General features: G+C 57.4%; 73 protein-coding genes. 27 read left to right on the top strand and 46 right to left on the bottom strand.

Annotated features, from left to right (window positions below):
• The first annotated feature begins 140 nt into the window (after positions 1 to 140).
• Both uvrB and HQL76_08620 read left to right on the top strand, forming a co-directional pair.
• Positions 141 to 2,165 (top strand): excinuclease ABC subunit UvrB, encoded by a 2,025-nt coding sequence (gene uvrB / locus HQL76_08625; protein MBF0109225.1) that lies wholly within the window; start codon positions 141 to 143, stop codon positions 2,163 to 2,165.
• Between the two features lie 370 nt (positions 2,166 to 2,535).
• Positions 2,536 to 2,784, top strand: a complete 249-nt coding sequence (locus HQL76_08620) for a hypothetical protein (protein MBF0109224.1) — start codon at positions 2,536 to 2,538, stop codon at positions 2,782 to 2,784.
• A 12-nt stretch (positions 2,785 to 2,796) separates the two neighbouring features.
• Here HQL76_08620 and HQL76_08615 read toward each other — a convergent pair whose 3' ends face one another.
• The 4 genes from HQL76_08615 to HQL76_08600 form a co-directional block, all read right to left on the bottom strand.
• On the bottom strand, positions 2,797 to 4,119 hold the full coding sequence (locus HQL76_08615) for an adenylate/guanylate cyclase domain-containing protein (protein MBF0109223.1): 1,323 nt from the start codon (positions 4,117 to 4,119) through the stop codon (positions 2,797 to 2,799).
• Positions 4,120 to 4,254: 135 nt separating this feature from the next.
• Positions 4,255 to 4,827, bottom strand: a complete 573-nt coding sequence (locus HQL76_08610) for a DUF4276 family protein (protein MBF0109222.1) — start codon at positions 4,825 to 4,827, stop codon at positions 4,255 to 4,257.
• A gap of 2 nt (positions 4,828 to 4,829) precedes the next feature.
• Positions 4,830 to 6,014 (bottom strand): AAA family ATPase, encoded by a 1,185-nt coding sequence (locus tag HQL76_08605; protein ID MBF0109221.1) that lies wholly within the window; start codon positions 6,012 to 6,014, stop codon positions 4,830 to 4,832.
• Positions 6,015 to 6,044: 30 nt separating this feature from the next.
• Entirely contained in the window at positions 6,045 to 6,665 is a 621-nt protein-coding gene (locus tag HQL76_08600; protein MBF0109220.1) for a hypothetical protein, read from the bottom strand.
• Between the two features lie 125 nt (positions 6,666 to 6,790).
• Between HQL76_08600 and HQL76_08595 the strand changes: the two genes are divergently transcribed.
• Positions 6,791 to 9,085 carry a polysaccharide biosynthesis tyrosine autokinase gene (locus tag HQL76_08595; GenBank protein ID MBF0109219.1) on the top strand — a complete coding sequence of 765 codons (2,295 nt, stop codon included), beginning with the start codon at positions 6,791 to 6,793 and terminating at the stop codon, positions 9,083 to 9,085.
• A gap of 16 nt (positions 9,086 to 9,101) precedes the next feature.
• Here HQL76_08595 and HQL76_08590 read toward each other — a convergent pair whose 3' ends face one another.
• A complete protein-coding gene (locus tag HQL76_08590) occupies positions 9,102 to 9,572 on the bottom strand; it encodes a hypothetical protein (GenBank protein MBF0109218.1) in 471 nt (156 codons plus the stop codon).
• A 104-nt stretch (positions 9,573 to 9,676) separates the two neighbouring features.
• Between HQL76_08590 and HQL76_08585 the strand changes: the two genes are divergently transcribed.
• A complete protein-coding gene (locus tag HQL76_08585) occupies positions 9,677 to 10,042 on the top strand; it encodes a zf-TFIIB domain-containing protein (protein MBF0109217.1) in 366 nt (121 codons plus the stop codon).
• 41 nt (positions 10,043 to 10,083) lie between these two features.
• Here the strand turns inward: HQL76_08585 and HQL76_08580 are convergent, their stop codons facing one another.
• A complete protein-coding gene (locus HQL76_08580; protein MBF0109216.1) occupies positions 10,084 to 10,704 on the bottom strand; it encodes a threonylcarbamoyl-AMP synthase in 621 nt (206 codons plus the stop codon).
• A 213-nt stretch (positions 10,705 to 10,917) separates the two neighbouring features.
• On the opposite strand from HQL76_08580, the gene ilvD reads away from it, so the two are divergent.
• Positions 10,918 to 12,759 (top strand): dihydroxy-acid dehydratase, encoded by a 1,842-nt coding sequence (gene ilvD / locus HQL76_08575; GenBank protein ID MBF0109215.1) that lies wholly within the window; start codon positions 10,918 to 10,920, stop codon positions 12,757 to 12,759.
• Positions 12,760 to 12,776: 17 nt separating this feature from the next.
• Here ilvD and HQL76_08570 read toward each other — a convergent pair whose 3' ends face one another.
• The 10 genes from HQL76_08570 to HQL76_08525 all read right to left on the bottom strand — a co-directional run bounded on the left by HQL76_08570 (position 12,777) and on the right by HQL76_08525 (position 24,234).
• On the bottom strand, positions 12,777 to 13,421 hold the full coding sequence (locus tag HQL76_08570) for a hypothetical protein (GenBank protein ID MBF0109214.1): 645 nt from the start codon (positions 13,419 to 13,421) through the stop codon (positions 12,777 to 12,779).
• A complete protein-coding gene (locus HQL76_08565) occupies positions 13,412 to 14,803 on the bottom strand; it encodes a hypothetical protein (GenBank protein ID MBF0109213.1) in 1,392 nt (463 codons plus the stop codon). The genes HQL76_08570 and HQL76_08565 overlap by 10 nt, the downstream gene beginning before the upstream one ends.
• Before the next feature lie 204 nt (positions 14,804 to 15,007).
• Positions 15,008 to 15,886, bottom strand: coding sequence for a hypothetical protein (locus HQL76_08560; protein MBF0109212.1), 879 nt, complete (start codon positions 15,884 to 15,886; stop codon positions 15,008 to 15,010).
• Between the two features lie 104 nt (positions 15,887 to 15,990).
• Positions 15,991 to 17,454 (bottom strand): cobyric acid synthase, encoded by a 1,464-nt coding sequence (locus HQL76_08555; protein ID MBF0109211.1) that lies wholly within the window; start codon positions 17,452 to 17,454, stop codon positions 15,991 to 15,993.
• Between the two features lie 17 nt (positions 17,455 to 17,471).
• The gene (cobJ, locus tag HQL76_08550; GenBank protein ID MBF0109210.1) at positions 17,472 to 19,472 is read right to left on the bottom strand and encodes a precorrin-3B C(17)-methyltransferase; all 2,001 of its coding nucleotides are present in this window, start codon (positions 19,470 to 19,472) and stop codon (positions 17,472 to 17,474) included.
• Positions 19,469 to 20,224, bottom strand: a complete 756-nt coding sequence (gene cobI, locus HQL76_08545; GenBank protein ID MBF0109209.1) for a precorrin-2 C(20)-methyltransferase — start codon at positions 20,222 to 20,224, stop codon at positions 19,469 to 19,471. The genes cobJ and cobI overlap by 4 nt, the downstream gene beginning before the upstream one ends.
• Positions 20,221 to 21,624 (bottom strand): precorrin-6y C5,15-methyltransferase (decarboxylating) subunit CbiE, encoded by a 1,404-nt coding sequence (gene cbiE / locus HQL76_08540; protein ID MBF0109208.1) that lies wholly within the window; start codon positions 21,622 to 21,624, stop codon positions 20,221 to 20,223. The genes cobI and cbiE overlap by 4 nt, the downstream gene beginning before the upstream one ends.
• Positions 21,621 to 22,823 carry a cobalt-precorrin-5B (C(1))-methyltransferase gene (locus HQL76_08535; GenBank protein ID MBF0109207.1) on the bottom strand — a complete coding sequence of 401 codons (1,203 nt, stop codon included), beginning with the start codon at positions 22,821 to 22,823 and terminating at the stop codon, positions 21,621 to 21,623. The genes cbiE and HQL76_08535 overlap by 4 nt, the downstream gene beginning before the upstream one ends.
• Positions 22,730 to 23,389, bottom strand: a complete 660-nt coding sequence (locus HQL76_08530) for a precorrin-8X methylmutase (GenBank protein ID MBF0109206.1) — start codon at positions 23,387 to 23,389, stop codon at positions 22,730 to 22,732. Before HQL76_08530 ends, HQL76_08535 begins: the two co-directional genes overlap by 94 nt.
• A gap of 17 nt (positions 23,390 to 23,406) precedes the next feature.
• Positions 23,407 to 24,234, bottom strand: coding sequence for a sirohydrochlorin chelatase (locus HQL76_08525; protein MBF0109205.1), 828 nt, complete (start codon positions 24,232 to 24,234; stop codon positions 23,407 to 23,409).
• Between the two features lie 288 nt (positions 24,235 to 24,522).
• Between HQL76_08525 and HQL76_08520 the strand changes: the two genes are divergently transcribed.
• The gene (locus HQL76_08520; protein MBF0109204.1) at positions 24,523 to 25,425 is read left to right on the top strand and encodes an Rpn family recombination-promoting nuclease/putative transposase; all 903 of its coding nucleotides are present in this window, start codon (positions 24,523 to 24,525) and stop codon (positions 25,423 to 25,425) included.
• 180 nt (positions 25,426 to 25,605) lie between these two features.
• Here the strand turns inward: HQL76_08520 and HQL76_08515 are convergent, their stop codons facing one another.
• Both HQL76_08515 and HQL76_08510 read right to left on the bottom strand, forming a co-directional pair.
• Positions 25,606 to 26,559 carry a DUF523 and DUF1722 domain-containing protein gene (locus tag HQL76_08515; GenBank protein MBF0109203.1) on the bottom strand — a complete coding sequence of 318 codons (954 nt, stop codon included), beginning with the start codon at positions 26,557 to 26,559 and terminating at the stop codon, positions 25,606 to 25,608.
• 24 nt (positions 26,560 to 26,583) lie between these two features.
• Positions 26,584 to 27,027 carry a peptidylprolyl isomerase gene (locus tag HQL76_08510; protein ID MBF0109202.1) on the bottom strand — a complete coding sequence of 148 codons (444 nt, stop codon included), beginning with the start codon at positions 27,025 to 27,027 and terminating at the stop codon, positions 26,584 to 26,586.
• A gap of 160 nt (positions 27,028 to 27,187) precedes the next feature.
• Here HQL76_08510 and HQL76_08505 point away from each other — a divergent pair, with 160 nt between their 5' ends.
• On the top strand, positions 27,188 to 28,351 hold the full coding sequence (locus HQL76_08505; protein MBF0109201.1) for a glycerate kinase: 1,164 nt from the start codon (positions 27,188 to 27,190) through the stop codon (positions 28,349 to 28,351).
• 7 nt (positions 28,352 to 28,358) lie between these two features.
• Here the strand turns inward: HQL76_08505 and HQL76_08500 are convergent, their stop codons facing one another.
• Complete coding sequence (locus HQL76_08500; protein MBF0109200.1) at positions 28,359 to 28,721, bottom strand: hypothetical protein; 363 nt, start codon at positions 28,719 to 28,721, stop codon at positions 28,359 to 28,361.
• Between the two features lie 396 nt (positions 28,722 to 29,117).
• Entirely contained in the window at positions 29,118 to 29,540 is a 423-nt protein-coding gene (locus HQL76_08495; protein ID MBF0109199.1) for a rhodanese-like domain-containing protein, read from the bottom strand.
• A 130-nt stretch (positions 29,541 to 29,670) separates the two neighbouring features.
• On the opposite strand from HQL76_08495, the gene HQL76_08490 reads away from it, so the two are divergent.
• The 3 genes from HQL76_08490 to HQL76_08480 all read left to right on the top strand — a co-directional run bounded on the left by HQL76_08490 (position 29,671) and on the right by HQL76_08480 (position 33,143).
• The gene (locus HQL76_08490) at positions 29,671 to 30,258 is read left to right on the top strand and encodes a hypothetical protein (GenBank protein MBF0109198.1); all 588 of its coding nucleotides are present in this window, start codon (positions 29,671 to 29,673) and stop codon (positions 30,256 to 30,258) included.
• A 187-nt stretch (positions 30,259 to 30,445) separates the two neighbouring features.
• A complete protein-coding gene (locus HQL76_08485; protein ID MBF0109197.1) occupies positions 30,446 to 32,356 on the top strand; it encodes an SUMF1/EgtB/PvdO family nonheme iron enzyme in 1,911 nt (636 codons plus the stop codon).
• Positions 32,357 to 32,453: 97 nt separating this feature from the next.
• Complete coding sequence (locus HQL76_08480) at positions 32,454 to 33,143, top strand: hypothetical protein (protein ID MBF0109196.1); 690 nt, start codon at positions 32,454 to 32,456, stop codon at positions 33,141 to 33,143.
• Positions 33,144 to 33,234: 91 nt separating this feature from the next.
• Here the strand turns inward: HQL76_08480 and HQL76_08475 are convergent, their stop codons facing one another.
• A complete protein-coding gene (locus tag HQL76_08475) occupies positions 33,235 to 33,933 on the bottom strand; it encodes a hypothetical protein (protein ID MBF0109195.1) in 699 nt (232 codons plus the stop codon).
• Positions 33,934 to 34,102: 169 nt separating this feature from the next.
• Here HQL76_08475 and HQL76_08470 point away from each other — a divergent pair, with 169 nt between their 5' ends.
• Complete coding sequence (locus HQL76_08470; GenBank protein ID MBF0109194.1) at positions 34,103 to 35,719, top strand: hypothetical protein; 1,617 nt, start codon at positions 34,103 to 34,105, stop codon at positions 35,717 to 35,719.
• A gap of 23 nt (positions 35,720 to 35,742) precedes the next feature.
• Positions 35,743 to 37,890 carry a hypothetical protein gene (locus tag HQL76_08465; protein ID MBF0109193.1) on the top strand — a complete coding sequence of 716 codons (2,148 nt, stop codon included), beginning with the start codon at positions 35,743 to 35,745 and terminating at the stop codon, positions 37,888 to 37,890.
• Here HQL76_08465 and HQL76_08460 read toward each other — a convergent pair.
• The 4 genes from HQL76_08460 to HQL76_08445 all read right to left on the bottom strand — a co-directional run bounded on the left by HQL76_08460 (position 37,883) and on the right by HQL76_08445 (position 41,941).
• Complete coding sequence (locus HQL76_08460; protein MBF0109192.1) at positions 37,883 to 39,217, bottom strand: radical SAM protein; 1,335 nt, start codon at positions 39,215 to 39,217, stop codon at positions 37,883 to 37,885. The two genes, HQL76_08465 and HQL76_08460, sit on opposite strands and share 8 nt — an antisense overlap.
• A 44-nt stretch (positions 39,218 to 39,261) precedes the next feature.
• Positions 39,262 to 39,660 (bottom strand): ankyrin repeat domain-containing protein, encoded by a 399-nt coding sequence (locus HQL76_08455; GenBank protein MBF0109191.1) that lies wholly within the window; start codon positions 39,658 to 39,660, stop codon positions 39,262 to 39,264.
• Positions 39,661 to 39,880: 220 nt separating this feature from the next.
• Positions 39,881 to 41,020: an ABC transporter substrate-binding protein gene (locus HQL76_08450; protein MBF0109190.1), complete on the bottom strand. Its 1,140-nt coding sequence runs from the start codon at positions 41,018 to 41,020 to the stop codon at positions 39,881 to 39,883.
• 288 nt (positions 41,021 to 41,308) lie between these two features.
• Positions 41,309 to 41,941, bottom strand: coding sequence for a rhodanese-like domain-containing protein (locus tag HQL76_08445; GenBank protein ID MBF0109189.1), 633 nt, complete (start codon positions 41,939 to 41,941; stop codon positions 41,309 to 41,311).
• A gap of 357 nt (positions 41,942 to 42,298) precedes the next feature.
• Here HQL76_08445 and HQL76_08440 point away from each other — a divergent pair, with 357 nt between their 5' ends.
• Positions 42,299 to 45,124, top strand: coding sequence for a PAS domain S-box protein (locus HQL76_08440; protein MBF0109188.1), 2,826 nt, complete (start codon positions 42,299 to 42,301; stop codon positions 45,122 to 45,124).
• A complete protein-coding gene (locus HQL76_08435) occupies positions 45,121 to 46,527 on the top strand; it encodes a sigma-54-dependent Fis family transcriptional regulator (protein ID MBF0109187.1) in 1,407 nt (468 codons plus the stop codon). The genes HQL76_08440 and HQL76_08435 overlap by 4 nt, the downstream gene beginning before the upstream one ends.
• 82 nt (positions 46,528 to 46,609) lie before the next feature.
• Here HQL76_08435 and HQL76_08430 read toward each other — a convergent pair whose 3' ends face one another.
• Positions 46,610 to 46,963, bottom strand: a complete 354-nt coding sequence (locus HQL76_08430) for a type II toxin-antitoxin system HicB family antitoxin (GenBank protein MBF0109186.1) — start codon at positions 46,961 to 46,963, stop codon at positions 46,610 to 46,612.
• 435 nt (positions 46,964 to 47,398) lie between these two features.
• Here HQL76_08430 and HQL76_08425 point away from each other — a divergent pair, with 435 nt between their 5' ends.
• Positions 47,399 to 50,749, top strand: a complete 3,351-nt coding sequence (locus HQL76_08425; protein MBF0109185.1) for a transporter substrate-binding domain-containing protein — start codon at positions 47,399 to 47,401, stop codon at positions 50,747 to 50,749.
• 3 nt (positions 50,750 to 50,752) lie between these two features.
• Here HQL76_08425 and ureG read toward each other — a convergent pair whose 3' ends face one another.
• The 13 genes from ureG to urtA all read right to left on the bottom strand — a co-directional run bounded on the left by ureG (position 50,753) and on the right by urtA (position 61,924).
• Positions 50,753 to 51,394, bottom strand: a complete 642-nt coding sequence (ureG, locus tag HQL76_08420) for an urease accessory protein UreG (protein ID MBF0109184.1) — start codon at positions 51,392 to 51,394, stop codon at positions 50,753 to 50,755.
• Positions 51,391 to 52,107 (bottom strand): urease accessory protein UreF, encoded by a 717-nt coding sequence (locus HQL76_08415; protein ID MBF0109183.1) that lies wholly within the window; start codon positions 52,105 to 52,107, stop codon positions 51,391 to 51,393. The genes ureG and HQL76_08415 overlap by 4 nt, the downstream gene beginning before the upstream one ends.
• A complete protein-coding gene (locus HQL76_08410; protein MBF0109182.1) occupies positions 52,073 to 52,609 on the bottom strand; it encodes an urease accessory protein UreE in 537 nt (178 codons plus the stop codon). Before HQL76_08410 ends, HQL76_08415 begins: the two co-directional genes overlap by 35 nt.
• A 33-nt stretch (positions 52,610 to 52,642) precedes the next feature.
• The gene (ureC, locus tag HQL76_08405; GenBank protein MBF0109181.1) at positions 52,643 to 54,352 is read right to left on the bottom strand and encodes an urease subunit alpha; all 1,710 of its coding nucleotides are present in this window, start codon (positions 54,350 to 54,352) and stop codon (positions 52,643 to 52,645) included.
• Positions 54,349 to 54,672, bottom strand: a complete 324-nt coding sequence (locus tag HQL76_08400) for an urease subunit beta (protein MBF0109180.1) — start codon at positions 54,670 to 54,672, stop codon at positions 54,349 to 54,351. Before HQL76_08400 ends, ureC begins: the two co-directional genes overlap by 4 nt.
• Before the next feature lie 47 nt (positions 54,673 to 54,719).
• Entirely contained in the window at positions 54,720 to 55,022 is a 303-nt protein-coding gene (locus HQL76_08395) for an urease subunit gamma (GenBank protein MBF0109179.1), read from the bottom strand.
• 29 nt (positions 55,023 to 55,051) lie between these two features.
• A complete protein-coding gene (locus HQL76_08390) occupies positions 55,052 to 55,918 on the bottom strand; it encodes an urease accessory protein UreD (protein ID MBF0109178.1) in 867 nt (288 codons plus the stop codon).
• 23 nt (positions 55,919 to 55,941) lie between these two features.
• On the bottom strand, positions 55,942 to 56,199 hold the full coding sequence (locus tag HQL76_08385; protein MBF0109177.1) for a hypothetical protein: 258 nt from the start codon (positions 56,197 to 56,199) through the stop codon (positions 55,942 to 55,944).
• Between the two features lie 40 nt (positions 56,200 to 56,239).
• Entirely contained in the window at positions 56,240 to 56,935 is a 696-nt protein-coding gene (gene urtE / locus HQL76_08380; GenBank protein ID MBF0109176.1) for an urea ABC transporter ATP-binding subunit UrtE, read from the bottom strand.
• Between the two features lie 11 nt (positions 56,936 to 56,946).
• Positions 56,947 to 57,714, bottom strand: a complete 768-nt coding sequence (gene urtD / locus HQL76_08375) for an urea ABC transporter ATP-binding protein UrtD (GenBank protein ID MBF0109175.1) — start codon at positions 57,712 to 57,714, stop codon at positions 56,947 to 56,949.
• Positions 57,711 to 58,919, bottom strand: a complete 1,209-nt coding sequence (gene urtC, locus HQL76_08370; GenBank protein MBF0109174.1) for an urea ABC transporter permease subunit UrtC — start codon at positions 58,917 to 58,919, stop codon at positions 57,711 to 57,713. The genes urtD and urtC overlap by 4 nt, the downstream gene beginning before the upstream one ends.
• Before the next feature lie 3 nt (positions 58,920 to 58,922).
• Positions 58,923 to 60,509 carry an urea ABC transporter permease subunit UrtB gene (gene urtB, locus HQL76_08365; GenBank protein ID MBF0109173.1) on the bottom strand — a complete coding sequence of 529 codons (1,587 nt, stop codon included), beginning with the start codon at positions 60,507 to 60,509 and terminating at the stop codon, positions 58,923 to 58,925.
• A 125-nt stretch (positions 60,510 to 60,634) separates the two neighbouring features.
• Positions 60,635 to 61,924: an urea ABC transporter substrate-binding protein gene (urtA, locus tag HQL76_08360; GenBank protein ID MBF0109172.1), complete on the bottom strand. Its 1,290-nt coding sequence runs from the start codon at positions 61,922 to 61,924 to the stop codon at positions 60,635 to 60,637.
• A 422-nt stretch (positions 61,925 to 62,346) separates the two neighbouring features.
• On the opposite strand from urtA, the gene HQL76_08355 reads away from it, so the two are divergent.
• The 3 genes from HQL76_08355 (at position 62,347) to HQL76_08345 (ending at position 65,517) form a co-directional block, all read left to right on the top strand.
• Complete coding sequence (locus HQL76_08355; GenBank protein MBF0109171.1) at positions 62,347 to 63,504, top strand: aminotransferase class I/II-fold pyridoxal phosphate-dependent enzyme; 1,158 nt, start codon at positions 62,347 to 62,349, stop codon at positions 63,502 to 63,504.
• Positions 63,501 to 64,184 carry a NeuD/PglB/VioB family sugar acetyltransferase gene (locus HQL76_08350; protein ID MBF0109170.1) on the top strand — a complete coding sequence of 228 codons (684 nt, stop codon included), beginning with the start codon at positions 63,501 to 63,503 and terminating at the stop codon, positions 64,182 to 64,184. The genes HQL76_08355 and HQL76_08350 overlap by 4 nt, the downstream gene beginning before the upstream one ends.
• Before the next feature lie 274 nt (positions 64,185 to 64,458).
• Positions 64,459 to 65,517, top strand: a complete 1,059-nt coding sequence (locus HQL76_08345) for a nucleotidyltransferase family protein (protein MBF0109169.1) — start codon at positions 64,459 to 64,461, stop codon at positions 65,515 to 65,517.
• A gap of 73 nt (positions 65,518 to 65,590) precedes the next feature.
• Here the strand turns inward: HQL76_08345 and HQL76_08340 are convergent, their stop codons facing one another.
• Positions 65,591 to 66,799 carry a pyridoxal phosphate-dependent aminotransferase gene (locus HQL76_08340; GenBank protein MBF0109168.1) on the bottom strand — a complete coding sequence of 403 codons (1,209 nt, stop codon included), beginning with the start codon at positions 66,797 to 66,799 and terminating at the stop codon, positions 65,591 to 65,593.
• A gap of 156 nt (positions 66,800 to 66,955) precedes the next feature.
• Between HQL76_08340 and HQL76_08335 the strand changes: the two genes are divergently transcribed.
• From HQL76_08335 to HQL76_08315, 5 genes are all read left to right on the top strand, one after another.
• On the top strand, positions 66,956 to 67,387 hold the full coding sequence (locus HQL76_08335; GenBank protein ID MBF0109167.1) for a DUF1640 domain-containing protein: 432 nt from the start codon (positions 66,956 to 66,958) through the stop codon (positions 67,385 to 67,387).
• Positions 67,388 to 67,402: 15 nt separating this feature from the next.
• Positions 67,403 to 68,155 carry a 23S rRNA (guanosine(2251)-2'-O)-methyltransferase RlmB gene (gene rlmB, locus HQL76_08330; protein ID MBF0109166.1) on the top strand — a complete coding sequence of 251 codons (753 nt, stop codon included), beginning with the start codon at positions 67,403 to 67,405 and terminating at the stop codon, positions 68,153 to 68,155.
• 238 nt (positions 68,156 to 68,393) lie between these two features.
• Positions 68,394 to 69,251, top strand: a complete 858-nt coding sequence (locus HQL76_08325; protein ID MBF0109165.1) for an energy transducer TonB — start codon at positions 68,394 to 68,396, stop codon at positions 69,249 to 69,251.
• 81 nt (positions 69,252 to 69,332) lie between these two features.
• A complete protein-coding gene (locus HQL76_08320) occupies positions 69,333 to 69,614 on the top strand; it encodes a BrnT family toxin (protein ID MBF0109164.1) in 282 nt (93 codons plus the stop codon).
• Complete coding sequence (locus tag HQL76_08315) at positions 69,586 to 69,870, top strand: BrnA antitoxin family protein (GenBank protein ID MBF0109163.1); 285 nt, start codon at positions 69,586 to 69,588, stop codon at positions 69,868 to 69,870. The genes HQL76_08320 and HQL76_08315 overlap by 29 nt, the downstream gene beginning before the upstream one ends.
• Before the next feature lie 71 nt (positions 69,871 to 69,941).
• On the opposite strand, the gene HQL76_08310 is transcribed toward HQL76_08315, so the two are convergent.
• The 6 genes from HQL76_08310 to HQL76_08285 are packed head-to-tail and all read right to left on the bottom strand — an operon-like array spanning position 69,942 to position 77,735.
• Positions 69,942 to 70,445, bottom strand: a complete 504-nt coding sequence (locus tag HQL76_08310) for a nitrous oxide reductase accessory protein NosL (protein ID MBF0109162.1) — start codon at positions 70,443 to 70,445, stop codon at positions 69,942 to 69,944.
• Positions 70,442 to 71,269 (bottom strand): ABC transporter permease subunit, encoded by an 828-nt coding sequence (locus tag HQL76_08305; protein ID MBF0109161.1) that lies wholly within the window; start codon positions 71,267 to 71,269, stop codon positions 70,442 to 70,444. Before HQL76_08305 ends, HQL76_08310 begins: the two co-directional genes overlap by 4 nt.
• A gap of 8 nt (positions 71,270 to 71,277) precedes the next feature.
• Positions 71,278 to 72,207, bottom strand: coding sequence for an ABC transporter ATP-binding protein (locus HQL76_08300; GenBank protein ID MBF0109160.1), 930 nt, complete (start codon positions 72,205 to 72,207; stop codon positions 71,278 to 71,280).
• Entirely contained in the window at positions 72,204 to 73,466 is a 1,263-nt protein-coding gene (locus HQL76_08295) for a nitrous oxide reductase family maturation protein NosD (GenBank protein MBF0109159.1), read from the bottom strand. Before HQL76_08295 ends, HQL76_08300 begins: the two co-directional genes overlap by 4 nt.
• Before the next feature lie 58 nt (positions 73,467 to 73,524).
• Positions 73,525 to 75,462: a TAT-dependent nitrous-oxide reductase gene (nosZ, locus tag HQL76_08290; protein ID MBF0109158.1), complete on the bottom strand. Its 1,938-nt coding sequence runs from the start codon at positions 75,460 to 75,462 to the stop codon at positions 73,525 to 73,527.
• Between the two features lie 26 nt (positions 75,463 to 75,488).
• Positions 75,489 to 77,735 (bottom strand): regulatory protein NosR, encoded by a 2,247-nt coding sequence (locus HQL76_08285; GenBank protein MBF0109157.1) that lies wholly within the window; start codon positions 77,733 to 77,735, stop codon positions 75,489 to 75,491.
• 103 nt (positions 77,736 to 77,838) lie between these two features.
• On the opposite strand from HQL76_08285, the gene HQL76_08280 reads away from it, so the two are divergent.
• From HQL76_08280 to HQL76_08265, 4 genes are all read left to right on the top strand, one after another.
• Positions 77,839 to 78,006, top strand: a complete 168-nt coding sequence (locus HQL76_08280; GenBank protein ID MBF0109156.1) for a hypothetical protein — start codon at positions 77,839 to 77,841, stop codon at positions 78,004 to 78,006.
• A gap of 82 nt (positions 78,007 to 78,088) precedes the next feature.
• Positions 78,089 to 78,985 carry a hypothetical protein gene (locus HQL76_08275; GenBank protein MBF0109155.1) on the top strand — a complete coding sequence of 299 codons (897 nt, stop codon included), beginning with the start codon at positions 78,089 to 78,091 and terminating at the stop codon, positions 78,983 to 78,985.
• A complete protein-coding gene (locus HQL76_08270) occupies positions 78,982 to 79,572 on the top strand; it encodes a hypothetical protein (protein ID MBF0109154.1) in 591 nt (196 codons plus the stop codon). Before HQL76_08275 ends, HQL76_08270 begins: the two co-directional genes overlap by 4 nt.
• Before the next feature lie 18 nt (positions 79,573 to 79,590).
• Positions 79,591 to 83,937, top strand: coding sequence for an SUMF1/EgtB/PvdO family nonheme iron enzyme (locus HQL76_08265; protein MBF0109153.1), 4,347 nt, complete (start codon positions 79,591 to 79,593; stop codon positions 83,935 to 83,937).
• Positions 83,938 to 84,127: the final 190 nt, after the last annotated feature.

The raw sequence follows: 84,127 nt of genomic DNA, 5'->3' as shown, positions 1-84,127 counted from the left end.
CCCTGGGGGCAATCCCCCAGACCCCTTTTTTCTTTCAATAATTAAACCTGTAAGGTACCTGGGCAGTTACCTTTTTTCTTTCAATAGTTTTTTTCGAATGACGTGTACAGGATGGATCGGTGACAGCAACTCCTTTTCACATGGTCAGCGCCTACGAACCCATGGGGGACCAGCCTCGCGCAATCCAGTCCCTGGTGGACGGCATCGCCCGTGGCTGTCGCGACCAGGTCCTCCTGGGCGTGACCGGTTCCGGGAAAACCTTCACCATGGCCAAGGTGATCGAACAACTGGGACGCCCAGCCTTGATTCTGGCCCACAACAAAACATTGGCCGGGCAACTGTACAGTGAAATGCGGTCCTTCTTTCCCGACAACGCAGTAGAATATTTTGTCTCCTATTACGACTATTATCAACCCGAAGCCTACGTACCCCGGACCGATACCTACATCGAAAAAGATTCGGCAATCAACGAACAAATCGACAGAATGCGCCATGCCGCAACCCAGGCCATCCTGACCCGGCGAGACGTGGTGATCGTCGCTTCCGTGTCCTGCATCTATGGAATCGGCTCCCCCGAGGCCTACCAGGAAATGTCGCTGCATCTGATCACGGGCGACGAAATCAACCAGCGCGACCTGCTGAAAAAACTGGTGGAAATTCAATTCCAACGCAACGACATCGACTTTTCCAGAGGCCGGTTCCGGGTTCGCGGCGATACCATCGAAATCTTTCCACCACACGAGGAAGAACGGGCAGTACGGGTGGAAATGTTCGGCGACGTGGTGGACCGGATCAGCGCCATCGATCCCCTGACCGGGCGTATCCTGGGTGAAATCCGTCATTTGATTCTTTTTCCCGCCAGCCACTACGCCACCCACCGCACAACCGTTCTGAGAGCGATCGAAGAGATCAAACACGACCTCGTCCAACGACTTTCCTGGTTCCAGAAAAACGACAAACTCCTCGAAGCGCAACGCCTTGAAAGCCGGACCCTCTACGACCTGGAGATGATTCATGAGGTTGGATATTGCAGCGGTATCGAAAATTACAGTCGCTACCTGAGCGGTCGCGCCCCTGGAGAAGCCCCACCTACCTTGATGGAATACCTGCCTAAAGATGCCCTGCTCTTCGTCGATGAAAGCCACGTCACCCTGCCCCAGGTTCGGGGAATGTATCGTGGCGACCGGTCACGAAAGGAAACCCTGGTCGAACATGGATTTCGTCTTCCGTCCGCCCTGGACAACAGACCCCTGACCTTTGAAGAGTTCGACCGCATGCGTCCCACGACCATCCACGTATCGGCAACCCCCGCAGCCCTGGAACGATCGATGTCCCGGGGCGCCGTGGTGGAACAGATTGTCCGCCCGACGGGACTCCTGGAACCTGAGTGTACCATCCGACCGGTGGAAGGACAGGTGGATGGATTGCTGGAAGAAATCCGGGTGACGGTGGCAAAGAAAGGTCGCGTGTTGGTGACAACCCTGACCAAACGGATGGCCGAAGACCTGACCGATTATTTCCAGGATGTCGGAATTCGCGTCCGCTACCTTCATTCCGACATCGAAACCCTGGAACGACTTGAAACAATTCGCGATTTGCGACAGGGAGAATTCGATGTCCTGGTAGGCATCAACCTGTTGCGCGAAGGGCTGGACATCCCGGAAGTCGCTCTGGTGGCGATTCTCGATGCCGACAAGGAAGGATTTCTGCGTTCGGAAACCTCATTGATCCAAACCATCGGTCGGGCAGCCCGAAATGTCCATGGCCGAGTCGTGCTGTATGCCGACCGGATGACCGGTTCCCTGCAACGCGCCCTGGATGAAACGAATCGGCGCCGTCGCCTGCAACAAGACTACAACAAACAACACGGCATCACCCCCCGCTCCGTTTCCAAGGGCGTCATGGTGTTGCCAGGAATGGATTCGATCGGCACTGCCTCCCGGTCACGCAACCGGGATGAGGAACCCTTGATGGTGGCGCAAACCGGGGCTTCCTACAGTGCAAACCGGGAACCCCTGAAACGACAGATCCAGGAAACCCGCAAGAAAATGCTTGCCGCAGCCAAGGAGTTGGAATTTGAACTGGCGGCCCGTTACCGGGATCGTCTCAATGCCCTGGAACGGCAGGAACTCGAACTCCTTGAGGCCACCGTGCCGGATGATTGACCGGACGGCCAGTACATCCCCCCAGCCCACGCCGTTTCCGTCCCATCAAAGCCGTTTGACCAGTACCTGATATTCCCATTCTTCTCCCCCCGAGCAGCAGTTTCTCCCGCGATCGTCAAAAAATTCCCCCTCCTCTTCGACCCCGGACACGAGCTTGACGGCGTCCAGGAAAACGATGTCACGAAGGATGACTCGGACATGGATTAAAGAATATATTAAACAACAACTTAAAAACTTATTCCACCCGGTCTTGAGGCGGCGGCGATGACTGTTTGCCAGTGATCATCCTGGCGCAAACATTGCAAATTCACCTTCAAGGAAGAAACGGTGGTCACCGTTCGACGCCAGGAAAAAATGGGAGGAGCGAAAAATGAAATACGTCGTGGAATTGTTCGATGGCCGGGTCATTCGCGGTCTTCTGGTGGAAAAGAATCAGTTGCATGACCTTCTGACCCGCCTTGATCGACTTGATCCCATGCTGGGCGTCGTCGTCCTGGATGTTGCCTCGGAGCACGCCTGGCATCAGCGCCGCCATCAGGCAAAACAGGCGGGGCCACGAACCAACCGCCATGAAGTGGAATACGAACGGTTTGCCCCGGTGGACCGGATCATGGTGTGACCGTCGCCATCTTCAATGTGTCGTTCCATCGTCAATGGTTTCGGAAACCGTCCATCGGCGGATGACCACGGGCTGGACACGTCCCTTGACGTGAATCGATTCCTCCCGATCGAATTGTTCGTCCGCCAGGTCGGCGTCGATGACCAGTTCGTCCACCTTGGCCGCCGCGCACAGGCGGGCCGCGACATTGACAGCGTCACCAATGACGGTAAAGTCACGACGGTCCTCCGGCCCGATGGCGCCGGAGATCACGTTACCCCAATGGACGCCGATCCCCAATCGCCGGGGAAAGGTTCCCTTCTTCAGGGCATGGAGAATCTCCCGCGATGCTGCGATGGCTCGTCGATGTCCGTCCACTCCGTCAAAACGGGCCAGGACCGCATCGCCGATCATTTTATCGACATCTCCCGAATGCCTCTGGATGGCCGAAACCTGGAGCGTCATGATCCCATTGAGGAAATCGACAACGGTCTCGGGAGGATTCTTTTCGGAAAAACCGGAAAAATCACGAATATCCGAATAAAACAAGGTCGTGACCATGGTTCTGGATGGAATCGCTCCCCCCAACCCGGCCATTTTCGCCGCCTTTGCCGCCGTCGAGGAGACGAATGATTCGACCTTGTGTCTGAGGTCGTTGGCCTCGAAGGTTCGGGCGTCGATATGGACCTGGGCACGATCGACCAGTTTGTCAAGGGCCAGGAAAAGAAGGGACAGGAACAGTCCGGGAATGACCAGGGTCCAGAACATGGCATGTACCATGATTTCGTCAAGATAATCGACCGGTTCGTAGAGTTCGAACACCGTTCGCAGAATACCCGAATCGTCGAATACCGGTACATACAGTTCATAAAGGCGGGAACCGTTCGGTTGTGTTTTCTTGACGATCCCCGGAGTCGCGGTTTTCAGAACGGTGCGCAGGGCCGGACCATTTTCCAGAACACCGATCTGATCCTGGTAGGTCGCGAAAAGTACGTGACGATCCAGACCATAGACTTTGATGTTGAGGAGTTTCAACTCCCTGACCTGCGAGGCGAAGGCCTCGACAAGGGCGCGCGAGTCGATGGCCTGGGGCATTTCCGGAGTCGATTGTCCCCGCATCAGGCCCTTCCAGGCCTCGGGGGCATGGATGGCGACACTTTTTGCGATCGCCTGCGCCTGGCGCTGGGCCTGTTCGAGATAGATCGATTCCACGACCTTCTTCGATACCAGGCCAATGATGACAAGAAACACGACAATGAATCCCAGCATCGCGGGAACAAACCAGCGAAGAAACAACCTTCTCAGTGGAAAAGGCTGTTCGTGAAAACCTGAATCGGGTTGATCGGTGCTCTTCATTGGCAAAATAAACCGATCCGTCCTGGGAGTTGGAAACACGAATACGAACAAACGTCCGAGAATGATCGTCGGTTCAGTCCTGGACAGTAACCATTTCCACTTAATCACACCAATCTTGTTTATTGATTAAAAAAATTATTGCCATATCGTAGATCCTGCCTGAATCAGACGATCAATCCCCTCAATAAATACATTGAAGCTGCGTGACGTATTGTTTTCCCGGTTCATGATTCTGCCCATGGCCCGGGCCCCGGAAATTTTTTGATAGGTCGGAGCCATTCTGGTCAATTCCTGAACAGGATTGTCCAATCCGTCGGGGTCGCGAAACTTTCTGCTGCGCTGTTGTGTGGCCACGCCCCGGACATTGAACGCCGTTTCAATTGATTTCAGATCACCCAGGAACCAGGATTCCAGTTCCCGACAGGCAATGCGGATGAGTGTCTCTGGATGATTACCCTCGTCAGCAAGTTTCCACAACCGTTCTTTGATGACGCGGCAATCCCCCGCGTCTCTGTCGCGTAGCACGACAAATCTACTGTCTGGATTTTGCCAGTGTCGTAATTTTCGATACAGTTGTTTTTCGAGGTCCTGCTTACCCTCAAAGACAATAAAATGCAACGCAACACCTTGGAGTGGAAGGATGCGGGGCATCAGTTCTTGCAAGAACACCTTTGCAGATGCCTCTTCCAGAAAGAAGACAAGATTCATACTCATGGCGCCACACCGGTGAAAAAACCTTGCTTCCAAAGGTAACCCATCTTATCTCCATTGGCCATATATTCCGACAATTGCCTGTCATCCCGCGCACGCTGCACTCTGGTATATCCATCCCGTTTTTCCAGCCAGAACACCTCGTCCAGGGTGCAGGCATTCAGGAAATCCGGTGCGTGGGTGGAAACGAAAACCTGACCTCCCCGTCCAGCATACTCCCGAAATTCTTCGGCCAGTTCCTCCAGAATAGAGGGATAAAGCTGGTTTTCAGGTTCTTCCACACATAACAGAGGGTGAGGATACGGGTCGAAGAGGAGAATCAGATAAGCCAGCATCTTGATCGTGCCGTCGGAAACATAACGCGCCAGGAAGGGATCTTCAAACGCCCGGTCCTGAAAACGCAACAAAACGCGCCCCTCTTCCGTGGTCTTGGCATCTACCTGGGAAATGCCTGGAATGCGATGCGCAAGTTTTTTCATGATTCGATCAAAAATCTTCCTGTGGCGGCTGTAAAGATATTGGACCACCAGGGAAAGGTTTTCCCCTTCCGTGGAGAGATGTTCCGCATACCCGACCTCCTGTTCGGGACGCGCACGGTTGATGTGAAAATCGGAGATGTGCCAGTTTTCAAGCAGGTTGCCCAACTCCTTGACCGCCGGAAAACGCTCGAACTGGGCCAATCCCTTGATGGCCAGGATATCCGGAGACTTGAGCGTCTGTTCTTCCCGTCTGAGTTGACGCACGTCCGTTACCTGCTCCAGTTCATTGGTCACCGCATAGCCCGTGCCTTCACTGAAATCAAGGAAATGCCAGGGCAGGCCATGGCGGCCTCGGCGATATTTCAGGACTTCCCGGCGAATCACGGGTCTGTCATCCTGTTCGCCGATGTGAATGGTATAGGTAACCCGTGGACCTCCGATTTTGATCCGGAATTTCAACTCGATTTCAATTTCGCCAGCCACGCCGCGACTGCGGACCTCCTTGAACCCTCGGCTTCCCCCCTGCTTGACCAGGGCCGTATGGATATTGCTGGAGAACGCCTCCCGCAGAAACGCAAATACGTTGAACAGGGTCGATTTGCCGGTACCGTTGGCGCCAACCAGAACACAGAACCGGGGAATGTTCATCAGTGCCACATTCTGAAAACATTTAAAATTTTTCAGCCGTATGGATTCAATGTGCATGGCAGGTTGTCACACATGATTACCGGCAGGTCACGGGTCGGTGGACAAAAGGGCGCCAAGGGAATCGACCACCTGTTCCAGGGCCTCTTTTTCCGCCCTGATACGAACCGCATCGGTTGTGGCGCCCGCCTTGGGCTCGTAGAACCTGGCGCTGCCGACGACAACGGGAAGGGAACGGGTACCGGACGGTTCCTCCAGGAGGGGACGGACCCTGATGGTCATTTCAAACTGATCGGCCCGGCCCGAGGCATCCTCAAGGATTCGTTGCCGGCTGGTGGGATCCAGTTGCAGGCGCAAGGTCGCACGCGAAGGTTTGGCGCTGTGTGCGGGAATGGCCAGACGGGCGCGCACCCGGTCCTTGAGATTCTGCGCCAGAACGGGGTTTTCCTCGACCCCCGGCCCCTCCACGCGAAGGGTGACATCGGCCCATCGTTGACCCAGGGCGACCTCGTCTCCGGAAAAGCGATAACCGCATCCACTCACGACCAGCAAGGCCGCCATATAAAAAAACGAAAAAATAAATGTTTGGAACCGGCTCATATGCGCAGACCCCGAAGCGGCAGGGATGTCGATGGTATCCCTCATAAGGCCATAAAACGTCGCCGACATCCAGGGATTGCGATACCCATCGCGATCGATCGGAATCGACACGGACCGCAGCGAAATTCGGAAAAAACGGATGAAAATACCTTGAATGTGGTATCTTGCCGTCCCCGCAGGATCGGGTATGATGGAGGATTTTCCGAATCGACCCTTTCGCGACGTATCAGGTCTTTATGCCCCAGTCCATTTCCCAGCCGCTTTTCCCCGGCGATCTGCCGGATGATCTGGACGAACCGGTCAAACGCCGTCTTTTCTGGCATGTCTGGCGGGTGTTGCGGCGACGTTTCGCGCCGATCCTCCTGTTTGTCTTTCTGCTGCTGCCGCCCCTCTGGTTGTACCTTCTGGGCCAACCCTATCTTTATCGCGCCGTCGCCGTGATGCTCATCGAGGACAAGGAACCGAGAATCGGATTCATCGAAGGGGTTCTGGGGCTTGATCCACAACTTGGGGAAAACCTCAGCACGCAACTTCATCTGTTGCAGGGGACCGTGCTGATCGCCCGGGTCGTCGAACGGGAACACCTTCTGGACTCCGGATTGATTGCGGAAATCGCCCCGGCCCCGGAAAAAAACGGCTGGCTGCCACCGTTTCTGGAGCTCCTGGGAATACCCGTCCCTCCCGCGCCGCCACCGCCATCGATCCATTCCCGTGATGCCGCCCTGACGGCACTGGTCAAACACATCCGATCGCAAGTGCGGATCCGCCCCATCGCAAACAGTCAGATGGTCGAAATTTCCTTCGTCTCTCGCGATCCGCAATTGTCGGCACGGGTCGTCAACGCCATCGCCCGGAATCATATCGAATGGCAGATGGAAACCCGCACCGCGATGTTCAAGCGCGTCTCGCAACTGTTGGTCCAGCGCCTCGACGCCCTGACCGATAACCTGGAACAGGCGGAATCCGCCCTGGAAGCCTTTCGCCAACGAACCGGAATGATCACCTCGGAGGAAAAAGCCAGCATCGAATGGCAACAGCTTCAGGCAGTCAATGATGAATATTCCATGACCATCGCCAAATCGATGGCGTTGCAAAGCCGGATCCAGAAAATGGAGGATTGGATCGCGGCACGGAACAATCGAAAATCAAGTCCCCCAGGATCCGATCCGGAACTTGAATTCAGTTCCCTCCTCAAGGAACTTGTCCTGGAGTCCTCCCAAAAAGAGGGAAGGATCGCCACCCTGTCCGGCCAACTCGTGGAAAACCACCCGTCACTGTCGCGGATGCGCAAGGATCTGGCAAAAACCAATGCCTCGATCTCCACCGAGGCCAACCGCCTTCTGGCCGTGGACCTCCACGACCTGGAGTCGGTCCAGGGACGCCTGGTCAAAATTGAAAAACGTCTGGCCCAGGAGCAAAAAAAATTCAAGGAATATCAGAACAAGGCGGTGGAACTGCGAAAACTGGAACGCGAAATGGAAGCCAACCGCGAACTGCACAACAGTTTCCTCAAACGTTTCAAGGATACCAACATTCTGGGAGACCTCAACATTCCCGTCATTCAACTGGTCGATCCCGCCGAGCCCCCCAATCGGATCCACTCGCCGAAGTTCATGGAAATGACGCTGTTGACCCTGATCCTTGGCGTCCTGGGAGGATCGCTCGCGGCCGTTTTTCTGGAACTGCTCGATCCGACGTTGAAAACGCCGTATGAAACCGAACGGGCGATCGATCTTCCCCTTCTGGGATGGGTACCCTTGATTTCAGCACGCCATCCCGAAACAAGACAAGAACGGATGCGTTCCTGCGCCCCTGGTTCTCCCTACGGCGAAGCCCTTCAGGGAATTCGCACCAGCCTGATGATGATTCACCTTCATGAACAGCTCAAAACGGTCATGATCGTTTCCTGCGGTCCCGGCGAAGGACGCAGCGAACTGGTGCGTGGTCTGGCAAACGTCTGCGCCCTCGATGGCGAACGGGTATTGATTCTCGATGCCGATTTTCGCGGCGACAAGGCTCCAGGCGGGACCGCGCATCGGGATGAATCCCCGGAAAAACAAGCCGATCGCGGCATTTCCGGCATCATCCGCATGTGTGACACACTTGTCGGCGAAATCGACTCCGGCTGGAACACCGAGGAAACCCGATCCAGGATTCGCGCCATCATCATGGACCGGTTGGAAAAAAGCGCGGATGGCATCGATTTTCTTCATCCCGGTTGGGCCGACGCCAATCCGACGAAAATCCTTTCCTCGCCGCACTGGCCGGTGGTCATGCAGATCCTGCGCGAGGAATTCGACCGGGTGTTCATCGATACCGCACCCGTTTTGCGCACGACCGATGCACAACTGCTGGGAGTCCACGTCGAAGCGGCCATTCTCCTGATCCGCTCCGCCCACACCCACAAAGAACATCTGTTGACGGCACGCAAACGGATGATCCGCTCCCGAATGCCCCTGGTCGGAGTCATTCTCACCCGGCTGGACATGAAAAAACATCGTGCCGAACTCCGGGAATATGGCCACGGATGAAAAGATCGAACACCGTTCAGGAAACGACATTGACCAGCTTGAAAATCTTGGCCTCGATCAATTCCGGCGTCACCGCGCCGTTGGCATGCCGTTCGCCATTGTACCGTTTGCCAAACACCGTCATCGAAATGGACATGAAGCCACGCTCGGGATTGGCCATGAAAATCATGCGCGACCCCGATCGCTCCAGCCATTCCTCCACACTGCCATCGATGACCGTCCCTTCCGCAACCATGCCCACCAGAAAATCGATCCGTCGTGGCAGATCGGCCATGGAATCCAGATAGGGAACAGGATAGATGCGAACAAGATAGCCTCCCTGTTCCAGCCGGATCTTCAATTCCCGGAGCGTCGGCAGGACGATCCTTTTGAAGATTCCGCCCACCTCCCTGATTTCCTCAAGGCTTGCAGGATCAAGGTTCGCCAGTCGCAACCGTTCATCCTCCGCTTTTCTCCGCGCCTCCGCGACAATGTCGGCAACATTCATGGCCCTCATCTTCGATTCGAACGGTTGTGGAAATTCCATCTCATTGTTACATTCAATCCGATCGTCCGCAATAAAATGTTCCACCGACCCGAAGGAGACCGCTCATGCCTTTACTGGTATGTCCCAATTGCGAAGTGGCCATGCTGGTGGTTCAAAGAAGTGGCGTCGAACTAGACACCTGCCCCCGATGCCGCGGCGTCTGGCTGGATCGGGGCGAATTGGACAAACTGCTGCAACCTTTGCGCCACGAACTCGAACATCACGCCTCCTCCGCCAACACCAAAGCGCCATCCAAAACCAGAGAAACCGTCTCGCGTGGACACGAAACATACCACCATCATGATTCGCACAGCCATGACCATTCCCACCATGACCGCGACAGAAGCCATCACGATCGGAGTCACCACGACAAGGATCGGCATTACCGAAAGAAAAACCCTCTGGAATCCATTCTTGATATTTTCGATTGAGCCTTCCCGGCTCGGGATACGTGCCACCCGTTCCGGGAATGTCACGATTGAAACGCTTCGACCGTGCCGGCCCCTTTTCGCAGGACTTCCGGCGCTGCCCCGGTCAAATCGACCACCGTGGAGGGAATCTCCGGCAATACCCCGCCAATCATCACCAGATCGACGCGATCGCGCAACAATTCCTTGATGTCGTCGGGATGGTAAAGGATTCCCTCGTGACCGGGCAACCTCAGCGAGGTTGACAGGAGGGGCATTTCGATCGCCTTGAGCAGGTGCAGGCAAATCCGATGGTCGGGAATGCGCAATCCGATCGTTTTTCTTTTGGGCAGAATGGTCTTGGGGACATCCCGCGTCGCTTCAAGCACGAAAGTATACGGTCCGGGGAGAAATTTGCGGAGAATCCGATAGGTCTGGTTGTCCACCCGGGCAAAGCGGGAAATATCCGAAAGATCAGGGCACAGGATGGAAAATTGATGGTTGGGAGGGAGTTGCTTCAAACGGATGATTTTCTCCACCCCCTTGCGGTTGTCCAGGGAGCACCCCAGTCCGTAGGTGGTATCGGTGGGAAAGACGGCAATTCCCCCCTGTCGCATGATCTGGGCCGCCTGAAAAATCAGACGTGGCTGGGGATCGGTGGGATGAATTTCCAAAAATACGGTCATGAACGTTCCAATCCTTGAAAATGGGCCGACAGCGATTCACCATTCCCGGGAATTCGCCACGAATCCCCGCGGCCCAATGATCCCCGATCGGGGAAAAAGAGGCGACGACACACCACATCAACACCTTGGAGGTCTTGCGTGCAAACCTCCGCCGGTCGGGAACAGCGCCCTTCCGGTTCGATAAACGACACGCTTGACCTCCTGGAGAATGCCATGCCTGTTCTAAAATCACACACCTCCACCCATGGCCGCAACATGGCGGGCGCCCGGGCGCTCTGGCGCGCCACCGGCATGTCCGACGCCGATTTCGGCAAACCCATCGTCGCCATCGCCAATTCCTTCACCCAGTTCGTTCCCGGCCATGTCCATCTGCGCTCCATGGGGCAGATCGTGGCCGCGGAGATCGAGGCCGGCGGCGGGGTCGCCAAGGAGTTCAACACCATCGCCATCGACGACGGCATCGCCATGGGTCATGGCGGAATGCTCTATTCCCTCCCCTCGCGCGACCTGATCGCCGACAGCGTCGAATACATGGTCAACGCCCACACCGCCGATGCCCTGGTCTGCATCTCCAACTGCGACAAGATCACCCCCGGCATGCTGATGGCCGCCCTGCGTCTGAACATCCCGACCGTCTTCGTCTCCGGCGGTCCCATGGAGGCGGGAAAACTGGTCCGGGATGGGACGGTCGTGCGCAAACTCGATCTGATCGATCCCATGATCGCCGCCGGCAACCGTCAGGTCGAGGAACAGGACCTGGAACTCATGGAACGTGGCGCCTGTCCCACCTGTGGCTCCTGTTCCGGCCTGTTCACGGCCAATTCCATGAACTGCCTCATGGAAGCCCTCGGACTCGCCCTCCCTGGCAACGGCTCCCTTGTCGCGACCCATGCCCAACGGCGTCATCTTTTTCGCCACGCCGGCCAGACCATCGTCGCCCTGGCCCAAAGATACTACCAGCACGGCGATACCATGGTTCTGCCACGCTCCATCGCCGGATTCAAGGCGTTCGAGAATGCCATGACGCTGGATATTGCCATGGGAGGCTCGACCAATACCATCTTGCACCTTCTCGCCGCCGCCCACGAAGGAGAGGTCCCGTTCTCCATGGCCGACATCGACCGCCTGTCACGTCAGGTCCCCTGTCTGTGCAAGGTCGCCCCCTCCACCGATCGCTACCATATGGAGGATGTCCACCGGGCGGGCGGAGTGTTCGCCATCCTGGGAGAACTGGATCGTGCCGGACTGATCCACCGCGACACCCCCACCATTCATGCCACATCCATGGGCCGGGCGATCGATCACGAAGACATCCGGGGCCGGCATGTCACGCCCGAGGCCCTGGAACGCCACCGTGCCGCTCCCGGAGGCATCGCCACCATCAAACCCTTCAGTCAATCGCAACTCTGGGACACCCTCGATACCGACCGGGAAGGGGGATGCATTCGCGACCTCGCCCATGCCTATACCCGGGATGGTGGCCTCGCGGTCCTGTTCGGCAACATCGCCCGGGATGGGTGCATCGTCAAGACCGCCGGTGTCGATCCCGCCATCTGGACCTTCTCCGGACCGGCGCGGATCTTCTCCAGTCAGGAAGAGGCGTGCGCGGCGATCCTGTCCGATCGGATCCAGGCAGGAGATTGCGTCGTCATCCGCTATGAAGGACCGAAGGGGGGACCGGGAATGCAGGAAATGCTCTACCCCACCAGCTACATCAAATCGAAAAATCTGGGCAAGGCATGCGCCCTCATCACCGATGGCCGGTTCTCCGGCGGCACCTCGGGCCTTTCCATCGGTCATATTTCTCCCGAAGCGGCCCAGGGAGGAGAAATTGCCTTGATACGCGAAGGGGACCGCATCGACATCGACATTCACAACCGCACCATCAACGTCGCGGTCAATGACGAAATCCTTGCGCAGCGACGCAAGGAAATCACCCGATTCGCCCCGGAAGACCGGATCCGGGCCGTCTCCCCGGCCCTGCGGGCCTATGCCGCGCTCACCACCTCCGCCGCAAAGGGGGCCGTGCGCGATCTGTCGCAAATCAATGCCTGAAACGATCCCTGGAAAAATCACAAAGGCAGAACATACAACGGCACCGGATCCTGGGCCACAAACCGATGCGACCCCGCCTCGGCAACCCCGTCATCCATCTGCCGATCCATCTCCCGGGCCACATCGAGCGGCAGTTGTTCCAGGACGATCACGTTACGCCAACGGCCCGAAACGGCAGGCGCCCCCGTTTCCAGCTCAAGGGCGGCTCGTGAAAGGATACGCACCACACCGAAACGGCTCCGCATGGCCACACCACCACCCCGGATCATCTCCGCCCGGCTCAAATGTTCCGGCACGCAGGCCGATTCGGATGATTTGCCCTCGCCAACGGCAACATCATCGATCACCCCGTTGCCCACGACCGGAGGATCCTGGGTGTCGTCATCCCGATCATAGTCGCAGGCATCCGCAACCCCGGTCGCGATCTTCGCCTTGGCATCGGGTATATCCCCTGGCAAATAGTTGTATTTTTCCCTGAAGAAACGCACTGCCCGTGCCAGATCGGAAACAATCGCCATGGTATCCTTGGTCCGCGCCCCCTGGATCATCGTCTGCCCCATGAGAACGCCCGATCCGATGATCAACCCCATGATGACCATGATCACCGCCATTTCCACCAGGGTCACCCCGGCCCGAGCACCCCACCCGATCATCATGGACACCCGATGAACGTATCCACCGGAATGCCCGCCGCCGTCATCCGGTTCAAAAGTTCCGCGACCGACATGGACTCACATTGATCGAAAGAATCGGTTGCACACTCCGACCCGATCCCAGCCACGTAGTTTGCCTCATCAAATCCATCCGCACCACCACTGACGAGCATGAAGGCTTTCCCGGAAACATCGACACCAGGACCGAAATAAAGTCCATCCGTCTCAAGGGTATTCCTGGCACGCACTGCATTAACGAAGTAGCGAATGGGATTGCCCCAAGGATCATTCACATCATCTTCCTTGAGGCCGAGCGTGAGAAACGGCACATATCCAGCGTAGACACTATCGTCGTTTCCCGACCCCGGCAACATCGCCGCTCCCGGAAGGTTATGAGGGTAGTAGCGGTTTCGGAGCGCGACTGGACCGACTGTTTTCCAAACAATGGTTCCACCTCCCGATTCCTGTTCCTCTTTATTTATGTCCGTGGACCAAGCGGGTTCTGCTACCGATGTCCCTCCATGGCCCTCAACGACTTGATAATAATATCCATTGATATGCACTGCGGGAGGAATCACATAATGGCCATCCTCGTAATCGACACCCGGACTCCATGAATCAATCCCCGGACATTGGGCTGGATTACTCAACTGCCCGGCGGCAAACGAAAACAATGCCCCCTGGATCCTGGAAAAAGTGGCTTCGAGCTGCCCCTGAAGCCTCCCTTCCGAGAAAACCGTGCCATCGCGGATCAACGGCGCCAAAAGGTCGGAGGAAGAAAAAGAGAGAACAAGGTCATCATAATTCGGGCCAAATCCGAGATCGATGAAAACCCAATCATCATCGGCGTTTTCCAGTTCATCCGTTCCGGCATCGGTGGTGGCGTTGCGATAGCCATCGACCGTAAACGCCCCATCACCATTGGGACCGTGCGATACGACCACGGCGACGACGCAATTGACCGTGTTGATGGCCACCTCCCCCTCGAAGCCTTCGCGCAAGGGGATGTTGGCGGTCCAATCGTGGTTTGCGGGACAACGGATGGCCATGTTGGCGGCAGGGTTGGTTTGGTTGCTGACATGATAGGTAAAAAACTGGTTCCATCCATCAAGGACATCCTTGCGATCCAGCCCCAGCTCGGCAAAGGGGAGAACGCCCGAGGCATGGGTACAGGCTCCAGGCGCCCCATCTTCCCGACCGTCATAGGCGCCGTCGTCAAAGACATCAGGACAGGGCAGCCGACCGTTGCGCCGCAGATGATGAACAAGGATTTCATGAATGTGGTCCATTCGGCTTCGCGTGACGCCAAGGGACATGTTCTCCAGGCTGGCTCGCAAAATACCCATACCCATTGTCATCATGATCCCCATGACCAGGATGGCTACTGCCATCTCCGTCAAGGTAAAACCTGGCGGATCCGTCGAACTTCGAGGAAATGATCCTCCAATCATGCTGGAGGCCGCCTGAACAATGAAGGATTGATCCGATACGACAATCCCGACAAAAATACTTCCGGGGCTTCGCCCCGGACCCCACCAAGGGCTTCGCCCCTGGACCCCACCAGGGGGATGATCCCCCTGGACCCGCAATTATTTTCAGGGCGTTTTTATATTTTCCAGGGACTGCCGCACCATTTCCCGGTTCGGATCATCCGGTGGAAGCAGTTCCAACAGGCGTTTCCAATGGCCCGAAGCCTCGTCCACCGCCCCCGCCCGAAACGCCAATCCGCCAAGAAACCAAAGGGCTTCCCGATGATCGGGATCCTCCGCGAGAATGCTCCGGAGCATTGCCGCCCCCTCCTCGATTTCCTTTTCCGAATCGCCGTGTTGCACCTTCAACCCCGCCAGGGCATCCCGGGCCTCCTTCGCCTCGGGATGGTGGCGAAGAATCAGGGAATAGGCCGCCATCGCCTCCCGAGGCCGTTGCATGACGACATAGGAGCGGGCCAACCGCATCCATCCTTCCAGGTTTTCCGGCGTCTGGGCCAAACGTCGGGCCGCCTGATCGAGCATCCGATCGATCTGGTCGGACGATTCCAGCGCCGAACGTTCCGGAGTCACGATCGTTTCGGTCGTTCCCATCAGGAGGTATAGAAACGCCGAACAGGTCGCCATGAACAAAAACACGGCCCCGGCAAAGCCCTTGTCCACGCCGGAGACCCGCCATGTTTCGGGCGCGGGCCTGGGATGGGCCGTGGCGGAAGTGGCCTTCATCCGATCCAACTGTGCAAAAAGTTCGGCCAGTTCCGCCTCCAGACGTTCCCGTCCCGCGGCAAGTCCAGGATCCCGGGCGGTCTCCTGTTCCATCTCCTTGAGTTGCGCCAGGAGCGCCAGACGACGATCCTCCAGAACGGTACGCGGATCATCCTCCAGACCCGCCGGGAGTGGTTGGTTGCCGTTTTTTTCGATGACCGGCCACAGGACAACCACCAGGCTGGCCACAAAAAGAAGAGGAAGAAACGCGATCCACGACATGAACGACCCGATCCTGGAAATTTATCAAGCGCCATCGAAACAAACACGCCCAGGACCGAATCCGGTCCCGGCGCCACCTCGATCCACCAGGTTCATCAATTGCGTCAAAAATCCAGGATTCCCGATTGCCGAAGAAGCGATTCCTGGAATTCACGGTCGATCACCTGTTCCCAGGTATCGGCCAAACGATCCAGCGAACGCGACGTTTCTTCCATCACGTCCACCGACTCCCGAACCCGAAGCCCACTCCATTCCAGAATGGCCGCCAGCCCCTCGGGATGATCCAGCACACCATGCAGATAACATCCCATGACCCGTCCATCCCCGGAAACGGCGCCATGGCCCTCCCCCCGATCCAGAACGAGCATGGGCCGGTCGAGATCGGGACCGGTCGTCTCCCCCAGATGAATTTCATACCCCGCCACCCGCGCCCCATTCCAGGCCAGGGCGCCTGTCACATTTTTCAAGGTTTTCTCCGCGCCATAGCGGGTGGTGCAATCGAGAAATCCCAATCCCCAGGCCACCTGGGGCCGACCTTCCATTCCCAGGGGATCCTCAAGGCGCTGTCCCAACATTTGATAACCCCCGCAAATGCCCAGGATCCGTCCCCCCAACCGCAGATGGCGATTCAATGCCTCCTCCCAGCCATGGTGACGGAGAAACTGTAAATCGTCCGGAACGCTCTTGCTCCCCGGAAGGATGATCAGGTCAGCCCCGGGAATGTTTTCTCCCGGCTGCCAGAAATACAGGTGAACCTGGGGATGCCAGCGCAAAGGATCGAAATCGGTATGGTTGCTGATGCGGGGAAGACGCGGAATCAATACCCGCAGGGCAGCCTCATCCACGGTCCGACGGGAGCCCGATGAAAAAAAACTGTCCTCGTCGCCGATCCGCAGCTCGGGAAGAAATGGAAACACCCCCAATACCTTTTTTCCCGTCCGTTGTTCCAACCATTCCAGACCCGGTTGCAACAGGGCCGGGTCGCCACGAAACTTGTTGATGATCAATCCCTGAATTCTACAGACCTCGGATGGAGATAAAAGTTCCAACGTTCCGACCAGATGGGCGAAAACCCCGCCACGATCGATGTCGGCGACCAGCACCACCGGGCAATCGACCGCCTCGGCAAACCCCATGTTGGCGATGTCTTGTTGTCGCAAGTTGATTTCCGCCGGCGATCCCGCCCCCTCGACCACGATCGCCCGATGTTTTTGCCGCAACCGGTGATAGGAATCCAGGACATGGACCATGGCCTGGGGTTTGAAGGCATGGTAGCCCTGGGCGTTGAGGGTCGTCACCACCCGCCCCTGGACGATGACCTGGGCCCCGGTTTCGGAGTTGGGTTTGAGGAGGATTGGATTGAGATCGGTATGGGGTGGAATGCCCGCGGCCAACGCCTGCAACGCCTGGGCCCGGCCAATCTCCCCCCCGTCCTCGGTCACGGCACTGTTGAGGGCCATGTTCTGCGGTTTGAAGGGGGCCACGACAACACCGCGACGGTGCAACCAACGACAGATGGCCGCCACCAGAATCGATTTTCCCGCATCCGAGGTGGTCCCCTGAATCATGAGCGTCCACCCCCCATTCATGACACAACCCCGGTCGGCGTGTCGTCATCCTCCATGGAAGAACCCGGCGCCGCGGTCCCGGAATCGCTCCCGCGGACCTTGGCCTGTAGATCATATTTTTCGCCATAACCACGGGGCGTCACCATCAAACCTTCACGAATGAAGGTGGTACGGTTTCCGATCAATACCGTCGTCTGCATGCCGATGGGATGGGCGGTCATCGATTCCAGGTCGGTCAGGATGATCGATTCCTGGTCGCGATAGGCAGAGGTAACCAAAGCGACCGGAGTTTTCGGATCGCGACAACCAAGGAATATTTCCCGCGCCCGTTCGATCTGGGTGGTCCGGCGACCACTCTTGGGATTGTAGAGGGCCGTGACGAAATCCCCCTGGGCCGCCGCCGTCAAACGATTTTCGATCACCTCCCAGGGGGTCAGAAGGTCGGAAAGGGAGATGGCGGCAAAATCGTGGGTCAACGGGGCGCCAAGACGGGATGCGGCGGACACCAGGGCGGTAATGCCGGGAATCACCTCCACCTTGACCCGAGGCATCAATCCCGAGGCAAAAAGCATCTCCAGGGTGGGACCCGCCATGCCGTACACCCCCGCATCCCCCGAGGAGACCAGAGCCACCCGCTGCCCGAGCGCCGCCCGTCGGCACGCCTCCATGCACCGGTCCAGCTCCTGGCGCATGGCGCTGCCGACGACCTCCTTGCCCTGAGTCAACGGTCCCAGGAGTTTGATATAGGTCTTGTAGCCGACGATGCAATCGACCTGACGCAACACCGACAGCGCCTTCCGGGTCAACTGTCCGTGGTCACCCGGCCCGAGTCCGACCAGATACAAGGTTCCCGGCCCCCCGCCGAACCGTTCTCCGGCCCGGCCCGTCAAGCGGGCCACCGCCAAGGTGACATTTTTTCCATCCTGTCCCCGATGGCACGCCTTTTCGACGATCAGTTCCGCAACACCCCCACCCGCCACTGCCAGCGCCGCCGCTTCCGCCACCGACGGGGTTCCCACATGACGCGCCACCGTCGCCGATGGATGCGGCACGTCGATGGCGGCAAGCTCGGCGGCGGAGAAGAACACGATTTCCCGATCCAGACGCCGCGCCAACGCCAGAAGCGCCGCCTCGTCACGTTTCACGTCGATGGAGGCGAACACCCTGATGTCCGATTCCGCAAGAAAATGGTCGCGCAGCAGCCCATGAAGCGCCTCCGCGACCGTCGCCACCGCCGTCCCCCGGTCACAACCGATACCGATGGCCACCCCCTCTCCCTGCCCCGGCGGTGGACGATAGACCACCAGATCCTCCCGCCAAATCTCCCGCATCCGCTCCGGAACCGGATTGCGGGAGATCCACAACAACCCCCGATAACGCTCCCGGTCGGCATCTTCCCAGCGTTCGATCGATTGCACATGCGCCGGAAACGGATCATGGGCCTGACGCCACGCCCAACTGCCGCTCTCCTGCACCAGGGCCAGGGGGGCCCCTTCCACCATGTGCCCCGCCATCCGGGTCAGGGTAGAGCGTTGCGCCTCGACCGTAAACCCCCATTCCCGGCCCAGAATATCGATCGCCGGAAATCCCATCGCATCGGAAGCGGTAGTGATGACGGCCCGGGCCTTGAGCAATTGCGCCAATTGCATGGCCCAGCGATTGGCGCCACCCTGATGCCCCGACACCACGGGCAACACATGACGATGACCTTCATCGATCGCCAGAATCGCCGGGTCCTCCCCCTTGTCCACAAGATGGGGGGCGATCAGACGTACCGTCGCCCCGAGGGCGGCAAAGAAAATGACCGGATCGTGGCTGGCGAGAATAGATTCAACATGCCGCGAAAGCGGAGGTTCCAGCCAGGTGATCGCCGCATCGCCCACATCACATCCCGCCGCACGGGTGGTCAGGGCAAAAATGCGCCCCTGGGGAAGTTTCCCCAAAAGTTCCACCGCGGCAGTCACCCCGCGTTGGGTGATGGCGATCAATGCCGCCCCGTTCTTTTCCGGTCTGTTCATGAAGGCCCCTTCATCCCAAGGCCCGCCTCGCCATCATGGTTGTGGATGATCATCAACGACAGGTAGTGGACATCCTGGTTCATGAGGGTTGAAACATCCGTCACCACTCGTTGTTCGGGGGCCCCGGCACGTTCGACGAAAACCGCCTTGTGCAACAGACGACGCTCGCCCAGAAGATGCAATACCGGCTGCAACACCGGTCGGACCTTCATCAGGACGACCACCTGAAAACGATCCAGAATGGCGCTGATCTCCTCGATGCCGACCGTTCCCGGAATGATGACGACCCGTTCGTCGCCGTCACACAACGCCCGCCCGGAAAGTCCCGCCGCGGCCAGAGGAGAGGCAACCCCGGGAATCACCCGGCTTTGGATGTCGCGATCCAGTTCCCGTACCACCCGCTCAAGATGGCGGTAGGTGGCATAAAATGAAGCATCCCCTTCCACAAGGAAATGGACATCCACCCCCCGATGCAAGACATCGATGACCTGTCGCGCCGCCTGGTGCCAGTGAAAAGCCAGGATTCCCGGATCGCGGGTCATGGGAAAAACGAGGGGCATGACCTGTGGTGGCGGGACCATCCCCGTCCGGTCGAGGATGGCGCGGGCATAGCTTTCCGCCCCCGCACGCACCACCGGCCAGGCCCAGCAACGGGCCCCCTCCAGGGCCGACCAGGCAGCCCGGGTCAAGAGTTCCGGATCGCCCGGCCCGAGCGAAACCCCGACGAGCATCCCTTTGGAACTGGTTGTCATGACGATTCGGCCTCCTTGACGGCGGTAACGATCCAAACCGGCCCCTGGGCTTCCAGCCGGTGCATGTGTGACAAAGGCTGATCAAGCGAACAACCGGTCTGGGTCAGACGCCAGGATTGCCCACGATTCTTGAGGCAGTCGAGGGTTCGGGTCAGGTTTTCCAGGGTGACCAGATTGATCACCAGCCGCCCCCCGATCTTCATCCGCGTCAACACGAAAAGAAGCAACGATTCCAGCATCCCGCCACTGCCACCGATAAACACCGCGTCGGGGGCCGGCCACGCCTCCATGCCATCGGGCGCGCTGGCGCACTGGACGCGATAATTGTAGCGCCCGAGACGCCTGCGGTTGGCCTGAATGTTGAGGACCGATTCCGCGTCCTTCTCGATGGCCCAGACCTGGCCATCCGGTGTCAGGGCGGCGGCTTCCAATCCGACGCTACCGGAACCGGCGCCGATGTCCCAGACCCGATCCCCGTTGACGATTTCCATGTAGGCCAGGGCGAGCGCGCGAACCTCCCGCCGGGTGATCAACCCCGTGCGGAAAAACTTTTTTCGATAGAATTCATCCGGCAACCCGATCGCCGGCCATCGCGCCTCCGGGATTGCCCGCCGCCGTTCCAGAATGACCACGTTGGGGGCGAGGAAATCCTCCTCCGTGACCCGGGATGGACTCAACGCGCGTTCGATCCGTTCATCGGCCATTCCCAAACGTTGACAGACCGTCATGGTCCAGGATTCCCCCCATTCCAGAGCCAGGAGCATCCGCGCCAGGCGGGCCGGGGAGTTGGCGGGACTCGTCAAAACGCCAAGCAGGATCGCTCCCTGCATGGCACGCCAAAGGGAATACAGGGGATGGGCGAAATCCGCCTCCGAATGCCAATCCCCGCCATCCTGGGCATGAAGCGATACCCATCGGGCCTCGGACCAGGAACGTCCCAGGCGGGCAAAGGCCAGTTGCAATGAAGACACCTGCGCCAACACCTCGAAACTTCCCGGAGGCAGGTGACGCGACAACGAACCCGCCAACCCGAAGAACAAGGGATCCCCCGTCGCCAGAACCGCCACCTTGAGCCCCAGCCTGCGCCCGTTCTCCAACCATTGCGGCACCTCCCCCAGACGCCCGGTGAAGGAACGGACCTGGCTGCCCTGGGAAACAAGCGGGGCATACAGTTTCAGGAAACGGTCATCCCCCACCACCAGATCCGCCTCCTCGATCCTGCGGCGGGCGATGGGCGCCAAGGTATCGGGTCCGGCATCGAGCACCCCGATCAACGAAATGGGGGGTGAAAGCGTGGCAGGCGAACCCCGATCCGCAACCGTTTGCACCGGAAAATCCGCGGATGAACACGTCGCGACCGGGATAACGTCGGTGGGAGGGGTGTCCAATGGTCCCATCATTCGTCGATTCCCACCCCGACCATGAATCGCCCGTCGAAGTCGAGCGCCAGGACGGCGACCTTCGTCCTGCCCGGTTGCAACCAGCCCCGAACCCCTTCGCGTGCCGCCACGGCCAAAGTCCGATAGAAATTCAGCTCCATGCCGGCCCGCGCCATTTCTTCCACGGCGAAGCGGACGGTCGGCCCCTGGGCGATGACTCGGGACAAAGACCGGTCCGCCCCGGCCTGTTGCGCCAGGAGGGCCACCCGGTTCATGTCGAGTTCGTTTTTATGGGCGTGGGTATTGTCCACCCCCTGGGCCATCTTGGCGAGTTTCCCCCCCATGGCGACCAGGACCACCTGTGCCAAACCTGCCCGCGAAGCCGCCTGCAGGGCGGCCCCGACAAAATCGCCCATCTGGACGAAGGCGTGTTCGGGCCAGTCGGGAAAATGGGCCATGGCAAAACGTTCGGTGCGTCGTCCCGTCGTCAAGGCGAGGGTCGTCCGTCCCGCCGCCGCCGCTCCCTGAATCGATTGCACGACCGCCGCCTTGTAGGCGGATGTGGAATAGGGGTAGACCACGCCGGTCGTTCCAAGAATGGAAATCCCGCCGAGGATCCCCAATCGTGGATTGAGCGTCTTCCGGGCGAGGGCCTCCCCCCCCGGGACCGAAACGGTGACGCCGAGTCCCCGAGTGTCGAGAAGTCCCTCGGCGGCGGCACGGACGTTGGCGGTGATGTTTTGTCGTGGAATGGGATTGATGGCCCCTTCACCCACGGGAAGTCCCAGGCCGGGCCGGGTCACCGTCCCCACCCCGATGCCTCCCCGAAGGTGAATCGTTCCGGGAGGTCCCGGCAAAGACGCCACAAGGACTTCCAGGCGGGCCCCATGGGTAATGTCGGGATCATCCCCCGCATCCTTGACGACGACCGCCTTGACCCCGGCGGCATCGATACAATGATCCGCGACGGCGAAATCGACCTCCTGCCCGTTGGGAAGAAGGGTCCGAATGATCGCAGGGACCTTGCCCAAAACCAGCCCCACCGTCGCCGCCCGGGCCGCAGCGGCGGCACAGGCCCCGGTCGTCCATCCGGTACGGTTGCCCCGGCGCGTCTTGGGAGCGACACTCAACCCTTGCCCTCCAATGCCAGATCCATCAGGGCATGCAACGCCGCCACCACCAACGTCGATCCTCCCTTGGTTCCGCAAATCGAAATCCATGGCGGACGGTCCAGGGTCATGAGCAGGTCCTTGGATTCGGCGGCGGAAATGAAACCAACCGGCATCCCGATCACCAGGGCTGGAAGGACCCCTTCCTCCCTGACAAGGCGGATGAGTTCGAGAAGGGCGGTCGGGGCGTTGCCGATGGCCACGACACCGCCCTGCAACAGCCCGCGCCGCCACGCCAAACGCATTGCCTGGACCGTCCGTGTCGTTTTTTCCGCGACCGCGCCGCGAATCACCTCGGGATCGGCATTGAACTGATGCACTTCGATCCCCAGGGGCTCCAGTCGCCTCCGGGTCAATCCCGCCCGAATCATGCTGACGTCAACCACCAGAGGCGCCCCCTGCATCAGCGCCTCGCGGCCTGCCATCAGGGCCTCGGGATGGAATCGTGTCAGTCCGTTGAACTCGAAATCGCCACTGGTATGGATCAAGCGGCGCACCAAAGGCCATTCGGCCTCGGCATATCCCTGACGCGAACCGGCATGGGCATCGATGTATTCGAAGGAGGCGGTCTCGATTTCCTGACCGGCGGCGACGATCGGGGGAGGAAGGGTGTTCATGGGATTTCCGGTTCGGTTCAATGATGATGGCCCGCTTCATGTTCCCGGGCAATTTCACGAAAGCGGCAACCATCGCATTCCAACATCGACGCTGACCGCTCCCGCACCTGTGCCAACCGCTCCTCCACCACCTCCAGCACGCGGTCGTTGATTCCCAGATAACCTGCCACCTCGAAAGCGATCCGTGGATACTGCCGCCCCAGCCGTTCCACCTGTTTGTGAATTCGCTGGATCAGACGTCCGGTAAAAAGATAATAAGGGGTAATGATGATCTGCATCGAGCCCAAAAGGACCTGCCGGGCCACGGTCGTTTCCAGCCTCGGGTAGGTAATGCCGGTAAAGGCATGATCGACCAGATCATGACGTGTCGTTTCGTACACCCAGCGGGCCATCTTGGCGACCTCGCCATTGGCAGCCATGTCCGAGGATCCCCGACCCAAGAGAATGATGCCGGTGTTTTTCGGATCGGGCATATCGAGTTTGACCATGGCACTGTGAATCCGCATCCGGACGAGCTTCAAAATACGCTCGTCCACCCCCAGGTGACGACCCAACAAAAACTCCACCCCGGGAAACCGAAGGCGTGCCTGGGCCACATATTCAGGCAACTCCATCTTGACATGTCCGGCGGCGTTGAGAATCATCGGCAATACGATCACCCGGTCACTGTCCCGCGCCGCCCGATCCAGTCCCTCGTCGGGCAGGACCGCAGCATGTTCGATCCAGCAGACCTCGATCCGCCAGTCGGGATGTTTTACCCGCCAATAGTCCGCGAATTCCTCGACCTCGACATTCCCCTCCTCATCCCGTGAACCATGACCCACCAACAGGATGGTCTCCTTCATGAACATTCCTTCCCAACTAACTATTATTTTTTCAAAGATTCGTTAAGAATCACCAACTTCAGTTTCCACACGCTACCTTAAGGAGGGGCGCCATGACTGTCAAGCGGGCAACGGAAAAATCACGACGATCGGAACCTTGGCGCCAAGGACAGAACGGTTTGACATGCCGCCTTCGTTCCTTCGGGTTACCGGGTACATTCCACCGATTATTGACCGTTGTTCTGGACGAGTGGGACTGTTTTCGGCAAGAATGGATGGGTAGAGCATCCACATCATGAAAGGACGCCCATGAAATTCATCGATCCGAGAATCGATTTCGCCTTCAAGAAAATTTTCGGCAGCGAGGATGCCAAGGAGATTCCGATCAGCTTTCTGGAAAGCCTGATGGGCCTGGAGGGTGAGCAAAGCATCGCCGAGTTGACCATCCTCGATCCCTTCCTGGCCCCGCGCCTCAAGGAACTCAAATCTTCCATCCTCGACGTCCGTTGCAAAGACCAACGTGGCGTTTCCTTCATCGTGGAAATGCAAATCGAGAAGGTGGACGGTTTTCTGAAACGCATCCAGTACAACGGCGCCAAAGCCTATACCCAGCAGATTGCCAAAGGTGAACATTACCCCAGTCTGAATCAGGTGATCGCCATCACCATCACCGATTTTGTCCTGTTTCCCGACTTCGATCACTGCGTCTCCTGTCACCAATCTCATGAAACCATCACCGGGAATACCTACCTCGGCGATATTCTTTATTATTTCATTGAATTGCCCAAATTTGAAAAAACATTGGACCAGTGTGCCGGTATCCTGGAAAAATGGATCTATTTCATTCGCCACGCCGAATCCCTGGATCGTGTTCCCGAACAACTGGATCTCGCGCCATTTCGCCATGCGTTTGAAAAAGCCATGATGGCCAACATGACCCGGGATGAACTGGAGCTGTACGACAAGGCGGGCATCGCCATCACCGATGCCCGGGGACGGGTCGCACTGGCATGGAAGGAAGGACAACAGGAAGGACGACAGGAAGGTCTTCGCGAAGGAGAGATCCGTTCCCTGCTCCGACTGATGGAACGAAGATTCGGGCCGGTTCCGCAATGGGTTCCTCCCACGTTGAACCAGGCAGACCTTGAAACCCTGGAGCAATGGAGTGGTAATATTCTGGAGGCCGGTTCAATGGAGGAGGTCTTTCGGTAGGCTTTTCGGAAAGCGCAATGAAATTCAACTTGACAAAAGTTAATATGCAGGTTGGCATTTGACGGCGGAAAAAATAATTAACTTCTACGATAGCCGATGAAAAATGTCCGATACAGGTTGGATTCACCATGATGGCAGCGAAGTCACGAATTCAGGAGACAGATACGGACACCCGATCGCTCAGGATTGACAACCGACGGAAAGAAGCGCTTCTTCCCGGGGATCCGGGAACAGATACCATTGGGAAAGCAGAACGTCTTTTTTCCAACGCACGGCCTGTCCCCGCAGCCAGGAACGCACCACCTCGCGGGTGATTCTCCTTGAGCGGTACGCCTCCAGCAATTCCAAGAAATTTCTTTTCTCCGGAGCGGTCACATCCTTTTTGAAAAACCCGAACAAATGCATCAGGACATCGACCTGGTGTTCCACCGAGGCGTGGTCCTTCATCGCGGCAAAGAGTTCCCGGCCATAGGCCTCGACCGCCACCGCATCCCCCACCGCCGCCAGCCGTCCCAGACGACGCATCGAAGCCGGGTCATGGGCCATTACCTGAAATTTATGACGTGCCTGAAACGTTGACAAACGTTCACGGGTCATCCCCGCCGCCCGCAGCCGCAACCATCGGTCGGCAACGAACATTCTTTCGACAAACCCGGCCCGCCCTTCTCTGGAAACAAGTTCCGTCTCCTCCACGACCACCGCCAGGGGAAACCGTCGCATGAACGCCTCCGCGAACAAACCGGAGGCGACACCGATCACCCCGCCCGCATCATCATGCAACGGTGTGCTCGCAACCCCACAAGAGGGAGAACGACTCTTGAAAATGAAACCACGCGGTTCAGGTGTGGCCAATTGGACCATCCGGGTCCGGGTCAACAAGGCGACTCCAGGGGTCATGTCCCGCCCATCCATCACGGTCACCAGACGAGGCGCCGACATTCCTTGCCCGACCAGACGCATCGGTGGTCGCGGGACAGCCAATCCCGCCTCGACCTCGGGGCAAATGGCGATCGGTTGGAAAACCCCGGAAAGGACTGTCGCGATCCAGGGATCGTTTTTGTCCCCTCCGTCATAGCGGACCGGATGTCCCAGAAGACAGGCGCTGACCCCCAGGGGGATGGGATCGGTGGCCATGAGGTCGGACCGTCGGTATGGCGATCAGTCGGAATCGGGGACGACTTCGAGGATTTCGACGTCGAAGATCAGATTTTCCCCCGCCAGTGGATGATTGGCGTCCAGGGTGATGACATCGCCGTTGACCTCGACCACCGTCGCATACATCTGTTCCCCTCCCTCCCCCGAAAGGGAAAAACGCAGTCCGGGTTCAAGGTCGGAGTCATCGGGAAACAGTTCCCTGGGAAAATCACGCACGAGGTCATCCATCCACGCGCCGTAGGCCTCATTCATCCCGACGAAGACCCGCTTGCTCTGGCCCGCCTCCATGCCGAGGAGTTCTTTTTCCAGACCGGGAATGATTTCGGCATCACCCACGGTAAAGCGCAATGGCTCGCCGCGAGCGATGGATGAGTCGAACACCTGTCCATCTTCCAGGATTCCGGTATAGTGAATGGCGATGATGTCGCCGTTTTTGATCAAGCTCATCGGGAATCCGACTCCTATATCAAAGGGGGATGGTGACTTTATTTCCACCATCACCTTTAGACGGTATCCGATCGGATCGGATCTGTCCATGGTCCGTTCAGGGCAACGGAAACACGCATCCATCGTTTGATACCCGCACCCTCATGCCGGATCCTTCGCCATGCCTGATCCCATCATCATCGCCATCGCCCCCGACGGATTCAAAGGATGTCTCGGCCCCCTCGAAACGGCACGGGCCATCGAAGCAGGACTCAGACAGGGGTGTCCGAGGATCATCACGCGCGTCATTCCCATGGCCGATGGCGGCGAAGGAACGGTGTCGGCCATGGTCAATGCCATGGGAGGGACCTTCCACTCCGTCACGGTGTCGGGACCCTTGTCGTCGCAGGTGGCAGCGGTGTTCGGACTGGTGGACAAAGGCCGGACCGCCATCATCGAAATGTCCTCCGCCAGTGGCATGACCCTTCTCGGACCCGGCGAACAGGACAGCCTGTCGGCGCATACCCTGGGAACGGGCGAACTGATCCGTGCCGCCCTCGACCGTGGTGTCGAAAAAATCATCATCGGTTTGGGAGGAAGCGCATCCACCGATGGCGGGACGGGAATGGCACGGGCCCTTGGCGTCCGATTTCTCGATGGCTCGGGACATGAAATCCCCCTGGGCGGAGGGGCATTGATCCATCTGGAACGGATCGACACCCAAGAATTGGACCCGCGCATCGGCAACGTGGACATCATCGGCGCCTGCGATGTCGCTGCCCCCCTGTGCGGTCCCAAAGGCGCTGCCCATGTGTATGCACCGCAAAAAGGGGCGACACCCGCCATGGTCGGACTGCTCGATCAGGGTTTGCAACGCCTGTCCCGTCTTCTCGAATCCGACGCACAACGTCCCCTGGCCGACCGACCCGGGGCCGGGGCCGCCGGAGGGCTTGGAGGTGGCATTCTGTCCTTTCTCCAGGGGCGACTCAACCCTGGAGCAGCCATGGTGGCGGACACCATTCGCCTGCATGAACGCCTTCGCGGAAGCGACCTGGTCATCACCGGCGAAGGTCGTCTGGATGGCCAAACCCTGTCAGGCAAGGCCCCCGCCCAGGTTGCGCGGGTCGCAAAATCGCTCCACCTTCCGGTCATCGCCATATGCGGCATCACCGGTCCCGGCATCGAACACATTCACGAATCGGGCATCGATGCCTGGTTCGTCAGCAGCGCCCACCCCATGACCGCCGAAGAAATTTCACGCCTGGGACCTTCGATGATCACCACCTGCGCCCGACAGATCGGCGCGTTGCTCAACGCCATCCCTTCGGCGTTTCTCAAGGCATGACACCATCTCACACCTCATGAACGCTGGCATCGATACGCATTTCGTTGATCTTTCGGATAAAATCAAAACTCTGTCCCTGGGGGACCAGGATCCAGAAACATCCCCTGATTTCCTTCGCCCGATCGGAATAAACCAGCCATTCTTCCCAGGTCTCCTTCTTGTCCAGGACCTCCTTCGTTTCCACTTCGACGATGAACTGGACCTCTTTCTTTTTGAAGGACATGTCGGGCTGGAATCCTCCCACCGTCCGGGTGGCGGGATAATGATCCAACAGATGGGGTGAACGGATATCGGTGAACCCCCAGGATTCGAACTGGCGGGACATTTCTTTCAGGGCATTGGTCTTGAAGGATGCGTTTTCCTGGATCATGGGTGTTTCCTGGCAAAAAGTCGGTCAATGAAATCCCGTCGTCACGGATGCAAGCGTTCAGACTACGCCAATCCCTTCACGATTGCCTGGAATTTTGACACAATGATGACAATTCCTTGCACCAGGGTCTTGGCATGGGATGGGAGATATGTACCATCTCACTGTAAAAGTTGATACTTCTTTACAGGCACGAAATTTGCGTAACAAAATAGTGAATGTCAGTCAGATCCGAGACGTTAAAAAAAGGTTGCCACCAACGGCGCGACTTGTACCGAAAGGGAAAAAGGGTTAATACAAGCCAGGGGCCGAGGGGGAAGGGAAGGTTGCCGCGGTGGCACCACGAAACCGCGCCTCGTCGTTTCATCGCGGGTGGAAAGACACCTTCTCCGTTACCGATCAACACTGCACCCACGGCAACCCCCGGAAACGCCAACCATTGACGCTGGAACGATGGTGATTCTCGTCCCGGTCGCCCTCGAACCCTTCGAGGACATTGTAGACTCTTTGGAAACCCGCTTCGATCAAGGCATTGCCGGCATCGATGGAACGATGTCCGGAGCGACAGATCAAGAGGATGACTTGGTCCTTGCGGGCGATACGACCGACGGCAGCGAGAAAATCGGGATTTTTTTCAAAGTCGGGTGCGTCCTGCCAGGGAATGTTGACGACGCCCAGGGGACTTCCGACGAAGAAATGTTCGATTTCGGAGCGAATATCGATGAACACCGTTCCTGGTATTCGCGCCAGTTCGAACGCCTCCCTGGGGGTGGCCTGAAAGAGACTCGGATTTCGCGGACTGTGGGGGGCGGATGGCAGCATGGGGCGTTTTCCATTGGACTCGAAATGGTTGAAGAAACTCGATCCGAAGACAGACTGGAACCATAACACAGACCCGATCGTTCACGCATCTGTCTAACGAAATGGTATACAAATGGCTCAAGATACCTGGATGAAGAAAAAACCCGCCGCGCGACATTCGGAATCCGCGGCCTTGGCTTCCAGAAGCAGCCGTCCCTGGAATATCAAACCATCCGTTCTGGCCAACCAGAAGGTTGAACGCCGCGTCCGCAAGACGATGGCGAGCGCGTCATCGGCCAGGCAGGGCGAATCTTTGCCGGTCACACGCAAGCAACGATCATGGCAACGTTTTTCAGGAAGAGACCTTGGACTTCGCGCCCTGGAGGGAAGCGTCTATCTGGTGGCCGGACTGTCACTCCTTGCCCGCAACAGCCTGGAGAGTCTGTTCGGAATGTTCCGGAACGATCCCAACGAGATGTACCCCGCGTCCTATCCCTACCAAGAGGGACTGGACCCCTTCCAATCCAATCAGGATCTTTCCGACCTGGCCGATCCCGAGCGGATCGAACCGGAACTTCCGGGTGACCCGGACCCCTCCGAGGAATTCTTCGATCCCCGCGATCACGTCGAGGAACGAAAAATCTTCACCCTCCAGGAGGAGGAGGTCGGTCTTTCTTCCGACATACTTGAGGACCAGGCAGGCGCTCTTCGCTCTTTGATCGCCGAGCCACGGGAATAATCGCCCCCTTCGCCCCACCCGATCCGATTGGTCACTTGCCTTGTCGGGACGCCATCGGTTATACCGATGCATGGGCATCGCCAAGGTCCAGGGTATTTCGGCAGGGGACGCCATCTCCCAAATTGCCGGGTATTGGCAACGGTGGATCATTTGCACCCGCCAACCCGGAAGGTCAGGACCCAGTTTCATGAGTTCCACGCAATTTACCGACGCGCTTCCCGCCGGCTCGAAAATCCTCTGGTTCGAGATCCTCAAGGTTCTTGGCAAAGGGGGGTTCGGCATCACCTATCTGGGGCGGGACACCAACCAGGACCAACTGGTCGCTGTCAAGGAGTACCTCCCCGGCACCTTCGCCTCGCGGACCGAAAGCCGTCAGGTTCATCCCAATTCCCCTTCCTGCAAGGATCAATTCGAGTGGGGACTGCAAAGGTTCCTCAAGGAGGCGCAAACCCTCGCCCGTTTTCGTCACCCGGCCATCGTCCGGGTCGTCAGTTTTTTTCGCGATGCCAACACCGCCTACATGGTGATGGAGTATGTCGAGGGAGAGGGGATGGATGGCCTTCTCAAACGAAAGAAGACCCTGGCCGAGGAGGAATTGCGAAAAATGCTCCCGCCCCTTCTCGATGGTCTTGAGGTCCTTCACCAGGCCAATTTCATTCATCGCGACATCAAACCGCCCAACATATTGATTCGACAGGATGGCTCGCCGGTCATTCTTGATTTCGGTTCGGCGCGGCAGTCGGTCGGGGATGACATGACCAGCCTGCTGAGCCTGGGATATTCGCCGTTCGAGCAGTATGATTCCTCGGGAGAACGGCAGGGTCCCTGGTCGGACATCTACGCCATGGGTGGCGTGATCTACCGGTGCATTTCCGGACGAAAACCGGCCGATGCCGCGCTCCGGATCGCGGCACGGCTGCGCAACGATCCGGACCCCATGAAGGCGGCCGTGGAGATGGGCAGGGGACGGTACAGCCCGAAGTTTCTCGCCGCGGTCGATAAAGCCCTGGAGGTCCTGGAGACCGATCGACCGCAATCGATCAAGGAGTGGCGCAAACTTCTGGGAATCGAACCCATGGCCCTCCCGGCGCCGGCAAAGAAAATGTTGGCCCGAAACAACACGGGTCCGCTGAACGAACCCCAGCCCACGGAAGTCAAACGGAAAAAAAGCAGTTGGCGCAGTTTTATCGCCTCCATCAACGAATTTGCCACCGCCGAGGTCGCCCCCGTTCCCAAGGAACAGCCGCCCACGCCTGTCCCGTCGGGGTCCATTCCGCCACCCGCCAGGGAAATCGTCCCGCCCAAAGCGATCATCGGCGCGCCAAACAGTGGTGACCTCCAGGAACCTCGAAGAAAAACCGTTTCTCCCAGGATTGTGCTCGAAGGATTGACCAAGGCTGAATTTGTCTGGATCGCCGGGGGAACGTTTCAGATGGGTTCGGAGGCGGGAGAATCGGGACGAAAGGACGATGAAGGGCCACTGCACCCGATCACCCTGAACGAATTCTGGCTCGGAAGAACGCCGGTGACCTGGCAGACCTGGAATCGTGTCATGGGTGATTATCCCAAGGGGCTTTTTTCTCCCGAACTCGGACAGTATCCGGTGGAACGGGTCAGTTGGAACATGGTACAGAAATTTCTCGAACGTTTGAACAAATATACCAAGGGAAAGAAAAACTTTCGCCTGCCGACGGAGGCGGAATGGGAATATGCCGCCCGTGCCGGCACCCGGACCCCCTTTCCTTTTCCCGGAGGGGCCGAGGCGCTGCCCGATCATGCCTGGATCAAAACGAATGCCGCGGAAAAAACCCATCCCGTGCGCGAAAAAGCGGCGAACTCCTGGGGATTGTTCGACATGCTGGGGAATGTGTGGGAATGGACCGCGGACGGTTACGATCCGCACTATTATCGGACCAGTCCGGCGGACAATCCCAGGGGAGCCGACACCCGGGAAAAAATCAGTCTCCGGGGCGGTTGTTGGCGCAGTCCGTGGCGGGAATGCCGCTGTGCCAGCCGCATGGCGGCGTCGGCGAAACTGGTCAGTCCGATGGTGGGATTCCGGCTGGTCATGGAAAAAACGACCGAAACAATCCAATGATGACCCGAGCGAGGCCTTTATGATCGATGATTGCGACGTGAATCGGAGGTTCCTCCTGAAAGGCATGGTCTGGACCGCGGGCCTTTCGGGATTGGGAATGTCTCCCTTGATATCGGGATGCGTCACCTGGAACCAGGAGGTCGCGCAGGGGGTTCGCGAATTACGGGGAACCGCCTTCCAGGATGGGATCCCACTGAAACCGGGAATGCCGCTGATTCCGGGAAAGACCCTGACGACCGGAGCGGGAACCTGGATGACCGTTGTCGTCGGCGGGGACGCCCTTTTGATCCACGACAACACCGAATTGCTTCTTTCGTCCCGTCCTCTGGCCCAGTCGCACGCCGACCCGGCAACCGCCGTCGATGCCGCCCCGCAAGTCACCCCCACGGCGACCGCGGCGGGGTCCATTCTTGGGTATACCCTGAAACGGGGGCGTGTCCTTTCCGTGTTCAGCCCCGGTCTGCGTTCCCTTCAGACCCCCAATGCCACCATCGGCATCCGGGGCACCGGCATTTACATGGAATACGAACCCGGACGAACCTATTTTTGCACCTGTTATGGCGCCTCGACCCTTCAGGCGCGCAACGATCCCAGCGTTCGCGAATCGATCCAGGCACTCCATCATGATGCGCGGTTCATTCGCGATGCCACCACCGGCCCGTCGATCCTCGAAAAAGGGCCGATGCACAACCACACCGACGACGAGTTGATTCTGTTGGAACGTCTCGTCGGACGGATACCGCCATTTGTCCAGGGGTCTTCCCAGGACGAAGGCTACGGGAAATAACGACACCCGTGCCAGCCCCTCGTCCGTTGGTCGATCCCGACCCCACCCTTCCCGGAGAAGCGCGTGGTCCGGTCCGGTTTCACGGCATGAATCAACGTCTCCGGGCCAACATGTCGAGGATTTCATGGTTTGAATCCTTGACCTCGGAAATCTTGGTGATCATTGCCTTCAGGCTTGCCGCCGCCTCGTTGGCGGCCTGTTGGACCTCCTGGATTTCCCTGGTGATGTTGGTCGTTGCCGCGGAAGTTTGTTTCGAGAGTTCCTTGACTTCGTCGGCGACGATCAGAAATCCCCGTCCCGAATCACCCGCCTGGGCCGCCTCGATACCGGCATTGATGGCCAACAGTTTTGTCTGACTGGCGATTTTTTTCACCTGTCCGACGGTCCCAAGGATGTTTTCCACCGATTGCAACAAAGCCTCGGAAACCCTTTGATTGACGTCCGCCAACTCCTGGGCCTCATGCATCCGGGCGGTGTCATCGATCAGGTTCTGGTAGAGGACCTGAATGATTTCCAGGGCATCGTCAAGGGTTTCGGGATGGTAATGCAGGGTCATGTCCGGCGCGCCAGGAAACTTGAAGATGTTGCAGCGAACACATGGAAAACCGTCATGGGAACGCCAGGAAAATGCAAAAACCTGAGTGCATGGCACCGCCCGCACTGTGTACGAGCAACCAAGAGTAACACAACCCCCGATACGACGGAATGGCCCGAAACAATCTTTCCAGGTAAATCGTTCAACGAGGGCGCGATGCATCGTCGCCTCGCTGTCAAGGATTAACGTAATCATGCCACATCATGCCATTCCAGTGCCCCAGAAAACTGATTTGGTTGGAAAGTCCAGACGATTGCGTTTGACAAATGTGACAAAGGTGGATTATATGATATTGATTTATATCGCGATCTTTTTTTGAAATTGGCCGGAACCCTCCCGTCCACAAGAACTTTGGGGTAAAATAATGGATCTTCAATGTAGCGTATCCGGACTTGAAAAATGTGCGGAAAACACCGGATCGACGTCTTTTCTGGACAGCCCGGTGCTGGTTGCGGTTCTGCTTTTCTGCGTTGTCTTTGCCTACCTCTATATCCGCATGATACCTCGGGCAAGGCCAATTCTTATTATACTCCTATTCCCATCATTATTACTCGCAGCAGGAACCTATATTGATTTATTGTACAATTTATGGAATATTTCCGGTCTCGAATTGAACCAAGTAATTAAACATTTCAAGAATAATTCCTGGCACGTCATCCTGCCACTATTCATCCTGCTGTTATGGCTGGTGGGCAAACTGGTACTGGTGAGACGTTACGCGCGTCTGGGGAAGGTTATCTATCCACGCCATGGAAATTCTGACGTGCGTTTATTGCCGTCGCAGGAAGTATTTCTGGATCGAATCGACAACATTCTGCGGCAAGAACATGTAGGCGTCGGACGAATCATTGCCATCTCCGGGCAATGGGGTTCCGGAAAGTCGTTCCTGATGGAACAAATACGCCACCGCATTGAGAAAAAAACAAGTCCCATCGCAGTATGGATCGACATTTGGCGCCACGAAACCGAAGAAGATTTGCAACGCGCTGTTTTGGAACGGCTTATGGCGCACCCCAGGGGCCTTAAAAACTGGAAAAGTTTTCCCTTGACCCTGTTGATCCCCAAATGGCTGTACAACAACAGATTCCGGTTGTCCATCAAGGATGTTTCTGTCGATGTACAATCCGGTATCCGGCTACCTTGGCAAAGCGATCTGGAGCGACTGCTCGCCGCAACCCCGGCAGTGTTCATGTTCGACGAGATCGACCGGGCTACCCCGACCATGGCCCAGGCCGCCCTCACCCTGATCCGGCGTTCGCTGAACCTGAAGGGTGTCACCTGCATCGTTTCCTACGTCGAAGAGCAGATTTTCTACAAAGCCTTCAATCCTCTTCTTGACCATCAGCTTGAAGATATCCAGTCGTCCATGTATGCCGTGCTGCTGAATGAGCGACTCAAAAACGGCCCGCCGGATGAAGACCCCAAGAACGAGGCAGCCTGTAAAGAACTGACGTCCAATATTTTTCGGAGTTCCGCTCCAACAGGAGCCCATGATACCAAACCGGAAACTGGCAAAGAAGAAGACAAGGGTGGGCATTCTAAAATGAATGGTTTGTTCCAGACGCTTGACGAACATTATGCAGAGATCCTTTGTCGTGGAGGAAATCGCCTGGAACGGTTGCACCATGCCTTCTATGAAAAATATCTTTCGGAACGAATGGAAGTCCCCAGCCTGAACTACTCCGATCTGTCAGCCTTCGTAGACACCATTCCGGATCTGAACGCCATCGCCAAAAAATTCAGTCCCCACTACAAACAACAGTGGTTGGAACCCGACGACATGTTCAAGGCTCTTTTCAAAAAATCTGGGCGTAATATTCATCACATCCAGTCACGAACACTGAAGGGAGAGTTGTTTCGCTTTCTCTCCCTCATGTCTGATTCAGTACCTCCAAGCGAAAAGGAAGCGAGGCGTCTATTCCGGGCAACCGTGCGTCTGAGCATCAGCCGAGCAGCGATGCTGGGAAGGGCAAATTCTTGAACTCTAACCCACTGGAGCAAGACATGGCAGAGAATGTGCCATCAATCGGCAAGGGTATCACCAACGACACCGATTGGTTCCATATGTCCGCAATCCCCGCAGACCCCCCCGAAATCGATAAGGGTATCACCAGCAAGGAGATCCCCGACAGCAAAATAGGCGTTGGCAAAGATCAGAAACAAAGCGTTTATCGCAAACCTGACCTGAAGAACTACTTAATGGAGATATGGACACTTGCCAATCCGCCCGAGACAAATCCCAACGATGCACAGGAATGGTCCGACGGCATGGAGCAATTTATTCAAGCCATTACATCCCGATTTGATGTCCACCAATTTCTTGGAGATGAGACTCCGGCAAGCGACGACAGTCTATCCGATGCTGAAAACCTGCCTGAGGACGATCTCCGTCCTCGTGAGCCCAGGAGTGTCGCTAAAGATCGTCAGGACAGCCCAACCTCCAGGACGTCCTCTCCTGGCCAAGGCTTTTTAGGCACCCCCGAGGAAGTAATGTTGCGGGTTGGAATGGCCATCTCCCAGATGAAGGGTAATTGGTCTCAAATGGTCAATCTGTTGCAAGGCCCAATCGCCGATACCCTGGACCGATGGGAACGGGACGACGTGGGATCCACGGAACGACGGCTGGATCTTGTCTTGGTGACGCTTGTCCAGTTTCGTGCTCCTTTTGATGAGCCGTTGGTCGTGAAGATCCTGTCCGGTTTGCGCACCTGGCTGATGAAGGTCCCGGCGTCGGAATGGGATGCCGGTCTGCTGTCCACATGGGGCAGCTTTGGCGACGTGTTCAGCCGCTCGGAATCCGCGGTCATGGAAGGAGGGTACTACTACCACGAACTTCTCTCCGGCATGGTAAAATCAGAAGATGCGCGCACACGCATCCCCGGGCTGAAACTGGAAGATGGCTGGTGCCGTCATGCCATTCACGTTCAGCTCAACAATCTGTGTGGAAGATTGGCCACTGTTGCCCGCGGCAAGGATAGCCTCCTTGAAGAAGACACGTTGGCCATGTTGAACACGCTGCATTCGACCTCGGTCGTTCTTGCCACACGTCGCAGCATCGCCAACATTGAATCACTGAGCCAGGTCATGCAGACCTTGTTCGGGACCGATAACCCTGGTGGCGAAGTGGCTGAAACCGTTTCCAGGATGCTGAACAACTCCGCTGCGTGGTTGAACTGTTCCGGGAGGCTTTCTGGTTGCGTCTCCCAAAGCAAACATGACCGGTTAGGGTTTCTCTCGATATTATCGGGCTTGGTGCGCCCGGCCCTGGTCAATGTGGACGATTATGATGACATCACGGCATCCTTCTTCAATGCCTCCATCAATTATTCCCGTATCGGCAATGCGTCGGAAATCGAATGGATGCAGGCCACGGTGGCAGGAATCGGGTTTTGGTGGGCTTTGGAACTGGGCGGAGACAACCTTGAGTATGCTCTGCAACAATTGAATGGACTCGATTGTGCCGTCAACTGCCTGGGCTCGTTGGCCGCTCTGGAGGCTGAGGCTCCCGTTAACGACCCTGCCCTGAGCCTCATGGTGACCGTTCTGGTTCGCCACGAGGAGGCCATGGGGCGCCAGGATCTCGACCTCCTGCGCCTGGGGCGGGCCGCAGAGCGACTGAGACTCAATCTGTCGTCCAAAGCGAATGAAAAAGACCTGCCCCAATCATCGGAAGACTTGCGGAATATGGCCGACCGGGTCATGGAAAGTGTCTGTCGTTGTGCGCCGGCAAGTACCTCGGGAGATGCGATTCAATGGCCAACTCTTTCCAGCGACAAAAGGGTGGCAGAGAAAACGCTGGAGCTGGCAACCTTTCTGCGCACTGTGCTGGAACGCTACCATACCGCCCGCAAGAAGACCGGTGGTCCCTCTCTGGAGGAAACGCTGACAGAGACGAGAACGCTGCTCACGGCCATACAGGGCTTGCAGAAGGAAGCCACCGAAAAAGGAGCCTTGGCGCTGCTCGACTCAGTCTATCAAAAGTATGCCGGGAACCCTTGGTCCGAACCACCGGAACCGGGAAAAGGTCCATTCGCCGGTCTGGTGAGCGAAGACGAATGGGCAAAAGTTGCCCGTCGCTGCGTGGCGGAAACAGCGCCCGCAAGCATGGCCCAATGGATCCGTGACTGCTGCAAAAGATCAGGGGTCAAATAAAATTGACATGTTCCGGTGGATTGTTCAGATCCCAGAGAAATTTATTGATGTAGTCCTGACGACAGCCGATGGCGCAATCCTTGTGGACATCGACCCAGGTGGCGATGTCTTCATGGACTGCCCAGTACCGATCCCCCATGACGATGTCATGGTAGGATTGTTCGTGGATGTTTCCGATCAGAAAGCGCTTTTTGCCATAGAAGGGGCCACAGGGATAGACATCGCCATTACCGGAGAGTTGCGAGAGAAACGGGGTACCCATGCACACGTCGTATTTGCGCACCCCTTCATGATAAAGCGACGTTTCGTCAGCGGCATTGATCTTGTTCCACTTGACCTGGACCACATATTCCGGCGTCGATAGGGCTTCGGCTTTTTTCAGGTCCTGTTCCGCCTGGGCATAGCGGCGGTAATCGACGCCGAGTTCCTTGTATTCCGAATCGGCGCATTGTTTGATCACCAGATAATCGACCCCCAACGCCGCCGCCAATTCTGCCTCCAGCAAAATCTGGTCGAAGTTTTCCGGGATCAAGACCATTTGCAAACCCAGGGTACAGGGATATCCATGTTCCTTGCGCAGGGCAACCAATGCACGAATCTTTTCCGACAACAAATCCAGATTGTCCCCCTTCGACTGGTGAATCCGCTGAAATCCTTCCCGGTTGCCGGCGGACAGATTGAAACGAATCCAGGTCATATCCCGCAGGCAATCATGGGCGCGATCCATGTCCAGGAGCAAGCCATTGGTCGCCATCGCGGTATCCACCCCCCGTTGACGGGCCAGGACCGCGGCATCATAGACCGCCGGATTGAGTGTGGGTTCGCCATCGCCGATGAAACCGATGGAACGCACCCCCAACCGTCCGCAATCATCGATGAAACGCAACAAGGCCTCCCGCTCGATCATCGTCCCCCGCGACATGTTCTGCACCACCGCATAACAATAGATGCAGGCGGTATTGCAAAATTTCGTCAACCCCATGTCGATGTGAATCGGGGCGAAACGCTCGCCACGTTGCCAGGCCATGACCCGGTCCAGGTGGTACATCATCTTGTGACCGTCAAAGCGAAAACGTTCCCTTCGGGTGCGAAACGATGGCCCCGTGAATTGATTGGGAACGCCCTCCCCCTGGACCGTCCCGGAGGCCGCCGGGATCGCGGAGGACAAACCCGCTTGCGATTCCGGTTCCCGCTCACCCAGGGAAGCCCGGGCGACGATCGCCGCCCCGGAACGAAGCCGGTGGCCCGGATGCCTCATGAAGACAAGCGATTCACCCGTCGGTCCCACCGGGGAAGCGCCGCGGGAATCGTTCCGGTCTTTTTCCATGATGCCTCTCCAATGAAAATCCACAAAAGTAACGGCAACCAAACTCATCCCGCCGTCAGTTGCGCCCCATATTCCACCAGGAGGGCAATGATCCGGCGATGCTCATTGGCCAGGGCCAAACTCAACGCCGTCCGCCCCCACCAGTCGGTCGCGTTGACATCGGCGCCCGATTCGAGCAACTTTTGCACAAGAGCCGTTTCACCATGTTCCGCGGCCCACATCAGCGTCGTGCGTCCCTGAAGATCCATGGCATCCAGCATCCGCCCCTGATGCAGCAGGGCGGTAACGATCTCCGGGTCCCGTGAAACGGCATTGGCATGCGACGTCGCGGCTTTTTGTCCCTCCCACTGGGTCTGCTCCGACACCATTTCGCCGTTGGACATGTCGATCAGACTGGAAAACATGATGCCAGGAATCACCATCGCCAATCCGGGAATTTTCATTTCCTGCTCCATTGAATCGGTTTGAGGATACCAGTGCCGCATGGGTACATCGCAAACCGGCTGCCAGAGTCGATCTTCTTTTATTATTTATTATAAATCAACATGATGAAGAAAATCCCACGCCCGGATCCCTCCTCGATGCGCAAAAAGGAGGAAAAAAAGACCCACATGGACCAGGCAGAAGTTGCCCCTTCGACCGATTGATGAAATCAACCCCGGATCATCGATCGTCGAATTCCATGATGCGCCAGCGTTCCTTGTCCATGATCATTTCCTCAAGGAGGTCGGTCCTGAACGCGGACCGCACCTGCTTGAAATCCATGGTCCGATCCAGGATGCCAATCTGTTGCAGAAACAAGAATTTCCGGGACATCGCCCCTTCGGCATGAAGGCTCTCCGGGGGAATCATGGCCATGGGGAGCGGGTCAAGCAGGTCGCGGTGGAGGATCGAAAGACATTGATCCTCGGAAAGAAACTCGGTTCCCCTGGAAAACGCTTCCGCCAGGGCACGATGCCACTGGCAGGCCTTGCGGGCATTCTCCCGGCTGCGACTCATCCAACGCACCGCGCGCAGGGTGGCGGCGGTCAGGAGTCTGGCAGCTTCGAAGTGTTTATCGAAAAAATCCTTCGAAAAATAAAGAAAGCTCTGAGTCAGGGCGCGGTAGGGAACGGCATGGTCCTTCAATTGTTCCCTGGCCAGGGTGATCGTTGGTTCCCATACGGCAATGGCATCGACCATTCCCTCCCTGAGCGCCCCGATCATCCGGTTCACCGGAATTTCGACCAGGGACACGTCCTTGTCGGTCATTCCCTGCAATGCCAGTCCGTTAAGCAACACCTGATGGGCCGACGAACCCGGAACATAGCCGACACGCCGTCCCTTGAGTCGATCCATCGAATAGAGATTGCGGGTAATGATCGCGGCAAAGGCCGTCTTGACCTGGGCCGTCACGATGACCGGAAACCGCGCCGCCGCCTTGATGACCGGCATATCCCCGGCCCACATCACCTCCAGATGTCGGGAAAACAAAAAGGAATTGATGTCCCCCCCCTCGAAGAAAGGATGAAATTTTACACTTTTGCCAATTTTTCCAAGTTCCCGCGCCAGAATTCCGTCCCGCATCATGACCGCGGGAACCGTCCCCGTTGGCACCGCCAGGGGCTGATAACCGGCATCGATCACGGCCTCGTCGGGGCCGCTGAACACATATCGACCATAGATTTTTCGTTTTTCGTCATCGATCGTCCATCCTTGCGCGACCCGGTCGGTCCTCTCCGGGAAGGAGTCATCCAAACCAATAAAAAATATCAAAACAACCGCCACCCCGAGGAGAAGCGGCACACCCTTTTGCGCAAGCATGATCTCCCCCCTCCGAACATGCATGGTAACAAGGAATGAGTCGTGTTCATTCCCTCATGAATCAAACAATTTTATTATTATTTTTCATGCTACCCGATTGCGACCGGACAACAAAGGAATATTCTTTTCTCAAGAAGGCCAGGCAAACGATGGCCTGTTGGTGTGACCGTGAAGGGACTGCCCGGCCTTCCGGGGATGGAATGACCGTGGTCGAAAAAACGCGACCCGTTTCATGAAGCATGGAATGGGTCCGAAACCGGTTTCCCGATTCCAGACCCATCCGTCCAACTACTTGACCAATGCCAGCCCGGCATCGACCCAATCCTGGTTGCCGCCGCGGAACCAGTAGATCTTGCCGGGGTATTGAATTTCCTCAAGGGCCTTCACCCCCTGGGAACTCTGTCCACACCACCAGCCATTGCAGAAGACGATGATATCCTTGTCTTCCAGTTTTTTCACCTTGGCCTTGGCCTTCGTGGCGCTCGAGGTCAAATCGCTGTAGGGAAGATTGATGGCTCCGGGAAGCGTCCCCTTTTCAAACCAGTCCGGGGTCCTCATATCGACAATGAGAATCTTGCCACTGGAAATATCGGCGGACATCTTGGCGAAGTCTTCCAGTTTGAACAAGGTGGTGCCCGCAAGCTCGGCTGGCTGGACACAAAACGGTTTGCACTTTCGCGTCGATGGATCCTTGAAGGCATCGGGAACAGCCATGGAACGATCCTGCTTCACCTCGACGCCGTTCAAAGTGAATGGCGCCAAGGTCAGCCCCTTGGCGTACACCTGTTCCTTTTCGGCAACCTCCTTGCCCAGGGGAACGCCGTCTTCCCCCGCCCCTTCCGCCGCCCACGCCGGCATGCCCCATCCCATGAGGACTGCCATGATCGTACCGATAATCCACCCACCATATTTTTTCGTCATTGGTCATTCTCCCTCAAAATTTCCACCTTTGGACACAACATCCTCGTCCCCATCCCCCATTGCCAATCAGGGACCTCCATTCGGTTTTATTCCAAAACAGGGATCAATTGCCAGAATAATTCATGAAAATTAACCATAAAATATATTTATTATTTCAAACATTCCTCGATCTTTGCACAACACCATATGGAAAATAATCCGCATTCATGATGGACAAACGACCGGATCCGAACGTCTTTATACATCATATTATTGTATGGAATTGTTTCCCAGTCATGCAAACCTGGACAAGAGGTGTCCCTTTTCGCCATGATTCATGGTCACTTCCATCAAACGATACACGCACAAAGGCCAACCGTGCCCGCCCCCTCCTCTTCCAGCATCACCACCCGGTTCATCATCACCTTCAGTCTGCTTTTCATTGCCATTTTCTCGATTGCCATCTGGATTTTTTTGCATGGTTTTCCAGGAAGCACCTTTCTGGGGTGGTTCGGCGACGAAAGAAATCAGGCGATTCGCACCATCAACATACTGGCCGACATGCAAAAGGATCGGGTTCTACAGACGTTCAAGGAACTTCGTTCCGATGCCGGATTTCTGGCCCAGGATCGGTTTTTGAAGGAACAATTGAAGACCATTCTGTCCCTCCCCAGGCCTGAATCGGCACCCACGGAAGAAACAACACGTCAATTTTCGAGTGCGTTTTTGGAACCATTCCTTCAAGAACTGCAATCGCACGCCCCCTATTATCGAGACATTCATATCCTGAATATCGAAGGCGGATCCCCCATCCTTTCGACCCATCCGGAAATGGACAATAGGGACCTGGTGAAACAGCAATTCATCGACCGGATCCGCACGACGCGGCAGGACTACATCGGAGAATTTCTGCCCCCGGAAAAACCGGAATCGTTTTTGGTCGGCAGTCCCATATTCTTGAATTCGGAGGATCCATCCGCCCTTGTGATCCTCGAAATATCGTTGGCCCCCTTTCTTCAACCGATCGTCGCCATTGCCATGGATCCGTGGAGCACGGCGGTGGAGGTCATCGTCGTCAATGAGCAGGGAATCGACCTGGTTCACCCAGGTCCGCCACTCTTCAAGAAAGAGGCGGATGAAGAAAACATTGTCCTGCTGCCGACAAAAATTGCCTCCAGTGGCCAGGAAGGATTTATCGAAACGCAGGATCGCAACAATGTCATGGTTCTGGCCGCCTACCGCCACATCCGTCTTTTCTCGGAATGGAGTTGGGGTCTGGTGGTGCAGATGGACCAGGAAGACCTGATGCAACCGATGACAACGGCGGTGGGGTTTGCCCTGTTCATCGGCTTCATGGCGACCGGGGCCTTCATTCTGGTCGCCTTTCTTTTGACGCGCCGTCTGACCCGTCCGCTCAGACGACTGACCGAGGCGGCGCATCAACTGTCCGCCGGTCATCGGTATGTCCGCAGCCAGCACTCCGGAAAGGACGAGGTCGGCGTTCTCGCCAAGGCCTTCGACACCATGGCCGACGAGGTTGCCCGGACGCTCGACAATCTTGAACGAACCGTGGCGCAACGAACCATCGCGTTGGCCCTGGAACTCGACAACAGAAAGCGCCAACAGCGGGAACAACAAATCATCGAGGCCTCGCTCAAGGAAAGTGAACATCGCTACCGTTCCCTGGTGGACACGATGACCGCGGGGGTCGCGGTTTACGAAGCCTGCGACAATGGCGCCGATTTCATCATTCGCGACATCAACCGGATGGGAACGCTCCTGACCCGGACCCGCAAAGAGGAAATCCTGGGAAAAAGGGTGACCGAGGTGTTCCCCGGAATTCACGCCTTCGGTCTGTTCGATGTCTTCCAACGGGTCTATCGGACCGCGCTTCCCGCCAACCATCCCGTTGCCCTGTACAGCGATCAACGATTGAAACTATGGTTCGAAAACCGGGTCTACAAACTCCCCTCGGGAGAAATCGTCGCCATCTTCGATGATATTTCCGAACGGAAACTGGCGGAAGATGCGTTGAATCTGGTACAATTTTCCGTTGACAATACCCGTGATGCCATGCTGTGGTTCTCTCCCAGGGGCCATGTGGTGCGCTGCAATCAGGCGGCGTCGATCATGCTCGGGTATTCCCGCGAGGAACTGCTGTCGCTGTCGGCGGTGGACATCATCGAGGGAATGACCATGGAACGATGGGGCGTGGCCTGGAAAAGGATCACCCATTCGGAACCCCAGATCGACATTGCCCACCTTCGCCGACGCGATCGGTCCCATTTTCCCGTGGAAATCAGCGCCAGTCATCTTCAGGGGGACGATCTCAAACCGGACCATCTGTTCATGAGCGCCCGTGACATTTCCGAACGGCTGCGGGCCGAACGGGAAAAACAGACCCTCGAACAAATGGCCTTCCACCGGGAACGTCTGGCGACCATCGGCACCCTCGCGGCGGGTGTGGCGCATGAAATCAACAATCCCAACAATGCCATACAGTTCAACGCGGTCATGCTCCTGGAAATATGGCCCGATCTCCAGGTTTTGCTCGCCCATTCCCTCGAAGAACACCAGGAGAGCCTTCTCGCCGGTCTGCCGGCCAGCGAAAGCCTTGATACCATTCCAAGGCTGCTCGAAGGAATCCGCAAAGGTTCGGAACGGATCCAAGGGATCATCGGCAACCTCAAACACCTGTCCCGACAGGATCAGGCCCCGGTCCGCAAGCCGTTCGATCTCAGGGAGGTCCTTTATGAGGCCATCGGCATCCTGCGCGGACAGATCAGCCGTCATACCGACCATTTCCACACACGCATTCTGGAGGAACCGGTTCATGTTCTCGGAAACAGTCGGCAATTGGAACAGGTGTTCATCAACCTGCTCCTCAATGCCCTGCAAGCCCTGTCCCAACGGACGTGTGCCGTGGAAATTTCCATGACCCATGAAGCTGTCTCCAAGGAGGTCCAGGTCATCATTTCCGATGAAGGAATCGGCATTCCCGAGGAAAACATGGCCAAACTGACCCACCCCTTTTTCACCACCAAGGGGGAACGGGATGGCACCGGGTTGGGATTGTCGATCGCCAACTCGATCATCGTCAATCATGGAGGCCGGATGTCCTTTGCCTCGAAGGAACATGAAGGGACCCGGGTCACCGTGACGCTGCCGGTCATGACAACGGAGAAACGGGGAGATCATCCATGAGCGGACCCAATACCCCACCCATCATTCTGGTCGATGACGAGGAGGAAATCCTTTTCAGTTCCAAGACCCAGTTGCGCCTGGCGGGAATCGAGCCGGTGGTTACCATGACCGATGGCCGGGAATTGATCAAGTTCATCGATCTTCACGGCGCAGCCCTTGTGGTTCTCGACCTGAAAATGCCCCATTGTCGCGGAGAAGACCTTCTCAGGGAACTGGTGCAACGTTTCCCGGCCATTCAGGTCATCATCATGACCGCCAACCAGGAAATCGACCGGGCAGTCATGTGCATCAAGGAAGGAGCGGCGGATTATCTGGTCAAACCCGTGGAAAACAACCGATTCATCACCGCCATCCGGCAACTGATGGAGGTCCGGCGACTCCGGTTGGAGGTCGGCACGCTCAAGGAGGCACTGTTTTCCGAACGGGCAGCGCACAATCCTGCCTTTGCCGCCATTCTCACCCAGAGCAAGGCCATGCAGCGGGTGTTTCAATATGCCGAGGCGATCGCCCCCTCTCAGGAACCGGTACTGGTCATGGGGGAAACCGGAGTCGGAAAGGAACTGCTCGTCCAGGCGATCCACACCCTCAGCGGTCGCACGGGTCCCTTGATCGGAATCAACGTCGCGGGTCTCGATGACAACATGTTTTCCGATACCCTGTTCGGGCACAGAAAAGGGGCCTATTCCGGAGCGATGGAGCATCGAAAAGGATTGATCAGTCAGGCCCAGGGAGGATCGTTGTTTCTGGATGAGATTGGCGACCTGAAACCCTCGTCCCAGGTCAAGCTGCTGCGTCTGATCCAGGACCGGAAGTATTTTCCGTTGGGGGCCGATCTGGCGCAGAGGACCGATGCCCGAATCATCTGCGCCACCCATCGCGACCTCAATGCCCTGATGAAGGAGCAAACCTTTCGACCCGATCTTTATTTTCGTCTTTCGGCCCATCAGGTCACGATTCCCCCACTGCGCGACCGCAAGGAGGATCTTCCTCTTTTGACCCGCCATTTTTTGCAGGAGGCCTCGGAAAACCTGAAAAAGCCGGTTCCGAATCTTCCGCACGAACTGTTCAATCTTCTTTTTGCCTACGACTTTCCAGGAAACGTCCGCGAGCTGCGCGCCATGATTCATGACGTCCTGGCGCGAAACGACGCCACGACCCTGTCCCTGTCCCCCCTCAGGGAGGCGGTCGTCCCTCGGGGAAGGGATGGGATGCCACAGCATCTTCCCCACGACACCCCGCCAAGAATCACCTTCCATGGCCGCCTGCCCACCATCCAGGAAACGGAAGAATTTCTCATTCAGGCCGCCCTGGATCGCGCCCATGGCAACAAAAGCCTGGCCGCCACCCTTCTGGGCATCACCCGGCAAACCCTCAACAACAAACTCAGACGCCAGGAGGAGTGATTCATTCGTGAACGAAACCGCTTGTCGGATTCACGATGAACCCGCACAAAAAAAGTCCACACCGTCAATCCAAGGATGAATGTCAACCCGCCCGATACCGACCCAAACCTTCCGCCAACAGCGTCGCCGCCAATGTATTGAGACTGACCCCTTCCAGTTTGGCACGTCGCGCAAGATCCGCATGAAGGCTTTTGGAAACGCGCATGCGCCACTGGCCGCTGAATTTTCCGATGGAATGTGGTTCAGGAATCGCTCGTCCCTGATCCTGGGCGACTGCCAACCAGGAAAGCATGATTTCCTTACCGTTGGCAATCGCTTCTTCAACCGTCTCGCCATCAGACATGCAACCTGGAAGATCAGGAAACTCGATCAAATAACCACCGCCTTCATTCGAACTCAGGGGCCTGATCCCGAAAGGATAATCCACCTCACTCATTTTCATTCTCCTCCAAAATATCAATCTACAAAACATCTCTACCACCCACCACCCGCCGCACCCGAGGCACTCCTCAAGAAAATCCGCGCATGCCCTTAGTCAACATCTATAAACTGTACATTGATGCATGCCCATCTTCACGATTTAATAAATTGTCAGTGTTCTTATTTCATTCCAGACAATAAAACAACAAACAATAAAAATAGGTCAATTAATTCAGTATAATTTAAATATGTATAGAAATAACAAGAAAGAATCCTTGTGAAAAACAAGATTAACCATGTATAATAGAGTCAGGACCATATTGATAAATAATAAAAATAAAATTGACCGGTCCGGTATGTAATGGGTAAACCCATACAACCCGATGGACCAAGAAAAATGTTCGACACATCCACAGAACGTCATGAAGTTGCATGGGGTGTGCGCTTGCGCATGATTGCCATTGCACTGGTCATGATCCTGTCCATCGTGATTGCGGCATCTCCATCGCGTGCCAACGAAACGCCACGGAAAATCACAGCCGCGGTACTGCGCGATTTTCCACCACTCTACAGTCTTGACGCCGAAGGGCGCCCTCAGGGCTTTGCCATCGACCTCCTTTCCTTGGTGGCCCGTGAGGCGGATCTGGAGGTGCGCTATCTGGTGGTGGAAAACTGGTCCGAGGCAATGCAGGAGGTGCGGGAAGGACGGGCCGATCTGATCCCCGGAATCGGCATCAGCCCCGAACGCAAGGCGGAATTTCTTCTGTCCGAAGAGATGGAGACGGTCCCTGTTTCCATCTTCGTCCGCTCCGAAAACCAATCGATCACCAGCCTGAAAACCCTGGCGGGACAGCGCACCGCCGTCATCAAGGAAAGTGCCGCATCGACGCAACTGGCGCAACAAAAGGAAATCAAACTCATTCCCTTTTCCGGTATCGAACCAGCATTGTTCTCCCTGCTGGCCGGAGAAGTGGACGCTTTGATCGTACCCCAGCCCATGCTGCTTGCAAAGGCGCGACGTCTTGACCTGGAAGAGCGCATCAAGGTCGTCGGCCCCCCCGTTTTTGAACTCAAACGTGGTTACCTTCTGCACCCGGGAAAAATCAAACTCCTGGAAAAATTGGACCATGCAATCCGAAGAATCATCGTATCCGATGAATACGGTAAATTATTGCGCCAATGGTACGGACAACAAAAACCTTATTGGACAGACCATCGAATCGAGAAAGCCATCATCGGCATTTCCGCCGGGTTGGCAGTCGCCGGATTCATACTGATCATATTGGTCTATTATAATAAAAAACTAAAAAACGAGATCAAAGAAAGACAAAAAGCAGAAACACTCTATCGCAATCTTTTCGATCATTCACCCGATGCCGTTGTGGTCATCGACCCGGAAACGACACGAATGCTCCTGTTCAACGAAAGGATACACGAACTTCTCGGATATCCTTCCGATGAAATAATAAACATGGCCGTCAACGATTACGACTGTGCCGAAACTCCCGAAGAGACGGCACGACACGTCATGAAAATTCTCGACAGAGGATACGATTCCTTTGAAACCCGATTCCGTGCGAAAAGTGGCATCATCAAGGATGTTTTTGTTTCCGTCCGGGTCATCGATCTTGGCGAAAGACGGTTCTTTCAGTGCATCTTCCACGACATCACCCCGCGGAAACGGGCGGAAGCGCAACTGGCCAAGGCGCACCACCGTCTGGCAACCAACGGAGAACGTCTGAACCGATTGCTGGAACTCAATCGCGATATTGGTCAATTGGGGGAAAAAGAACTGTGCCACCGCGCCGTCGCCATTGCCCGGTCGGTGACCTCCAGCAAGGTAGGGTATTTGTACCTGGCCATTGACAGCCATGACACCTTGTCGTTGATCAGCCTCCATGATACCGCCATGGGGGATTGCCGGGCGCTGCTTTTGCGCAACGATTTTCTGGACCGTGCCGGAATCGTCGCCAACAGCAATCATTTTGGACAGATCGTGGTCGAAAATGACCTCTGGCGCGGCATGGGACCGATGGGAGAACCGGAAAACGGCAATCCAATCCGCTGTCATGCCTGCATTCCGGTGATGCATGATGGCCGGGTGGTCATGATTCTCGGGGTGGGCTACAAAGGCGACGAGTACAACTCGGAGGATGTATTCCAGCTCCAGATGGTCGGTGATGAAGTTTGGAAGTTCATTCAGCGTCGCCGCATGGAGGAAGAATTGCAACAGGCCAGGCAGCACGCCGAAATCGCCAACCGTGCGAAGAGCGAATTCCTGGCGACCATGAGCCATGAAATACGCACGCCGATGACCGCCATCCTCGGCATCACCGAACTGCTGCTGGAGAGCGACTTGAAGGTCGAACAGCGCAGCCATCTGGCCATCTGTCACTCCGCCGGCGAAAACCTGTTGCAGATCATCAACGACATTCTCGATCTTTCCAAGGTGGAAGCGGGCCAGATGATCTTGAACAACGTCGCCTTCAATCCCCGCCACATCGTGCGCGATGTCGTCGAGGTCATTCGGTTTCGCGCCCAGGAGAAAGGGCTGCTGCGCATCACCCTGGTCGAGGACACGGTTCCCGATTGGTGCCTGGGTGATCCAATCCGAATCCGTCAGATCCTGGTCAATCTGATCGGCAACGCGGTCAAATTCACCGATTCGGGCAGTATCGCCATCCTGGCGAGCGCGGAACCCCTGGAAGATTCCCGGCACCAGGTCATCTTCCGTGTGGTGGACACCGGCATCGGCATTCCCGCGGAATACCAGAAAACAATATTCGAGCCGTTTCGACAGGTCGATTCATCCAACAGCCGGCGCCATGGCGGGACCGGACTCGGGCTCTCCATCTGTCAACGTCTGGTCGGACTGATGCAGGGATCCATATCCATGCACAGCCGAACCGGACAGGGAAGCGTTTTCACCATCACCCTTTCGCTCAAGGAAACAACCGGACCCAAAATCCTGTCCCGCGAAGAACAAACGTTGCTGGGTAAACGAATCCTCGTCAAACATGATCATCCGATCCGCAATGGTTACCTGGAAGAAATGTTGACCTCCCTGGGAATCCAGGTACGGACCAGCGAATCGAGACGGCAATTGGAATATGAATTCCAGGAGCCCGCTTCAGGTCAGGCACCTCCGGATGGTCTCCTGATCCACCACGATCAGGGGGATTCCACGGATGTTGCCGCCGAGGTCGAACGGATCAGGAAACTTCCCATCGGCAAGAATCTTCCCATTCTGGTTTGTGGCTGCTGCACCGACCGCGGTCTGCCCATCCTCCTGCACCGCATGGGGGCCAGTTTTCTTCCCGAGCCTTTTTCCCGGGATCTCCTGGCTGGAGAACTTGACCGGATGATGACGGCACGGTCGCAGCGGCAACCCGCGGCAACCGGAACTTCACATTCCGTATTTCACATCCTCCTGGTGGAAGACACCGAGGAAAACCAGGTGGTGATCAAGGCCTTCCTCGAACCGATTGCCCATACCCTGGACATTGCAGTCACGGGAAGTCAGGCCGTCGCCATGTTCACCCAACCCGAGGCCCATTTCGACCTGGTGTTGATGGATGTTCAACTGCCCGAGATGGATGGGCATGAGGCGACACGCCGGATCCGGACGTGGGAACGCGAGAACCAAAGGGAACCGTGTCCGATTCTCGCCTTGACGGCCAACGCCATGGCGGGGGATGTGGAAAAAAGCCTCGAAGCCGGATGCAATGGACACCTGGCCAAACCGATCCGCAAGAAAAAACTGTTGGAAACGCTTGCGCAGTATCTTCCATTTTCATACTGACCCTCATCCGGCCCCCACCCGATCGCTTTTGACTGCGGCTGGACCGAGGCCACCGCATTCGACGATGAATCGGATAATCTCTTCAAGCCCCGCCCCTGATTTCATGTTGGCAAAGACAAACGGACCCTTGCCGCGCATTTTACGGGTATCCCGCGCCATCACCTCCAGACTGGCCCCGACATGAGGCGCCAGATCGATTTTGTTGATCACCAACAGATCGGAACGGGTGATGCCCGGCCCCCCCTTGCGTGGAATTTTGTCTCCCGCGGCAACGTCGATCACATAGAGGGTCAAATCGGCCAGTTCCGGCGAAAAAGTGGCGGACAAATTGTCCCCACCCGACTCGATGAATACCAACTGGAGGTCGGGAAAACGCCGGATCATCCGCTCCACGGCGGCCAGATTGATGGAGGCGTCCTCGCGAATGGCGGTATGAGGACAGCCACCGGTCTCCACACCCGCGATCCGTTCCGGAGCCAGTGCCCCGGAACGGTTGAGAAATTCCGCATCCTCCCGGGTATAGATGTCGTTGGTGATGGCGGCAATGCGATAATCGTCACGCATCGCCTTGCACAACCGGTCGAGCAACGCCGTCTTTCCCGAGCCTACCGGCCCGCCGATACCGACTCGCACCACGGAACTCATGATCGAAACAGCCTCGTGTATTGGTTTTCGTGTTTCAGGGAAGCCCAGTCGGTCATGGCCGTGGCACTGCCCCAATCGTCTGCGTCCGCCACCAGGACCGTTTCCCGGGCCAAATCAATATCGTCCCGCAAACGGGCGATGATGCGCTGCCCGGCACTTTGCCCCAGTGGAATGAGCCGCACCCCGGCGGAGACCAGATTGGCGCCGCAGGCATGCAGACAGGCCGTCAGGGTCGAGGTCAGAGGCAGATCGTGACGGGCCGCGGCCATCCCGATGGCCACCGCCAGGGCCGGCTCCCGCGAGGTCGCAACCAGCCGCTCGTGCCAGGCAGTGATGAATTCTTCGGGCCAGGCATCACACACAACCCTCATGAAAGCCGTCCCCTGGGCACTGCTTTCCAGGTGGAACTCCAGACTGGGCCGACAGGTTTCCGCACACAGCGCCACCTCCTCCAGGGCCGACATATCGCCCTCCCATGCCGTCTGCCAGGCCCTCTTCAGAAAAATACCATCACTGCGCGCCACCCCGTGACGCAAACACCCCCCAACCCATCGCCGCAATCGCTCCTCGTCATTCACCAGACCCGATTCCACCAACCATTCCAGGCCATGGGAATACGAATAGGCCCCCACCGGAAAACCAGGGGAAAACCAGGTCATCAAAACCTGAAGAATGCCCTCAGGAGTGATCATGACGATGTACATGACCGCCATGTTCGTGAATGGAATCCTCCGATCGCTTAGGCCGCTCCATGCCACCACGGCTGCCGTGGCCATAAGCGCCCCCCTCCGGGGAAAACGGAGCCAGGCATCGGGTCACCTGGGCGCCCAACCCCGCCAACATGTCGGCCAGTACCGGGTCGTCCAGAATGCGCAAGCCCCCGCCGGGCAACACCTGAAGCGGGGTGTGACGGTTGCCGATGTGCCATGCCAGACGCACCCCCTCCTCCACGGTTGCCGGAATCATATCCACAACCCCTTCGCGGGCGGCAACCACGCGAATGCACCCCGAACCGTCGGCCAGCAACAACAAATCGCCATCCTCCATGAGGGTGGCCTGCTCCAGATCCAGCAGAAACGGCACCCCCGCATCGTCGGTCATGCGAATCCGCCGTTTATGACGCAGGTGAAAAGCCAGGGTCACTCGGGCCGTCTCCGGTACCCGCGCCACACCTCCGCCGCGAACCAGCACCGTCACCCGCCGCTCGTCGTTCATGCCTGACCGCCCATGGCCCATGAAAATAATCCCTCAAAAGAGAAAATAGCGCTGCGCCATCGGCAACACCGTCGCCGGTTCGCAGGTCAACAACACCCCATCGGCCCGAACTTCATAGGTCTCGGGATCGACCTCCATGACCGGGGTATACCCGTTGTGAATCATGTCGGCCTTGAACACCGAACGACACCCCTCGACCGCCACCAGCGTCTTGTTCAAACCAAAACGACCGGCGATCCCGCCATCGACCCCCGCCCGGGAAACAAACAACACCGAACTTCGGGTCAACGATCCGCCAAAAGCACCGAACATCGGTCGTGCGTGGACCGGCTGCGGCGTCGGAATGGACGCATTGGGATCCCCCATCGCCGCCGCGACGATGGTGCCGCACTTGAGAACCAAGTCCGGCTTGACACCAAAAAACATGGGACGCCACATGACCAGATCGGCAAACTTGCCCACCTCCACCGATCCCACATGGCGGGAAATCCCATGCGTGATCGCCGGATTGATCGTGTATTTGGCGATATAACGCTTGACGCGAAAATTGTCGTGTCCCGCGACATCCTCCTTCAGCGGGCCGCGCTGACGTTTCATCTTGTGCGCCGTCTGCCAGGTGCGAATGATCACCTCGCCCACCCGCCCCATCGCCTGGGAATCCGAGGCGATCATGGAAAAAGCCCCCAGATCGTGCAAAATATCCTCGGCGGCAATGGTCTCGCGCCGAATGCGGGATTCGGCAAACGCTACATCCTCGGGAATGCGCGGGTCCAGATGGTGACACACCATCAACATGTCCAGGTGTTCGTCGATGGTATTGACCGTATAGGGCCGCGTGGGATTGGTCGAAGAGGGCAGAACATGATTCTGTCCACACAGCTTGATGATATCCGGGGCATGACCGCCCCCCGCCCCTTCGGTATGGAAGGCATGAATGGGCCGTCCCTTGAACGCGGCCAACGTGTTCTCCACAAAACCCGATTCGTTCAAGGTATCGGTATGAATCGCCACCTGGATGTCCATCTCCTCGGCCACACTCAGGCACCGGTCGATGGCCGCCGGGGTCGTCCCCCAATCCTCATGCAGCTTCAGCCCGCATACCCCAGCCGCCACCTGCTCCCGCAAGGCCTCGGAACGGGAAGCATTGCCTTTGCCAAAAAAACCAATGTTGACCGGCAATCCTTCCGCAGCCTGCATCATCCGCGCCACATGCCACGGACCCGGAGTGCAGGTGGTGGCAAAGGTCCCCTCCGCCGGACCGGTTCCACCTCCAAGCATGGTAGTCACCCCGGAGTGAAGGGCATCTTCGATCTGCTGTGGACAGATCCAGTGGATGTGGGCATCGATTCCTCCCGCGGTGACAATCCGTCCTTCCCCGGCAATGGCCTCGGTGCCGGGCCCGAAAACAATGTTCACCCCGGGCTGGATGTCGGGATTGCCCGCCTTGCCGATGGCGACGATCCGGCCATCGCGAATGCCGATGTCCGCCTTGACGATGCCCCAGTGATCCACGATCAATGCGTTGGTGATCACCGTGTCCACCGCCCCCTGGGCCCGGCTCGCCTGCGACTGCCCCATGCCGTCCCGCAACACCTTGCCACCGCCGAACTTCACCTCCTCGCCGTAAACGGTGCGGTCCTCCTCCACCGCCACGAACAGGTCGGTATCGGCAAGACGCACCCTGTCACCAACCGTCGGTCCATACATGGCGGCATAGGCCGAACGTTCGATTTCACAGCTCATGTTCTGCGCTCCGGTCCCAATTCACCATCGATGCGGGCATTGAATCCGATCACCCTGCGGTCCCCAGCCAATGCGACCAGTCGCACCTGGCGACTCTGTCCCGGCTCGAAACGAACCGCCGTTCCCGACGGAATGTCCAATCGATATCCCCGAGCCGCTTCCCGATCGAAGGAAAGGGCGGCGTTGGTCTCGTAAAAATGATAATGCGATCCCACCTGAATGGGACGGTCGCCGGCGTTGGCGACCATCAGGGTCAGGGTCTCGCGTCCCTGATTGAGAAGGATGGTCCCTCCGGCGGCAATGACCTCTCCAGGAATCATAACGTTCTCCGAATCATGGCAATCCCGAAATTGTTCCGGTACACGGGTCAACGAATTGGATTGTGAACCGTCACCAGCTTGGTGCCATCGGGAAAAGTGGCCTCCACCTGAATTTCGTGGATCATTTCGGCGATGCCCTCCATCACCTGATCCCGGGTCAACACCCTGGCCCCGGAACTCATCAAATCGGCCACACTGTGACCATCCCGGGCCCCCTCGACGACAAAGTCGGTGATCAGGGCCACCGCCTCCGGATGATTGAGCCGTACCCCCCGCTCCAGACGGCGGCGGGCGACCATGGCGGCGGTGGCCACCAACAGTTTGTCTTTTTCCCGAGGTGACAGGTGCATGATCAGACCCCATCGCGAATGGTTTTTGTTCAAATATTCCACAAGCGGGGCAGGCGTTCGGGTCTGCCCCACACCCGGTACCGGTATCCGGCCCAGAAACGCCCATAGGCGGCACGGCAAAACCCCGGATCATCCCCCAGCCAACGAACCACAGTCACCCCGCCACCCCCGGCATCGAGGATCCGGCCAGCCGCAGCCCGAATTCCATCCGTAACGGTTTCGGCCAACAGGGTTCGGGCCGTTTCCAGATGATCGGGTCCTGCATGCACCACACTGCCGGCAGCCAAAGCGCCGTCGAAACAGGCGGGATCGGCCAACAGGGAGGCCAGATCTCCTTCCATGTGCAACGCATCGCGCCAGACAACCGGACCATCGTCCCGCCGCAAACTCCAGGCATCCCGGATCAGTCCCCTGCGAAGTCGCTCTCCCATGGCGGTCCGACCAAATACCAGCAGTTCGCCGGCCAGTATCTCCCCATCCCCCTGCACCGCCAGTCGGGTATGGCGACGCAAGCGGGCGCCATCGAACACGATGCACTCCTGGGACAACCACTCCAGACGCGCACCCCGACCCGCACTCAGGGAAAGATCGATACCGCAGTCGGCGCCATTGGAACGGTACACCTTTTCCGCCGCCTGGGTCATCACCAACGCCTCGCAACCCGCCTGAACCTCGATCGCCCCTTCCAGACGGTCGCCCCCCACCATCCCCCCCGAGGTCGTCACCAATACCGCGGTCACCGGTTCTCCCGATTCGGAATGGGGAAACAATACCCGATACGGATTCCTCTGGTACAGGTGTCCCAGCCGGGTTCCTCCTTCCGTCCGCTTGAAAACGATCTCGGCCCGCCCACACACCGGATGGGCGCTACGGTTCGAAACGAAACGACCGGTCATCTGTCGGTCTCGATGGACGCATCTCATATTCTTTGTTTTTCCGATATGCCAAAGGCACCCTGGTGGGTGCCCTTGATCAGGAAAAAAACTGGTAACATCGAAATGGTGGAATGAACGCTGCGCCAAACAGAAAATGCTCCGCATGGTCCAACGCCCGGGATGGAAAATAGTGCAATTCCTTTCAAGCAATCAATCGGAAAAAATTTCCTTGTCACCATGTACAACGCAATCTGGTACAACAGGTCGGGAGCATCCCGCAACGCCAGCCCGACCAGCCCCATGATACTCCGTTGTTCGTCCTTTGAAAAAACCTGAACGGCATTACACCGTCAAATGACGACGCACGTCCGCTTCCACCATGTTCGCCCGGGTTCCAGTCATCACCACCTCTCCCCGATCCATGACGATGAAGTCATCGGCCAAATCCCGGGCAAATTCAAAATACTGCTCCACCAGGAGGATGCCCATGTCTCCCCTGCCTGCCAGGTGACGAATGACCCGTTCAATGTCCTTGATGATGGAGGGTTGAATCCCTTCCGTGGGTTCATCCAGAACCAACAATCGGGGACGGGTCACCAGCGCCCGGGCGATGGCCAACTGTTGCTGCTGCCCACCGGACAAATCTCCGCCACGCCGATGCAACATGCCCGCAAGAACTGGAAAAAGATCGAAAATCTCGTCGGGAACATGATGCAACGATTTTTCGAGCGTGGCAAAGCCGGTGTGCAGATTTTCCCGCACCGAAAGCAAGGGAAAGATTTCCCGCCCCTGAGGGACGAAGGCGATGCCACGAGCTGCCCGCTGGTGGCTCGGCAAGGCGCCGATCTCCTGGCCATTCCACACGATCCGCCCGCACGCGATGGGATGACGACCCACCACCGCCCGCAACAGGCTGGTCTTTCCCACGCCGTTGCGACCCAGAACACAGGTAATGCGGCCAATGTTGGCGGATAGATTCACCCGCTTCAATGTCTGGGAGGCGCCGTAGAAAAGATCGATCCCTTCGACACGCAGCATGATCCGTCACCCTAACGACCAAGATAGACTTCAATGACCTTCGGATTGGCCTGAATCTCGTCCATCGGTCCCTCGGCCAGTACCGATCCTTCATGGAGCACCGTCACCTTGCAGTCCATGGCGCGAATGAACGCCATGTCATGCTCCACCACCACCACCGAATGGTCCCGCCTGATCGCCTTGAGCAATTCGGCGGTCTGGGCGGTTTCGTCGTCGGTCATGCCGGCGACAGGCTCATCCACAAGCAACACTTCCGGGTCCTGCATCAGCAGCATGCCGATCTCCAACCACTGTTTTCGACCATGGGAAAGCCCCCCCGCGCGCATTTTTCGCAAATCGGTCAGTCCGATCGTCTGCAAGACCTGGTCGATGCGGCGTTGCTGAAGTGGCGTCAAGCGAAACCGTAACGATTGCCACACCGAGCGCTGACCGGAAAGGGCCAATTCCAGATTGTCCCATACCGTCAGGGTTTCGAAGACCGTCGGTTTCTGAAATTTCCGGCCAATACCCAGATTGGCGATTTCCGCCTCGTCCAGGCGCGTCAGGTCGATGTCCCCCTTGAAGAAGACATCCCCCTTGTCGGGACGGGTCTTTCCGGTAATGATGTCCATCATGGTTGTTTTCCCCGCCCCGTTGGGTCCGATGACGGCTCTGAGTTCGCCGGCGAGGATATAAAGGTTCAGTTCGTCGATCGCCTTGAATCCATCGAAGGAAACCGACACCCCATCCAGATAGAGCAGAGTTTCCTGGGCCTTGTGTTTGACCTCGATGGCGCTCATGGCCGGTCCTGGATCGATGGCGCGGGGGTGGATGCGCGACGATTGTCCTCCCGTGAAGCGAAAGGTCGCCGAAGCCCGACCAGTCCGACCAGACCACGGGGCAGAAAAAGGGTGGTTGCCACGAAAAGGGTTCCCAACATATAGAGCCAGGCCTCGGGCATGGCGCCGGTGAACCAGGTTTTGGCATAGTTCACCAGGATCGCCCCCAACACGGCACCATACAGGGTACCGCGCCCCCCCACCGCCACCCAGATGATGATTTCGATGGAACCCGCCGGGGCAAACTCACCCGGATTGATGATCCCCACCTGTGGGACGTAGACCGCCCCCGCCACGCCCGCCAGCATGGCCGATACCACAAACACGAAAAGTTGATAGTGTTCGGCACGATAACCCAGAAAGCGCACCCGGCTTTCGCCATCGCGAATGGCCACCAGCACCCGACCAAAACGCGAGGTGGTGATGAAACGACAGATCAGATAACCCACCGCCAGAGCCAGGGCCGAAACGACGAACAAGGCGCGGCGCATGGCATCCGATTGAAGGCTGAAGCCCAGAAGTTCCTTGAAGTCGGTCAGGCCGTTGTTGCCTCCGAATCCCATGTCGTTGCGAAAGAAGGCCAGCATCAGTGCATAGGTCAATGCCTGGGTGATAATCGAAAGATAGACGCCGCTGACCCGCGAACGAAACGCAAACCAGCCGAATCCGAACGCAAGCAGTCCCGGCACCAGGAACACCATCGACAGCGCAAAGGGAAACATGTCAAACCCCTGCCAGTACCAAGGCAACTCCCGCCAATCGAGAAACACCATGAAATCAGGCAATTCTGAGTTTCCATAAACCCCCCGGCCACCAATCTGCCGCATCAGGTGCATCCCCATGGCATAGCCCCCCAGGGCGAAAAAGGCCCCATGCCCCAGACTGAGGATGCCGGCATACCCCCAAACCAGATCCACCGACAACGCCAACAGCGCAAAGCTCAAATATTTTCCCCCGAGACTCATCATCCATATGGGAAGGTGAAACGGAGAATCCGGCGGCAACCGGCTCATGACGAACATCGCCACCGTCGCCACGAGCAGCAAAACCAGAAAGATCCATCCGCCATGATCCCGACCCGAAAAGAACCCGTGTGGCGTCCGCGACTCGATGTCACCGCCATTCCGATTCGGGGGGGTCCCTTGATGCGTCCGGGCCTCGTCCATGGCTCAGGCCTCCACCGCCCGTCCCTTGAGGGGGAACATTCCCCGGGGACGTTTTTGAATGAACAGGATCAAGGCCAGCAGGATCAGTATCTTTGCCAGAACGGCGCCGGCGACCGGTTCGAAAAACTTGTTGGCCATCCCCAGAGACAAGGCGCCGACCACCGTCCCCCACAGATTGCCGACCCCACCGAACACCACCACCATGAAACTGTCGATGATGTAGGCTTGTCCCAGGTTGGGAGACACGTTATCGATCTGGGACAGCGCCACCCCCGCCAGACCCGCGACTCCAGACCCAAGACCAAAAGTCATGGCATCCACCCAGCCGGTACGGATGCCCATCGAGGCAGCCATGGGTCGGTTCTGGGTGACGGCCCGCATCCGCAGGCCGAAGGTGGTCCGTTTGACGATGAAGGCCAATCCCAGAACCACCGCCAGGCTGAACAGGATGATGGCGATGCGGTTGTAGGTAAAAATCAGTCCCTGGCTGGTTTCGATGGCGCCGCTCATCCAGGAAGGAGTGTTGACCTCGCGATTGGTCGGGCCATAAGCGGAACGGACCAACTGTTGCAAAACAAGGCTCAGTCCCCAGGTTGCCAACAAGGTTTCCAGGGGACGGCCATAAAGATGGCGGATGATGCCACGTTCGATGGCGATGCCAAAACCGCCGGCGACAAGAAAAGCAAGCGGCGTTCCGATCAGGAGCGACCAGTCCAACAAATCCGGAGCCACAGCGCGAAAGAGATCCTGAACGACGAAGATGGTATAGGCCCCGAGCATCACCAACTCCCCGTGGGCCATGTTGATCACCCCCATCACGCCGAAGGTGATGGCCAGGCCCACCGCCGCCAGAAGCAACACCGACCCCAAGGAAAGCCCCTGGAACAAATTGCCCAGCAACCCCCATCGTTCAATGTGCCTCCGTACCCGGTCACTGGCCTCGGACAGGGCCTGCTTGAAAGGGCCTGGGGAGGTCTGGTTGGCAACCTGCCCCAAAAGCGTTCCCACCTGAACCCCCCCCTCCTTCTCCAGACGGGCAAGCGCCTCAAGCCTTTGGCTTGCGACGTCGGAGCCGGTCAGGAGAATCGCATCCCGGGCCATTCCCAGCCATCGTGCCACCTCTGGATCAGCCTCGGCGTCCCGAGCCTTTTCCAACAGAGGCAGCTGATCGATGACGGGGCTGGCAAGCATCGCTCGCGCGGCCCGAATCCGTTGCCCCCGGTCCGGCGCCATCAGGGTCAAGCCACCGAGCGCACCGCGCAATACTTTACGTAATTTATTGTTTACTTTTACCTTTTCAAGCGCGTCATCCGTCTCCTCGCCGACGTTTTTTCCATCAATCGGGTCGATCAGTCGATACCGTTGCGCCACCTGTTCGCCGATCACGATGCCCCCATCGGCACGGCGGGTGAAAAGGCGTCCCTCCAACATGGCCTTGAAGATGGCTTCGAGTGCCGGATCACCGGTTGCCGCCAACGCTTCGACAGCGTTGATTTTCATCGAATAATCATTGTCGGCAAGAGGCTTGAGTTCCTCCGTCGTCAATGCCCGAGCGACAGAAGAGCAGGTCATCATCCAGACCAGCGCCATCAGGAAAGGGGCATGCGGGATGAACCACGATCTTCGAAACGATGAAAACATGATCGATCCACGTTCCTGATGTGAAGAATTCCCCTCCGGCAGCGCTGCCGGAGGGGACGAATCTGCGACCCGAACTATTTCGCCGCCCCATAAACAGGGTTCTGGCAGTTGCCACACACCCAGGGGAACGTCCAGTCGGCGGTCAACTTGGCGGATTCAGGGATAAAATCGGACCAGGCGTCGCCAACGACCAAACCTTCCGTTTTCCACACCACATCGAACTGACCATTATCCTGGATCTCACCGATCAGGACCGGTTTGGAAAGGTGATGGTTGGTGTTCATCACTGCCACCCCGCCGGTGAGGTTTTTCACCTTCTGTCCGTACATGGCCTGGCGCACGGCATCGACATTGGCGGTGCCGGCCTGCCGAACCGCCTGCTCCCACATTTTAAAACCGATGTAGGTGGCTTCCATGGGGTCGTTGGTGACCCGCTTGCCATCCTTGATGAAGGCATGCCACCCCTTGATGAAGGCGGTATTTTCCGGCGAGGCGACACTCATGAAATAATTCCAGGCCGCCAGGTGCCCCACCAACGGTTTCGTATCGATGCCGGAAAGTTCCTCCTCTCCGACCGAAAAGGCGATCACGGGAATTTCCTCGGCCTTGATGCCCTGGTTGCCCAATTCCTTGTAGAACGGTACATTGGCATCGCCGTTGATCGTTGAAACGACGGCCGTCTTTTTTCCCTGGGAGGCAAAGGCTTTCACCTGGGAAACGATGGTCTGCCAGTCCGAATGGCCAAAGGGGGTATAGTTTTCCCAGATGTCCGCGTCGGGAATCCCCTTGCCATTGAGGTAGGCGCGCAAAATTTTGTTGGTGGTGCGCGGGTAGACATAATCCGTTCCCAGAAGGACGATGCGTTTGGCGCCACCCCCCTCCGAACCCAGCAGATAGTCCACGGCGGGAATTGCCTGCTGGTTGGGTGCGGCACCGGTATAAAACACGTTGCGCGAACTTTCCTCCCCTTCGTACTGCACCGGATAGAAAAGCAGTCCGTTCAACTCCTCGAACACCGGCAGCACCGATTTTCGGGAAACCGAGGTCCAGCAACCAAACACCACATCCACCTTCTCCTTGGAAAGGAGTTCCCGGGCCTTTTCGGCGAACAGCGGCCAGTTGGAGGCGGGATCGACCACCACCGCTTCCACCTTCTTCCCCAACAATCCACCCCGTTTGTTGATGTCCTCCACCATCATCAACACCGTGTCCTTCAGCGTGGTTTCGCTGATGGCCATCGTGCCGGACAGGGAATGCAATACCCCAACCTTGATCGTGTCCGCCGCATGCGCCACCCCTCCGCACCCCGCCCAGATGGCAATCAACGCACCCACGACCCATTCAAACCATTTCCCTCTTGACATTTTGGTCTCCTTATCGTCGCGACGGATTCCAGCACGCCGGCTGGAACCGCTGATTCATCTTGCCCTGGAGCATGGCAACCCACATGCCATGGAATAATGAAAAATGTAATTATCGTTCCAAATGCCCTACCCGTAATAAAAATAAAATTTATCCAGTCATTTCAAAGAATGGCCCCAACCCCGGTTTGAATCACGAATGCACAAAATATCATCATATTCTGCCGCCTCATGAAAGAAATCGATGCACCAGATGCACATAAATGCAGCATCATGGTGACCGCGAAAATGCGACCAAAAAAAAATCCATCGCAACGTTCGTGTATTGATCCGGGAGGCAGGTTGAGACGAAAATGGGGAACAACCAGATCATCGAGACTCCAATTCGGGGTCTTGTTTTTTTTCATCCATCGGGAGAGAAACGGATGATTCCTCTTGCGGTTCCGAATCTTGCCGGCAACGAAGCGGCCTATCTCAAGGAATGCATCGACAGTGGATTCGTGTCGTCGGTCGGCCCGTTCGTCGGTCGCTTCGAACAGATGGTGGCCGAAGCGTCGGGAGCGCCGTTTGCGGTGGCGACCGCATCGGGAACCGCGGGACTTCATGTCGCTTTGCGGGCCCTGGGGGTTGGACCGGGAGACCTGGTGCTGGTTCCAAGCCTGACCTTCATTGCCAGTGCCAACGCCGTCAGTTATTGCGGCGCTGAACCCTGGCTGGTGGATGTCGATGCCAACGGCTGGAATATCGACCCCGGTCTCATGGAAGAACTGCTGCACCGTGAATGCGACATCCGGTGCGGTCGGGTCCGTCACAAGACAACCGGAAAACCGGTGACCGCCATCATGCCGGTCCATATCCTGGGTGAACCGGCGCCCATGGATCGGATCGTCACGCTTGCCCATCACTTTCAAATTCCCGTGGTGGCGGATGGCGCCGCAGCCCTGGGCGCCCGTTATCAGGGAAAGAATGTGGGTGACCTGGGGGCCGATGTGACCGTCTTTTCCTTCAACGGCAACAAAACCATCACCTGCGGCGGCGGCGGCGCGGTCGTTGGCCATGATGAAGCCCTGCTGCGAAAGGTGCGTCACCTTTCCACCACCGCACGCCTGGGTGAAGCCTATGATCATGATCAGGTCGGCTTCAATTATCGCCTGACCAACCTTCAGGCGGCGGTGGGCTGCGCCCAGTTGGAACGGCTGGACCACCTGGTGGCCCGGAAAAGGTGGATCCGCGAATTCTATGCCAGGTCACTCGGGGACATCGAGGACGTCTCCCTCTTTCCCCGGTCGCTCGATGGTCGGTCGGCGGCATGGTTCTCCGGAATCGTTCTCGACCGCGCCACTCCCGATCGCGTCCAGGACCTGCGCCTGTTCCTGCGTCAACAGGGGATCGAGGCCAAACCGTTCTGGAAACCGTTGCATCTCCAGGACCCCTATCGCAAAGCCCTGGCCTCGCGCCAGATGGTCAGCGAGGGACTATGGTATCGCATCGTGGTCCTTCCCTGTTCCACCACCATCACCGATGCACAACTGGAACAGGTCGTGACCGAGGTGCGCCGGGGCATTGCGGCGCTGAATCCGTGACCACCTCCCTGGTCGATGTCAACACGGGTGATTCAGTGCTGCATCGGGTCCTCCTGGGCGCCGGCGGGCATGCCCGGGTCCTGATGGACGCCTTGATCCAAACCGCCACCGTGGTTTCGGCTGTCTATATCCCAACGCATGAACTCCTCCCCCCCTGGTGCGAAAAGATGGAGCCGGTTCATTCCGATGACCAACTGTTGCTACGGTTTCCCCCGCCAACGACAGGATTGATTCTCGGAATCGGTTCCGTCGGCGACAACGGCAAACGGATTCGCTTGTTCGAGCATTACAACACGCTGGGCTACTCTTTCTGCCCGGTGCCGCATCCCCATCGCCTTCAAGCCTCCGGGGTGCGCATGGGCGAAGGTTGCCAGATCATGGCCGGGACCATCCTTCAACCGGGGGTGGTCCTGGGAAACAATGTGATCATCAATACCGGCGCCCGCATCGACCATGACACCCTGATCGATGATCATGTCCACATCGCCCCAGGGGTGATTCTGTCCGGTGGGGTACACGTCGAACGGGGCGCTCATATCGGAACCGGAGCCGTGGTGATTCAGGGAATCCGGATCGGCGCCGGGGCCCTGGTCGCCGCCGGAGCGACCGTCGTTGCCAACGTCGCATCCGGGGACCGGGTCGCGGGCGTTCCCGCCCGCCGCATGACCCGTGGCCAATGACACGTCCGAAACATCCCTCCCGGAAAAATCGTCGCTTCCATCCGTTGGAAAATCTTGCCCTGACGCCAGGGATGTTTTTCCCGTTGTCCCGGATACATTCCTCCCCAAGGAAATCATCCATACGAAAAATCAACAGGATACGTTCGTTCTCCCGCCGGCATTCTTTTTGCGATGCAGCCATTGAACCTTGAACCTGTCAAGGTTTGGCACTGTTGAAAAGATCCATGGGGATCGGGTCATCGTCGGCAATTGTCGAACCAGGGAGGATACATTTATGACGACCGTTGAGTATTGGCGAAAGGTTGTCATCGGTTCGCAGACATCGGTTTTGGATGTCATGAAGGTCATCGATCGGGGTGCGCTGCGGGTGGCCTTGGTGACGGATGAGGCGAACCGATTGATCGGTGTCGTCACGGATGGCGACATCCGTCGGGGACTTCTCAATGGAGTCAACATGAAAGACCCGGTGGAACGGGTCATGGCGCGCGAACCGACGGTGGCTCGGGCGACCGATGCCGAAGACCGGGTCCTGGCGTTGATGACGAGCAAAAGCATCGATCACATGCCCATCATCGATGAAGAGGGACGGCTGATCGGCCTGAAGACCTTGCGGGAATTGGCCAGCCGGGAGCAACGAAAAAACTGGGTGGTGCTCATGGCAGGGGGGTTGGGATCGCGCATGGGTCCTCTGACCAAAACCTGTCCCAAACCAATGTTGAAAGTCGGAACCAAACCAATCCTTGAACTGATCCTCGAAAGTTTTGCCGCCCACGGCTTTTACAAGTTTTATGTGTCGGTAAACTATCGCAAGGAAGTCATTCAGGATTATTTCAGGGATGGTTCCGATTGGGGCGTGGACATCCACTATCTGGAGGAGGATGAACGGCGGGGAACGGCAGGTCCCCTGGCCCTCCTGCCGGAGGTGCCCGAGGAACCCTTCTTCGTCATGAACGGCGACCTCCTGACCCAGATCAATTTCAAAAACATCCTCGAATTTCACGAGGAACATGGCTCACTGGCAACCTTGTGTGTCCGCAAGGTGGAACAGGCGATTCCTTATGGCGTGGTCCATACCCGCCAACACACACTGCTCGGCATCGAGGAAAAACCGGTCCAGGAATATTTCATCAATGCGGGAATCTACCTCCTGGATCCGCAGGTTGTGGATTACATTCCACGCAACACCTATTTCGACATGCCCGACCTCTTCCACAAAGTGATCGCAAGCGGACATGCCACGGCAGCGTTTCCGTTTCTGGACTATTGGATGGACATCGGTCGGATGGCGGATTTGAAACAGGCAAGCCAGGATTATTCCGAGGTATTTTCCTGAAGATCCACGGAACCGGCCCGGGAAGGGGCTCGCCCCTTCCCGGGAAAACCGTCAGGGCCATGCCCTTCAAGATTCAGACAACACCCAACTCCCGTGCCGCCCTCTCGATCCTTTTCATCGCCTCCTTCAGGTCATCCAGGGCGATGGCGAAGGAAATCCGGACGAAGGGATCCTTGCCGAAGGCAAGACCCGGTACCAGAGCGACATCCAGATCGTTCAACAGGTAGTCCGCCAGATCCATGCTGTTGTTGATGAGCGCTCCCTTGGGCGTTTTTCTCCCCATCAATCCTCCAACGTTGGGAAAAACATAAAAGGCCCCTTCCGGCATGTTGCAATGTATTCCCGGAATGGCGTTCAGGGCGGCGACGATGAAATCGCGGCGTTCCTTGAACGCCTGGACCATGGGTTCGACACACGCCTGATCGCCGGAAATGGCGACGGCGGCGGCCCTTTGGGCGATGGATGTGGCGCAGGAGGTGCTTTGTTCCTGAACCTTGCCCATGGCCTTGATGGCCTCGCGCGGACCGACGGCGTAGCCGATACGCCATCCGGTCATGGAATAGGTTTTGGAAACACCGTTGAGAATCAGGGTCCGATCCTTGAGAAAAGGGGCAAGCGCGACAAGAGTGACATGACGAAAACCGTCGTAGACAATTTTTTCATAAATGTCGTCGCTGACGGCCCAGACATGGGGATGGGCACGGAGGACATCGGCGATTTTTGTCATTTCCAGGGCGCTGTAGGCGGCCCCGGTGGGATTGGACGGCGAATTGAGGACGACAAAACGGGTTTTCGGGGTGATCGCGGCGGCCAGACGTTCGGGATTCAGTTTAAACCCGTCGGACTCATGGGTATCGATGATGACCGGTTGTCCGTCCGCGACCAGGGTCATGTCGGGGTAGGAGACCCAGTAGGGGGCGGGAATGATGACCTCGTCTCCCGGATTGAGCATGGCGAGGGCCATGTTGAAAAAAGCCTGCTTGCCCCCCGAGGTGACCAATACCTCGTCGGGTTCATACGAAAGATGGTTGTCCCGTTGCATTTTGCCGATGATCGCCTTTTTCAGTTCGGGGATGCCATCGACAGGCGTATACTTGGTGAATCCTTCGCGCAGGGCACGAATGGCCGCTTCCTTGATGTGTTCCGGGGTATCGAAATCGGGTTCGCCCGCGCCCAGTCCGATGACATTCCTGCCCTGGGCGCGCAACGCCTTGGCTTTGGCGGTAATTTGTAGTGTTGCCGAAGGCTTCACCTTCTGAATGCGATGGGATGGGACGGCCATGGTCTTGGTCTCCAGCAAGGGTTTCAGGACGGCGCGAATCTAGCACTGTTGCCTCATGAAATACAGGAGGATCCCATTCGCTCGACCAACGAGAATGGAAAGTGACCATGCATGATGACAAAACCCTGAACAATTTCGTCAATGGAGTGTTTCATCATGCCGCTCATGTTTGATTCGCTGGCCTACGCCAAAAAATTGAAAGCCGCCGGTGTTCCCGAAGCCCAGGCGGAAATACAGGCCGAAACCATCGTCGAATGGATGGAAGAACGCCTGGCCACCAAACTGGAACTGGAACAGGTCCAGGTGAATGTGCAGCGGGACATCGAGTCGCTCCGGGCGGAGTTGAAACGGGACCTCAAGGAACTCGATGTCAAGATCGAGTCGGTCCGGGCAGAGTTGAAGCGGGACATCGATTCGCTCCGATCGGAGTTGAGGCGGGATATCAAGGAACTCGATGTCAAGATCGAATCGGTCCGGGCGGAACTGAAGCGGGACCTCAAGGAACTGGAGCAACGGATGGTGATCAAGCTTGGGAGCCTGATGTTCGTGGCGGTTGGGGCCGTGGCGGCACTGGTAAAACTGCTTTGACCCTTTGGAGATGCAATGGAAAATACCGAACAGGAATGGGTCTTTGGGATCAACCCGGTGCTTGCCTTGTTGACGACACGGCGCCCCGTGGAATCGATGATGGCGCTGAAGGGAGGCCGGGGAGAGAAATTCCAGAATGCCCTGATTCTCGCCAGGGAAAAAGGGATCCGCCCCCGACTGGTCGAACGGCAGGTGTTGGACCGAACGACCGGAACCGCCACCCATCAGGGGCTCGCGGTGCGCGTCGGCATTCGGGAACAACCTGGATTCGATCAACTGTTGCACCGTCTGACGCCGGGTTCACGAGACCTCCTGATCCTTCTGGATGGGATTGAAGATCCACGAAATCTGGGAGCCATTCTGCGTACCGCGGAGGCCTTCGGCGCCCTGGCGGTCATTTTGCCCAAGGATCGGACCGCCCCCCTTTCGGGAACCGCTGTCAAAGCCTCGGCGGGGGCGGCAGAACGAATCGATACCATTCGCGTCACCAACCTGGCGCGAGCGATGAAAGAACTGCAACAACATGGGGTCGAGATCATCGGTCTTGAAGCGGAAGCGCAACGTTCTCTCGATGATCATTCCTTCCTCGGGCCCACGGCCCTGGTCCTCGGCAACGAGGGAAAGGGATTGCGCCGCCTGACCCGCGACAATTGCGATGTTCTCTCCGCCATTCCGATTCAGGGGGGCGCCGGCTCCCTGAATGTCTCGGTGGCTTGCGGCATCGCCTGCCATATCTACCGGGCCCGGCAACGCGGTTCCAAAGGATAAACGATACACCAATCCCTGCATCGCCAACACCACTGTGTCATTTGCCACATTCCGCGCCATTTGCCGCGAATGATTGCATGATCGTATGGATCAATATTGATCTTGTTATGTTTTTTCGCGGCATTTCACTTGCACGACACTTCGGATCGTCAGAAGGAGCACAACGAAAAGAAGGTTGCATGCAAGCCCCGACAAAACGCGATCATCCGTTTACGCTTTGTGTCCGTGGTGGATGGTGATGAAATCCTGGACGTTCATGGCCTCCATGGTCCTGCATGGAATTCTCGTCGGGTTTGTCGTCAGCACTCTTCCCCCGAGGCACGCCAATCCGGTGCCTCTGGAGGCCTTTGTCACGATCCTCCCCGTGACGGAAAAACCGCCCGCCCCGACCCAACCGGCGTCTCCCGAGCCACTGGCGATTCCCGAAGCGCCCCCGGCCATGGCCAATCTCCCAACGGAAGACAACAAGGTTGTGCCGGAGGAAAAACAGGAAGCCCCCCAAGAGCCGCTCATCGAGAAACAACCCGATCCACCCAAGGAAACGGTTCCGAAAGAACCCATCCCCGCCATTCAGGAAGAGTCCCCCCCGGTCCAACCGGAAGTACCCACACCAAAACCGCGCCTGCTTCCTCCAAGGAAAAAACCGCCGCCAAGAAAAATCTCCCCCCCGACCCAGGAGGATGAACCTCCGGTCGAGGACGCCCCCACCCGCGAAACCCGGAACACCCAAGAAAGCACGTCCACGGAGTTCCAACCGCCGCCAGTGCATGAACCCGGTTTGCGGAATCCGGCACCTCCTTTCCGACAGACCCAGGCGGACGTTTTGCCGATGATTCGTGTCGCCCCCAAGCCCGAATACCCCCCCCTGGCCCGTCGCCGCGGACTGGAAGGGACGGTTCTTTTGCGTATTTTCATCGATGCGACCGGAACGCCCAACCGGGTGGAAATCATGAAAAGCTCGGGTCATTCCATTCTGGACGATTCGGCCCGGGAAACCGTATTGGAATGGCATTTCTCACCCGCCCGGAGCGGTGGCATTCCGGAGGCGACCGCCGTGGAAGTCCCCATCACCTTTCGTTTGGCCGACGGGGGATGAACGGGTGGCGCGGTGACAGGATCGAGCCGCCGGGGGTTTTCATGATTGCATCCAGAAGATGATGTTACTACAATGACCTTCATGAAGATCCGCCATGACTCCGCCAAGGACCTCATCAACCGAGAGAAACATGGTCTCTCCCTGGCGGAAGCCGCCCATCTGGACTGGGACCAGGCGCTGATCTGGGAAGACACCCGACGCGATTATGGCGAGATCCGTCAGATCGCCCTTGCCGTTCTTGGGACACGGGTTCATGTGGTCGTTTTCGTGGACAGAATGGATGTTCGCCGGATCATCAGCTTGCGCAAGGCCAACGTGAAGGAGGTGATGCGCTATGTCGAAGAACGCGAAAATGAAGATTGAAATCCCCACACCGGAAGAAGATGCGATCTTCACTGCCGCCGCACTGAGCGACCCGGACAATCCTCCGCTGCACGATCATGAACTGATTCAGTTCAAACGCCGTGGCGGATGTCCGCCGGGATATGCCACCAAGATTTCCACGACGGTGCGTTTCGACGCCGACGTCATTTCGGCTTTCCGCGCATCCGGCAAAGGGTGGCAAACGCGCATGAACGATGCCCTGCGGGATTGGCTCAAGTCGCACCATCCGTCCTGACGGACCGTCCTGGGATTCACAACCTTGGCCCGTAACACCCGCTGCCGATCCGGTGATCGATCGGACCGGTTTCAGATACCCGGATCCGGGGGAGAAGAGGCGATCATGGAACGGGGCAATTCCTCGAAAGACACGATGACGCCACCGTAATCCCTGACGAAGGCCTCCGCGGTCTCCCTCCGGGAAAAAGGGACATATTCCCGAGCGCCCATGCCGCCACCGCGACGGCTGTCCACGACGTAAAGCGCCAATCCGGCCTCGACCCAGGCACCGGACTGGGGCCTGTCCCAGTCGGTATTGCCCATGTCGTTGACATAGAAGGCCTGGGTCCTCAAAGTCTCCCCTTCGGTAAACCGATAGAACAGGGCATCCTGAATGGAGGAAAACCACAAAGGCTCCGGATGCCCTTCCAGGAAGATTTGCCCCCTGGGACCGGAGTGTTCCGCCAGGGACATGCCGCAATAATAGCCCCGGTCGGTGGCGGAAGGTTCCCGAGGTCGTGGCATGGAGGAAGGGTCCGTATCGGCACATCCCGACAACCCCAACAGAATCGATGCCAGGATGAGGACTCTCACAGTTCCCTCCCGCGAAAAAGCCACGCCGACCATCCCAACGGCAAGGCAATCCACACGGTCAACGCCGCCAGCAGCAACCCCGGCGATAAATTCACCGCACCGCTCAATCCCGCCAGACCGGAGAACACCCGGACGTTGTCGAAGGCGCTCAGGTTGAACAGGCGAAAGATGTCCGCCGGATCCAGCAACAGCAAATAGGGAAAGACCGTAGGCGAAATCTGGCCCTTGGTCGAGACCAGCAGTCCCAGAAGACCCAGGTCGAACAACAGCACGAAAAACAACCACAGACCGATGGCAATCCCCGCCGCGGTACTCGGTTCCCGCACCGACAGACTGGCGACGTAGGCCATGGCGATAAAGACCGAACCGAGCATGATCGAGGTAGCGAGCAGGGCGACAAACGCACGCCAACTGGCGGGATCGGACCCTCCGGTCGCCAGGCCCGCGGCCAGGCCCGCGGCGCCATAACCGATGATGGTGGCAATGGCGATGACGGCGGTGTGACCGAGAAATTTACCCAACAGAATCCGCCATCGGGTGGTGGGATAAGTGAGCAGCAACAACAGGGTTCCCCGTTGCGCCTCCCCCGCGAAGGCATCGTAGGAAAGGAGCAGGGCAATCAGGGGCACGAGAAAGATGGTCAGACTGGCCAGACTCACGACCGTCACCGCCAAAGGTTTGGCCTCCAGGGTCCCCGTGGGTGTACTGCCAAGAAACGTCAGGACAAATGCCAGCGCCGCCAACAGCAGGGTGGCGGCAGCGACCCAACGGTTGCGCACCGCATCCCGGATTTCCTTGCCGGCAATCAGCCCCACGGTTCCCATGCCACCGATCATGTCCCCTCCAGGGCCAAAAAGTGTTTGCCATGACCAAAATGGGCGTACACGTCGTCCAGGGTCGGCAGGACAAGTTCGAAATCCTGCACCTGGTCGCCCAACGAAGCCATGCACCGAATGGCCTCCATCTTCCGATCCTCGGCAATGTGCAACTCCCAGGCACCCGAAGGGAGCATCCGGCCCTGCCATGCAAGACAAAACGCGGCCAGCCCTCCCGAATCCCGGCCCGGAAAAAGAATCAGGCGGGCGGACAATCCGGCGCGGTGCCGCAGTTCCTCCAGGGTTCCATGGGCCACCAGCCGCCCTTCCCGGAGAATCGCCACCCGATCGGTTCGGGCTTCAAGTTCGGTCAGGATGTGGGAGGAGAGCAAAACGGTGGTCCCGTTGTCCACCAGCTCACGGATGATGCGAAAAAATTCCAGACGCAGCATGGGATCCAGTCCAGTAGTTGGTTCGTCCAGCAACAGCAATCGCGGTTCCCCCAACAAGGCCTGGGCCAGTCCCAGGCGCTGGCGCATCCCCTTGGAAAACGTCTTCACCCGTCGTCCCGCCGCATGTTCGATCCCCACCCGGGCCAGCAATTCCAACCCCCTCTGCCGGGGGATCCCCTTGAGTCGGGCAAAATAGTTCAGGGTCTCGACCCCGGTCATCTCCTCGTAAAAGGCCACATTTTCCGGAAGAAAACCCAATTGGCGACGGAAATCCAATCCCGATCTCCCCGGCTCCACCCCCAACACCCGCACCGACCCCGAGGTTCCCCGGGTAACGCCCAGCAAAATTTTCATCAGCGTGCTTTTGCCGGCGCCATTGTGTCCCAACAGGGCCAGGCAAATCCCCGGTGGCACCTCCAGGTTCAATCCTCGCAAGGCGTGATGCCGCGGATAAACCTTGTGCAGCCCGGTTACGGAAATCATGGCCGCGCTCATGCTCCCCCCTCCCGTTCGCCGATCAACAACGGCGGCGGCGGTGGCGGAACCATCAACGGCCAACTGTCGATGACCCCGCCGGGATAAAGGGCGGGAAACCGGCCCTGGGCGATCCGTAACGTCTGGAGCGCCGGGCTTGCCAGAAGCAATTGCGCCAGAGGATAGCGCCACACCACCCGATCCACCAGATCGTTGGGCTTGAAGGCCAGATCGGCCAGACCATCGCCATTCATGTCGAAGGCGGGGTTATCGCTCCAGAAATTACCGCGGCGGTCCCTGGACCATTCGTAGAACACGGTTCCGGTATACTTGACCTGATTGTGATTGCGAACAAAGGCGTTGCCATACACCAGGTTGCGTTCCGAACCGCCGGTAAAATGAAGGCCGATGCCACACCCCTCGAACCAGTTGCCATGAATCAGATTGCCGGCGGAAGTATAGACGAAGGTGCATTTGCCCGCGCCATGGAGAACGGCATTGTCCGCCAGTTCCGAATGATGCACGGTGTGAAACAGAATACCGTGGTCCCGGTCCCCCACCGAAAGATTTCCCGTGGCGGTCAGGCGGTTGGAATACATCAGCGCAAAACCGATGGTATTGCCTCGGGACACATTATCGCGCACCTCGTTGCGATCGGCGTTCATGTAATGCACGGCAAAACGAAGATGATCGAAATGATTGCCCCGAATCAAATTGCGGCTCGAAAGGGTAATGAAGATTCCGTCCCGACCGCCGGTAATCCGGTTTTCCTCGAAGCGGGAGCCATGACTGTTCCAGACATTGATGCCGTTGCCCCGATTGTTAAGCCACAGGTCGTTGCGGTTGGCGATGCGGTTGCGGCGCAGGATGACTCCGGAGGCGCCCTGAACCGCGATACCGAAAAGATTATCCTCCACCCGGCACTCTTCCACCAGGGTTTCCCGGGCGGCGGCACCAAGGTAGATGCCGGCATGGATTTCGGCATGATCGACCCCCGACCCCCGTACCGTGAGTCGCCGCAGCACCACACCCGACGCCGCCACCGACAATACCCGACCCTGGCCGTGATTGTCGATGACGGTCCCGTCCTCCCCTTGCAGCGTCAGCGGTTTGTCCACCACGATCCCGCCATCGTATCGCCCCGCCGACAGCCGCAAGGTATCCCCAGGGGCAGCGCCGGCAATGGCCCCGGCCAGCGCCCCATCCCCTGGAGACACAAGGATTTCCCTTGCCAGAAGGGACCCAGGGTCCCCCAGGGCGAAGGTCAGTGCAAACACCATGGACAGGACCAAAAGACAAACCACGTCCCTGTCCGTCATCAGGGCCATCCGATTCACGTCATGGTTCCACGAGCATGCGACCCTGCATTTCCATGTGCAGCGCATGGCAGAACCATTGGCAGTAATAATACCACACCCCGGGACGATCGGCGGTAAAGGTCACCGAGGCATGGGCCAGGGGTCCGATCTCCATCACCACCCCGTGTCCCACCAGGGTAAAACCATGGGTCAGGTCGGAAATATCGTCCGTATTGGACACGATCACCGTCACCTCATCCCCTTTTTTGACCTTGAATTCGGTCATGCTGAAGGAGGGGGCCGCGGACCATATATAGACCCGCACCTTTTTGCCATCGCGGATCACCTTGGAGTCGGTACCCAGGGTCACCCCGTCCTTTTTGGCCATGGCGTGCAGATCGGCAAACAGGGGATCGTTGGGATTCCACAGGTCCACCGGTTTGATCTTGGAGGCATGAACGATGACGCCATCGTGCGGTTCCGGATAGGTGGAACCGTCATGCACCAGTTTCATTTCATCGCCGGAAATATCGATCAACTGGTCGTTTTCCGGCTTGGTGGGGCCGACGTTGAGAAAGCGGTCCTTGGAAAATTTGCACAGGGCCACCAGCCATTTGCCATCGGCATCCTTCGATTCAGCGTTGGAGGCATTGGTATGGCCCACCTGGTATTGAACATCGAGTTTCTGGCGGATGGGATTGACGCCCTTGTCCCCCTTGTACTGCTTGATGGCATCCTCCATGTTCCATTTGACGATCTGACTGTCGAGAAACACCGAGGTGTAACAGTTGCCGCGACCATCGAATGTGGTATGCAACGGCCCGGCGCCGATTTCCGGATTGGCCACGATGCACTCCGCCTCGGTGATCTTTCCGGCGAAAAGGTCATCGAGCCTGGCCCATTCCACCACGGTCACGGTGGGAGAAAGTTTGCCGTTGAGCACCACATACCTGCCGTCGGGGGTGGCGTTGCAGCCGTGTGGACTGGTTGCCACCGGAATATAGCGGGTGAATTCGGATTTGGCCGCCTTGCGTCCATCCAGCACCGGCACCCCGCCGATGGTCTCGGCCTTGCCGGCCTTGACCGCCGCCTCGATCGCGCGAATATTGAAGAATACCGCATGGTCCACCGGAGACGCGGTCATGTCGGCGGTGGTAAACCCCTCCTCCGAGTTGTAGCAGGTCGCGGCCACCCACTTGCCCTCGTAATCGGCGTCATTGTTGTCCAGGTTGCCACTCACCAACACCTGCCAGGCCACCTTCATGGTCTCCCCATCCACGGCGGTGAAGATGCCGGTGTACTTCTTGGGGTCGTCAAGGACGGAACCATCGTTGGGGATGGGAATGCGCATTTCACTGTTGCAGAAGACATAACCCGTCTTGGGATAACGCTGGAGCCGCAGGCCATGGATGGCATGGGCGTTGGGGATTTCCAGCACCTTGTCGGTCTTCATGACATCCAGACGGATGCGAGCGATGCGGGTGTTGGCCTTGTCGTTGATGAACAGGAAACGCCCGTCATAGGAACCCTTGGTGAAGGAGGGGCGGGGATGATGAGTGTCGCCGTTTTCGTAGGTGACCAGTCCCTGTTTTTTCAGGTAGGCTCTGGTTTCCGGGGTCAGCCCCTCGCTGAGGATTTTCAGGCTTTCGTTGGTACGGGCCCACCCCGTGGCGCTGCACCGGTTGAACACCGGGATGCGCGACAGTTCGCGCATGGAGGGGATGCCCAGAACCCGGACCTCGCCGGATTGACCGCCGCTCCAGAAGCCGTAATATTCGTCAAGCTGTCCCGGCGGCACCTCGACCTTGCCTGCGGCCTGGGCCGTGGCCACGACCCCGGTCGTGGCGAGGGCGGCGGTTCCACCCAGCGTGACCCGCCCCGCCAGTCCCCCCACCCCGCCCAGGGCGGCGATGGCGCAACCCCCCTCCAACAATCGACGCCGCGAAATGCCGTTGTCCTGCTTTTCCTTGTTCTCCATTGAATGCTCCTTGAAGGTTGAATCAACTAAGGGTGTGGTGTATTGCCGGCGGCGGAGGGTCCCCCTCGTTTGCCACGATGGATGCGACGGGCAACAAGGGGGGGACAAACCGTCTTGTCCAGATAATTGACCTGGCAGTGAAGACAATAATGGCACTCGTTGGGATTGATGGCGCCGTTGCGGTGGATCGCCTGGGTCATGCACTCCCGGGCGCAGATGCCGCACTCGAAGCCGCACTGTTTGCGCCGCTTGAGCCACTCGAACAACCGCATCCGTCCCGGAATGGCGATGGCGGCCCCCAGAGGACACAGGTAACGGCAGAAAAACCGTTCCATGAAAATTCCCGCCACCAACAGCAGCACCGCCCACAGAACGAAGGGCCATTCCCTTTGAAAGTGCAACAGCATCACGGTCTTGAAGGGTTCGACCTCGGCCAGATATTCCGCCGTGGCCATCGAGTGGAAGGAGACCCCCAGCAACACCAGGAAAAGAATGTACTTGATGGCCCACAACCGCTCGTTCCAGATGAACGGAAGGGAAAACTGCACAATACCGACCTTTCGCGCCAAAAGGTTGAGCAGGCTTTGCAGCGCTCCGAAAGGACACAACCAGCCACAGAAGGCGCCCCGTCCCCAGAACAGCATGGAAATGGCGGTGGCGCTCCAAAGGACGAAAATCAGGGGTTCCAACAGGAAAAAATCCCAACGAAAACCGGTCATGAAGGCATGAAGAAAGGTGAAGACATTGACCACGGACAGTTGCGCCTGGGCATATCCACCCAACCACACCAGAGTGAAGACCCAAAAAGCGATGCGCAGCCGTTCCGTTCCCACGGGGTAACGGATCACTATTTCCTGGAAGAAAAAGACCAGGGTCAGCACCATCAGGGCCGTCCCCAGAATGATCAGGTCCGGCAATCGTTGTCGCCAGATTCGTTCCCACAAGGGGGGCGACGAGGGATCGTCGGCGCCAGTTTGAGCGGCTGAAACCTGGGATGTGGCTGGGGAAGCGGGTGGAATTTCCCGGTGAAGGAACGCCTCCGGCAAGGCATAGTCCAGGGTAAAGTGGGCAAAAGCCTTCTCGATGGGACCAACCGGGCGCAGCGCCAGAAGATCCAGTTGCCAGGGGCGGATGGGGTCGAAGTTTGCCTCACGGGGGAGGCGGAACAGGGCGATTTCGGCAAAATCGGGCATCCCCGGAGCCAAGGCGCGCATGCGCCGGTAGTGCCGGTCGCGAAACAGGGTGCTGTCCCCGTCCTGAACCAGCTTGATGCGGTCAAAGATGGCGCCGCGGACAAAACCGGAGCCACGGAAGGAATATTCACCGTTGGCCATCACCAGGATGGCCTGCTGGTCCGGTTGCAACCATTGGCGCATGTTTTCGTATTCGGCGTCGCCCAACAGATTGCGTCCCAGGATTTCCGGCGTCACAAGGGCTGCGTGCAGGTCGATGAAGGTGGCGGTCGGATCTCCCGGTTTCAGGTAGGGTTCGCCGCTGCCCACCCCCATTTTGGCGAAGGCGTCGTTGACCTCCGAATTCAGGAGGGTCAACCGCCGGATCGACCCCTCCCCCATCAGAGTCATCCAATCCCGGGCCTGGTAGGGAGGGGGCGCCAGAGTGACGGTTTCCCGGATGGGCTCTTGACCACCGGAAGAGGCGTGCGCGCGCAACACCCGCCGGGCGGCACGGGTGATGCCGTCCTGAATGACGATGGCCGTCACCGTGGCGCCACTGATGGCATCCACCGCTGCCGTACCGCCGCCGTCGCGGCTTTCGGCCATGGGGTTGCGTCCGATGAAGCGACTCACGAAACCAAACAGTTTTTCCTCGGGAATACCCACCAGAAGAATCGGCTCGTGATGTTGCACCACCTTCGCGCCAATGATCCTTCCCTCCAGGTCCATCCCCACCAACACCTTGATCGGCTTTCCTGAATAACCTACATCATTAGTCAAAAAGACATATCCCGCAGGCGTGCCATCCTTGAGAGCCAGGTGTACCCCATCGCCCTGGTCCTCGAAGCGCGTGGCATCGGGAAAAACCTCTCCCGGAGAAACCTCGGCGTGGTAGGCGCTGAACTCCCTGGCCAGCGCCACGGGGGAAAACAGCAGTCCCAACGCCAGGACAAACCCTGCCAACAGACTGAAAACAGGAAGGACAAAGGACCGTTGCCGGCAGGCATGTCTCCTTTGGCGCAGGGAAAAAAATCTTCCCTGCCGCGGACTCCATGAACGTTCCGTGGGTGATTTTAAAAAAGAATATAGATTATTCATTGAAAAGAATGATGACTCCATTGGACCTTCCCTGGTCATGACCATTGAACAATCGATACTTCGCGTCGCACCTGAACGATGTCCTCTTCCTGGATAAATCTCCTTGACGTTCATCAAGAACCACACACTTCATGCGGCAAATCACACAGATTGCTTTCAAATTAAAAAAAATATACTGTCACTTAATTATAAAGCAGGCGACCCGGCCTTTGGCCTGAAGTTTTTATCGTTGGCCAGCGTGACCGTCTCCCTGGAGAATTTGGCGGAGTGAAGAACTGGCTTGCCAACGAAACTGTTTACAATTATTTTGTACCATCCAACTTTACGATCTCATCAAAAAAGTTTGCCACGTCATGACGATGACCCCTTCCGCCGCCCCTTCCCCCACGCCCCTGGACCTGTTTGCCCTGGCCCGGACCAATGATCCGCTCCTGGAACAACAGTTCGCAACACACAGCTCAGGCACGGGCGCCAACGCAACCGCCTTGCGTGACATGAGCGCATTGGTTCTTAAAAAGGGAAATGTGACGGTCAACATGCGCTTCGTCACCTTGCACGCCTTTCTTTCCACAAACAAACTGGAAAATATTCATGAATGGGCAGAAAAGAAAGCTGCGACCTACACAAGGGAAGGACAGCAGTCCCCTGCGGAATGGATCAGGAAAAAACTTAGCGACAATAAAGACATCAATGAATTGCATACCAAGCGAACCCGGTTCGAGGAGAGTTTTCAACGTGGCCATGAATTTCACTATGGAGCTTTGAATATTGGTGGTCTTGGCGCCACCAAATACGGAGAAATATGCGTTGTCATCGATAATCGATTTTGGGACAGGCCCTTCTCCCCCGTGGCTTATCTAATCGGAGACAGTCTGAAAATATTCATGAATCATGAAAACCAGCTGGAAGAAACAAAATTGAAAACCTCTATCGCGAGTCACGCCCAACGCCACCACCTGATGGCACTCAAACACCGCCCCGATCTGGATTCCTGGCCAAGACAAGAATGGTCAAAAAATGTTTGCTCTGAAATGGAATACATCGAAGCCATCTTTGTCCAACCCCTGACGTTACCCTATGTTCAAGAAATCCGTATAAAGAAGAGTGATTATGATCGACTCTATGATTTAGGCAGTAACAATGTCAGTTTTGGAACACTGTCCGAAGCCGACATGCTCCTGGTAAGCGCTTTTGAAACAGTCAATACCATCATGATGAGGCAAAATCTTGAATGGAAGGACATTACATGATCAAGATCATTGCAATTTCACCTGGCGACGGTTGGGCCGTCGTTCAAATGGAAAAAAATCTGCGTCTTTTACGTCCTCCTTATTCCGACGATTGCTGTCCTTTGATTCAGGATGCGGATGTCATCCGGCTATTATCAGAACCGGGTTTTGACGCCGCAACCGAAGAGATCGCCATGCCCGATCTACCAAGCGTCACTGCCTATCTTAAGAATATAACGGTAAAAACGGCAAGCGAGGAACAATTGGCCCAAGCCGGAAAAGCGGGACGTCAGCTCTTGATGTCGGCGCCACCAGATCGCATCAGACACTCGCTCGAACGCATAAAAAACGAACTCCTGCCAGACAAACAATTCGGTCCAGCGCTAAATGTTTTGGTGATTTTGATACAGTCGGACGCTGCGAACTCGGACGCACAACTGCGACGTGAAATATCAGAACTCTTGGAATTTTGCAATACCAGAATGCAACAAGTCGTCAAAGAAAAAACAAAATCGCAATTTTCTTGTTTGGAGAACCCCATTACGGCTTCCTACGAGAAAATGGCAGCAAGAATTGCTTATGGACTCCAGGTTCTCCAACCCATCTAAAATAATACACACATTCCTATGGCAAATTTACAGACCATCGTATTTTATTCATACAAAGGGGGGGTTGGACGGACCCTGGCCCTGGCGAGTATGGCAAAATATCTGGCCCGAGAAGGGAAGAAAACCTTTCTGATCGACTTCGACCTGGAGGCACCGGGTCTGCACTATAAACTGAGGATGAAAGACGAGGTTTCCGGAGGCATGGTCGATCTGTTGCATGATTTTGCCACAGATCAAAAAAATCCCGGCCAAAGATTGCCGGAACTGGTGTTGGAACCCCATTTCATCGAACAGGATGAGGGGCTGTGGCCCGGATTTGTCCCCATGCGCCTCCTGGCCGCCGGCAACCCCCGGGATCCCGGCTATTGGCAACGTCTTGCCCGATTGAACTGGCATGATATTTTTTATGGCCCTGCCCATTGGGGCGTCCCCTTCTTTATCGAACTCAAGGAAATCATCCGCAAACAGTATAACCCTGACTTTCTTTTGATCGACGCCCGTACCGGCGTCACGGAAATGGGAGGGGCTGTCCTGACCCTGATGGCGGATCGGGCAGTATGTCTTTTTGTCAACAATGAGGAAAACATAGAGGGAATCCGATCAATCATGCGTGGTGTCCGCGCCACCATGCGGCCCCCTGGTGCCGAACTGATCGGGGTGGTTCCCGTCGTGACCCGCATTCCAGAAAAAATGGCTTCCGAAGATACCCTGATCGCAGACCTCAGAATCAAATTCAACGAACCCACGAAAAACCTTGCCTCCACCTTGAACATCAACGAAATATTCCTCCTGCATGCCCATCCTTCCCTGGAACTGAACGAGTTCCACAAAGACAAACTCAATATCCCATCCGACAGCGCCCTGGGAATGGACTTGGAGAAATTGTTTAGATTTTTGTCTCCCGAGCCATCCGTTCCGCCCGATCGCCCCCTGCGCTGGCTGCACCTGTCCGATCTGCACATGGGGGCCCCTGGCCGATCTCTTTGGTGGCAGATACATCAGGAATTCAAAAAAAGCATCCTTGAAGAGGTCGCCCGCGAAGGGCCTCCCGATGTAATTTTCATCACCGGGGATTTGACCTGGAGGGGGCAACCCGAGGAATTTCAATTCCTGGATCATTTTCTTAAGGAATTATCAGGATGGTTGCGGACCCCAGATCATCCCGATCCATTGATTCTCCCCGTTCCGGGCAATCATGACCTGGTTCGCCCCAAGGGCATGGCCTCCCTCCCCTATGCCATTTTGAAAGAATTCGACAAAGGTCGGGATCATCCCGCAATCGCCATCCTGCTGGATACCCTTTGGAAAGAAAAAGACGCCACCTATTTCGTACCCCTTTTTAAAAATTATCAGGACTGGCTGGAACGTTCCATCCTGCCGCCCCTGCGACAACGCGGCATCGCGTTTACCACGTCCCATTTTCCCGGAGACCTGCTGGTTCACCTGGACCTGCCGGGAAAAATACCCCTGTCGGTGGTGGGGCTCAATTCGGCGTGGCTGGCACTGGATGATGCGGTCCAGGGACAGTTGGAAGTGGCCACGGAACAGTTGCACACCCTGCTTGCCCCCGGACCGGGAGGGGAATCCCCCTTGAGCATTCTGGAAGATCGGGCCGCCCTGCTGCTCATGCATCACCCCCCCGCATGGTTGTCGGAAGCGGCCCAGGGACGGTTTCGGGAGACCCTCTACACCCCGGAGCGGTTTTTGGCCTGCCTGCACGGTCACATGCACAAAAACCGCAGCGAAACCATCGCCGTCTCGGGTGGCAAACCCCGTTACTACCTCCAGGGGGCGTCGCTGTTCGGTCTGGAACAGTTTGGCACCCGCAATGAAACCCGACTCATGGGGTACGCCTGGGGTACACTGCAACCGGACAAAACCATCCGCCTTTGGCCGCGAAAACGGGAGGTGACCGGCAACGGCGAGGCCCTGTTTCTGCATGATGTCTCCTTCGGACCTGAAAATCCCGACGGCATTCCGGTCCGTGCCTGGACACCCGGGGTCGTCCCCCCTCGGGAAACCATCGACATCGCCCCGTGGCTGCGTTCCCTGCTGGGCCAGATCGATCACATCGATATCAAGGGGATCAGTTCCAAGGAAGGACGGGGACAACACGCCAACCGCTACCCCATCGAACGGTTGTTCACCACCCTGCGCAGCCGCGGCGACACCACGGCAGGCCACCTGTCCCTGGCCGATCTGTTTCCCAGACACCGACTTTTGCTCCTCGAAGGACAACCGGGGGCGGGCAAGAGCACGTTTCTGAAACTGGCCGCCACCATGCTCGCCCGGGATGCCCTGGGGATGGAATGTCCCGACAGCACCTCCTGGCGCAAACGGTTTTTGGGGATGGAAGAGAGCGGTCCGCCCCCCCTTCCCCTGCTCCTCCGTCTTTCGGACCTGGCACTTTTCCTGGCCAAAGAAGCCACCTCCAGCCCGAATGATCGTTTTCGTCTGCTCGACCTCCTCGACCGCACGACGGATGCCGTGCAGGAATGGCGGAACGATTGGGAACAAAAATTGACCGATGGACAGGTCGTCCTGCTGTTGGATGGCCTCGATGAGGTAGACAGCGACCCTTTGCGGGAACGGGTGTTCGCCATTGTTCAAAATGCCCTCCTCCATTGGGACAAAACCCGGATCGTGGTCACCAGCCGCCCCTTTGGGGTAGAACTGATGCGAAGCATGGATTTTTTCCATGGGGTGATCGAACCCTTTGGCCAAGAGGAAATCCAGGACTTTCTGGATCGATGGATCGCCTGTTTTTACGGTCTGCCGATCGGTGAACCTCCCGGAGGCGAGGCCGGGCGTTATGGTGATCAACTGGGAAAAGCCATCCTCGACCGCCCCACCATCCGCCGTCTGGCCACCAACCCGGTCATGCTCACCTGCCTGTGTGTCGTCCATTGGAATGAAGGGCAACTGCCCGAAGGGCGGTCCCGGGTCTACATGGCGGTCATCCGCTGGCTGATCGCCTCCCGGAAAAGTTTGCGGGAAAAAGCAGGATTCAACGATGGATTCGCGGAACGCGCCATGGTCGCGCTGGCCTATGCCATGATGGGCGGCGACAGGGGAAAAAGAAAACAGGCTGTTTGGGATTGGGATGACGCCCTCAAAGCCATCGATCCCATCATGTTACGCGACTTTCCCGGATTGTCCGGGGAAGAACGCCGCCACAAAGGGAGGGCCTGGCTTCATTTTGAATGCCTCAACAGTGGCATCATCGAAGAAGTCGGACGGGGGCGCCTCCGGTTTTGGCATTTGACCTTTCAGGAATTCATGGCGGCCCGGCACCTGTCGTGGATGGAAGAGACAGCGGCATGGTCCATGATCAAACCCCGACTGGACAACCTGCAATGGTGGGAAACCATCGACCTGCTTCCGGGATGCCTGTTGGACGGAGGCCAGGGACCGATGGACCGGTTGCTGGGATGGGTATTGACCCTGCACGGTCCCTCCCCATCCCTGGCCGACAACGCCCGGATCGCCGGGATCATGGGACGACTGCTCGCCCCCACGCTTGTGCTGAACTACCCTCCACCCCGGGACATCGAGAAAAAATACCGGGAACTCCTGGAACAGGCGATGGCCATCTTTACCAGGGATGGGGCCGCCAAGGTCCCCATCGAAACCCGCATCACCGCCGCCGAGGCCCTGGGACGGGGGGGCGACCCAAGATTGAACCGGGAACAGTTGATCGAGGTCCCCGGAACGGGTTGGAAGCTGGGAAAATATCTGGTCACGGTCCAGGAATTTCAACAGTTCGTGGAACAGGGGGGGTATGAAGAACCGCGCTGGTGGAACAAAGCCTGGACCATTCGGCAAAAAAATTCATGGACCAGCCCGGAGGATTGTGACACCCAGACAGAACATCCCAACCGGCCCGTCACCGGTGTTTCCTGGTTCGAGGCCATGGCGTATTGCCGTTGGTTGAGCGCACAACGGGGAAAAACCATACGTCTCCCCTGTGAAAAGTTATGGGAAACGGCGGCGACCCCTTTGCAGGGAGGAAAGTATCCTTGGGGAAATACAGAACCGACACCGGAGTTGGCTAATTTTGGTCGGAACGTTGGCCGTCCGACGCCAGTGGGGCTTTATCCGGCAGGCGACGGTCCTCTGGGCCATTGTGACCTGTTGGGTAATGTTTGGGAGTGGTGCCGGAATCTGGATACGAACAACGAGCAACCAATCCACGCCACGCCGTTAGACCCCCAGACGATCACCGAAGGTGATCGTCTGGGGGTGAGGGGCGGGTCCTGGCGCCGCCCGGCTTTCCTCCTCCGGGTCGGCTTCCGCGACGGCCGCCTTGCGGGCTACCGCGGCGTCAATCTGGGCTTTCGCCTCGCCGCCCCCGCCAGCCGTTGATTTTTGGTTGTTGTTTTTTTTGTTTTTTGTGGGTCCAGGGGCGAAGCCCCTGGTCGATGTAAAATGACAAAGCAAAGTGACAAAATGAGCGTTTTTTGTCACTTTGCCTGATTTAAACCGCACCTATTTTGGGATACGTAGTTTTTCGACTTCGGGATCCAGGGAATTTTTCACCCACAATCGATCTGCA

The organism is Magnetococcales bacterium, from assembly GCA_015228815.1.
Classification (GTDB): domain Bacteria; phylum Pseudomonadota; class Magnetococcia; order Magnetococcales; family UBA8363; genus UBA8363.
The sequence above is the reverse complement of the archived record's forward strand: the minus strand, read 5'-3'. Positions and strand labels throughout refer to the sequence as shown.

What these genes read in the sequence shown, in the direction of transcription:
- uvrB (MBF0109225.1), top strand. Translation starts at nt 141, where the DNA reads ATGGTCAGCGCCTACGAACCCATGGGGGACCAGCCTCGCGCAATCCAG.
- HQL76_08620 (MBF0109224.1), top strand. Translation starts at nt 2,536, where the DNA reads ATGAAATACGTCGTGGAATTGTTCGATGGCCGGGTCATTCGCGGTCTT.
- HQL76_08615 (MBF0109223.1), bottom strand. Translation starts at nt 4,119, where the DNA reads ATGAAGAGCACCGATCAACCCGATTCAGGTTTTCACGAACAGCCTTTT.
- HQL76_08610 (MBF0109222.1), bottom strand. Translation starts at nt 4,827, where the DNA reads ATGAATCTTGTCTTCTTTCTGGAAGAGGCATCTGCAAAGGTGTTCTTG.
- HQL76_08605 (MBF0109221.1), bottom strand. Translation starts at nt 6,014, where the DNA reads ATGCACATTGAATCCATACGGCTGAAAAATTTTAAATGTTTTCAGAAT.
- HQL76_08595 (MBF0109219.1), top strand. Translation starts at nt 6,791, where the DNA reads ATGCCCCAGTCCATTTCCCAGCCGCTTTTCCCCGGCGATCTGCCGGAT.
- HQL76_08590 (MBF0109218.1), bottom strand. Translation starts at nt 9,572, where the DNA reads ATGAATGTTGCCGACATTGTCGCGGAGGCGCGGAGAAAAGCGGAGGAT.
- HQL76_08585 (MBF0109217.1), top strand. Translation starts at nt 9,677, where the DNA reads ATGCCTTTACTGGTATGTCCCAATTGCGAAGTGGCCATGCTGGTGGTT.
- HQL76_08580 (MBF0109216.1), bottom strand. Translation starts at nt 10,704, where the DNA reads ATGACCGTATTTTTGGAAATTCATCCCACCGATCCCCAGCCACGTCTG.
- ilvD (MBF0109215.1), top strand. Translation starts at nt 10,918, where the DNA reads ATGCCTGTTCTAAAATCACACACCTCCACCCATGGCCGCAACATGGCG.
- HQL76_08565 (MBF0109213.1), bottom strand. Translation starts at nt 14,803, where the DNA reads ATGGCAGTAGCCATCCTGGTCATGGGGATCATGATGACAATGGGTATG.
- HQL76_08560 (MBF0109212.1), bottom strand. Translation starts at nt 15,886, where the DNA reads ATGTCGTGGATCGCGTTTCTTCCTCTTCTTTTTGTGGCCAGCCTGGTG.
- HQL76_08555 (MBF0109211.1), bottom strand. Translation starts at nt 17,454, where the DNA reads ATGATTCAGGGGACCACCTCGGATGCGGGAAAATCGATTCTGGTGGCG.
- cobJ (MBF0109210.1), bottom strand. Translation starts at nt 19,472, where the DNA reads ATGAACAGACCGGAAAAGAACGGGGCGGCATTGATCGCCATCACCCAA.
- cobI (MBF0109209.1), bottom strand. Translation starts at nt 20,224, where the DNA reads ATGACAACCAGTTCCAAAGGGATGCTCGTCGGGGTTTCGCTCGGGCCG.
- cbiE (MBF0109208.1), bottom strand. Translation starts at nt 21,624, where the DNA reads ATGATGGGACCATTGGACACCCCTCCCACCGACGTTATCCCGGTCGCG.
- HQL76_08535 (MBF0109207.1), bottom strand. Translation starts at nt 22,823, where the DNA reads ATGGATTTCGATTTGCGGAACCAAGGGAGGATCGACGTTGGTGGTGGC.
- HQL76_08530 (MBF0109206.1), bottom strand. Translation starts at nt 23,389, where the DNA reads ATGAACACCCTTCCTCCCCCGATCGTCGCCGCCGGTCAGGAAATCGAG.
- HQL76_08525 (MBF0109205.1), bottom strand. Translation starts at nt 24,234, where the DNA reads ATGAAGGAGACCATCCTGTTGGTGGGTCATGGTTCACGGGATGAGGAG.
- HQL76_08520 (MBF0109204.1), top strand. Translation starts at nt 24,523, where the DNA reads ATGAAATTCATCGATCCGAGAATCGATTTCGCCTTCAAGAAAATTTTC.
- HQL76_08515 (MBF0109203.1), bottom strand. Translation starts at nt 26,559, where the DNA reads ATGGCCACCGATCCCATCCCCCTGGGGGTCAGCGCCTGTCTTCTGGGA.
- HQL76_08510 (MBF0109202.1), bottom strand. Translation starts at nt 27,027, where the DNA reads ATGAGCTTGATCAAAAACGGCGACATCATCGCCATTCACTATACCGGA.
- HQL76_08505 (MBF0109201.1), top strand. Translation starts at nt 27,188, where the DNA reads ATGCCTGATCCCATCATCATCGCCATCGCCCCCGACGGATTCAAAGGA.
- HQL76_08500 (MBF0109200.1), bottom strand. Translation starts at nt 28,721, where the DNA reads ATGATCCAGGAAAACGCATCCTTCAAGACCAATGCCCTGAAAGAAATG.
- HQL76_08495 (MBF0109199.1), bottom strand. Translation starts at nt 29,540, where the DNA reads ATGCTGCCATCCGCCCCCCACAGTCCGCGAAATCCGAGTCTCTTTCAG.
- HQL76_08490 (MBF0109198.1), top strand. Translation starts at nt 29,671, where the DNA reads ATGAAGAAAAAACCCGCCGCGCGACATTCGGAATCCGCGGCCTTGGCT.
- HQL76_08485 (MBF0109197.1), top strand. Translation starts at nt 30,446, where the DNA reads ATGAGTTCCACGCAATTTACCGACGCGCTTCCCGCCGGCTCGAAAATC.
- HQL76_08480 (MBF0109196.1), top strand. Translation starts at nt 32,454, where the DNA reads ATGTCTCCCTTGATATCGGGATGCGTCACCTGGAACCAGGAGGTCGCG.
- HQL76_08475 (MBF0109195.1), bottom strand. Translation starts at nt 33,933, where the DNA reads ATGATTACGTTAATCCTTGACAGCGAGGCGACGATGCATCGCGCCCTC.
- HQL76_08470 (MBF0109194.1), top strand. Translation starts at nt 34,103, where the DNA reads ATGGATCTTCAATGTAGCGTATCCGGACTTGAAAAATGTGCGGAAAAC.
- HQL76_08465 (MBF0109193.1), top strand. Translation starts at nt 35,743, where the DNA reads ATGGCAGAGAATGTGCCATCAATCGGCAAGGGTATCACCAACGACACC.
- HQL76_08460 (MBF0109192.1), bottom strand. Translation starts at nt 39,217, where the DNA reads ATGGAAAAAGACCGGAACGATTCCCGCGGCGCTTCCCCGGTGGGACCG.
- HQL76_08455 (MBF0109191.1), bottom strand. Translation starts at nt 39,660, where the DNA reads ATGAAAATTCCCGGATTGGCGATGGTGATTCCTGGCATCATGTTTTCC.
- HQL76_08450 (MBF0109190.1), bottom strand. Translation starts at nt 41,020, where the DNA reads ATGCTTGCGCAAAAGGGTGTGCCGCTTCTCCTCGGGGTGGCGGTTGTT.
- HQL76_08445 (MBF0109189.1), bottom strand. Translation starts at nt 41,941, where the DNA reads ATGACGAAAAAATATGGTGGGTGGATTATCGGTACGATCATGGCAGTC.
- HQL76_08435 (MBF0109187.1), top strand. Translation starts at nt 45,121, where the DNA reads ATGAGCGGACCCAATACCCCACCCATCATTCTGGTCGATGACGAGGAG.
- HQL76_08430 (MBF0109186.1), bottom strand. Translation starts at nt 46,963, where the DNA reads ATGAGTGAGGTGGATTATCCTTTCGGGATCAGGCCCCTGAGTTCGAAT.
- HQL76_08425 (MBF0109185.1), top strand. Translation starts at nt 47,399, where the DNA reads ATGATTGCCATTGCACTGGTCATGATCCTGTCCATCGTGATTGCGGCA.
- ureG (MBF0109184.1), bottom strand. Translation starts at nt 51,394, where the DNA reads ATGAGTTCCGTGGTGCGAGTCGGTATCGGCGGGCCGGTAGGCTCGGGA.
- HQL76_08415 (MBF0109183.1), bottom strand. Translation starts at nt 52,107, where the DNA reads ATGGCGGTCATGTACATCGTCATGATCACTCCTGAGGGCATTCTTCAG.
- HQL76_08410 (MBF0109182.1), bottom strand. Translation starts at nt 52,609, where the DNA reads ATGAACGACGAGCGGCGGGTGACGGTGCTGGTTCGCGGCGGAGGTGTG.
- ureC (MBF0109181.1), bottom strand. Translation starts at nt 54,352, where the DNA reads ATGAGCTGTGAAATCGAACGTTCGGCCTATGCCGCCATGTATGGACCG.
- HQL76_08400 (MBF0109180.1), bottom strand. Translation starts at nt 54,672, where the DNA reads ATGATTCCTGGAGAGGTCATTGCCGCCGGAGGGACCATCCTTCTCAAT.
- HQL76_08395 (MBF0109179.1), bottom strand. Translation starts at nt 55,022, where the DNA reads ATGCACCTGTCACCTCGGGAAAAAGACAAACTGTTGGTGGCCACCGCC.
- HQL76_08390 (MBF0109178.1), bottom strand. Translation starts at nt 55,918, where the DNA reads ATGACCGGTCGTTTCGTTTCGAACCGTAGCGCCCATCCGGTGTGTGGG.
- HQL76_08385 (MBF0109177.1), bottom strand. Translation starts at nt 56,199, where the DNA reads ATGGGGCTGGTCGGGCTGGCGTTGCGGGATGCTCCCGACCTGTTGTAC.
- urtE (MBF0109176.1), bottom strand. Translation starts at nt 56,935, where the DNA reads ATGCTGCGTGTCGAAGGGATCGATCTTTTCTACGGCGCCTCCCAGACA.
- urtD (MBF0109175.1), bottom strand. Translation starts at nt 57,714, where the DNA reads ATGAGCGCCATCGAGGTCAAACACAAGGCCCAGGAAACTCTGCTCTAT.
- urtC (MBF0109174.1), bottom strand. Translation starts at nt 58,919, where the DNA reads ATGGACGAGGCCCGGACGCATCAAGGGACCCCCCCGAATCGGAATGGC.
- urtB (MBF0109173.1), bottom strand. Translation starts at nt 60,509, where the DNA reads ATGGCGCTGGTCTGGATGATGACCTGCTCTTCTGTCGCTCGGGCATTG.
- urtA (MBF0109172.1), bottom strand. Translation starts at nt 61,924, where the DNA reads ATGTCAAGAGGGAAATGGTTTGAATGGGTCGTGGGTGCGTTGATTGCC.
- HQL76_08355 (MBF0109171.1), top strand. Translation starts at nt 62,347, where the DNA reads ATGATTCCTCTTGCGGTTCCGAATCTTGCCGGCAACGAAGCGGCCTAT.
- HQL76_08345 (MBF0109169.1), top strand. Translation starts at nt 64,459, where the DNA reads ATGACGACCGTTGAGTATTGGCGAAAGGTTGTCATCGGTTCGCAGACA.
- HQL76_08340 (MBF0109168.1), bottom strand. Translation starts at nt 66,799, where the DNA reads ATGGCCGTCCCATCCCATCGCATTCAGAAGGTGAAGCCTTCGGCAACA.
- HQL76_08335 (MBF0109167.1), top strand. Translation starts at nt 66,956, where the DNA reads ATGCCGCTCATGTTTGATTCGCTGGCCTACGCCAAAAAATTGAAAGCC.
- rlmB (MBF0109166.1), top strand. Translation starts at nt 67,403, where the DNA reads ATGGAAAATACCGAACAGGAATGGGTCTTTGGGATCAACCCGGTGCTT.
- HQL76_08325 (MBF0109165.1), top strand. Translation starts at nt 68,394, where the DNA reads ATGAAATCCTGGACGTTCATGGCCTCCATGGTCCTGCATGGAATTCTC.
- HQL76_08320 (MBF0109164.1), top strand. Translation starts at nt 69,333, where the DNA reads ATGAAGATCCGCCATGACTCCGCCAAGGACCTCATCAACCGAGAGAAA.
- HQL76_08315 (MBF0109163.1), top strand. Translation starts at nt 69,586, where the DNA reads ATGTCGAAGAACGCGAAAATGAAGATTGAAATCCCCACACCGGAAGAA.
- HQL76_08305 (MBF0109161.1), bottom strand. Translation starts at nt 71,269, where the DNA reads ATGGGAACCGTGGGGCTGATTGCCGGCAAGGAAATCCGGGATGCGGTG.
- HQL76_08300 (MBF0109160.1), bottom strand. Translation starts at nt 72,207, where the DNA reads ATGAGCGCGGCCATGATTTCCGTAACCGGGCTGCACAAGGTTTATCCG.
- HQL76_08295 (MBF0109159.1), bottom strand. Translation starts at nt 73,466, where the DNA reads ATGGTGTTTGCACTGACCTTCGCCCTGGGGGACCCTGGGTCCCTTCTG.
- nosZ (MBF0109158.1), bottom strand. Translation starts at nt 75,462, where the DNA reads ATGGAGAACAAGGAAAAGCAGGACAACGGCATTTCGCGGCGTCGATTG.
- HQL76_08285 (MBF0109157.1), bottom strand. Translation starts at nt 77,735, where the DNA reads ATGAATAATCTATATTCTTTTTTAAAATCACCCACGGAACGTTCATGG.
- HQL76_08275 (MBF0109155.1), top strand. Translation starts at nt 78,089, where the DNA reads ATGACGATGACCCCTTCCGCCGCCCCTTCCCCCACGCCCCTGGACCTG.
- HQL76_08270 (MBF0109154.1), top strand. Translation starts at nt 78,982, where the DNA reads ATGATCAAGATCATTGCAATTTCACCTGGCGACGGTTGGGCCGTCGTT.
- HQL76_08265 (MBF0109153.1), top strand. Translation starts at nt 79,591, where the DNA reads ATGGCAAATTTACAGACCATCGTATTTTATTCATACAAAGGGGGGGTT.